Origin of the sequence: Janthinobacterium aestuarii, assembly GCF_046113285.1 — a bacterium.
Classification (GTDB): domain Bacteria; phylum Pseudomonadota; class Gammaproteobacteria; order Burkholderiales; family Burkholderiaceae_D; genus Janthinobacterium.
Map to the genome: position 1 here is coordinate 1544192 of NZ_CP142524.1, position 115343 is coordinate 1659534.

A 115343-nucleotide genomic window follows, 5' to 3' on the forward strand; every position below is an offset into this window, starting at 1 on the left:
CAATGTGGACGTGTTGCAGGGCGCCAAGACGATCTTCGTCATGCCGCCGCGCGACCTCGGCTCCGTCAGTTCCAGTTTCGTCAAGGCGCTGGAAGGGCCTGTCGGCTGGAACTGGACCATGAAGAAATTCGTTCCCGGCCCGGCCTACCAGGCGTGGATACTCGACTGCCTGCGCAAGGAGTGGGAAGCGTTGTGGCACTACGCGACCGCCTCGCAAGCGGACATCGCCCTGTTTGACCACTGGTTCGCGCACCTGACGGGACCGCAGGCGTATGGCGGCGCGGACCGCCACTATCACAACCTCGACCATCTGGTGCACGGCCTGTCCGAAATCCGCGTGTGGGCCGACAACACCTATGCGCCCAAGCGCGACAGCGCGCTGGTCAAGAAGGCGTTCTGGTTCCACGATGCCGTCTACAGCCACGACGACGATACCCTGTATTCGAGCGAAGAGGCGAGTGCCCAGCTGTGGCTGGCCAGCGGCCTCGATGCGGGCGATAATCAGGATGTAGCGCAATTGATACGCGCCACCGACCATTTCCAGGGCCCCGGCATCAGCCACGCGTTGAAAGACGCCATGCTCAGCGCCGACCTGGCCATCCTGGGGCAGGATGACGAGGTGTACCAGGCCTACACGCAAGCCATCGGCCGCGAATACGCGCACGTGGACCCCGCGCGTTTCAACGAGCAGCGGAGCCTGGCGCTGCAGCATTTGTGCGGCAAGGCGCAGGCGGGCCAGCTGTTCGGCGATGCATACTTTGCCGACCAGTACAACGAACGGGCCATTGAAAACATGCAGAAGGAAATCGCGGCGCTGGCCGGCTGATGCTCGTCAGGGGCGGGCGGCGGCATGCGCCAGCGCATCGTCGAGCCGGTCGTTGCCCCAGAAGAGTTCGCCGCCGCTGAGGAAACTGGGGGCACCGAACAGCTTCAGCGCTTGTGCCTGCTCAGTCTGGCGGCGCAGCCGTAGCTTGTTGTCCTGTGTCAAAGCCAGCGCCAGGATGGCGCGTGCATCGAGGCCCAGTTCCTCCAGGGCCTCGCTGACGGCCGCGATGTTGTCGATATCGCGGTCCGCGGCAAAATTCATCGTCATCATGCGGCGCGCAAAGGGCGCAATCCACCCCTGGTCCGCGCCGATCAGCGCCACGCGCATGGGCAGCAGGGCCGTGCGGGGGAAGACGCCCGGCTGCTGCCATGGCAAGCCGTACTTTTCGCACTGGCGCGCCATGTCGCGCCACGTGTAGTCGCCCTTAATTTTTTGCAGGACGAAGGGCGACGTCTCCCAGCCCAGCGCCTTGAAGACGACGCCCAGCAGGAAGGGTTTCCAGATCACATGGACCTGCTTTTCGCGCGCCAGCGCTTCGATGCGCATGGCGCTCAGGTAGCTGTAGTTGCTGCCGAAATCGAACCAGAATTCCAGTGCGGCCATGGTATCGCTCCTGGGTCAGGCGGCAGCCGCCTTGGCGCGCGCCGCGTGCAGTTTCTTGAAGCTGTCGATCAGGCGCTGGTGCCTGTCGAGGCCTTCCAGCTGCATGCTGGTCGGGGTCAGGCCGAAGAAGCGCACGCTGCCGTTCACCGAGCCCAGCACCGCGTCCATGCGTTCCTTGCCAAACATGCGGCGGAAATTGACCACGTAATCGTCCAGTTCCAGCTCGTCGTCCAGTTCCACCTCCAGCACCACGTTCAAGGCTTGATAGAACAGTTTGCGTTCGAGCGTGTTGTCGTTGTACTGCAGGAAGGTTTCCACTAGTTCTTTCGCTTCCTCGAATTGCTGCAAGGCGAGATGAATCAGCAGCTTCAATTCCAGGGTCGTCAGCTGGCCCCACACCGTGTTTTCGTCAAACTCGATGCCGATCAGGGTGGCGATGTCGCCGTACTCGTCGAGCTCGCTGTTTTCCAGCCGGTCGAGCAAGTCTTCCAGGCTGGCATCGTCCAGCTGATGCAGGTTCAGGATGTCGGCGCGGAACAGCAGCGCCTTGTTGGTGTTGTCCCAGATCAAATCTTCGACCGGATACACCTCGGAATAACCGGGCACGAGGATGCGGCAGGCGGTGGCGCCCAGCTGGTCATACACGGCCGTGTACACTTCCTTGCCCATGTCGGCGAGGATGGCGAACAGGGTCGCCGCTTCCTCGGCATTCGAGTTTTCGCCGTGGCCGGAAAAATCCCACTCGACAAAATCGTAATCGGCCTTGGCGCTGAAAAAGCGCCACGAGACGATGCCGCTCGAATCGATGAAGTGTTCGACGAAGTTGTTCGGCTCGGTGACGGCTTCGCTGGCAAACGTCGGCTGCGGCAAGTCGTTCAAGCCTTCGAAACTGCGGCCCTGCAGCAATTCCGTCAGGCTGCGCTCGAGCGCCACTTCCAGGCTCGGGTGCGCGCCGAACGAGGCAAACACGCCGCCCGTGCGCGGGTTCATCAGGGTGACGCACATCACCGGGTACACGCCGCCCAGCGACGCATCTTTCACCAGCACGGGGAAACCCTGTTCTTCCAGCCCCTGTATGCCCGCCAGGATGCCCGGATATTTCGCCAGCACTTCCTGCGGCACGTCGGGCAGGGCGATCTCGCCTTCGATGATTTCGCGCTTGACGGCCCGTTCGAAAATTTCCGACAGACATTGCACCTGGGCTTCGACCAAAGTATTGCCGGCGCTCATGCCATTGCTGACATATAGATTTTCGATCAGGTTCGACGGGAAATACACGACCTCGCCGTCGGAATGGCGCACGTATGGCAGCGAGCAGATGCCGCGCTCGGCATTGCCGGAGTTGGTGTCGATCAGGTGCGAGCCGCGCAGTTCGCCATCGGGGTTGTAGATGTCGAGGCAATATGCGTCGAGAATTTCCTTCGGCAGCGCATCCTTGCGGCCCGGCTTGAACCAGCGCTCGTTCGGGTAATGGACAAAATCCGCGTTGGCGATGTCCTCGCCCCAGAACGAACCGGCGTAGAAATGGTTGTTGCTGAGGCGCTCGATATACTCGCCCAGGGCCGACGCCAGCGCGCTTTCCTTGGTTGCGCCCTTGCCGTTGGTAAAGCACATGGGCGAATGCGCATCGCGGATATGCAGCGACCACACGTTCGGAATGATGTTGCGCCACGAGGCGATTTCGATCTTGATGCCCAGGCCCGCCAGCAGGCCCGACATATTGGCGATGGTCTGTTCCAGCGGCAAATCCTTGCCGACGATATAGGTACTCGCGCCCGGGGCGGGATTCAGGGCCAGCAAGGCCTGGGCATCGGCATCCAGGTTCTCGACTTCTTCAATGACGAACTCGGGACCCGTCTGCACCACTTTTTTCACCGTGCAACGGTCGATCGAGCGCAGGATGCCCTGGCGGTCCTTGGCCGAGATATCGGCCGGCAGCTCGACCTGGATCTTGAAAATCTGCTGGTAACGGTTTTCCGGATCGACAATATTGTTTTGCGACAGACGGATATTTTCCGTGGAAATATTGCGCGTATCGCAATACAACTTTACGAAGTACGCGGCGCACAGTGCTGACGATGCCAAAAAGTAATCGAACGGGCCAGGCGCCGAGCCATCGCCCTTGTAGCGGATGGGCTGGTCGGCGATGACCGTAAAATCGTCGAACTTGGCTTCGAGACGCAGCTTGTCGAGAAAGTTGACTTTAATTTCCATGAGGTAATCCAATACTGTGCTTATGAGTTAGCCGCTATTATCCGTGCTTTCCGCCGCAGGGCAAAGATTGTTCACTGCGGCCGTGCTGGCCGGGAGCGGTTCCCCCCCCTGTTGTCGTGACAATGCATGAGTTTTTCGGTTCGATAAGTGGCTATCCTCCATGGGAGCAGTACCGGGGTGTTGACCGCCACTGAGTCCCATGCGGGGTCACCGTCTTTTTACTTTCGCTTTGCCTGCACTATTTCAAGGATGAGCTGATGCAATTATCTAACTATCTATTCTTTACCACGACGTGCGAACAAGCACTGGGGTTCTACACGCAATGCGGGCTGGGCAAGATTACCGAGGTATTGCGATTTGGCGTCGATGGCATGCCGGTCCCGCATGAAGCCATGCGCGGGAAAATCATGCATGCACGGTTTGAGGGGCCAGGTGTGTTGTTCTTTGCTTCGGATAATGATGATGCGGAGCCAATGCGAGGGTCTGCGCATATTTTGCAGATGAAGGACAGGCAGTTAACAAAACAGTTGTTTGACAAGTTGGCGGATCAAGGTGTGGTCACGACACCGCTCGCCGTACAGATTTGGGGCGATTATTTCGGTAAATTGACCGACCGGTTCGGGGTGCAGTGGATGTTGAACTGTCCGGTCTGAATTGCCTAGACGAGGGGGAGCCATCCCTCGTCCAGCGTCTGCCGACCGGGAGTTGATGCAAAAAAACAGCGGCTGCCCATGCCGGCGCAGCCGCTGTTTCTTCAGGTGGACACGGCGATCAGAACTTCACCCACAGCCGTCCGAAATACGAGGCGCCGTTCAGGCCGAACTGCACGCTGTCGTATTTGAAGCCGTTGTCCGTCTCGTCCGCGTTTTGCGTGGTGGGCTTGACGTTGAAGATGTTGTTGCCGCCAAAGGTCAGCTTGGTATTTTTATTGATGCTGTAGGTGAAGCTCAGGTCGGCCGAGGTCTTGGCCGCGTAGCGGGCGTTCGGTACGCCCTCGGCCGTGCCGCTGAAGGTGCCCAGGGTTTGCGGGCCAAAATAAATGATGCGCAGGTCCGACTCCAGCTTGCCCGTGATGTAGTCGAAGCCCAGGGTGGCTTTCGAACGGGGGCCGCCCTGTTCGATGAACAGGCGTTCGCGTTCGGACAGCAAGACATCCTCGAAGCCCGTCAGCGAGGCGGGCGTCTTGACTTTCGTCACTTCCGTTTTGCTCAAATTCAAGGCCAGGAAGGTGTTCAGGCGGTTGCCGGCGAATTCTCCCTTGTGCGAGGCCGTCAGGTCCAGGCCACGCGTGCGCGTGTCGATGGAGTTGACGAAGAATTGCGCTTCGCCCACGCCCAGCAGGGCCAGGCGCGCGGCCAGGTCCGGGTAGTTGTCGGCATTGAAGCGGCCCGACAGCACGATGCGGTCCTTGATCTTGATATTGTACAAGTCGGCCGTCACGGAAATGGCTTGCGTCGGCGTCCATGTGGTGCCGAACGTAAAACTGGTGGATTTTTCCTCTTTCAGCTTGGGAATACCGGCCGCATTGGCGACGGTGCCACCGTTCGGCGCCAGCACCACGTCGGTAGGCACGCCGCCGATGAAGTCGGTGAAGGTGGACGAGAAATACACTTGTTGCAACGATGGCGCGCGGAAGCCCGTGCTGGCCGAGCCGCGCAGCAGCACGTTGGGCGCCACTTTATAGCTGGCGGCCAGCTTGCCCGTCACGGTGGAGCCGAAATCGCTGAATTTTTCGTAGCGCAGGGCCGCCTGGGTTTTCAGGCGTTCCGTCCAGTCCAGTTCCACATCGGCATACGCGGCGATGCTGTGGCGCTTGGCCTTGGTGGCGTCGCCGGGCTGGAAGCCGGGAAAGCCCTGGCTGCCCGCATTGCCGCCCATGCCCACGCCGTCGGCATCGATGTAGGAGTTCGGCTCGCCGGCCATGATCTTGTATTCCTCGCTGCGGTACTCGGCGCCGAAGGCCACGTTCATGCCGCTCATCACCGTGTCGTAGTAGCGGCTGAAATCGGCGTTGCTGGTCAGCTGCTGGAACGAGAAGCCGCCCGCGTCAAAGCTGCTGGCGCTGACGCCCTTGCCGCCGTTCATCAGGTCGAGGTTGGCGATCGAGGCGTTCAGGGTATGGCTGATGTCGTAGCGCATCTTGTTGTAGCCATAGGTTTGCGAAAAGTCCGCATGCCATTCGCCGATCTGGCTGCGGTGGCCGATGGTGGCGTACTGGTCGTCGATCTTGCCGTTAATGAACGGTACGAAACCGTCCGGGTACATGGCGGCCGAATTGCGCGCAGGGATGTCGTCGCTGCCGATGCCGCCCCGGCCGAACGCGGCGCTGGACGCGTCGCGCGTCTGCGCGCCGGCCGTGAAGTACAGCTTGCCTGTGCCGCTGGTGGCGTAGTCGCCATTGACGTACAGGGTCTTGTTCTTGGATTTGGTGTCGCCGATGATGCGCATGCTGTCCGCGTCGGCCCGGTTCGAGCGGCCCCGGTCCAGGTATTCGCCCGTGATGGCAAGCGTGCCCTTGTCGCCCAGCGCGATGCCGCAGTAGGCGGACGTCATGTAATTCTTGCCGTCGCCTGCGGAATACTGGCTGTAGCCGGCCACCGCTTCGCAGCCCAGGCTTTTCTTCAGTTCGATGTCGATCACGCCGGCAATGGCGTCCGAGCCATACTGGGCGGCGGCGCCGTCGCGCAGCACTTGCACGTTCTTGATCGCCAGCAAAGGAATCGCATTCATGTCCGTGCCCGTGTTGCCGCGGTTGCGCGCGCCAAACAGGTTGACCAGGGCCGTCGTGTGGCGCCGCTTGCCATTTACCAGCACCAGGGTCTGGTCGGAGCCGAGGCCGCGCAGGGCGGCCGAATCGATCAGGTCGGCCCCGTCGGCGCCCGTCTGGCGCGTGGAGTTGAACGAGGGCGAGATGTATTGCAGCGATTGCGCCAGGTCAAACTGGCCGCCTTGCTCGGCCACCTTGGAAATCGGAATGATATCGACCGGCACCATCGTATCGGTGGAGGAGCTGGCGACCCGGCGCGAGCCGACCACGCTGACCGTTTGCACGGGACCATCCGTGGCGGCCGCTTCCGTGGACTGGGCCATGGCGGCGGGACTGAAGGCGGCCAGGGCGGCGCTGCCGTACAGGCTGATGAGGATGGCTTGACGCAAGGTGGTGAGGGTCGGCACGCAGTATCTCCAAGTGGCTGATGAGCAAGATTCGTGACTTGATTCTAGTGCCATCATTTCAGCATTCACCAGCGATACTTTGTTTTGTTATTACAAATTTGCTGTAACTGTTGTTTCCTGGTTGATTCTCTTTTGGCCGCTGCCCGGCTTGCCTTGTACTGGTGCGCGATGCCCTATTCAGGTGCTGCGTTGCACCATGCCGCCCACCCAGATTGCGTCTGCGCTGTATTGCACCTCGATCAGACACGGCTGCTGCGTCACGTGGCCCTGATGCAGGCGCAGCGACTGTTGCAGATGCGCTGCCAGTGCGCCCGCCGCCACGCCCGTGGCGCTGTCTTCCAGGGCCGGATCGCGGTGGTTGAAGTTGCGCCCTTCATATTCGCTCTCGCCCGTGCGGCAATACACGTAGCAGCCGCTGACCTGGTGCAGGGCGCTCCAGTCGGCGATCAGTTCCAGGTTCGGCCGCAGCGCGCGCAGGGTGGTGCGGTCGGCCACTTCCAGCAGCAGCTTCGGACTGCCGACGGAGGCGATGACGGGCGGCGACAGCAAGTGCATGTGCTGGCCCATGAGTTCGGACGGCACATATTTTTCCAGCATGACGGCCGGTGCCGGCTGCGAAGTCAAACCAATGAATAGCCCTTCCGCGCGGCGCACCAGCTGCAAGGCTTGCCCGCGCATGGCCGTGCTCACCGTCAAGGTTGCCGTGGCGCCGGGCGCCGTCAGCAGCACGTGCGCGGCCGCCAGGGTGGCGTGCAAACACAGGGGGCTGCGCGTGTGGGGGTAAAAATAGTCGAGCACGATGCCGCCGTCCGCCTGCCGGTCGATGAAGACGCAGGCGCTTACTTGCCGTTCGCGGGCGAAGGCCTGGCGCGCCGTTTCGCTGCTGCCGCCGTTTTCCACGACCAGTGCCGCATTGCCGCCGCCGGGTACGGTGCCGAAACATTTTAATAAGTGGACGATCATGGCGCTCGATGGGCAAGATAAAACACCAGCATAAACGAAAATAAGTGCAAAGCTTCGCGATGTCTTGGCTGGATGGAGTCAAAGGCTGCGCCTATTGACGCTTTCGTGGAAGTGACATATCAGCAGATGATATACTTCCCGCATGAGGACCGATCCTGCCATTGATACATTGCTGGACCTGGATGGCTCCATCCTCGACCAGGATGGGGGTTATTGGATCAAGATAGAAGCCAGGCGGACGGAGGTGTCGGATGAGATTCCTCACGGCATACGCTACTCGCTGACGCTGCACGAACCGTATGGCAAACGCATCCTCGGTTACGACAATGCGCACATGGTAAAGCCGCCAAAGAAATTCAAATATGCGGGACGTATCGTGGCATTCGACCATAAACACCGGCATCCGTCAGATCAGGGAGTGCCATACGAATTCAAGGATGCGCAGCATCTCATCAATGATTTTTTTGCTGACGTGGACCGCATTTTGCTGGAGGTAAAAAAGCAATGAAACCGATTTTTATTGGCATCATGCCGCAAGAGAAAATCCGCGAACGCGTGCTCGCCATCGCTCGCGGCATATATAAACCGAAGGCGGATGAGCCCAAGGTCTGGTTCACTTCGATCAAATCGCTGGCGGAAGTCCTGAGCGACGAAAACCGGGCGTTGTTGCACGTGATTCTGGAAACGCAACCGGAATCCATCTCGGCCTTGGCTGAAACAACGGGTCGTAAACCGAGCAACCTGTCGCGCACATTGAAAACAATGTCCAATTACGGCATCGTGGAATTGAAACGGGAGCGAAATCAAGTTCGCCCCGTAGCCACAGCGACGGAGTTTCGCATAGTTGCTAACTGATTTTCCGGACTATCAATGTGGTCCGTCATGCGACAGGCCAAAGCCAAGTGCCGGCCGGCAGACGCTCCGTGTGCCCATCAAAATGAACACTATCCGACTGGAGCCGGCTACTTGATTCCAGATGAGTATAATATGCTGTGTTTATATACAGTATTGAGGTAGATCATGTGGGGCGCCGTCTTACCCGAGTATGCTGAGTTGTACTGCCTGAGCAATTTCAGCTTCCTGCATGGGGCCTCGCATGCGGAAGAGCTGGTCGCGCGCTCCGTGCAGCTCGGTTACAAGGCGCTGGCCATCACGGACGAGTGTTCGCTGGCCGGCGTCGTGCGCGCCCATGCGGTGGCCAAGCGGGCCGGTTTTCACCTGATTATCGGCGCGCATTTCCATTTGACGCAGGCCGACGGCAGTCCGGGGCCGTCCCTGCTGGCCCTGGTGCGCGATATCGATGGTTACGGCAACTTGTCGGAACTGATCACCATGGCGCGCACGCGGGCGGCCAAGGGGCGCTATCTGCTGACGCCCGATGATTTCACCGCGCCTGCGGCGGAGTTTGCCCATTTGCGGGGCTTGCCCGGCTGTCTGATGATCTTGCTGCCCGGCTATGCGGTCGAGGCGGAAACCGTGCGCGCGCAGGGAGAGTGGATGGTATCCACCTTTGGCCGCGAGCGCAGCTGGATCGGCCTGAACCTGCTGCAGCGGGCGCAGGATGACGCGCACCGCGGCGCCGTGCAGGAGGCGGCGCAGGCGCTGGGCTTGTCCGTGGCGGCCGTCGGCCACGTGTGCATGCACGTGCGGTCGCGCAAGCCCTTGCTCGACACCCTGTGCGCGATCCGCGTGGGCAAACCCGTGGGCGAGTGCGGCTATGCGCTGGCGCAAAATGCGGAACAGCATCTGCGCGCGCGCTTGCGCCTGGCCAATGTGTATCCGCCGCAAGCGCTGGCGGAAACCGTACGCATCGCCAAACTGTGCACGTTTTCGCTCGACAGCCTGCGCTATGACTATCCCGTCGAGCTGGTGCCGCACGGCCACACGCCGGCGACGTATCTGCGCGAAGAAACGTATGCGGGCGCGCGCCTGCGCTTTCCGCTCGGTATTCCAGCCAACGTGCAGGAGCAGATCGAACAGGAGCTGGAGCTGATCCGGGATCTTTCCTACGAAGCGTATTTTTTGACCGTCTACGATATCGTGCGTTTTGCGCGCTCGCAAAACATCCTGTGCCAGGGCCGGGGGTCGGCCGCCAATTCGGCCGTCTGCTATTGCCTGCACATCACGGAAGTGGACCCGGCGCGCGGCAATTGCCTGGTCGGGCGCTTCATGTCGCGCGAGCGCAACGAGCCGCCCGATATCGACGTCGATTTCGAGCACCAGCGGCGCGAAGAGGTCATCCAATATATCTACGGCAAATATGGGCGCGAACGGGCCGCGCTGGCGGCCGTGGTGATCAGCTACCGGCCGAAGAGCGCCTTGCGCGACAGCGGGCGGGCGCTGGGGATCGATCTGGCCATCGTGGAAAAGGTGGCCAAGGCGCACCGCTGGTTCGACGGCAAGCGCGATCTGCTCGAGCGCCTGGCCGAATGCGGGCTGGACCCGGAGGCGGAATTGTCGCAGCAATGGGCGGGCCTGGCGCAGCAGCTGCTGGGCTTTCCCCGCCATCTGTCGCAGCATCCGGGCGGCTTTGTCATCGCTCAGGGAAAGCTGTCGCGTCTGGTGCCGATTGAAAACGCCAGCATGGCCGAGCGCAGCGTCATCGAGTGGGACAAGAACGACCTGGAAGAGCTGGGCTTGATGAAGGTCGATGTGCTGGCGCTGGGCATGCTGTCGGCCCTGCGCCGCGCCCTGGAACTGGTGAGCGGGCGGCGCGGCGAGGAATTCCGCCTGCAGGATATTCCCGCCGAAGACCCTGCCACCTACGACATGATGTGCCAGGCGGACACCATCGGCGTATTCCAGATCGAGTCTCGCGCGCAGATGAGCATGCTGCCCCGGCTGCGGCCCCGTGAATTCTACGACCTCGTCATCGAGGTGGCGCTGGTGCGCCCCGGCCCCATCCAGGGCGGCATGGTGCATCCGTATCTGCAGCGGCGCCAGCAGAAGGAAGCGGTCGAGTATCCGAAGGGACTGGAAAAGGCGCTGGGACGCACCCTGGGCATCCCGATTTTCCAGGAACAGGTGATGCAGGTAGCCATCATCGCGGCCGATTTCACGCCCGGCGAGGCGGACCAGTTGCGGCGCGCCATGGTGGCCTGGAAACGCAAGGGCGGCATGAACAATTACAAGGAACGCATCGTCGAAACGATGGTCAAAAATGATTATGAACGCAAGTTTGCGGAAGCCATCTTCAGCCAGATCGAGGGCTTTGGCGAATACGGTTTTCCCGAGTCGCACGCGGCCAGCTTCGCCCTGCTGACCTACGCCAGTTCCTGGCTGAAACGCCACGAACCGGCCGCCTTTCTATGCGCCTTGCTCAACAGCCAGCCCATGGGTTTTTACAGTCCCTCGCAACTGGTGCAGGATGCGCGCCGCCATGGCGTGCAGGTGCTGCCCGTCGACGTGGCCGTCAGCGGCTGGGAGGCGGCGCTGGAAGCGCCGGCAGGGCAGGGCGGGCAGCGTGATGCACCGGCCGTGCGCCTGGGCTTGAACAGCCTGTTCGGCATGCGCGCGCAGGCTGCCCAACGCATCGAGGATGCGCGTGCCATCGCCGCCTTCGTCGATGTGGCCGACCTGGCCCGCCGTGGCGGCCTGGATCGCCATGACTTGCAGGTGCTCGCTGCCGGCAACGCGCTGCATGCGCTGGCCGGGCACCGGCGCGAAGCGCTGTGGCAGGCGGCCGGCGCCGTACCCGACAGGGACTTGCTGCGCGATACCACGCAAGAGGAAGATTTGCCCGTGCTGGCCGCGCCGACGGAAGGCGAGAGCATCGTCAGCGACTACCGCGCGCAAGGCCTGACCCTGGGCCGCCATCCGCTGGCGCTGCTGCGCAAACAATTGCTGGAACAGCGCTTCATGCCGGCGTCCACGCTGATGACGTACACGAGCGGGCAAGTGGCGCGCGCCTGCGGCATCGTCACCGTGCGCCAGCGTCCGGGCACGGCCAAGGGCGTCATCTTCATGACCCTGGAAGACGAGACGGGCACGGTCAACGTCATCGTCTGGCCCGACCTGGTGGCAAGCCAGCGGCGCGAAGTGCTGAGCGCGCCGCTGCTGGGCGTGTATGGCGTGTGGCAAAGGGAGGGCATCGTGCGCAACCTGGTGGCCAAGCACCTGGTCGATATGTCGCACTTGCTGGGGCGTTTGCGGACCAGCAGCCGCGATTTTTGCTGAGAGTTGCCGGCGGGGAGGAGGGCATGGCATTATTTGAATATGACGACACTCCCCGAACCGACACTGCGTCCCGCCCTGGTCGCCGACGCGCCCGCCATCGTCGCCCTGATCGACGACTTGATGCCCTTTTTGACCTTGCACCCGGACGGCGCGGGGGCGGAAAAGTTCATCGAGAACTGCCGCCAGCCCGCCATCGAAGGCTATCTGTCGCTGCCCAATTACGCCTACCAGCTCGCGCATATCGACGGCGTACTGGCCGGCGTGGTGGCCATGCGCGACAACACGCATCTGTTCCACATGTTCGTGCCGCGCACCCTGCACCGGCGCGGCATGGCGCGCCGTTTGTGGCAGGCAGCCCGCGACGCGTCGCTGGCCAAGGGCGATGTGACGGCCTTTACCGTCAATTCCTCGGCCTACGCCTTGCCCCTGTATCAAAGCCTGGGCTTTGTCGCCACGGGGCCGAAGGTGGAAACGGGCGGCATCGCTTTCGTGCCGATGCGCATGGAGTTGTAAAATGGCCAAGGCTGGGGTCAGACCCGGCGGGTCTGACCCCATTTTTTGCTTGCAGGCTTATGGCGCTTCTTTACCAGCGCACGATCTTGCCTGGATTCATGATGTTCTTCGGATCGAGCGCGTGCTTGAGGGCGCGCATGGTGTCGATGGCGCCCTCGCCATGTTCTTCCACGAGGAAAGCCATCTTGTGCATGCCCACGCCATGCTCGCCCGTGCACGTGCCGTCCATGCCGATGGCGCGCGTGACCATCTCGCTGTTGACCTTTTCGGCGCGCGCGATGTCGGCCGGGTCGTCGGGGTCGACCAGCATCTGCACGTGGAAATTGCCGTCGCCCACGTGGCCGATGATGGCATAGACGAGGTCCTGCGCCTCGCAATCGGCCTGGGTGGCGAGGATGCATTCAGCCAGCCGCGAAATCGGCACGCAGCAGTCGGTGGAAATGGCGCGGCTGCCGGGACGCATCTGCAGCAGGGCGAAATACGCGTTGTGGCGAGCGGCCCACAGGCGCGAGCGCTCTTCGGGACGGCTGGCCCATTCGAAATCGCTGGCGCCATGTTCCGCCGTGATGGCTTGCACCAGCTGCGCCTGCTCGGCCACGCTGGCCGGCGTGCCGTGGAATTCAAACAGCAGCAGCGGCTTTTCCGGCAAGGCCATCTTGTCGTAGGCGTTGATGGCTTTCACGCCGTTTTCATCGAGAAACTCGACCCGTGCCACAGGAATACCCATCTGGATGGTCTGGATCACGGCGCTGACGGCCTCGCCCGTGCCGGGGAACGAGCACACTGCGGCCGAGATCGCTTCGGGCAGCGGATACAGTTTCACGGTCACTTCCGTAATGATGCCCAGGGTCCCTTCGCTGCCGACAAATAAACGCGTCAGGTCGTAGCCGGCCGACGATTTTTTCGCCCGGGTCCCCGTCCTGATGATGCGCCCGTCGGCCGTGACCACCGTCAGGGCCAGCACGTTTTCGCGCATGGTGCCGTAGCGCACGGCGTTTGTGCCCGAGGCGCGCGTGGCCGCCATGCCGCCCAGCGAGGCATTCGCGCCCGGATCGATGGGGAAGAACAGGCCCGTGTCGCGGATGTCCTCGTTCAACTGCTTGCGTGTCACGCCCGCCTGCACGGTGGCCGTCAAGTCTTCATTGTGCACGGCGACCATGTGATTCATTTGCGACAGATCAATCGTCACGCCGCCATGCAGGGCCAGCACGTGGCCTTCGAGCGAGGTGCCGCTGCCGTAGGCGATGACGGGCACGTCGTGCGCGCTGCACAGCTTGACGGCGGCCGCCACTTCCTCGGTGGAATGGGCGAAGATGACGGCATCGGGCAGCATGGGGGGATAGCTCGACTCGTCGCGGCCATGGTGTGCGCGCATGGCTTGCGTCATGGAAAAGCGGTCGGCAAAGATCAGGGAAAGTACGGCAGCAAGAGATTCTGGCAGCGGTTTTTTCAGTACCGACAACTGGTCAGTTTGATTCACGCAAGTCCTCCGTTTTTTTTATTCTACTCCGCGCCCGGGGATTTCACTGAAGCGCCAGTTAATTTTTTGCCGCTTGTAAAAAAATCCGCATGGCGCGTCGTGCATTGGTTGTAAATGAGAATCATTTCTATTAAAATGCCCGCCAGTAGTTATTTTGCAATGCGTGCATCCACCCGAAAGGCCATGTCATGAAATTCCCTTTGTCCCTCGCCGCCGTCCTGCCCGCCTGCGTGCTGGCCCTGAGCGCCTGCAGCAGCGTCGCGCCCGCCACTGGCACGGCCTCCGCCGCCACGGCGCAGGATGTGCGCCAGCTGGGCGAGATCGTCGACCTGCGCAGCGGCCAGCGCTTGACTGCCGAGCAATTGCTGGCCCAGCTGGCCGCCGCCCCGAGGGTCATCGTGGGCGAGCAGCATGACCAGCTCAGCCACCACCGGATCGAGCAGTGGCTGTTGCAGCAATTGCAGGGCCAGCGTCCGCAAGGCAGCGTGCTGCTGGAAATGCTGAACCCGGACCAGCAAGCGAAGGTGGACAAGGTCAAGCCGTGGCTGCAGACGGACCCCGTCGTGCGCCCCGAACACGTGGCCGAGCTGCTGGCCTGGCAGCCGAGCTGGAAGTGGGCGCAATATGGCGACCTGGTCATGACCGTGATGCGCGCGCCGTATCCCGTCTGGTCGGCCAACCTGGACCGCAGCGAGATCAAGCAACTGTTTGTCGACCAGCCGGCCGTGCAGGGCAAGCATTCGAATCTGGCCAACGATGGCAAGGTGCATGACAAACTTAAAGATATCATCCGCGTCATGCACGACAACCAGATCGATGCGCCGCGCCTGGCCGCCATGCTGTCGGTGCAGCAGCAGCGCGACCGCCGCATGGCCGAGCGCCTGCTGGCCGCGCCCGCGCCCGCCGTGCTGATCGCCGGCGCCTACCATGCGCACAAGGACCTGGGCGTGCCGCTGCATGTGCAGGACTTGACGGGCGGCCCCGCGCCGCTGGTGCTGGTACTGGCGCAGCAGGGCGCCACGGTGCTGGCGCCGCAGGCGGATTTTGTGTGGTACACGCCGGTGGCGGCACCCGCCGTCGCCAGCGCCAAGTAATTCGTTGTAACTCCGCCGGGCGTTCAGCCCGGCACTCCTCCCCAGCAAGCTTCTTCGCAGCAGCCAGGTAGTTTTTCCGATTTTTTTGCATGCGCGTGCGCGCCGTTGGCGCAGCCATGCCTGTTACCTGTTGAAGCTCCCATGCGTATCCTCTGTATCAAAGCCGCCGCCGGCGGCGTGTTTCTTTCCCTGTTCCATGCCACGGCGCAAGCGTCCGCCTTACCGCACGATATGTCGCCGCTGGGCATGTTCTTCGCCGCCGACCAGATCGTCAAAAGCGTGCTCATCGGCTTGCTGCTCGCCGCGCTGGCCACCTGGGTGGTCTTGCTGGTGAAGGGTGCCAGCTTGCTGCAAGCGCGGCGCGCGGCGGCGCAAGCCGTCGCCATGCTGAAGACGGCAACGTCCTTGCCGGACGCGGCCGTCAAAGTAGAGGGCGCAGGCAGCAATTCGCTGGCGCAGCAGCTGCTGGCCGAGGTGCAGCAGGAACTGAGTCTGTCGCATGCCAGCGCGCCGGCGGCGGCCCTGAAGGAGCGGGCCGGGTTTCGCCAGGAGCAATTGATCGCGCACAAGGTACGCAGCATGACGCAAGGCATCGGTTTACTGGCCAGCATCGGCGCCGTGGCGCCGTTCGTGGGCCTGTTCGGCACCGTGTGGGGCATCATGAACAGCTTTATCGGCATCGCCGTCAGCCAGAGCACGAATCTGGCGACCGTCGCGCCCGGTATCGCGGAAGCCTTGCTGGCGACAGCGCTGGGCCTGGTGGCGGCGATACCCGCCGTCGTCATCTACAACGTCTTGAGCCGTGGCATCAATCAGTACAAGGCGCAGCTGCGGGCCGCTTCCGCGCAAGTGCTGCTGATGCTGAGCCGCGACCTCGACGTGCGCCAGCAGGCCTGAGCCATGGCCAGCCTTTTCCCATCGCAGGACGACGACACGGCCGACATGCCGGAATTGAGTGAGATCAATGTCACGCCCTTCATCGACGTGATGCTGGTGCTCTTGATCATCTTCATGGTGGTCTCGCCGCTGGCCACCGTCGACCTGAAGATCGACTTGCCGGCCGCCACGGCCAAGCCCGAGCCGCGCCCCGAAAAACCGGTGTTCGTTTCCCTGAAAGCCGACCACAGCCTGTACCTGGGCGAGTCGCCCGTGGCGCGCGGGCAGCTGGGCAGCCTGCTCGATGCACAGACGGGCGGCGACCGCCAGCGCACGCTGTTTTTCCAGGCCGACAAGCAAGCCGCGTATGAAGACGTGCTGGGCGTGATGGATGCCCTGCGCCAGGCCGGCTATCTGAAAGTGGGCCTGGTGGGCCGGGAGGAAGGGTGAATCCCCGTCCGGTATTGAGCTGGGGCATCGCCACGTCGCTGGTGGCGGCTACCGCACTGTCGCTGCTGCTGTGTGCGGCCTGGCAGCCCGTCGCCGTCGCGCCCGCGCAGCCGCCCGCCAGCGTGATGGTCGTATTTGCCGCGCAAGCGATGTCGCCGGAGACGCAACAGGCAGCAGCGGCAGGGGCGCGCCAGTCGGCCGCGTCCAGCGCAGCCCAACCGAAAAAGAGTACGACCAGGCAGCAAGCGCTGCCCGTGCTGGCGCGCGCCGCCGCGCCGAAAATCGTCGCGGCCGAAAAAGAAGCGAAGGCAGAAGCCAGTCCGTCGCCAGATCCCGGCAAGGATGCCGCCAGGGAAGCATCCATGCAAGCCCAGGCCAGCAGCAGCGCCACGCCGGCGCCAAGTTCGGTGCGCGGTCCGCAGGCGGCGCCGTTCGACAGCGACACGCCGCCCGCCAGCGCAGCGCCCGCCAGCTGGCAAAGCCGGGTGCTCAGCCACCTGGCCCATTTCAAACGCTATCCGGGCGACGCGCGCCAGCGCAAGCGGGCCGGCGCCGCCTGGGTACGCTTCCAGGTGGACCGCGACGGCAAGCTGCTGGCCAGCGAACTGGTCACTTCATCGGGCACGGTGCTGCTCGACCGCGAAGCGCTGCAAGTGCTGCAGCGCGCGCAGCCGCTGCCGGCGCCGCCCGACAGCGTATTGCGCCAGGGCACAGTGACGGTGACCTTGCCCGTGTCGTTCAAGCTCGATGCCGAGAGCGGCCACGGCGCCAGCTGATTTTTCGCATTTTTTCAATTACATAACAAATCGAGGGTGTATGCATATCAAGACAATGACACGAGCCGTGGGCGTCTGCATGGCGTTGCTGGCGCAGCAGACATGGGCGCAAGAAAGTAGCGACGGCAAGGTGGTGTTTTCGCCGCTGAATGTATCGGGTGAAACGGTTCCGGCGGAACAGCAGGCGCTGGAAAAACCGGGCGCCGTCAGCGCACGCGGCGCGGACACGCGCTTGCAACCCGTGGACCAGATCGTGCGCAGCATGCCGGGCACGTTTACCCAGATCGATCCGGCGCAGGGCGCCGTCAGCGTCAACATCCGCGGCTTGTCGGGCCTGGGCCGCGTCAACATGATGGTCGATGGCGTGAGCCAGAATTACTATGGCAGCGCACCGTCGTCCGTGTCGCACGGCGGCGTGCCCAGCAGCCAGTTCGGCGCCCTGATCGACCCGAACTTCATCATCGGCGTGGACGTGTCACGCGGCAATGTGGTCGGCGGCGATGGCGTCAATGCACTGGCCGGCAGCGCCAACTTCCGCACCATCGGCGTCGATGACGTGGTCTTCGCCGGCGAAAAGGTGGGCGCGCGCACGAAGATGTCGACAGGGAACAACGGTGTCGGACGCAGCGCCATGCTGGCCGTGGCCATGAAAAACCCGGCCTTCGATGGCGGCAGCGTAGGCTTCATGGCCGCCACCAGCGCGAGCGTAATCGGCAACAACTACAAGAATGCGAAGGGCGTCAACAGCGAGGAATTCGGTTTCGGCTACAACCGCTATTACAAGCAAAAACCGAAATCGCAGTTGCTCAAGCTGGATCTCAGATTGAGCGACTTCCACTCGCTGGAACTGTCGGCACGCGATTACCGCAACACGTTTACGCGCCGCGATATCCAGAGTGATGACTACTACGTCAAATATCACTACACGCCGTTTTCGGAATTGATCGACCTCAATGTGGTGGCCAGCAGCAGCCGTGGCAACCAGAAATACATGCCCGAAGCGCTGACCAATTTCATCAACACGAATGCGGCCAACCGCGCCGACGCCTTCGATATCAACAACACCAGCAGCTTCAAGCTGGCCGGCGGCGATGCGATGGTGACGGTGGGCGGCAAGCTGATGCGCAACAAGTACAGCAAGCACGTGGAAAGCCTTGTCGACGACCCGGACAATCCGGATGCGAACCAGCAATCGATTGAAAACAATACCTTCGGCCCCGAGGGCGTGCAAAAGATCAGCAGTCTGTACGTAGGCCTGCAATACAACCGTGGCATGGTTCAGGTCAATGCGGGCCTGAACACCACGCACTTTGATTTGACCGGCCACAAGCCCGCCTGCGATCCGCGCGTGCAGTGTTTCCCGCAAGGGGCGAGCAATATTGCGCTGAAAGAACACGGCATCAACCCTTCGCTGCTCGTTTCCGCGCAAGTGACACCGTGGTTCCAGCCGTTTGCCAGCGCCGAGCGCACCATGCGCGGGCCGAATCCGCAGGAAGTGTTTTTCTCGAATGACGGCGGGGCTTCGATGAATCCGTTTCTGAAGGGCGAGAAAGCGACGACCTATCAGCTGGGCTTCAATTCCAGCCTGCATGGCTTGCTGAGCAAGAATGACGTGCTGAATTTCAAGGCGCTGTATTTCAAGAGCAAGATTGATGGCTATATCACCAGCCAGTCCTTCCTCGTGTGCGACCGCGGCCGCAAGTGCAATATCGCGGAAGTGCTTGCCAATGATTGGCAGAATGTCGATGACTACATGACGAATATGTATATCTACATCAACTCGGCCACGCCCGTGCGCACGCGGGGCTGGGAGCTGGAAGCGCAGTACCAGCTGGGCTCGGCGTATGCGCGCCTGTCGTACACGCGTGAACAGACCAGCCAGCCCACCTCGATCGCCAGCGCCTGGTTTGGCGCGGCCGACATCAGCGAGCTGCCCAGCACTTATTACAATCTCGACGTGGGCACGCGTTTGCTGGACAATAAAATGGAGATCGGCGCCATCATCAAGCACACGGGATCGAACCGCCGCCTGTCGCCGGACAACGAAGCTGATGAAGCGACGGGTGAAGTGCTGAAGGCTGGCAATCCGAAGATCCCGGCCGTGATCGACTTGTATGCGAGTTACCAGGTGTCGAAAAACCTGTTCCTGCGCCTGTCCGTGCAGAACGCCATGAACAAGGATTTTTCGGAAGCGCTGAACCGCCTGAACTCGATGCCGTCGCAGTCGCAGGACAACACGCCGCTGAGCACGGCGCGGGGCAGGACCTATGTGGCGGGGCTGGAGTACCGCTTTTAGAGCAGACCTCAGCCCCGCGCTTTGGCTTAATTAATACTCACGCGGCGTGGTGCCGTAGTAACTGTGGATCGAATTGGCCCACGTCTGGTCCGCCATGTTCGGCCAGTTATCGGTATCGAAGCCGGGCGCGTTTTCGATGCGTTCCTTGTCGACGTTCAGGGTGAAGCGCTTGTTGACGGTGTCGAGCAGCAGCGCTTCCCAGGGCACGGCGAACAGTTTTTCGCCGATGGTGAAGACACCGCCGTGCGACATGACGGCATAAGCGATCTTGCCGCTGCGCATGTCGATCATGATTTCCTTGATTTCGCCCAGGTGTTCATCCTTGGCGTTGTGCACATGGTCGCCGATCAGGGTGTCGGCACCCATCAGTTCAGGGCCGGGGCCTTTGTGGCCGCGGTTGACATACATGCCGTAGGCGTCGCGTTCTTCGTAGCTCATGGTGGACCTCCTGTTGAAAAATCCCAGTCTGCGGCCAGGGCCCGGCAGGGTCTGTTCGCTCGCCCACACAAAGTATGGAATTGGAAATATTTCAATTATTGCTATCAGGTAATTTTGTTGTGCGTAGACAGCAGGAGGGGGAGGGATAGTCGGTATTTGGCGCAAATTTCCACGCGCGGGGGGCGACGCAGGCGGGCTTTAGTGTATAATTTCAATTTCCCGCACGTGCCGTTCGGCACCATCTGCAATGACCAAATTTGTCTTCGTCACTGGTGGCGTTGTGTCTTCCCTTGGAAAAGGGATTGCCGCCGCCTCCCTCGCCGCGATCCTCGAATCGCGCGGCCTTAAAGTCACCATGCTCAAGCTCGACCCGTATATCAACGTCGATCCTGGCACGATGAGCCCTATGCAACACGGTGAAGTATTCGTCACCGACGACGGGGCCGAAACCGACCTCGACCTCGGTCACTACGAGCGCTTCATCTCCACCCGCATGAAAAAGGTGAATAACTTCACCACTGGCCAGATCTATGAATCGGTGATCCGCAAGGAACGCCGGGGCGAATATCTGGGCAAGACCGTGCAGGTGATTCCGCATATCACCAATGAAATTCAGGATTACATCCGCCGTGGCGCCGAAGGCTACGACGTGGCCCTGTGCGAAATCGGCGGCACCGTCGGCGATATCGAATCGTTGCCATTCCTGGAAGCGGCGCGTCAGCTGAGCCTGCGCGCCGGCCGCAAGAACACGGCCTTCGTCCACCTGACCCTGGTGCCTTACATCGCCTCGGCCGGTGAACTGAAGACCAAGCCGACCCAGCACTCGGTGCAAAAGCTGCGCGAAATCGGCATCTTGCCGAACGCCTTGCTGTGCCGCGCCGACCGCGCCATCCCGGAAGACGAGCGCGCGAAAATCTCGCTGTTCTCGAACATCGAGGAAGACGCCGTCATTTCCGTGTGGGACGTCGACACCATCTACAAGGTGCCGCAGATGCTGCACGACCAGGGCCTCGACAAGATCATCTGTGATGCGCTGGACCTCGATCCGGCCCCGGCCGACCTGTCGATCTGGAGCAAGCTGATCTACACGATGGAACACCCGAAGGCGGAAGTGACCGTCGGCATGGTCGGCAAGTACGTCGAGCTGACGGAATCGTACAAGTCGCTGATCGAAGCGCTGCGCCACGCCGGCATCCACACGGAAAGCCGCGTCAACATCGAGTACATCGATTCGGAAGAAATCGAAACGACCGGTTGCGAGAACCTGGCCAAGTACGACGCCATCCTGGTGCCGGGCGGTTTCGGCAAGCGCGGCGTGGAAGGCAAGATCAAGGCGGCCCAGTTCGCCCGTGAAAACAAGATCCCTTACCTGGGCATCTGCCTGGGCATGCAAGTGGCCCTGATCGAATACGCGCGCAACAAGGCTGGCATGCCGAACGCGAATTCGACCGAGTTCGACCTTGATACGGATCAACCTGTCGTTGCACTGATCAATGAGTGGCAAAACCACGATGGTAAAGTCGAGTTGCGCGATGAAAACTCGGACCTGGGCGGTACCATGCGCCTGGGCGCGCAGACCTGCGCCGTCAATCCGGGCACCCTCGCCGCCGAGATCTACGGCAGCGTGGTGACCGAGCGTCACCGTCATCGCTACGAAGCCAATAATCACTACCTGGCCCGTGTCGAAGCGGCTGGCCTGATCGTCTCGGCCCGCACGCCGAGCGAAGATTTGTGCGAAATCATGGAATTGCCGCGCACGGGTGAAAATGCCCACCCATGGTATATGGGCGTGCAATACCATCCCGAGTTCAAGTCGACGCCACGCACCGGCCATCCGCTGTTTACCTCGTTCATCAAGGCAGCGCTGGCGCACAAGGAAGCCAACGCCGCCGCGGAATAACGCGGGTCGCTTGCGACAGTATTACCCGTAAGACAGCTCCCGGCCAGATGGTTCCCGCCGGGAGTTTCTTTGCCCCCTTTGTGCAATTGCGCATCAGAACGCAGTGTGCAGCCCCTGTTACGCTTAACTTTGGAGAATGACATGAGTGCTATTGTTGATATTATCGGTCGCGAAATCCTGGACTCGCGCGGTAACCCGACCGTCGAATGCGATGTGTTGCTGGAATCGGGCGTGATGGGCCGCGCGGCCGTGCCGTCGGGTGCCTCGACCGGTTCGCGCGAAGCCGTGGAATTGCGCGATGGCGACGCCAAGCGCTACTTCGGCAAGGGCGTGCTGCAAGCATGCGAAAACATCAATACCGAAATCTCCGAAGCCATCATGGGCCTGGACGCCAATGAACAGGCTTTCCTGGACCGTACCCTGATCGACCTGGACGGCACGGAAAACAAATCGCGCCTGGGCGCCAATGCCATCCTGGCCGTCTCCATGGCCGTGGCCAAGGCTGCCGCCGAAGAAGCGGGCTTGCCGCTGTACCGCTATTTCGGCGGTTCGGGCGCCATGCAGATGCCAGTGCCGATGATGAACGTCATCAACGGCGGCGCGCACGCCGACAACAACCTGGACATCCAGGAATTCATGATCATTCCCGTGGGCGCCCCGTCGTTCAAGGAAGCCGTCCGCTACGGCGCGGAAGTGTTCCATACGCTGAAAAAGATCCTGCACAAGAAGGGCCTGAACACCAACGTGGGCGACGAAGGCGGTTTCGCGCCATCGCTGGCCAACCATGAAGAAGCCATCAAGCTGATCATCCAGGCCATCGAAGAAGCGGGCTACGAGCCAGGCACGCAGATCGCCATCGGCCTCGATTGCGCCGCGTCCGAGTTCTACAAGAACGGCAAGTACGAAATGGAAGGCGAAGGCCTGAGCCTGACGGCCACCGAGTTCACCAACCTGCTGGCGACCTGGTGCGACAAGTACCCGATCATCTCGATCGAAGACGCGATGCATGAAGGCGACTGGGACGGCTGGGCGATCCTCACCAAGGAACTGGGCAAGAAAGTGCAACTGGTCGGCGACGACCTGTATGTCACCAACACCAAGATCCTGAAAGAAGGCATCTCGAAAGGCATCGCCAACTCGATCCTGATCAAGATCAACCAGATCGGCACGCTGACGGAAACCTTCGCCGCCATCGAAATGGCCAAGCGCGCCGGCTACACGGCCGTCATTTCGCACCGCTCGGGCGAAACGGAAGATTCGACCATCGCCGATATCGCCGTTGCCACGAACGCCCTGCAGATCAAGACCGGCTCGATGTCGCGTTCGGACCGCATGGCCAAGTACAACCAGCTGCTGCGTATCGAGGAAGACCTGGGCGACATCGCCAGCTACCCTGGCCGCGATGCGTTCTATAATCTGAAGTAAGCTGATGTAAAACCCACTGGCCGGCCGGAGATATCCGGCCGGTTTGTTAACCGACTACCCCATGCGCCTGATTACGCTCGCCCTGGCAGCCCTGCTGCTGCTGATCCAATTTCCCCTCTGGCTGGGTAAAGGCGGCTGGCTGCGCGTTGCCGACATGGAAGCCCAGGTGGCGGTGGCGAATAAAAAGAATATGGAATTGAAGGCGCGCAACGCCAAGCTCGAATCCGAAGTGCGCGACCTGAAAGATGGTACGGGCGCCGTCGAGGAGCGTGCCCGCTATGAGCTGGGCATGGTCAAACAGAATGAGATTTTCGTGCAGATCGTGCGCAAGGGCCAAACCCCGCCACTGCAGGAAACGCCGGTGGACGCTGCTGCGCCGCACTAAGTCGTACCCACTTCCCGCTTGCCAGCCTGGACCGATTGCCAGGCTGACATGTCATATTGTTACCTTGTACTGCTGCACACTATTGCCTTGCTGCTTGCTGATCAGAAACGCGCCTTGCCGGTCGAGATCAGGTAGAAATGGATGCCGGTAACGACGACGGCTACGGCGATCAGTGCGGTTTCGAGAAACATCATATAAAAATCCTTTCAGTATTTAGTTAGCCGCGCGAGGCCAAGAAACGCAACTCGGCTGCGAGGTTAGGCATCAGCTTTTCGTAGCGGTTTGCTTCCGAGTTAAGCAGGGCGAAATCGCGCTTGCTTGGGCGTACATAGCGTTCGTCGTCGGCGCTGGTCGTCGCGCTGGCGATGACTTCCTTCTGGGCCAGTTCGCTGTACGGCTTGGAAGCGAGCAGGGCGCCCAGGAAGGCGCGCGTCGCACGGCCCAGGTTGCTGAAGTAGTTGTCGTTGTCGTTGCTGTAGGTGTTGGTAAAAGTGGACATATGCCCTCCATGAATGGTCTGTTGTTGCATTGCACAATAATGGAGTTGGCGATATATGTCTAATTTCAAATTCCAATTTCAGAAATTCAAGAAACGAATAATAAGGGCGTAGCCGCCGGCCACGCCCTGAAAAAGAATTTGTTACCAAATGTTTATCCGGCGGCGATGCGTCCCAAACCGGGATCGTCGCTGAAAAAGCCGTCCAGTCCCGTCTCGATGTAACGCCGCATTTCCGCCACGGAACCGGCTTCGTTGCGCGCATTCTCGCCATTGCCATCGCGGAAGTCGGCCGCCAGGAAACGGTTTTCCGGGCGGAAGGTCCACGTGTGCAGCAGCAAACCGGCCTGGTGTGCATCGTCGACGATGGACGAGGGTTTTGCCAGGCGCTGGTCGGCGCCCAGCGCGATGATTGCTCGCGTTGGCGGCGCCACCACGTCCGCGTAGGCGGCGATGTCGCGCAGGCCGGCCGGTGTGGTCATTTGTCCAAACGTTAACTTTCCGCCCGCCTTGACGACATCCATCGGACGCACGTCGCCGCCCACCACCAGCTGCATCAGGCGCACGTTGGCGCGCCGTCCCAGCTTCTCGCGCAGGTACTTCAGATTCGCCACTTCGAAGGACTGGATTTCGATCGGCGCGCGGCGCGTGTATTCGTGCGCCAGCATGGTCGACAGGAAACGGTCTTCCAGCGCCAGACCCGCATCGCGGAAGTAGGTCGAGCTTTTCAGCTCCGGCACGAGGCCGATGACGCGGCCGCTGGCGGCAGATTGCGCTGCAACAAAATCGATGATTTCTTCCCACGTGGGGATCTGGAATTGTCCATCGTACAAGGTGTTGCCGGTGCGGACTTTCGGCAAGCGTTCGATGGCGCGCAGGGTTTTCAGTTCCGCCAGGGTGAAGTCGTCAACGAACCAGCCTTCGTGCCATTCGCCGTCGACCATCTTCTTGCCGCGCCGGCTGGCAAACTCGGGCCGGCGCGCCACGTCGGTGGTGTCGATCAGGTTGCTTTCGTGGCGCGCCACGAGGATGCCGTCGCGCGTGGCCACCAGGTCCGGCTCGACGTAGTCGGCACCGTCGAGGATGGCCTTGGCGTACGACGCCAGGGTATGCTCGGGGCGCAGGGCGCTGGCGCCCCGGTGGGCGAACACGAGCGGGCGGCTCGGGGGCGTGGCCAGCAGGCTGGCGGCAAAGCCCGGTGCTGCCGCCAGGGCCAGGCCGCCCACGGCCGCCTGGACGAAGTTGCGGCGCGAAAAGTGCCGTTGCGGGAGGATGGGTGAGCGCATCAGAAATCCGCCGTCAAGGTCAGGAAGCCCTGGCGCGGGGCGATGGGGAAGGTGTTGTACGTCTTGTCGGCCGCGCCCACGACCACGTTCAGCGATCCTTCGCGGTTGGCCAGGTTGCTGACGTTCACGCGCCAGCGCGGGTTTTTCAGCCAGCCGGCCATGGCCGGCAGCTTGCCCGACACTCCCAGGCCCATCAGGAAATAGCTGGGGACCGACAAATCGTTGGTGTACGTCGCGTAGCGCTTGCCCACATAGTCTCCCGTCAGTTGCACTTCGATATCGCCAAACGTGGCCGAAGCCACGAACTTGTTCAGCCATTCCGGCGAGCCCGGTACGTTCTTGCCAGCGGTCAAGACCAGCGCGGCGCCATTGTTGTAATTGTCCGCGTACTGCGAGCGGTTGTACGACAGGGCATTGTAGAACGAAAAATTGTTACCAAAGTGCACGGTGCCCGCGATATCGATGCCGTCCGTGCGCACGCTGCCCACGTTGGCCAGCACGGGATTGCCGCCGATGATGGAGGAAATCACGGGCGTGGGGCTGATCTGCAGCAAACGGTTGCTGAAATCGACGTGGTAGACGTTGACCTGGCCATCGATGGCCGTGATGGCGCCCAGGTTCAGCTGATGGCTGCCGCGCACGCCCACTTCATAGGTGAGGGCCGTTTCCGGCTTGGCGTCGCGCTTGAACAGATCAAAAGCAGCTTGGCTCGACAAGCTCCACGGCGAGGCGCCGCCGCCGCCATAGGTGACGAACTGGCGCATGTTTTTCTGGATGTTGAAGTACAGCTGGTCTTGCGGCGTGAAGTCCCAGCGCGCGCCCACTTGCGGCAGGAACCATTTTTTCGTGTTGATGGTGCCGACCGGCAAGGCCGTCGAGCCGCCCGCGATGGCGCCCAGCGCCGGCTGCACGGGGAATTGACCGTCGGCAAACTGCAGGCTGGACTTGAAACCGGCCTGCAGGGCGATATCGGGGCGGATGCGCCATTCATCCTGCAAGTGCAGTTGCACCACCTTGTTGTCGATCTCGCTGCCGTACTGCGTGATCAAAGGATTGCTGGGGCGGTCATACGGCGAGGTGGGGTTGTTGACGTCGAGCGCATACCAGCGGCGGTAGGCGGACGAGCGGTTCTGTTCCAGCCACAGGCCCGCTTCCAGCTGGTGCTCGCCGATTTCCTTGCGCACGGTGGAGATGAAGCCGCCGCGCTTGATGTCGTATTCCGTCGTGCGCACGGCGTAGCCCGAGTTGCCGAACACCTGTTTCAGGTTCTGTTTCGGGTAGTACACGCTGAACAGTCCCGGCAAGCCGGCCACGCCGATGGGGCCGGCCACCACGCCGGCGCCGTCATCCTTGTGGTAATACACCTGGTTGGACCAGGTCATGCCATCGGACAAGTTGGCGTCGAACTTGGCGTAGGCCAGGTAATCGGTGCGCTGCGCATCGCTGTAGTAATTGCGGTAATTGTTGCCGTCCGCGGCAGGCGTGGCGCCCGTGGGCGACAGGTAATTCAGGGCCGCCTTGAAGTCGGGGTACAGGAAGGGGCGCGTGTACGGTGCGCTCGTTTCGCCCGCCACGTGCACGGTGCTGTCTTCGTTCGGCTCGATCTTGTCCGAGTAATTGAAGAACAGGGTCAGCTTGCCCGCCTCGCTGCGGTTGACGTATTTGGCATTGAACTGGTCGCCGCCCTGGCGCGCATCGAAATCCCAGGCGCGCGCTTCGTGGTGCAGGATGGAAAAATAGGCGCTGCTGCCGTCGCCGAAAACGCCCGTGTCGTAGCGGGCAAATGTGCGCGAGGTGCGGTGGCTGCCCACCGTCTGCTGCACGCTGGCGCCTTGCGTGGCCAGCGGATCGCTGGAATAGGTTTCGATGGTGCCGCCCAGGTTGCTGGTCGAGGCCGTCGCCAGGTCGCCCGCACCCGAGGACAGCACGACGCTGCGCACGTTTTCGCTGATGACGGCGCGCTGCGGCGACAGGCCGTTGTAGTTGCCGTACTGCTGGTCGCCCAGCGGCACGCCATCCATGGTGTAACCGAGTTGCTGGCCGGAAAAGCCATGCACGAACAGCGACAGGTTCTGCTCGTTGTTGCCCCAAGGATCGGCCGTCTGGAAGCTGACGCCTGGCAAGGTTTGCAGGGCTTTCAGGGGATTCGTGCCGGGCAGGATTTTCTGGATTTCATTCTTGCTCAGGGCAACCGAGGAGCGCGTCTTGCGCGAGGAAATCTCCACGGTGGCCATCGGGACGTTGTCGTCGGCAGCCGGGGCGGCAGCGGCTGCCATGTCGGTCGTGGCGGATGCCACGGCGGATGCCACGGCGGCGGCCACGGCCGTTTGCGCCAGGGCCGGCAAGCTCAAGCCCGCGGCGCACGCGCCCAGCAAAACGTGGAAGGAATGGCGGCGCAGGGCCAGCGTCAAGTGGGTGGTCATCATCAGCCTGTGGAAAGTGGGAAGTAATACAAGCTGCGCAGCGTAACGGCGGCGCGTGACGGGCTGATGACGAACTGATGACGGAACGATGACAGTGGAAACGATTGCGCCGCCTCAAGGGCGGCGCGGCAGATTCATGGCGAAACTGTAATGCTTAGTTGATGCTGGCGGCTGGCGGAATCAAGACCTCGGCCGGCGCATCCGTGATGAACAGCTGCGCGCAATCGACCTTGTCGAATTCATAATGCTGGCCGCAGAAATCGCAGTTCACGCCCACTTGCCCCACTTCTTCCAGGGTGCTGTTGACTTCTTCCTCGCCCAGCATCTTGAGCATATTGCCCACTTTTTCGCGCGTGCAGCTGCAATGGAAGCTCGGGTGCAGCGGGTCGAAGACGCGGATCGTCTCTTCCCAGAACAAGCGCTGCATCAGGGTATCGATGTCCGTCGACAGGATTTCCGTCTCTTTCAGGGTCGATGCCAGCATCACGGCGCGGTTCCACGTGTCCAGCGCGTCTTCTTCCGACACGGGCGTCGCCTCGGCCTTGCCGCCATGGTGCGGCAGTTTTTGCAGCAGCAGGCCGCGCGAGACGGTGTCGTCCGTGGCCAGCCACAGACGCGTGTCGAGCTGTTCCGAACGCAACATGTAGTTTTCGATCACGGTGGCCATGTCGTCGCCGTCCAGCGGCACGATGCCCTGGTACGGCTGCTGGCCCGGCACCTTGTCGGCCGGGTCCAGGGTGATGATGAAGCGGCCCTTGCCCGTGGCGTTGAGCAATTGCGGCACGGTGGCCACGTCGGGGATGGTGGCGTCCGGGTCCAGCTTGGCCGTGGCGCGCAGGCGCAGGTCGGAATCGCATTCGACCACCATCAGGCGCACGGGACCGTCACCGTGGATTTGCATGATGATGGAGCCGTTGAATTTCAGGTTGGCGGACAGCAGGGCGGCGGCGGCCACCATTTCGCCCAGCACTTTTTTCACGGCCGTCGGATAGGCGTGGCGCGACACCACTTCCTGCCAGGTGGTCGATACGTCGATGAACTGGCCGCGCACGGCGGCGTTGTCGAAAATAAATTTTTGCAGGGTATCCTGGCCGCTAACGGCTGCGCTGACGGCGCCCGTGGTTTCAGTCGTCATTCTCTTATCCAATCTTCTTGAGTTGCGTATTAAATAGCTGGCCGCGCTGCACATAGTTCACGGCGTTGCCTTGTAGCCTGGTGATATCGTCTGCCGTCAGGGCCCGCACGGCTTTCGCCGGTGAGCCGATGATCAGCATATTGTCGGGAAATTCCTTGCCTTCCGTGACCAGCGCGCCCGCGCCGACCAGGCAGTTTTTGCCGATCTTCGCGCCGTTCAGGATCACGGCCTGGATGCCGATCAGGGCGCCATCGCCGATCGTGCATCCATGCAACATTGCCTGGTGGCCAATGGTCACGTTCCGGCCGATGTCCAGCGGGTAGCCCGGGTCCGTATGCAGCACGGCGCCTTCCTGCACATTGCTGTTGGCGCCCACGGTGATGCGTTCGTTGTCGCCGCGAATCGTGGCGCCGAACCATACGGACGTATTCGCTTCCAGGGTCACCTTGCCGATCACGTTGGCTGTGTCGGCAACAAAAGCGGAAGCATCAATCTGCGGCGCATAGTCGCCCAATTGGTAGAGTGTCATCGTCAGCCTGTGGCGGTGGTGGAAGCGCCGGGCGCGGCCGGACGCGAAAGTTTTGCGCTATTTTACGCTGTTGCAGGACAAGTCCGAGCGCCGACCGTCAATCCGGTATAATTATCGAACGGTCGTACTTTTATGTCCAACCTATCTACAGACACAGCATGTGGCGCCATCTGCGCCACTTTCAAGGCAGGCAATCAGATGAAACCCATGAAACTTTCCCGTTCCGAATTCATCAACATCCGCGGCGCCCGCACGCATGTGCGCCACTGGGGCCGCGAAGGCGCGCCCATCCTGTTCATGGTGCACGGCTGGATGGACGTGGCCGCCTCGTTCCAGTTCGTCGTCGACGAGTTGCAAGGCGACTGGCACGTGATCGCGCCCGACTGGCGCGGCTTTGGCCTGAGCGACTACACGCAGTCCGATACCTACTGGTTCCCCGACTACCTGGCCGACCTGGACGCCATGCTGCTGCACTATTCGCCGGAAGCACCCGTCAATCTGCTCGGTCACAGCATGGGCGCCAACGTGGCCGGCCTGTACGCGGGCGTGCGGCCCGAACGCATCAGCCGCTTCATCAACCTGGAAGGCTTCGGCATGATGGCAACGCAGCCGGAGCAGGCGCCGGGCCGCTACGCCAAGTGGCTAGCCGAATTGCGCGAGCCGCCCGCCATGCGCAGCTATCCTTCGCAGCGCGCCGTGGCCGAGCGCCTGCAAAAGACCAATCCGCGCCTGCCGGACGACCGCGCGGCCTTCCTGGCTGAACACTGGTCGGCGCAGAACGAAGCGGGCGAATGGGACATTCTGGGCGACCCGCAGCACAAGCGCGTCAACCCCATCCTGTACCAGGTGGAAGAAGTGATGGCCTGCTGGCGCCGCATCACGGCCCCCGTGCTGTGGGTGGAGGCTGATGACACGAATATGTGGCAATGGATGGGGCCCAAGGAACAGGCGCGCATCGAGATCGACCGGCGTTTGGCCTGCATCAAGGATGTGCGCTGCGAGATGATGCTTGACGCGGGCCACATGCTGCATCATGATCAACCGGCGGCACTGGCGTGCCTGGTGCAAGCATTTTTGACCTGATGTGTGTCGGGAACGCCGCAGCGCGATTTGACAAGCAGCGTACAATGAAAACTTCTTCCATGCTGAGCCCGTGCAGGGTATTGTTTTCACATGCTTAAAGTCGACCTGCATTGTCATTCGAATATCTCCGACGGCGTGCTGTCACCGGCCGCCGTGGCGGCGCACGCGCGCAAGGCGGGCGTCGATGTGTGGGCGCTGACGGACCACGATGAAGTGTCCGGCGTGGCCGCCGCGCGCGCGGCCGCGCTGGACCTGGGCATGCGTTTCGTGGCCGGCGTGGAAATCTCGATCACCTGGGCCGGCGAAACCGTGCACATCGTGGGCTTGCAAGTCGATGAAAACAACCCGGGCCTCGTGCAGGGCTTGCACCAGACGCGTTCGGGACGCGATGCGCGCGGCCGGGAAATCGCCCGCCAGCTGGACCTGGCTGGCATCCCCGACGCCTATGAAGGGGCCTTGAAATTCGTCGGTAACCCGGACCTGATGTCGCGCACGCACTTTGCCCGCTACATCGTGGAAATGGGCAAATGCGCGAATATCCCCGACGTGTTCAAGAAATACCTGTCGGAAGGCAAGCCGGGCTACGTCGAGCACCGCTGGGCCACCCTGGCCGAAGCCGTGGGCTGGATACGCGGGGCGGGCGGCGTGGCCGTCATCGCCCATCCGGGCCGCTACCGCTTCAGCGACATGGCGCAAGGCGTGCTGTTCGATGAATTCAAGCAACTCGGCGGCGTGGCCATCGAAGTCGTCACGGGCAGCCACAGTCCGGACCAGTATCCGGAATACGCGCAGCTGGCCAATGCCTACGGCTTCCTCGCCTCGCGCGGCACGGATTTCCATGCGCCGGGCGAATCGCGCGTGGATTTTGCCATGTTGCCGCCGTTGCCTGCCAACGTAACCCCCATCTGGCACGACTGGTTTTAGCTGACAGCCAGGCAAATCTGCTGCGCGGCGCGCTTTGCGGCCGGCGATGCTCACCGTACTCCAGTACGGTTGCGCTTCTCGGCCACAAATCACTGCCGCTCGCGACGATTTTCCTGGCTGCCGATGCGCCGTCGTGTCGCTGCTTGAAATCTGCGTTTGCGTGCATATCTTTTTGTTATTCTTGTTATACATAGTCATCTGGAGCCATCGCCCATGAAACGTATCGTCCTTTTTATTGCAACCAACCTGGCCGTGATGCTGGTGCTGTCGCTCGTCCTCAGCTTGTTGGGCGTGGGCAATCCGGCGCGGGGCAGTACCCTGAACCTGGGCAGCCTGCTGGTGTTTTCGCTGGTGGTGGGTTTCACCGGGTCCATCTTTTCCCTGTTGATCAGCAAGCCGATGGCCAAGTGGAGCACGGGCGCGCGCGTGATCGACAATCCGACCTCGTCGACGGAATTGTGGCTGGTCAATACCGTGCGTGCGCTGTCCGAGCGGGCCGGCATCGGCATGCCGGAAGTGGCCGTGTACGAAGGCGACGCGAATGCGTTTGCCACGGGCGCGTTCAAGAATTCGGCGCTGGTGGCCGTGTCCACCGGTTTGCTGCAAAGCATGAACCGCGATGAAGTCGAGGCCGTGCTGGGCCACGAGATCGCCCACGTTGCCAATGGCGACATGGTCACCTTGACCCTGATCCAGGGCGTGGTGAATACCTTTGTCGTCTTCATGGCCCGCGTAGTGGGTTTCTTTGTCGACAATGTGCTGTTGAAAAATAACAACCGCGAAGGCGGCGGGCGCGGCATCGGTTACTTTGTGACCGTGATGGTGTGCGAAGTGATCTTCGGCTTGCTCGCTTCCATCATCGTGGCCTGGTTCTCGCGCCAGCGCGAATTCCGCGCCGATGCCGGTTCAGCCAAGCTGCTGGGCAGCCCCACGCCAATGATGCATGCGCTGGTCCGCTTGGGCGGCGTGCCGCCGGGCGAACTGCCGCAATCGATGCAGGCGCTGGGCATCAGCGGCGGCAATGGCGGCTGGGGCGCGCTGTTCGCCACCCATCCGCCCATCGAAGAACGTATCGCCGCGCTGCGCGGCGTACAATAATGCTAACTTAACAAGCTGGTTCGCCAGAACGCTTACACATGAGTCAATTTTTTCATATTCACCCTGAGAATCCGCAATTGCGTTTGATCAAGCAGGCGGCCCAGATCATCCAGTCCGGCGGCGTCGTGGCCTTGCCCACGGATTCCTGCTACGCGCTGGTGTGCCAGCTCGACGACAAGGGCGCCGTCGAGCGCCTGCGCCGCATCCGTGGCGTGGATGAAAAGCACCATCTGACCTTGCTGTGCCGCGACTTGAGCGAGCTGGGCGTGTATGCCCGGGTCGACAACCGCCAGTTCCGCCTGCTCAAGGCGGCCACGCCGGGCGCCTACACCTTCATCCTGGAAGCGACCAAGGAAGTGCCGCGCCGTCTCAGCCATCCTTCGCGCAAGACCATCGGCCTGCGCGTGCCGGAGCACCGCATCGTGCAATGCCTGCTGGAAGAGCTGGGCCAGCCGCTGCTGGGCGCGACATTGACCCTGCCCGGCGACGAGGAGAGCCTGACGGATGCCGACACCATCCGCGAACGGCTGGAAAAACTGGTCGACCTGATCATCGACGGCGGCGTCTGCGCGCACGGCCCCAGCACCGTGATCGACCTGACGGGGCCAGAGCCGGAAGTGGTGCGCGTGGGACGCGGCGACCCTGCCGTGCTGGGCTTGTAGAGGGGCATTGCCCACCTGTTGCGGCGCAGCTCTTCATTTGTTCTTAATGACAACGTAAGAAAGGGCCTGGGACGCCTCTGGTAGAATCGCGGTCATGAGCGATTTCAATACGATAGTCCAGACCGTTGCGGTGTACCTGGTGCCGGTGCTGTTTGCCATTTCCCTGCATGAGGCGGCGCATGGCTACGCCGCCCGCTATTTCGGCGACCCCACGGCCTCGAACGAGGGCAGGCTGAGCCTCAATCCGATCCGGCATATCGATCCTTTCGGCACGATCCTGCTGCCGTTGATACTGTATTTCACGATCCAGGTACCGTTCGGCTATGCCAAGCCGGTGCCCGTCGATTTCAGCCGCCTGCGCAATCCGAAGAAACAGATGGCCTGGGTGGCGTTTGCCGGGCCTGGCGCCAATTTCGTCATGGGCCTGGGCTGGATGATCGCCTTTGTCGTGCTCAGCGTGCTGCCGCCGACGGAAATGGGCATGTTTTTCCGCAAGATGGCGGGCGCCGGCGTCAGCGTCAATGCGGCCATGTTCGTCTTTAACCTGATTCCCGTGCCGCCGCTCGATGGCGGACGCATCATGACGGGCTTGCTGCCGATGCAGCTGGCGCGCCCGTACGCCAGCATCGAGCGCTACAGCCTGTATGTGTTCGGCGCCCTGGTGCTGCTGATGTACACGGGCATCCTGAACCGCGCCCTGCTGACGGCGATCGAATTTGTCATAGGCATTTTTGTCACCGTGGTCACGCCCCTGACGGCCCTGTTGACTTGATGCAAGCAACTGGATGGTTGTAAATAATTGATGGAAGTACCGATGCAAGCAATTGAACCAACAGTAGACACTGAAACGATTTCCGGTTGGCTGCGCCGCTGGGCGCCCCTGATCCCGGGCGGCGAAGTGCTGGACCTGGCCTGCGGCGCAGGCCGCCATGCGCGCCACCTGGTGAGCCTGGGCCACCCGGTGCTTGCGCTCGATCATGATCCGGAAATGCTGGAAAAGGCGGCCGGCACGGGTATCACCACCTCGCTGGTGGACCTGGAGGCGCCGGGCGCCGTGTGGCCCTTCGCTCCCGGCCGCTTTGCCGGCATCGTCGTCACCAATTATCTGCACCGGCCGTTGCTGGAAGCCATGATTGCCAGCCTGGCGCCCGATGGCGTGCTGCTGTATGAAACGTTTGCCGAGGGTAATGAGCAGTTCGGCAAGCCGTCGAATCCGAAATTCCTGCTCAAGGAAGGCGAAATGCTGACCTGGGCGGTGCAGCAGGGTTTGCGTGTGGTAGCGTATGAAGATGGGCGCGTCGAACAGCCAAAAGCTGCTCTGGTGCAACGAATTTGTGCCGTCCGGCCGGATTTTCCACGGTTGGCAGCCTTGCTGCCGACGTTTTGAGCGGCCATACTATGTCAGAATGCACCACAGGCGCGGGCTATCCGCTACAATCGTTGTTTTATTTATCGGCGCTATAAACTTACTATGATCAAGGGCAGCATTGTAGCAATCGTCACCCCGATGCACGCAGACGGCAGTCTGGACTTTCCAGGTCTGCGCAAGCTGATCGACTGGCATATCGCCGAGGGTACGGACGGCATCGTCATCGTTGGCACAACGGGCGAATCGGCAACAGTCAGCGTGGAGGAACACTGCGAACTGATCCAGTTGACCGTCGAACATGCCAAGGGACGCATTCCTATCATCGCCGGTGCCGGAGGCAACTCCACGGCCGAGGCCATCAAACTGACGCGTTACGCGAAAGAAGCGGGCGCCGATGCTGTCTTGCAAGTGGTGCCGTACTACAACCGTCCTACCCAGGAAGGCATGTACCAGCACTTCAAGGCCATCGCCGAAGCCGTCGACATCCCCGTCATCCTGTACAACGTGCCTGGCCGCACGGTTGCCGACATGAGCAACGAAACGATCGTGCGCCTGTCCGCCATCCCGAATATCGTCGGCGTGAAAGATGCGACCGGCAATATCGGCCGCGGCATCGACCTGCTGCGCCTGGTGCCGGCCGACTTCGCCGTGTACTCGGGCGACGATCCGACGGCCATGGCGCTGATGTTCTGCGGCGGCCACGGCAACATTTCCGTGACGGCCAACGTCGCGCCGCGCGCCATGCACGAACTGTGCGTCGCGGCCATGGCGGGCGAGCGTGCCAAGGCGATTGCCATCAATAACAAAGTTTTCCCTCTGCACCAGAAATTGTTTGTCGAGCCCAACCCGGTGCCCGTCAAATGGGCGATGGCCGAAATGGGCCTGATGCCTGCCGGCATACGCTTGCCACTGGTGCCGCTGGCTGAAAACTGCCATGCCACCGTGCGCGATGCCTTGCGTGACGCCGGCGTCCTGTCTTAAGGCCGAACTTCAAGCCCGGACTTGACCAGTCCGGACCTTCCCTGATTCCAGCTGCTACTTAGCTTCTTATCCAGTTACGACATGACTAATTGCAAGAAAAACCAATCGGCGCCTGCCACCATCGCCGTCCGCGGCATCGTCATCGGCGCCGTCGCAGCCAGCCTCGCGGGCTGCGGCATGATCAGTTCGGTAGTCGGCGGCGACAAGGTCGACTACAAGTCGGTCAAGAAAGCCGGCACCCTGGACGTGCCGCCTGACCTGACGCAATTGCAGCAGGACAACCGCTACTCCTTGCCGGATGCGAAAAACGGCGTGGCCACGGCGTCCGGCTACAACGCGCAGCGCAACGCCACGGCCGGTACCCCGGTCGTCGTGGGCGCCGACGGCGTGGTCGGCGTGGTGCCGGTCACGGCAGGCGGCGTGAAGGTCGAGCGCGCGGGCAACCAGCGCTGGCTGGTCGTCAAGCAGTCGCCCGAGGTGCTGTGGCCGCAGCTCAAGCAATTCTGGGAAGATTCGGGCTTTACCATTGCCGTCGACCAGCCGACGGCTGGCATCATGGAAACCGAGTGGAACGAAAACCGCGCCAAGGTGCCGCAAGACTTTATCCGCAGCACCATCGGCAAGGCCTTCGATTCGCTGTACTCGACCGGTGAAAAAGACAAGTTCCGTACCCGCGTGGAGCGCCTGGCCGACGGTTCGACCGAGATCTACATCAGCCACCGCGGCGTGGAAGAGGTTGTCACCGGCCGCGACAAGGAAACCACCACCTGGACCGCTCGCCCGAACGATCCGGGCCTGGAAGCGCAATTCCTGGCCAAGCTGATGACGCGCCTGGGCGCGGCCAGCGACGAAGCACAAGCGAAGACGTCCGTCGATGCCGCGATTGTGCAGCCGCAGCACGCCAAGCTGGTGGGCGATGCCGCCACGCCGGCGCGCGCCATCGAAGTCGATGAGGGTTTCGACCGCGCCTGGCGCCGTGTCGGCCTGGCGCTGGACCGCGTCGGCTTCACCGTGGAAGACCGCGACCGCACGCAAGGCACGTATTTCGTGCGTTACGTCGATCCGGACGCGGTCAAGAAAGATGGCTTCTTCTCGAAGCTGTTCAGCTGGGGCTCGTCGTCCGACAAGGACAAGGAAGCGCAGCGCTACCGCGTCCTGGTCAAGGCCGGCACTGGCTCGACCAGCTTGGTCAGCGTCCTCAGCAACGAAGGCAAACCCGATACCTCGCCGGTGGCCGAGAAGATCCTGGGTCTGCTGAATGATCAGTTGAAATAAGCGCTACATTCGCGGCAGGCATCAGAACCTGCCGCGCATTAAAAAGGCTGGCCCGGGAAACCGGGTCAGCCTTTTTTAATTGTGAATGCACTTGGACGTAGCAACGCCCAACAAAACCGTAGCGAGCGCCAGTGATTTGTGGCTAAGAAGCGCAACCGTACTTTAGTACGGTGAGCATCGCAGGCCGCAAAGCGCCGCGCGCAGTAGGTTTGGTTGGGCGTTTACCCAACAAAAAAGCCGGCCCTAAGGCCGGCTTTCTCTAGTGCCGGGTGCTAATTACTTAGCAGCCGATGCAGCAGCCGAAGCGGCAGCAGCAGCGTCCGAAGCGGCCGAAGCAGCGCTCGAAGCAGCAGCAGCAGCGTCGGTAGCGGCCGAAGCAGCAGCGTCAGCAGCAGCAGCTGGAGCAGCTTCAACTGCTGGTGCTGGTGCTGGGGTTTCAACTACTGGTGCTGGTGCAGGAGCTTCTTCTTTTTTGCTGCAAGCAGCCAGAGCAACAACCATCAGGGAGGCGATCAGCAGGGATTTTTTCATTTGTTTTCCTTAATTATTTCAAAAAATAAATCAATATTGTTGCGATGAATAATTACCGGTAATTATCGCTCGTTAGGTCGTCTTCGAAGGCTTTTCGTACCAGGTGGTGCCTGCCAGACAACGGAAACTTCCTAACCGAATATTATAGCGATTTTTGGTGCGTCGCAATAGGAGCAAGAGGCAAATTCGCAACTATTTTGTGATATCGCAATATTTGCTGAAGCAAATTGCAAGCAAGTGTAAGCGATTTGCGAAAGCGCGACAAAACGATATAAAAATAATATGTTTCATTGCGCTGGCGCAGAAGCTGTTATTTTACCTACTGTAATACCACTTTGCTACGACACGCTCATTCAAGCCAGTTCGATCCAGCCATCCTGATACCAGGTATACAAAGCATCCATCACGTCATCGGATGCCTGTGCCACGGCGGCGCCATCGAGGGCGCGTTCGTTGGCCAAGGTTTCCAGGGCCGTTTTGTCGGCCTTGCCAATGGCAAACGATTCGCCATTGATGAAGACATTCTTGCCACGATACAGCATCAGCGTCTTGCGCGACAACACGACACCCTTTTTCTGTGCGGCATCCGCGAAGCGGCCCACCGTCAGCGGCTTGGACAGCGGCGTGAAAAACACATTGTGCTTCGGTTCCGACAGGTGTTCGCCCAGGAAAATGGTCACGTCTTCTTCCGTGAAGCGCACCTTGTTCATTTCTTCCGCGATGGTGCTGAGCATTTCACGGGGGATTTCCGCCGGCTTGCCCGACGCTTTCAGGTCGGGATCGCTGTAAATGCCCGGCAAGTCGATCGAATCGGCCATGAATTGCAGGAAAGCTTCGCCCAGTTCCTGGAATGATGGCGAGCGGAAACCGATCGAATACGTCTGGCAGTCGCCGATGGCCACGCCGTCGTGCGCGTAGTGGGGCGGCAAATACAGCATGTCGCCCGGTTCCAGCGTGAATTCTTCGTCGGGCGTGAAGTTGCTGAGGATTTTCAGCGGCAAGCCGTCGATGAGGCTCAGGTCCTTCTGCGCACCGATGCGCCAATGGCGCTTGCCCTGGCCTTGCAGCAGGAACACGTCATAGGAATCGAAATGCGGGCCCACGCCGCCGCCATCGGTGGCAAAGCTGACCATCAGGTCGTCCAGGCGCGCGTCGGGCAGGAAGCGGAACTGGCGCAGCAGGGCGTCGGCCTTGGCGCTGTGCAAGTTGGCGCCCTGCACCAGCAAGGTCCATTCCTTCTGTTTCAGCGAGGGCAGGCTGGTCAGCGGACCCTGCTGCATGTTCCAGTGGCCATCCGCATGGCTGACCAGACGCGATTCGACGTGGTCCAGGGTAGCCAGCTCGGCCAGGGCCTTGACATCGAACAGCGCCTTGAAGCCAGGCACGGCTTGACGGATCAACAAGGGTTTTTTATGCCAGTAGTCGCGCAGGAATTGCGCCGGCGTGATATCGCCGAGGAGAGTTAATTTTTTCATGCGCCCATTATAACAACCGGAAATGCAGGAATGCGCCTGCCGTTGGCGGCGTGAAGGTATAATTTGCCAGCTTATACAATGAAAGGAAGCATAATGAAGATTGCCAAAAATACGGTCGTGACTGTCAACTACAAACTGTCAGACGCGCAAGACAATCTGATCGAAGACGGCCGTCAGCCGATGGTCTACCTGCACGGTGATTATGAAAACACCCTGCCGAAGATCGAAGAAGAGCTCGACGGCAAGGAAGTTGGCTATTCCAACACGATCCAGATCGAACCGGATGATGCTTTCGGTGAATACGATCCCGCCCTGGTCAAGGTCGAGCCGCGCAATCGCCTGCCTGAGCCGCTGGAAGTGGGCATGCAGTTCGAAGGCATGCCGGAAAGCGATTCGCCGGACGAAGAAGCGATGATCTTCACCGTGACCGATATCGCCGACGACAAAGTCGTGCTGGACGGCAACCATCCACTGGCCGGCATCGCGCTGCGCTTCTCGCTGACCGTCGCTGACGTGCGCGAAGCCACCGAAGAAGAAATCGCCCATGGCCACGTGCATGGCGCACACGGCCATGACCATGGCGATGAAGATGATGAAGGCGAAGAGGGCGATCACTTCCGCACGCACCCGATTCATTAATACCGCTTGTTCCAGGCCGGCTATATGCCGGCCTGTTCGTTTGTGCCGCTGTAATTAACGACGTAGCGTTGACGCCTTGGCCCTCGCTTGCGCCGATGGGCGGGTGGCACGTTGACGTACCTCAAAGAATGGCGTCTTGCCGGGCCGTACGGCAATGGCGGACCAGTCGTTGTCGATGCTGACGTGGCCCAGGTTGCCTTTCCAGCTGATTTTTGGCGCGTCCGTCCTGGCCGCAGCCTTTTTGTTTTTGCCTTCCTTGCCGTCCGCTTCGGCTTTGCGCTGCGTATCGATCAATAACACCTTGCCGCTGAACTTCTTCGCCAGGGTGCGCACCTGCTTGCGCGGTCCGGCAAAACCATCCTGTTTCGAACTGAAGCTGGGCAGCAGCGAATTGTCGTCTTCATCGAGCACGCCCATGTCGCCATCGGAAAACAGCACGATGCCGTCGAGTTTCTTGCGTTGCGCCATGGCGAACAGGCGCTGCAGCCAGGAACGGTTGGCGACCAGCCGGTCTTCGAATTCGCTGTTGCGGCCGGCTTCTGGCAGGAAATGGTTGTTATTTGCGGGCAGGTTGATGGTGGCAAACAGCACGCCGCCGTATTCCCAGTGGGCGTTTTCCGCATAGCTGCGGAATTTCGCCGTCGATGATAATCGCGACAGGGTCAGCTTGCGCTGGCCCAGGCTCTGGTCGTCGGCGAAATACACGTCGCGCAGGCGGTTCAGGCGTTCGATGGCGTTGATGCGGCCGCGCGAATTGCGGCAGTTGGCCCAGTCGCTGGCCGACAGCGAGACGATCAGCGGCGGACCGCTGGCGTCCAGCAAGTCCTTGCGTTGGCTGTACAGCTTGTCGCTGCACGATTCGCTGGCGGCCTTGATGCCGGTGGCCACGACGAAGGACGCGTTGAAAGCGCTGGTTTCCGCGATGGCTTTTTTCAGGGGGCCATCGTCGGGCCCCGCGTTGAAGGAATGGCCCAGCACGGCAAACTCGAAGCCGGCCTGGTCGCCCGGGGCCGCCAGCGCCGCTTGCCATGGCAGGCTGACGGCCAGCAAGCCGGCAGCCAGCAGGCGGATCGTGCCGCGCCGGATCGTCATGCGGCGGCCAGCCGTTTCAACTGATACAGCTGCTCCAGCGCATCGCGCGGGGTGAGCGCGTCGGGATCGAGGTCGGCGATGGCGTCGAGCAATGCTTGCTGCGCCGCGTTCAATGCGGCCAGCGGCGCCGCCGCTGCCTCGTCTTCCTCTTGCGCATACGGATCGGCGGAAGGCAGCGCGAACAGGTCGCGCTGCGGCGTGGCGTCCAGCGCCTGCGCTTCCAGGCGCGCCAGGTGCTTGCGCGCGGCCTTGATCACGGGTTGCGGCACGCCAGCCAGCTGCGCCACCTGCAAGCCGTAGCTTTGCGAAGCGGGACCGGCTTGCACGGCGTGCAGGAAGACGATGCTGTCCTTGTGTTCGACGGCGGACAGATGCACGTTGGCGGCGCTCGGATGGCTGTCCGGCAATTGCGTCAGCTCAAAGTAATGCGTGGCGAACAGAGTGAAGCTGCGGCTGCTGTCGATCAGATGGCGCGCGATGGCCCAGGCCAGGGCCAGGCCGTCGAAGGTCGAAGTGCCGCGGCCCACTTCATCCATCAGCACCAGCGAATGCTCGGTGGCGCCGTTCAAAATCGCTGCCGATTCCGTCATTTCCACCATGAAGGTCGAGCGTCCGCCGGCCAGGTCGTCGGTGGCGCCGATGCGCGTGAAGATGCGGTCGATGGGGCCGATGGTGGCGGATGCGGCCGGCACGTAGCTGCCCACGTAGGCCAGCAGGGTGATCAATGCCACCTGGCGCATGAAGGTCGATTTACCGCCCATGTTCGGGCCGGTAATCAGCAGCAGGCGGCGTTCGTTGACGAGGCGGCAATCGTTGGCGATGAAGCGTTCGATCTGCTTTTCCACCACCGGGTGGCGGCCTTCGACGATGTTGATGCACGGCTCGTCGACCAGTTGCGGCGCGGCCCAGTTGTGCTGCTGCGCGTGTTCCGTCAGCGCATTCAGGGTGTCGAGCTGGGCCAGGCCCTGCGAAATCGTCTGCAAGGTGCCGATGTGTGGCGCCAGCTCGGCCAGCAGCAGGTCGTACAGCAGTTTTTCGCGCACCAGGGCCTTGTCTTGCGCCGACAGGGCCTTGTCTTCGAACACTTTGAGTTCCGGCGTGATGTAGCGCTCGGCGTTTTTCAGGGTCTGGCGGCGGCGGTAGTCGTCCGGCACCTTGTCCGTCTGGCCGTGCGTGACTTCAATATAGAAGCCGTGCACCTTGTTGTATTCGACGCGCAGGTTGGCGATGCCCGTGCGCGCCCGTTCGCGCGTTTCCAGGTCGAGCAGGAACTGGCCCGCGTTCTCCGACAGGGCGCGCAATTCATCGAGTTCGGCATCGAAACCGGTGGCAAACACGCCGCCGTCGCGCACCATCGCGGCCGGTTCCTGCGCCACGGCGCGCACCAGCAAGTCCAGACAGGCCGTCGGTGTCGCCAGTGCCGCGTGGATGGCGGCCAGCAAACCCGTTTCGCCGCCCTGGCCGGGACCATAGCAGCGCACGACGTCGCCGCGCAGGGCCGGCAGTTGCAGCAAGCCGTCGCGCAGGGCGGCCAGGTCGCGCGGACGCGCCGACAGCAGGGCGATGCGCGTGGTGATGCGTTCGATATCGGGCACTTGCGCCAACGTGGCGGCGAGCGGACCGGCCGCCTCGCTTTGCGCCAGCGCGGCAATCGCTTCATGGCGCGCGCGCGCCACGTTCTGGTCGCGCCGCGCATGGTGCAGCCAGTGGCGCAGCATGCGCGAACCCATGGCCGTGCGGCAATGATCCAGCAGGGAGAACAAGGTCGGCGATTCCTGCCCGCGGATGGTTTCCGTCAATTCCAGGTTGCGGCGCGTGGCCGCGTCCAGGCCGATGAATTCGCTTTCCGTTTCCGTCGTCAAGGAGCGCACGTGCTGCAAGCCCCGCCCTTGCGTCGATTGCGCATAGCGCAGCAGCGCGCCGGCCGCGCCGAACGCGGCACCGAGGCCGTCGGCGCCAAAGCCCGTCAGGGTCGCCACGCCCAATTGGTCGAGCAGGGCCTTGTGGCCGCCCACCACATCGAAATGCCAATCCGGCACGCGGTTGATGTGCGTGCCCGCGTAGTCGTCGAACAGGTTGCCGTTGTCGCCGCTGAGAATTTCAGCGGGCACGATGCGTTCCAATTCCTGCTGCAGGCGCGCCGCCACGGTGGCGCTGTCGCCGGAAAACTCCATCAGTTTCAAGGCGCCGCTGGCCAGCGACAGCCAGGCCAGGCCCGTGGTGACCGTCTTGCGCTGCGTGATGCTGCACATGGCCAGCAGCGGGCGCTCGGCCTTTTCCGGCAGCAAGTCCGCATCCGTCAGGGTGCCGGGCGTGACCACGCGCATGACCTTGCGCTCGACGGGTCCCTTGCTGGTGGCCGGGTCGCCGATCTGTTCGCAAATGGCCACCGACTCGCCCAGCTTGACCAGCTTGGCCAGGTAGCCGTCCAGCGAGTGAAACGGCACGCCGCACATCTTGATGGGGTTGCCGCTGGCCACGCCGCGCGCCGTCAGGGTGATGCCCAGCAGGCGCGCCGCTTTTTCCGCATCCTCGAAAAACAGCTCGTAGAAATCGCCCATGCGGTAGAAGACCAACATCGTCGGGTGGTTTTCCTTGATGCCCATATATTGTTGCATCATGGGCGTGAGCTTTTCAGCCGAATTCTTCTTTGCCGCGGCGGCGTTGATTTCTTTTGGGACGGTGGTCATGTGTTCTTTGTCGTTGGTCCGGCCGCAGGGAAGGCATGCGTGCCGGGCTGTGGGTGGTGCTGTTGTGCGTGCCAAGCCGCGCCAGTGGAGCGGAGCTTGGGTTCAAGGCCGTCATTTTACCGCTTTCGGCGGGCGGAGCGGGGTATTGCGTGCGGATGTGAAAAAGCCGCGCTTGTGGAGGTCGGGGCGGCCTGGGTAGAATGAAATTCTATTTCCATTTCGCAAGACGATGTGCTTGCTTTGGCCGTGGCCGCCTTTGCAGAGCAAGTCTTCAAGTAGACCATCGAGCGAGTGTTTCGGGACGGGGAGGCTCCGCTCTCCATTTCGCGAAAGTGGCCATCGTTATTCGTGGGCCCAGTCAATCTTGGCATGCTGCGCTCTGGCGATTGCAGCTGGAAAGACGCTGGTCATAGGGCCGCTCTCAAAAGCAACAGGTGGCAACAATCATAAACTCGTTTATCATTATTCGACCTGATGCCATCGCTTTCTGTTGCCCATGCTGATATATCTCGATGCCGCCATGCTGGAAGAGCCGGAAAGGAAGACACTTTCCCGTTTTTTTAGAAAGCCCTTTACCGACGAAAGTTGTGCGCTGGTGGCTGAGCGGTTGCCGCATCTGGCGCAGGTTTATCGGGCGCTGGCAAGCTCAATGCCGACGTGGCGAGGTGGAACATTGTTGTCGCAGGTGCACCAGGCTGAGCGCGTCTTTCAGCAGGTCGCGCAGTTGGGACCTGACCAACTTCCGCTGGTTCCGGAACTGGTGCTCGCCCGACAGGTCGAACTGCTGGAGGAACTCGTCCGCGATCACGCCGACTTCGTTCATCAGCGCAGCGAGCAGCCAAACCAGCGGTTCAAGCTCGACGCTGACAGCAGCCGGGTTGCCGTGCGTGCATTCAGCTTCCACGAAGTGGTCTTCCTGACGCTGATGGGGATATTGGAAGCGCAGGTAACGCGCCAACTGGTGACGTTTTCCTTCACGCCGCACGGTGGAGAAATCTTGTACAACCGGACGATCACAACGACCATGGAGGCGCAGTCTCAACTGTCGTTGACGCTGGTGCTGCGTGACGTTATTACCCACCTGCGTCATGGCGACCTGACCCGCACCGCCAGCATCCTGACACTGTTGCGGCCCGAGCTGCTCGACACGCTGGAAGACGCTTTTCTGGACAGTTTCTTCTCTATCGGCACGTATATGGCACGCGATGCCTCCTCGTCGGAACTGATCAGCGGCGCGCGCGAACTATGTCGTTGGTTCGCGCTGCTTGAAATTGTCCGACTCGCCGACGAAGCGGGTGTCATACCGAACGATGCTCTATGTGAGCGACTTGAACTTGATCGAGACCTGCTGAACCTCGTGCTGGCTGATCGCGCCGCTGCTATTCCATCTAATCGCGGCATTTACGTGCACGCTGGCGGCTGCCTGAGCCTGGGAAAAACGGGGCTCGGACACGCGGTCCATTGCTGCAAATCCGCCGCCTTGAGCGGGGAGCAGGCCCGTGACCTCGGCGAAAAATTTGAAAAGGAAATTACGGAATACATCACGCGACGCGTTTCTCCAGCGGATTATGTGGTGCGGGCCGGATTCAAGCGGAGCGAAAATGGCAAAGGCAAGATGTACGACTGCGACCTGATCATTTTCGAGGTGGCGCGGCGGCAGATATTTTTCATCCAGGCGAAGTGGAAGCGCAATAGCCGTACGGCTGATCTGGGCGATGAATTGAATTATTGGGGCGGCAAGAATTGGCCGCTGACGAAAGGCGTGAAGCGACTGGTCGCCTTGCGCCAACGACTTACGGAAAAGGACGTGCTTGCAAAGATTAAGGGCGCACTGGGCGATATCAGGCTGACCGACCAGCATATTCTCGCGAACTCGCATTATGTCGTTGTGCACACGCTGCCGTCTTTCAGCGCTTATCAGATCGATGGTGTCGCAATCTACGAATGGAATCTGTTCCGCAGGCTACTGCAAAGGGGCGCAATGGAGCGTAGCATGTGGACAGGCGGGCCGCATGCCGTGGCCATCGTCCTGCCCGAGCATCGGCATCACACTATGCTGAAGCTCGAAGACCCAAATCAGGTTCTGGACTATTTTTACACGATGGCCGGTGGCAATCTGGCGCAACTGCCGCGCGAAAAACAAGACCGAGAGCAGGCGAGGTATGGATTTGATCTAGCATTGCCATCTGCATCGCTATGGTGCCGCATGAGGGGAAACGCCACGCTGCGCGTCATACGTCCCTACACCTAATCGATTGGATAGACTTTTCTCACCGGCCATACCAGCAACGCGCACCTTTCCGCGACGCGGCGAAGTAGCCCGCCAGCTCAGGCTCAGCACCTGGCCACAGCACCAAAGGCACGCAGCATAAGGCCACAGAGCATCAGGACCACATCACGAAAGGAAGAGTCATGTCGATGAGCGCCGTTCCTGGAAGGATCCGCAAATTGCAGGTGGTCTCGCGCTCTTCCTCGTGGGGCTGGCGTGGGCATCCGTCATAACGACGGCTGTGGATGCCGAGCCAGTTCCTGGCGTGCGCGCCGGAGCCGAGCTCAACGCGGACATCCTTGGCCAGTAGCGGTTGACGAAGGTGATCGACGCCGCCGACATCGCCTCGATGTCGGACCGGCAGGCGCGCGCGTTGATCGGCAAAACCGTCGCGGTCACCAAGGACAAGTTCGTGTTTAATGGAGGGGCGTGTGCATCGCCGAGCTACGAGCGAAGCGTCAACGACTTGGCGCGCTCGTTTCGAGAGCAGGGGCATGTGAGCTCGGCAAACATGGGGTTGCCCGACCCGGTCACGGCGATCGACGTCTGCTGCACCCACCTCTTTTTGAAGGAACCGGGCCGCATCCTGGTCTATTGGAACGGCTTTTATTTCGATGCGGTCAGGACAAGGAAGTGAGTGGCGTCAGAATGGTTATGTCACCATCCATATTACTGAAATTTGGCACTGGAACTGGCGAAGGTCGCGGGACACGTCCATTTTTCAAAGTCGGCCGAGGCGGAGTAGATACCTGCGAGGAAGGAATATCTCCAGCCAACAACGCGTCTACTACTGACGGTCAGCACACTAGCTTGTGTGCTGACATAAAGCCTGGCGTCATTCGCGTTTTACAGGGTAGTGGCGCGTAAGGGCTCGCGCCCTGTTCCAGTAATGCGTTTCTGTTTCAGCCAGTGGTGCCAGACCTTAAAGAGCGACGGTACCGCCGACCGAACTTTCCGGGTCGAAAGAAAATACGCGCAGTTCCGGTTGAACGTCTTCGCCGCGCATAATGCGCACGGTCATGACGAAGGACAATTCCCAGCGACCGGCAGCATAGCCTACGTCCAGATTGTGTTTCCACTCCTGGCGGATGCGGTGCAGGGGCGGCAGTTCCGGTTCGCCCAGCAGTTGCTGAATTTCGAAGTCCAGTGGTAAATGATAGGTGGCGCCCACGGCTTGCAAGAATGGGGATGGCGGCGAGTACACGGTCGGTACTTTCGGACCGATTTGCGTCAATTGCGGTACGGTGATGATGCAGCAGTCGACGATCTGGAACGAGGTGAAGCCGCTTTCCTTGGAGCCACAGCAGGTAACGTCGAGGTAAACGTGCTGGCCTTTCTGGAAGTGTACGCCGCCCATGTAGGGACCGTGGCGGGGGTCTGCCGTTCCATCGCACGAGGTGAAGCTGTAATCCAATTGGTTGGTGATTTGATCTGCATCGAAGTGTACGGATAGCTTCATCCAAGGGCTTACAAGTGTCATTTTTTACTATCTCTTTCCATGTTGATAAGAAATTGCTGGTAGCGGGCATCTCGCCGCAGGTTCAACAGATCGGGGGCCGAATCGATCAGGTTGATGGGGTAGCCGAGTTTGGAGGCATGTAGCACTGCCTGAATCGCTTCTGTACGATTGCCAAGTAACTCATGGGTCAAGGCTGCTCTGAAATGGACATCAGCGCTGTCAGGTGCAATTGAAATAGCTTGCCGCATCCGTTCCATGGCATATTTTTTTTCTCCCAGATAGGCTGAGTACAGCGCCATACGGGAGTTAAAGGTGGCATTGTCAGGCTGGCGCGCCAATATCGGCTTGAGCAATGTGACTGCGCGTTGATAAGATTTTTTGGAGGCGGCGGCTTGTGCAGGGATCCAACGTTGTGCATCGGCAAGGTTAGCCCAAAGCATATAAATACCAGGGCCACCCTTATTGGATGAGACTGCATTTTCAAAAGCCTGCACTGCTCCTAAATAGTCGCCTTTCGCAAAGAGGCTTGTACCAAGGTTGCTGTATAGCTCCCAATGCGGTTGTAGTTGCAAGCCTTGTTGAAGTACTTGAAGTGCCTCATCATTGCGATTCTGGCGTAGGAGAACCGCATTCAGATAGGCGTAGGCGTTTGACGATTGCGGGTCCAGTTTTATGCTGGTGCGGAAGGCTTGCTCTGCCATTGCATAATCTGTTTGACGATAACGCATCATGCCTAAGAGCAAAGGGAAAAGGCGTTCGCGTGGATAAATTTCGATGGCCTTGTCCAGCGTCACTTGAGCCAAGTCAAATTTACTTGCCTGTATCAACAGGCGTGCTTTGCCTGCAAGTCCCAGCATATTATGTGGATCGAGATTGAGCGCAATCGCCGTTGCCTGCATTGCCGCATCCTGCTTGCCTTGAAGATCCAGAACCCAAGCATGGGCGACATGGGCCAGTGCCACTTGATTGTCGGACATCAGGGCCTGCTGGGCACTGGCATCGGCGCGCTGGAGCCAGGTATCATCGCGGCCATCGCCAATATAGCGCAGGCTGTAGGCGAGGGAGAGACCTGCCGCTGCGGCCGCATTGTGCGGACTATGCTTGAGTACCGTGTTGAAATGTTCGATCGCTTGCGTCTGGCTGGTCTCGCGGTCGAAAACCCGCAGAGCTTCCATACCGGCTGCCATGCTGGCGATTTCCGAAAAAGGTGCGGGCGCTTCTTTGGCTGTGATGAATGACTTCACTGTGGAAGAAATGATTGGCATTTGCCATGCAGCCAAAGCCAGCAGCGCAATCCCGGCAGTGATTTGTAATGTGCGCTTGCGTGGAATGGGCAAGCGGATAGAGACTGCGGGCGCCACATCTACTGGCGGTGGCGTCGCCACGACAGGTGTTGCCAATGTTGTCGTCTCCCTGTGCCCCCCGCCTATCGCCTCGCGCACGTCGCGCATGGTGCGTGGCCGTTCGGCCGGATCGTGCGCCGTCATCGCGCGCACGAGGGCGTTGATGGCGGGCGGGACGGAGTCCGGCAGGTCGGGCCACGGTTCTGTTGCCTGCATGTGGGCGGCGGCCAGGGCCAGGCCGTTCAGGTGGGCGAAGTGGCGCTGGCCGGCCAGCATTTCGTACAGCATGGCGCCCAAGGCATACACGTCGCCGCGCGTGTCGGGCAGGCGCCCCATCAGGCGCTCGGGCGCCATGTAGGCGATCGTGCCCTGCAGGTCGCACAGGGTGGTCGTTTGTGTGGCTTGCGGGTCGATGTGGCGCGCCAGGCCGAAGTCGAGGATGCGCACCCTGCCGTTTGCTTCCAGCATCAGGTTCGATGGTTTCAGGTCGCCATGGACCAAGTCCATCGCATGCGCCTCGTCCATGGCGTCGGCGATCTGGTAGGCGATGTCGAGCGCAGACTGCAGGTCAGCCTTGCCGCTGTGCATGAATTGCCCCAGGGTCTGGCCTTCGACCAGTTCCATGACGATGGACTGGCTCGTGCCCTGGCCTTCGATGGCGAAAATGCGTACGAAGGCTGCATGCCTGAGCGAGGCGGCCAGGCGCGCTTCATTGATGAGTTTTTCGGGATGCAGCACATCGGCTTGCGGTTTCAGGCGCTTCAGCGCCACGCTACGGCACAGCTTGGCATCCCACGCTTCGAATACATGGCCGAAACCGCCTTCGCCCAGCAAGCGGCGCACTTCGTAGTGACCGCTGATCGTGTCGTCTTGCGACGGGGTCTGACGCAGGGAGTCGAGCAGTTCCATATACCTTGGCTTCAGAGTGCATCAAGGTGCGCAGCAGGCATCGGGAAGGGAATTGCGATGGCTGTGTGCGCAAAATGATTGATTTTGAGTAACTTCCTGATTTAAAACGATTGTTTCGAATAAGTCAATTGGTATTGACAAGGAGTGAACAAAAGTTGCTGCCGTGGGCAAGGCATTGCTTGCCGATTCATGCTTGCAATCTTGTTCAAACTCAATTTTCCTTTTCCCCGCTTCCTCAATAATGCTGATGGGGCTGTACCTACATATGCGGGTCAGGCGTTGGGAGCTGGCATGGATGAGTTGTTGCAATTTTACGAGCACGAGCTGGGCACCTTGCATGCGCACAACGAGGCGTTTGCCCGGCGCTATCCGGCCATCGCGGGGGCGCTGGGCATCCAGGGCGGAGACACGGGCGACCCGCACCTGGCGCGCATGCTGCAGGCGTTTGCCATGTTCAACGCACGTACGGCCAAACGGCTGGCTGATGGTTTCGGCACCTTCAGCGAAACCTTGCTGGAAGTGAATTTCCCCCATTATTTGCGCCCGTTTCCTGCCTGCGCCATTGCCCGCATCGATAACGACCTTGCGACGGTGACCGAGCCGGCCATGATCCCGTACGGCACGGTCATGCATGCTGCCGAGCATCAGGGAGTCACCTGCAAGTTCACCACTGTCTACGATGTCGCCGTGGCGCCGCTGCGCCTGTCCGACGTGCGCTTTCAGTCCATCGTGTCGGCGCCGCCCGCATTGCGCCTGACGCCGGATTTGGGGGCGGCGATCAGCATCACGCTCGAAGCGACGGGCGCCACAGCCACGCTGGATGGGCTGCCGCTGTCGATGCTGCGTCTGTTCCTCGACGGCGAGCCTGCGTTTTGCGCCACCTTGCGCGACAGCCTGTTCCTGCGCACCCGGCGCGCCTGTGTGGAAGTCGATGGCGCCTGGCATGCGCTGGACGCGGTGCCCTTGCATCCGGTCGGTTTTTCCGCCGAAGACGCCTTGATACCGGCCCCGGCCGCATCGCATCCCGCTTACCGCCTGCTGGGCGAATGGTTTGCCTTCCCGGATAAATTCAATTTCGTCGACCTGGATATGGCCGCGATGCGTCCCCTGTTGCCTCCGGCGTGCCGGCGTTGCACCGTGCATCTGCTGCTGGCCGAGGTGCAGGTCGATACGGATATCGCGCGCATCCTGCGGCCGCTGTCGGCAAGGCATCTGGTGTTGGGATGCACGCCCGTCGTCAACCTGTTCCGCCAGGCGGCCAATCCCATCCGCCTGACGCACACGAGCGCTGAGCATGTGCTGCTGCCATCGGTCAGGCAGGCGCATTGCTACGATATCCACAGCGTCGACAGTGTGCAGGTGCTCGGTGAAACGCCGCAGGGTGCCACGCTGGACACGTTTCACCCGTTCTATTCGATGCGCCACGGCGAGGCGGGCGGCCGTCAGGGGCGCTACTGGGTGACGCGGCGCGACGAAGACATGGCGCTGAGCAATCCCGGCTATGACATGCGCATCGCCTTTGTCGACGGCGCCATGCAGCCGCTGCACGACGCGACGCAAACGGTGTCCATCATGCTCACCTGCAGCAACCGCGATTTGCCCAGCCGCCTGGTGTTCGGCAATGCCGCTGGCGATTTGCGCCATGACGGCATGGCCAGCGCCTTGCCGGTGCGCCTGCTGCGCAAGCCCAGCGCTGCAGGCCGCTTCCCTGCGGGAGTGGCGTCGCACTGGCGGCTGATCGCGCAACTGTCCCTGAATCATCAGTCGCTGAGCGAGCAGGGTTTGCCGCTCTTCAAGCAAATACTCGAGTTGTACAACTTGCCCGGTTCGGCCAGCGCCGCGCGCCAGATCGCGGGCATGACCGGACTGCGCCAGCGCGCCGCCAGTACCTGGCTGCACGACGAGGCGGGCGGCAGCCTGGTGTTCGGCATTGACGTCCTGCTATCCGTCGATGAGGAAGCCTTTGTCGGCAGCGGCTTGCATGCGTTTGCCCAGGTGATCGAACGTTTTCTCGGACTGTACGTGCACCTGGGCTCGTTTACCCGCCTGATCGTCTTGTCGCAGAAGACTGGAAAGGAGTTGCTGTGCTGCCTGCCCCGCAATGGAAACCAGGCGCTGGTGTAGTCGCGCGCCTGCTGGCCGACCCGTCCGGCACCACTTTCTTTCAGGCGGTGCGGCTGCTGTCTGCCTGGCTGATGCAGCAGGGTATCTCGCAGGAGCAGGTGTTTGATGATTGCCTGCGCCTGCATGGCAGCGCATCGCTGTCGTTTGCGCCGGGAGAAATCGAACAGCTGTGGCTGGAGCAGGAAGCAGATGGTCATACGCAGGTGCATGTGCGGGCGGCAATGCTGGGTTTTTTGGGCGTGCATGGCAGCTTGCCGCTGCATTACACGGAAACGTTCGCCCGCCACGAACGGCAAACGGGCGATGGCGGTCCCCGTGACTGGCTCGATACGCTGTCGCAGCGCGCGCTGGCCCTGTTTTACCAGGCCTGGGCACGTTACCGCATCGAATGCCAGATGGACGCCAACGGCGGCGATTTCCTGCCCCTGCAACTGGCCCTGGCCGGTGCCTGGCCTGCCGAGGTGGCACGGCAGGCGGATGGCTTGCCTGCGCATGTGCTGGCCCATTACGCGGCCTTGCTGCGGCATCGGCCCGTGGCGGCCGATGTGATGCAGGCGGTGCTGGCCGAGTATTTTGGCGTGCCCGTGCGCATGCAGCGTTTTGTGGGTGCCTGGTTCCGGCGCGCGCCGCAGGAGCGCACCCTGCTGGCCACCGCGCACGCCCGGCTGGGGCACGGCGCCATGCTGGGCGAGCGCTGCCGGCGCGCCGACTTGCGCGTGCGCCTGGTGCTGGGACCGTTGGAGCGCCGTGTCTACGAGGATTTCTTGCCCGGCCGGACGGGCGCGCTGGCCCTGCGCCAGATGCTGGCGCTGTTCGGCTTGCCCGGCGTGGGCTTCGAGATACGCCTGGTGCTGCGGCGGGAAGACGTGCGCACCTGCGTCCTGGGCATGGGCGCCTGCCTGGCGCAGGATGCCTTTCTGGCCGGCAAGCTGCCGGCTCGCGACCGTGACGACATGCATTACGACATACGATTCGATGGTTCCGCCTGAGACCGCCATACATATTGTGCCCCGATGACCGCTGGAAGGAAGAAAACCATGGAAGACTTCGCGCAATGGCTGGCCGTGGACAAGGCCTTGACCGCTGGTAACCGAGCCTTGCGGCTGCGCCTCGCTTATCCGGAAGGCAGCAATGAGGATGTCTTGCTGCCGCAGCGCATCAGCGGAAGCGAGGCCGTCTGCGGTGGCCTGGAATACCGCATCCTGTGCGTCGCCACCGAAGCGCGGTTGCCGCTGAAACAGTTCATCGCCGTGCCGGCCGAATTGCAGATCGTGACGGACCAGGGGCAGCTGCGCAGGGTCTGCGGCATCGTCGCCGAAGCGAGCGCGGGGCAAAGCGATGGCGGTCTGGCGACCTATCAACTGGTGCTGCGCGACGGCCTGGCGTTGATGGAAAAACGCGTCAACACGCGCGTGTTTCGCAACAAGCATGAATTGCAGATCGTGCAGCTCCTGTTTGAGGAGTGGCGGCAGGGCAATAGCGTGCTCGCCGCCAGCCTGGATCTCACCATCGATGCGGCGCTGGCGGCGCGCAGCTTGCCCGTGCGCGAATTCACGATGCAGCACAATGAATCCGATGCCGCCTTTATCCGCCGCCTGCTCAGGCGCCGCGGCATCGCCTGGTGTTTCCAGGCGGCAGCGACCGCCAGCGCGAACGCCACCACCATGCCCGTGCATGCTCTGCTGCTGTTCGACGACGCCAGCCGCCTGCCGGAAAATGCGGCCGGCACGGTACGCTATCACCGCGACGACGCCACCGAGGAAAGGGATACCGTGACGGCCTGGAGTGCGGTGCGTCGCTTGCAAGCGGGAAAGTTCGAATGCTACAGCTGGGACGATGGCCACCCGCACAGTCCGCAGTTCATGGCCACGCAGTCTCACAGCGGAGCAGATCAGGGCGGGAATGGCAATCGCCTGGCGGCCAGTCTCGACGACTATATCGTGGAGCCGCCGCTGGCCGCCGGCAGCAATGACGAATTGCGGCAATTGGGCCAGCTGGCGATGGCACGTCACGACATGGACAGCAAGTGTTTCCAGGGAGAAGGCTGCGTGCGCGACTTTTGCGCGGGCCAATGGTTCAGCCTGGAAGGGCATGCCGATATCGACTGCCACCCGGTGGCCGAGCGCAGTTTCGTCATCACGGCCTTGAGCGTGGCTGCCAGCAATAACTTGCCGACAGGGCTCGATGCCAGGGTCGGGCGCCTGTTTGCACAGAGCGGCTGGCAGTGCGATGCCGCTCTGGCACAAGGGGCCGGCGCCGATGGCCAGGCGGCTTTGCGCTACCGCAACCGTTTTACCTGCGTGCGGCGTGGCATCGCCATCGTGCCCGCTTTTGATCCGCGCAGCGATTTCCCCGTCGTCCGCCTGCAAAGCGCGCTGGTCGTCGGGCCTGCCGGCGAGGAAGTGCATTGCGATGCGCTGGGGCGCGTCAAGGTGCGTTTTGTTGCGACGCGCGCGCCGGACCACGCGCATGCCAACGGTTCCGGTGCTTCCGATACGGAGCGCGATTCGGCCTGGGTGCGCGTGGCGTCGAGCTGGACCGGCAATGGCCCGGGCAGCGGCAAACAATGCGGCACCTTGAGCTTGCCACGCATCGGCGCGGAAGTGCTGATCGATTTTCTTGGCGGCGACCCGGACCGGCCCATCATCGTGGGCCAGCTGTACAACGCCGTGGGCGCGCCACCCGGCCTGAGCAGCCGCGGCGCCTTGCCGGGCAACCGTTATCTGTCCGGCATGCGCAGCCGCGAAGTGCGGGGCGGGCGCGGCAACCAGCTGTGCTTTGACGACACGCCGTCGCAAATCAGCGCGCAACTGGCCAGCGACCAGGCGGCCACGCAATTGAACCTCGGCTACCTGACCGAGCCGCGCAGCGACGGCGTAGGGCGGCAGCGCGGCGACGGCTTTGAATTGCGCAGCGACGCCAGCGGCAGCGTGCGCACGGCCCGCTCGCTGCTGATTTCGGCCTGGAAACAGCTGGGTGCCAGCGGCAAGCAGCTCGACGGCAACGAGCATGCCGCCGTGATGAAGGAGTGCCTGGAATTGTTTAGCTCCTTGGGCGAGTTTGCCGCCCAGCACCAGGCACTGGCGCTGGACGCGGCCGGCAGCAAGGCGCTGGGAGCGGCGATTGCCGCCGACCAGCCCGCCGTCAGCATCACGGCGCCCGAGGGTGTGGCGCTGAGCACGCCCCGGACCATTGCCGGCAACGCGGGCGCGAATATCGACATGGTGGCCCAGCAGCATCTGCAACTGAGCGCGGCCCAGCGCTGCAACGTCAACGGGGGCAAGGGCATTTCCCTGTTCGCGCACCAGGATGGCATCGTGCAGGTGGCCCATTTCGGCAAATTTTTGCTGCAAAGCCAGCACGACCTGCTGCAGGCGGACGCCGCCAAGGACATCCGCCTGACGGCCGGCACGCGCCTGGTCGGCATGGCGCAGGACGAAATCACCTTCATGACGGCGGGTGGCGCCTACCTGAAACTGTCCGGCGGCGCGGTGGAACTGGGCGGTCCCGGCGCACTGACGGTGAAGACCGATGGCCACCACTGGAGCGGCCCGGCCAGCATGAAGGCGGAACTGCCCACCTTCGGCGAAGGCGAGCTGGGCCGCGTGCCGCGCTTGCTGCGTCCCACCGACGGCTTGCCCGTCGAAGGCGTGGAAGTGCACATCGAGCGCGAAGGCGACAGTCCCTTGACGGGCGTCAGCGGTGCCGACGGGCGCGGGCCGAAGGTGGCGACCGACCACCTGCAGCGGCTGAAGGGATTTTTCTTCCGCCGCCGTTCCTGAACCCCCGTCACTGGAGAGCACACCATGCAATTCGATCCCCACCCGCCGCTGTGCGACGACCCCGAAATCGATATCCTCGGTCAGTTTTCCTGCAACGCCAATTTCCAGAGCAGCGACCGGGACACGCTGCAGCAACTGCCGCTGCCCGGCATCGTGATCTTCGTGCACGGCGTCAATTCCGATGGCGAGTGGTACGCGGCGGCCGAAGAGGGACTGTGCAACGGCCTCAACGAACGCCTCAAGCGTTCCTGCCATCATATGCAGCACCGTGGCGTGGAAGGCGGCGAACTGAAGCCGGTCAGCTATGGCGCCGAAATCACGGCCGAAGGCTTTCTCCATCCGGAGATGTCGGCCGATACCTTGATCCGCGATGCCGGCACTTTTTCTCCCGTGATCCGTTTTCGCTGGGGCTACAAGGCTTCCGGCGAGGAACTGCAGCAATACGGCAAGGGCATCTACCTGAATGAAGACAATTACTGGGGTGGCGGGCCGTTTGCCAATGGCTGCAGTGCGCTGGCCGACTTGTGGAAGGACGGACTGAGCGAGGGTTTATTCTTGTGGAACACCATCCAGCACATGAATCCCTTCCCGGAACGGCAAGTGTACAGCTGCCCGCCGCGCCCGTATTTCGTGCTGGCCGCCTACCGCCTGGCCAAGCTGGTCGAAGCCATCCGCCAACAGCAGGCCGACGTGCCCGTCACCATCGTGTGCCACAGCCAGGGCACGATGGTGGCGATGGCGGCGGCCTTTCTGGGCACCCGTCTGCCCAAGGTGGATGGCGTTCCCTGCGTGGCCGACAACTATGTGATTTGTAATTCGCCGTACAGCCTGGCGAAATGCAATAGCGCCGAGAACTGGGTTGCCGGCAACCTGCGCGCGGCGGACGGCAGCACGGGCAGGGTGACGGTGCAGGCGCGCATCGCCACCTTGAAAAACTTCTTTGCCATCATAGGCCAGCGCGCCAGCCTGGGCGAGGTGCAGACAGACGAGGAAATCGACCGCTGCATGGCCAATCTGGAGCACGGTTTTTCCGCCGCGGCGGACCGCGAGCAATACGGGATTGCCGGCGCCGCCCGGGGCGGCAAGAAATCATCGTATGGCAGGGTGACCATCTATTGCAATCCGCACGATGTGGTGGTGTCGTCCGTCGCCATCGAGGGCATCGGCTGGCGCGGCCTGTCGGGTTCGCTGGCCAAGGACGGCAAGGACGGCGGCGAACTGGCTGCCACCGAGGCGGCAGGCGTGTGCGTGCAGCGCGTGTTTGCCCAGGGTTTTGAGGTGGGCAAGCAGGGCAGCTATCACTACTGGCGCGATCACTGGCGCAAGCCTGCGCCGGGCGGCGAGGACTTCTGGTTTCCGGCGCAGAAATATGCGTCGTATTCCATCAAACACGGTGTCGAGGCCAGCCAGAGCGCCTTTTCCACCATCCTGACGGTTGGATTTGCGCCTCTGTTTATCGTGGCCACGGGCCTGGCCCGCAGCCCCTGCAATGCCTCGCCCCACAAAGACTGGAAAATCGAACTGAGCGCACCCGACTTGCTGCCGCCCTTCAAGCCGCAGTCCTTGCGCTTTGGCCAGACCAGCGAGGAATTCGACGAAGGCTACGAGCCCCCCGGCGAATCGCGCCAGGTGGGCAAGCAGCGCGCGCCCGGCGACGATCTCCTTGCCGATCATGAGATTCCGCCCGGCGGCCTGCAGGGGCGGGCGGCGAAAAATGAAGCCAAACGCATGGACAGCGCCAGGGGCACGGCCGATGACGAGGCGCGCCTGCGATTCGAGCAGCGCGCGGTGATACGCGCGCAGGCCATACGGGAAGGGAAAAGTCCCGAGGGTCAAAAAGTACAGCAGGAAATGCCCAACGCCACGCCCGACGCCGGGTACCTGCAATGGCGCAGCACGCGGGTAGGGGAAATGATGTCCAGCCAGGCGGGCGCCTACGCCACCGACCATTCCACCATCCTGACCAACCCCATGCACTCAGAGCGGGCGCTTGCGTATGACGTGGCGGTGGGCGTCTGCCGCATCAAGGCCGACCAGTTGCGCAAGTTGAGGGTGGCGGCGGATTGGCGGTTGTTGAAGTGGGTAGGTGATGATAATTCTGCAATTGAATTCTTAGAGTACTTTAATAAGGGAGAATTTCATAAGAAAACTGTTGCGGCTTGGGCAATGCAATCCGGATGCGAGGCTGGCATGCCGACATTAATCATCGATCAGCGTGAAAATTCACCGCTGGATACGAGGCCGACGTCGGGTGAAATGGCGCATAGGTAATTCCATGTCGATTGATTTCCATTATTAAGAATGTTACTCACAAGTTGTTTCCACCATGGAGAATCTCGCATGTTGAAATCCTTTTCTTTGTACGCCTTGCTTGTGTTTCTGGTGTTAATTTTTCTGACAGCTTGCGCGCGTCTGCGTTCATCATCGACTACGTCGGAAAATGCCATTGCCGCCTTACCTGACATGGTCAAGCGACCGTACATGGCACAAGTGGTCGCCGTGCAATGGCTGAACCCTTTGCAACGGCGGGATTACCCCACGCAATGGCAGTTGCTGTGGACCTTGGGGCTGGTACAGCCAAATCCTGGCGACGATATGGTTAAGGTAAACCCCAACAAGTACTCCAGTTTGCAGGCTGTTTCACCTGTCGTCGCTGGCAATGAAGGTCAGGAAACGTTTCGCGGTTATCATCGGAAGTACATTCGTGAAGTTATGAATTTATTTCGTAGCCCGTATTTTTCAGATCCTGAGTATTTCTATAACGTATACTCAGCAAAGGACAGGTCGCGCTGGCGTGAGTTGGCCGGCATCCACGTTGAGTATGCGATTCCTGAAGGAAAACTTGATCTTGCGGATGCGACGAATTTTGTGCGCGAGTACATTGGTGATATCTTTGATATTGGCAACCCAAACTTCCCCACCCTGTGGACCCGTTCCACCCCGCCCGACGTCCGCCTCACCATGGGCGGTCCCAACGCCGGTTTTACGTCACTTTCCGCAGCGCTCGACTACCTGCAAAGCCATCCCAAGGAAACCGTCTGGGTCATGAACTGGGATGCGCCCAGCCGGCCGCTGGACCGGCAGATCAACGAGAACCTGGTACTGCTGGTGCTGGCCGGCCCCGACTTTAAAACGGAGCGGGCGCCGCTGGCGTGGCTCGGCTATCCGAGCACCAAACAGGTGGCGGATTTTGAAATCAAAAAGGGCGAGCCGCCGCGCCTGGTGAAGGCGTGGACGGCGGCCATCGAAGAGGCTGCGGCTAAGGCCAATCAAGCGGAGACCGGGATCGGTTATGTCATCCACGACGCTGGCAATACGCATCAGGATTCGTCCGCGCGGCTCGGTGCGCTGGCGCAGACGCTTACCGTGCAATTGCCGGAATTCGATCTGCTGAAGCAAAGCTTCAATCTGACGGCCGTGCTGGGCGAGACGGGCGCGGGCACGGCGCTGACGAACGTGGCGCTGGGCATCGCTTACGCGCACCATTTCGGTAAACCCGTGCTGGTGGCCGGCACCAGCGACCTGCTTGCCCCCGTGGCGCTGGTGGTGGCGCCGCCCGCCGTCGTGCGGCCGATCCGGCCCGACAAACCGTGGTTCCGCGCGCGCAGCGGCAACCATGCATATCTGCCCTGGTGGGGCTTGCGCCACGATGCGCGCGAGTATTACCAGGGGTTTTCGCAATGAGGGCGCTGATCGCGGTTCTCATGTCGCTTTTGCTTGGTGCGTGCGCGACGCCGCCATTGCCGGAGGCAACGGTGCCACGCAGCGGTCCGTTTATGGCGCAGGTGGTGGGATTGCAATGGCTTAATCCACTACAGCGGAAGGACTATCCGACGCAATGGCAATTGCTGTGGACGTTGGGGCTGACACAACCAAATCCGAACGATGAGATGGTCAGGGAAAAGCCTGAAAAATATTCCAAACTGCAAAGCATTGCGTCTATTGCGGTTGGAAATAATGGCTCTGAAACCTTCCGCGGCTACCACCATAAATATATCGAAGATATGTTTGATCGTTTTCATGGGGTGTACTCGGCGCGCTGGCGCAGACGCTTACCGTGCAATTGCCGGAATTCGATCTGCTGAAGCAAAGCTTCAACTTGAAGGCCGTGCTGGGCGAGACGGGCGCGGGCACGGCGCTGACGAACGTGGCGCTGGGCATCGCTTACGCGCACCATTTCGGCAAGCCCGTGCTGGTGGCCGGCACCAGCGACCTGCTTGCCCCTGTGGCGCTGGTGGTGGCGCCGCCTGCCGTCGTGCGGCCGATCCGGCCCGACAAACCGTGGTTCCGCGCGCGCAGCGGTAATCACGCGTATCTGCCCTGGTGGGGCTTGCGCCACGATGCGCCCGAGTATTACCAGGGGTTTTCGCAATGAGGCGTTTGACCTATTCAAGGAGAAGAGCATGCGTGGCGTGATCCGCTTGAACGACCCCACCAGCCACGGCGGCAAGGTGGTAGGCGCGGCGCCGAACAGCACGGTGCTGGGCGTGGCCGTGGCGCGCAAGGGCGACCCTTGCGTCTGCCCGATCAAGGGCCATGTGCGCTGCGTGATCGCCGAGGGCGATCCGCAGGTGCTGATCGATGGCGTGCCCGTGGCCTTCGAGGGGCACAAGACGAGCTGCGGCGCCAGCCTGATCTCTACCGTGGGCAACAGTGGGCGGCCTTAGCTGATGCAGGCGTCGATGGCCATGCCCAGCTTGTCGACGATTTCCTCGATGTGGCTGGCGTCGATGATGTAGGGCGGCGCCAGCAGGATGTGGTCGCCGTGCAGGCCGTCGATGGTGCCGCCCATGGGGTAGCACATCAGCCCGTTCTGCATGGCTTGCGCCTTGATGCGCGCGTGCAGGCGGCGGGCCGGGTCGAACGGCTGTTTGCCGGCGCGCTCCTGCACCAGTTCCAGCCCCAGGAACAGGCCGCGGCCGCGGATGTCGCCCACGTGCGGGTGCTCGCCGAAACGCTGGCGCAGCCGCTCCTGCAGCAAGCCGCCCATGGCGCACACGTTGGCCAATAAATCGCGCTCCTCGATCTGCCGCTGCACGGTCAGGGCGGCGGCGCAGGCCGTGGCGTGGCCGATATACGTGTGGCCATGCTGGAAGAAGCCCGTGCCGGCGCGGATGGTGTCGCGGAGGTCCTTCGACACCATCACGGCGCCGATGGGCTGGTAACCTGCGCCCAGGCCCTTGGCGATGCAGATCAGGTCGGCCGTGATGGCTTCCTGCTCGCAGGCGAACAGGCTGCCCGTGCGCCCCATGCCGCACATGACTTCGTCGAGGATCAACAGGATGCCGTGGCGCTGGCAGATGGCGCGCATGCGCGCAAAATAGCCGGCCACGGCAGGCAGGGCGCCGGCCGTGGCGCCGACGACGGGTTCGGCGATGAAGGCCATGACGTTGTCCGCGCCCAGCTCGGCGATATTGTCTTCCAGCTCCTGGCCCAGGCGCGCCACGTAATCAGCATCCGTTTCATGCGCCTGCTGGTCGCGCCAGGCATAGCAGGGTGATACCTGGGTCACGCCAATCAGCAGCGGTTCGAACTGCTGGCGGCGCCAGGCGTTGCCGCCCGTGGCCAGCGCGCCCAGGGTGTTGCCGTGATAGCTCTGGCGGCGCGCGATGACGTGGCGGCGCTGGGGCTGGCCCCGCTCGACGAAATACTGGCGCGCCATTTTCAGCGCGCTTTCCACCGCTTCCGAACCGCCCGAGACGAAATACACGCTGTCGATGCCGTCTGGCGCCCGCGCGACGAGAAAATCGGCCAGCTGCTCCATCGGTGCGCTGGTGAAAAACGCGCTGTGCGCGTACGCCATCGTGGCAATCTGCCGCTGCACGGCGGCGGTCACGGCCGCATCCGAATGGCCGAGGCAAGAGACGGCGGCGCCACCGCAGGCGTCCAGGTAGCGCTTGCCGTCGGCATCGATCAGGTAGGGACCGTCGCCGCCCGCGGCGACAGGGTAGGTGGCGGTCAGGCTGCGGTGGAAGACATGGCTCATGGCATCGCTTTCTTATCGGCAAAGGGGGAATGGCCGATTATAGGAGGCGTTGCGCCGCATTGCAACGATTGATGTATTTTGTTTTAATTTACATCATTCGATGTTTTTGCATAGGCGCCCAGCGCCCGCAGCTGGCTTTCCGCCGCGCCGATGGCCGTGACGGCATCCGGCCCCGCGCGCGCCACCAGCAATTCCACCAGGCTTTCCACGGCAGCGACGCCGGCCACGATGGAAGGGAAGAACGAGGGGCTGTCGACGGCGATGACGATGCTGGCGTCTGCCTGCAGGGCCAGCGGCGACATGGCGCTGTCGCTGATGGCGACGACCTGGCAGCCGGCCTGGCGCGCCGCCTGCGCCACCAGCAGCGCTTCGCTCGAATACGGCGCGAAGCTGACGATGACGACGGCTTCGCCCGCCTGCAGGGCGCGCAAGTCCATTTCCAGGGTGCCGCCCTGGCCGCTCAGCAGCTGCACGCTGGGGCGCACCAGCCGGTACAGGTAGTGCAGGGTGTAGGCGATCGGATGGGCGGCGCGAAAGCCGGCCACGTGCACGCGGGGTGCCGCCTGCAGCAGGCTGGCGGCCGCGTCCAGGGCGGTGTGGTTGGCGCTTTCCGTGGCGGCCAGGTTGCGCTGCTGCGCCGTGAACACTTCCGTGACCAGGTCGCGCTCTTTCCCCTCTTTGCCGGCCAGCGCGCCCGCCTTTGCCGCATAGCCGGCCTGGCCCGCGCGCAGGCGTTCGACGAAGATGGCTTTCAGTTCGGGCCAGCCGGCAAAGCCCAGCTGCTGCGCCAGGCGCACGAGGGCGGCCGACTGCACCTGCGCGCGCGCGGCGATGCTGCGCATCGATGAGACGGCCACTTCGTCCGGATGGTCGGCCAGGTAGCGGGCACCGGCCTGGAATTGCGGGCTCAGTTCCGCATGGCGCGCCTTGATCAGGTCCATCAGTGCCGCATAGGAATCGTGGGGTGTCGCTGCCTGCATCGCCGTGCCTCATTTGATAGGTTGCGGCGATGGTACAGGATTCGTCAGCGCGCCGGTAGCGGCGCGCCTTGCACCCGGGCGGCCGTGCGCGGACGCAGGCGGGCAAACAGATGCGGCCCGGCCGGTTTGCGGCGCGGTCCCGTCGTCAGCACGCGCAAGGCGGTGGGCAGGGGCACGTCGTGGCAATGCAAAAACAGGGCGGCGGCGCCCGTGCCGGCCATTTCCTGCAAGGCCAGCGCATGTTCGACCAGCGCCGCCGTGCGCATGTCGAGCCGTACCGGGATGTCGGGTTGAAATAACTGTGTGTCGATGGGCCGTGCATCGCGCATGCTGTCCCCCGCCGGGTTCGCTAGTCAAGCTGCCAGCATAAAAGCGCCCCGACGCCATCGCTTTGCGCCAGATCAATTCCACTGTCGGATAGATTCCATAGAGCAAAAAAAACGCCAACCGTTGCCGGCTGGCGCTGAAAACCCTCGAAGGAAGAAAGGTATATTGTTTTTAACAACGTCTCGACGCCTGACAAAACCATCGCGAGCGGCAGTGATTTGTGGCCGAGAAGCGCAACGGCACTGTAGTGCCGTGAGCATCGCCGGCCGCAAAGCGCGCCGCGCAGCCGGTTTGGTCAGGTGTCCACTAGTAGCTCCAGCGGACGGACAAACCGACGACCTTGTCATAGCGCCGCACATCGCGCACATAGTCGGGCGTGTCGTGGTAGTCGCGGTAGGTCGAGTCGAGCAGGTTGTTCGCGTCCAGCGTTACCGTGGTGTTCGGGTTGAGCTTGTACGAGACCGATGCGTCCAGGGTCTTGGTCGGCGCCACGGTCAGGTGGATGCCCTTGCCGCGGTAGTTGTAGTCGTCGACATATTTGTCGCGCCAGCTGTAGGCCAGGCGCGCCGACCACGGTCCCTGTTCGTACAGGCCGACGATATTGGCCGACCACTTCGACATGCCCGTGAACGGGTGCACGCTGCCATTCAACTCTTCCAGCTCGCCCGTCATGTAGGTGGCGTTCGCCTGCAGGCCCAGTCCGCTCATCCAGCCGGGCAGCTTGTCGTAGAACTGCTGGTAAGCCATTTCCAGACCTTGCAGATGGCCCTTCGAGGTGTTGCGCGGACGCGTGATGTCGTACTCGATGCCGCCGTACGTTTCCTTGGCCGAGCCGGAGAGGATGTAGTTCTTGAAATTGTGGCGGAACACGGTGGCCGTGACGGAACCCGTCTGGGCGAAATACCATTCCAGCGCTGCATCGAGGTTCTTGCCTTCCACGGGTTTGAGGTCGGGATTGCCGCCGCTGCCAGTCGGGCGCACCATTTCCAGGCTCTGGCCCAGGCTCACGCCGGGGTTGAAGTCGGCGAAGTTCGGGCGCTGCACGGCTTTGCCGGCGGTCATGCGGGCGATCAGGTCCTGGCGCAGCAGGGCTTTCAGGGTCAGGCTGGGCAGCACGTCCGTATCCGACGTCTTCACGCGCACGGGCGTGACGATGCCGTTTTGCGAGGAATTGCCTTGCAAGTCCTGCTTGGTCTGCACCACGCGCACGCCCAGCGTGCCATCGACCGGTACCTGCGCCAGGTCAAAGCCGATGCGCGCCTTGCCGTAGACGGCATTGGTTTTTTCCACATCCTTGTAGTGGGTCATCGGATCGTCCGGGCTGCGTTCGCTGCTGCCCGTAAACAGCTGGCGCAGCGCGGCCGTGTTGTTGAGCATGAAGTCGCGGCAGGGCGTGAGCCAGCTTTGCAGGCCGAAGTTGCCCGTGTTCTCGTGCGAGGCGCAAGCCAGGCCGGGAATCGCGTCCGCAGTCATAATCGACGTCAACCCGCCCTGGCCATTTTTTTCGCGGATCGATTCGGCCTTGCGCTTGGCCAGGCGCACGCCGCCCGAAAATTCGCGGAAAAAGCCCGTGCTGTCCATGTCGTAGGTAAGGTCGCCGCGCCAGTCGGTCGAGCTGCCTTCGTCGTGGCTGTGGTTATCGTAGAAGCCGAGCAGCGTGTAGTTCTTCGGGTCCAGCATGTTGTAGCCGGGGTAGCTGATCTGCGCGCCGCCGTTCACATTCGTGCTGCCGATCACGCTGGTCGGGTGGGCGAGGAAGTCGAGGATGGGAAATTCGCGCTCGAAGTTGCTCACCGTGCGCGCCAGCTCCGTGGTGGCGCGTAGCTGCGGCGTGATGTCCCAGCGCGCGCCGATGGCGCCTTGCGAACCGATCGAGCGGTCGCGCCGCGCCTGTGTCGAACCGAGGGTAAACGGCGACCACGGGCCGTCGATCTTGCCCACCGTGGCCGCCTGGCTGGTACCGGGGATCAGGGTGATGTCCGGGTTCTGGCCCCAGGGCAGCGAACCGACGAAGAACTGGCTGTCGAACGCATGCTTGATCAGGGTCGACATGCCTTCCGCATACACTTCCACCTGCGAGTTCGGGCGCCACTGGAAAGCGGCATTGGCCGCGTAGCGCTTGCGGTCGCCCACGGTCGGGATCATGCCGACGGAATCGGGGCCCGTGATGTTGCCCGCTTCGGGGCGTTTGACGGGTTCGGCGTTCCAGATCGTCTCGTCATAGTATCTGCCGCGCTGGTAGGACAGGCCGAGCAGGGCGCCGAATTCGCCGTATGGGGTCTTCCAGCGGTTCGAGACCATGCCGCTGACGTTCGGGTCCGTCGAGCCGGCCTTGTCGCGGTGTTCGGCGCGCACATTGCCCGATGCCGTAAAGCCCTTGAAGTCGAACGGGCGGTTGGTGCGCACGTCGATCACGCCGGCCGTGCCGCCTTCGACCATGTCGGCGCCCTGCGATTTGTACACGTCCACGCGCTGCAGCATGGCCGTCGGAATGTCGGCCAGGTACAGGCTGCGGCCCACCGAGGTGAACATCTCGCGGCCGTTGAGCAGGGTCACCACGCCGGGCAAGCCGCGGATGATGACGGTGCCCGCCTCGCCGCTTTCGCGGCGGATCTGCACGCCCGTCACGCGGCCGAGGATTTCGGCCACGTTCTTGTCGGGGAATTTGCCGATTTCATCGGCGACGATGGAGTCGACCACCTGGTCGTTGTTTTTCTTGATCGTCTGCGCGCTCTGTGCCGCCCTGCGCACGCCCGTGACGGCGACGACGGCGATGCCGCTGTCGGCTGGCGCTGCCGCCGGTGCTGTTTCTACCACTTCTGCCGCTGGTGTTTCCGCGGCGGGCGCCTGTTGCGCCCAGACGGACGCGCTGCTCAGCAGGCCGGCGCCGGCCAGCGCGGCCACTGTGGCCTTCAAGGTCAGACGTGTGTTGTGCCGGGACGTGCGGGTGCCCGTTGCCATCGATTGCTTCATCTTGTCTCCACCTGTATTTTAGTTATGTTGAGAACGCTGCGGCAGTCGCCGCCAGAGCTGGAACCTGCTCAAGAAACATGGTAGGTGGGAATGACTTTGCCCCACAAATGACTTCTTTTGCGAAGTCAATATCAATTCCGGTATCCCTGCTGCATTCATGCGCCCTGGCGGCGCACCCAGGCATCGCTGTTCGCTGCCGATGAAATGCGCGCCGGTGCGCCGGCCGCGCAGGAGCGAAAAAAAAGGCGGCCCGCAGGCCGCCCTTGTGCGCAGTTGGCGCGCTTACGCTTCGGCGACGCGCTTGGCGATGTGCGCCAGCGCTTCTTCCACCTGGTCGATCAGGATCAGGCACAGATCGCCTTCGCTCAAACGCGCCAGGGCCTTGTCGATGGCGACGAATTCGCCGTTGATTTCATCGATATGGCTGGTGCGCTTGGCGCCGTCCAGGCCCTGGCGCAGCAAGGCCACGACTTCACCGTCGGCGCGGCCGCGCTGGCACTGGTCCTGGTACAGCAGCACGTCGTCGAAGGCGGCGCCGAGGATTTCCGTCTGCTGACGGATGTCTTCGTCGCGGCGGTCGCCGGCGCCGCTGATGACCACCGAGCGGCGCTTGGCCGGCATGCTTTCGACGGCCTGCACCAGCGCCAGGATGGCGTCCGGATTGTGGCCGTAGTCGGCGATCAGCGTGGCGCCACGATAGTCGAACACGTTGAAGCGGCCCGGCGCGTTGTCGGCTTCATTGGCAAAGGTTTTCAGGCCCAGCGCGATGGTTTTCCAGTCCAGGCCCACGGCCCAGGCGGCGGCCAGCGACGCCATGACGTTGTCGACCTGGAAGCCGATGGCGCCGTTGCGCGTGATGGGCACTTGCGACAGGGCGATTTCGTGGCGTTCCTTGCCTTGCGCCGCGACCAGCTTGCCGTCTTCCACGTACACGACGCGGTTGCCCTGCGCGCGGTGCGTGGCCATCACGGGATGCGTCTTGTCGGCGGCGAAGAAGGTCACCGTGCCGCTGCAATTCTTGGCCATGCGGGCCACGGCCGGGTCGGTGGCGTTCAGCACGGCCACGCCGCTGTCAGCCACGTTCTGCACGATCACGCGCTTCAATACCGCCAGGTCTTCCACGGTGGTGATGTAGTTCAGGCCCAGGTGGTCGCCGGCGCCGATATTCGTCACCACGGCGACCTGGCAGCGGTCGAAGGCCAGGCCTTCGCGCAGCATGCCGCCGCGCGCCGTCTCGAACACGGCCGCATCCACGTCCGGGTGCAGCAGCACGTTGCGCGCGCTGCGCGGGCCGCTGCAGTCGCCGCTGTCGATCTGGCGTCCTTCGATGTACACGCCATCCGTGTTCGTCATGCCGGTGCGCAGGCCGGAGGTGGTCAGCAGGTGGGCGATCAGGCGCACGGTGGTGGTCTTGCCGTTGGTCCCGGTGACGGCGACGACGGGAATGCGGCCATCGTCGCCCTCGGCGAACATGGCGGCGATGATGGCTTCGCCGACGGGACGCGGCTTGCCGAACGACGGCGCCAGGTGCATGCGCAAACCCGGTGCTGCGTTGACTTCGACGATGCCGGCGTTCTGCTCTTCCAGCGGTTTCAGAATGCTGTCGGACACCACGTCCACGCCGCAGATATCGAGGCCCACCATGTGCGCGGCCGCGACGGCGCGCGCCGCCACTTCAGGATGCACGTCGACGGTGACGTCGGTGGCCGAGCCGCCCGTCGACAGGTTGGCGTTATTGCGCAAGATCACGCGCTGGCCCACGGGCGGCACGGAGTCGGCCACATAGCCCTGCTTGGCCAGGCTGGCCAGGGCGATGTCGTCGAAGCGGATTTTCGTCAGCGAGGTGGCGTGGCCGCTGCCGCGGCGCGGGTCCAGGTTGACCTGGTCGACCAGTTCACGCACCGTGTGCTGGCCGTCGCCCACGACTTGCGGCGGGTCGCGGCGGGCCGCTGCCACCATCTTGTTGCCGATGACGAGCAAGCGGAAATCGTGGCCCGGCAGATAGCGTTCGACGAGGATGTCGTCGCGGAATTCCTGCGCCGCGAGGAAGCCGGCCGTCAGCTGCTCGCGCGTGGTGACATTGACGGTGACGCCCTTGCCCTGGTTGCCATCCTTCGGTTTCACGACGACGGGCAGGCCGATCTCGCAGGCGGCGGCCCAGGCGTCGTCCGCGTCGACGGCGACACGGCCTTGCGGCACCGGCACGCCGGCCGAATCGAGCAATTTCTTCGTCAGTTCCTTGTCCTGCGCGATGGCTTCGGCAATCGCGCTGGTGCCGTCCATTTCGGCGGCCTGGATCTTGCGCTGCTTGCTGCCCCAGCCGAACGTCACCAGGCTGCCTTCGGTCAGGCGGCGGAACGGAATGTTGCGGGCCACGGCGGCGTTGACGATGGCGCCCGTCGAAGGGCCCAGGCGCACGTCTTCATCGAGTTCCTGCAGCTGGTGCAGGGCGCCGGCCAGGTCGAACGGCGCGTCGTCGAGCGCGGCGCGGCACAGCTGCTGCGCCAGTTCCAGGGCCAGGCGGCCGACGGCTTCTTCCGAGTATTCGACGACGACCTGGAAGATGCCCGTTTCCAGGGTCGGCGTGGTGCGGCTGAAGGTGACGGGGCAGCCGGCTTGCGCCTGCAGGCCCAGCGCCGCCAGTTCCAGCACCTGCGCCATCGGCGCGGCGTTGTAATTGCCCAGCGGTTGCAGCGGGCTCAGTTGCGGAAAGAGTGCGCGCAGGCGGGCTTCGAAGCCGGGCAGCTGGGCGATGTCGAGTTCCTGCGTGGTGCAGGAAACAATGGCTTCCACGGCAGTGTCGTGGCTCCAGAGGTTAGGGCCCCGCAAGGCCCGTACGCGAGATACTTCCATAATTAAACCGTAATCCTGTTGTGTTCTTGTGGGCCCGGCCGTAGCCGGGCTTGAGTCTTAATTCCCGATGCAGCCGGGGGCCGCGTCGAAGGTGCGCAGGCCGGCGCAAATCAGGTCGACGGGCAGGTTCAGGGCCCAGGCGGCGGCCGCGACGGCCAGTACGCTGTCGACATTGCCGGCCGTGGCCGGTTTCAGCAGGTCCAGGCACAGCAGGACCGTTTCGATGCCGCCTTCGGCCAGCACGATGTGGTTGCCGCGCACGAATACGGCGCGCTGGCCGGCGGCCAGTTGCGCCGCGATGGCGGGCAAGCTGCCATCCTGCGCATACAGGGTCACCGTGCCGTCGCACAGTTCGGCCAGTTCCAGCACGTGCGCGTTGGCGGCGTTGAGCACGGCCACGCCCGTCGGCACGACCACGTCGACCTGGCTGCGCACGGCCTTGTACAGGCCCGCTTCGTCCAGCACGTCGAAATCCTTGACGCTATCGAGGCTGCCCATGTCCGTGACGACGCCGATCTGGCACTTGTCGTAGGCCAGGCCCTCGGCCAGGATCATGCGCGGATTGCTCTCGAACAGGGCCGTCTGCACGGTGCGGTTGAGCAGCAGGCGCTGGCCCGCGTCCCAGTTCACGCAATCGCTGCTGACGACGCGGCGCTGGTCCAGATACATGCCTTCGCTGCAGACGGCGCCCGTGTGCAGGCCCGACAGGTTGAGCAGTTTGCACAGCATGCGCACGATCAGGCTGGTGCCGCGCGTGCCCGTCACGCCGATCAGCGGAATGCGGCCCGTTTCCTCGGCCGCGAACAGGTGGTCGACGATGGCCGCGCCGACAGGGCGGGGCTGGCCCACGCCTGGCTTGATGTGCGCCAGCAGGCCGGGACTGGCATTGACTTCGATGATGGCGCCGCGCTGCTCTTCCAGCGGACGCGTGATGTCGGTGGTGACCAGGTCGATGCCGGCGATATCGAGGCCGACCACGCGCGCGGCCAGCAGGGCCGCATGCACAACGGACGGGTGCACGTCGTCCGTGACGTCGATGGCCACGTTGCCGTTCGGCTGGATCAGCACTTTCTGGCCCGCCTGCGGCACGGACAGGGCGGTCATGCCCTGGCGCTGCAGTTCGAGGATGATCTCGCCCGATTCATGCGGCTTGACGGTGCCGAGCGGGAAATCTTCGCCTTCGCCGCGGCGCGGATCGATATTGATCTGCGTGTTCACCAGTTCCAGCACGCTGGAAGTGCCATCGCCGTCGACCCACAGGGATTCGCCCTTGGCGGCCGCGATCAGCTTGTTGCCGACGACGAGCAGACGGTGTTCGTCGCCCGTGATGAAGCTTTCCACCAGCACGGCGGAGCTGTCGCCCTTGCGCGCGGCCAGTTCATAGGCGGCCTTGACGTCGCTTTCGGTCATCAGGTTCAGCGACACGCCGCGGCCATGGTTGCCGTCATACGGCTTGACGACGACGGGCACGCCGATGTCCTGCGCTTCTTCCCAGGCCGCTTCGGCGCTGCGCACCAGGCTGCCTTCTGGCACGCGCACGCCGCACGATTTGAGCAGGAATTTGGTCAGATCCTTGTCGCTGGCGATGCCTTCGGCAATCGCGCTGGTGCGGTCTGTTTCGGCCGTCCAGATGCGGCGCTGCGCGGCGCCGTGGCCCAGCTGCACCAGGTTGCCGTCGTTCAGGCGCAGGGAAGGGATGCGGCGCTCGGTGGCCGCATCGACGATGCTCGCCGTGCTCGGGCCCAGGCAGCGCGAGTCGACCATGTCGCGCAGCGGCGCCAGGGCCGCTTCCAGGTCGTAGGCTTCATCATTGATGGCGGCCATCAGCAATTCGCGCGCGGCGGCCAGGGCGGCGCGGCCCACGTGCTCTTCGCGCGTGCGGAAGGCCATCTTGTAGACGCCGCGCTGGCTGGTCGAGCGCGTCTGGCCGAAGCCCGTGCGCATGCCGGCCAGGTTTTGCAGCTCCAGCACCACGTGTTCGAGGATGTGGGCCGACCATGTGCCTTCGCGCAGGCGCTCGAAAAAGCCGCCCCGTTCGCCCACGCCGCAGCGGTGCTCGATCATGCCGGGCAGCCACGCCACCAGGCGCTCGTACAGGCCGGGCAGGGTATTCGATGGATAGTCTTCCAGTTCGCCGATGTCGACCCAGGCTTCAATCACCGGGCGGTAAGTCCAGATGTTGGGGCCGCGCAAGTGGGTGACGCGGACGAATTCGATGTTCTTCTTCTTGATCATGTAAGTGGTTTCTTGATAACAAGCCAGGCGTCTGGGCGCCAGATACTTTATGTTGGCTTTACAGAGTCTTTTCAGGCTCGTGCTTGGTTCTTTATCCCGGGTATGCGCAGTGTGCCACTTTTAGCGGCCTCTTGTCGCGTTTGCTTCTCGTATTCTGCTGGTGTTGTCATTCTAATTGTTACTAATTGTTGCCATACTTGTTATAAAGTTACCGACTCCGGGCTAAGCTGGAGCATTTGCGCAACAGCGGGCTGTTGTATACTTGCCCCTGTACGATGGCCGCGCATTTTTTTGCTCCGTTTTGCCATCATTCATTACCTGCAGGCATCCATTCGATACAATACAGGAAATTGCCACTGGTGCATCTACCTCGCCATCGCGCAATACACAAACATTGATCGGGCGTCTGCCCCATCCCCCAAATCCCGCCCTGAAGGGCTTGGCCTCGAGCCGGAGTATGCTTTACGATGACAACTGAACTGAGTGTTCCTGCAACAACTATTCCCCTTACCTCGCTGCCGGAACACTGGCTGGCGGAAGTCGAAAGCAAGCTTTCTCCAGGGGAGAACGTTTTAAGTAGCGTTGAGGTTGACCTCGATGCGCGATTACGTTTCACAAAAGGCATAATTGTTGTCACAGAGAAGCGTTTACTGGCCCGTTCCCCGGGCGATACCACCTGGAAAAGTTGGTCTTTCCGCCACGGACTGCGCCTGACGCACCACGACCACGCCGGCGTCGGCCACCTGGAATTGTTCGACGACCACGGCCGCCTGGCGTCGTGGCGTTTTACCCTGGGCCAGAATCTGCATGCGATCCGCGTGCTGGAACAGTTCGTCGAGCGCCTCGACAGCCACCTGACGGGCCAGCCCGTGCTGGAAGCGGAGCAGGAAGTGTGTCCGAGCTGCAAGGCGCCTCTGGAGCCGGAGCAGGAAGAATGTCCGATCTGCGCCAAGGTGCTGCATACGCCGCCATCGACCTGGACCCTGTTCCGCCTGTGGCGTTTCGCCCATCCCTACCGTGGCCAGCTGGCCCTGGGCTTCATGCTGATGCTGCTCTCCACGGCCGCGCACATGATTCCGCCCTACCTGACGGCGCCGCTGATGGACAATGTGCTGATCCCGTATCAGAACGGCAAGCATATCGATCCGTGGCTGGTGGTGTACTACATGAGCGGCTTGCTCGGTTCGGCCCTGCTGGCCTGGCTGCTGGGCTGGGGCAAGACCTATGTGCTGGCCCTGGTGTCCGAACGCATGGGCGCCGACTTGCGCTCGGCCACCTATGAACATCTGATGAAACTGTCGCTGGAATTTTTCGGCGGCAAGCGCACGGGCGACCTGATGGCGCGCATCGGCAGCGGCAGCGACCGCATCTGTGTCTTCCTCTCGCTGCACTTGCTCGATTTCGCTTCCGACGTGCTGATGATCATCATGACGGGCGTGATCCTGTGGTCGATGAATCCGTGGCTGGCCATCATGACCCTGGCGCCGCTGCCGTTCATCGCGTGGATGATCCACCTGGTGCGCGACCGCTTGCGCACGGGCTTTGAAAAGATCGACCGCGTGTGGAGCGAAGTGACCAACGTGCTGGCCGATACCATCCCCGGCATTCGAGTCGTCAAAGCGTTTGCGCAGGAAAAGCGCGAAGCGGCCCGCTTCCGCGACGCCAACGCGCACAACCTGGCCGTCAACGACAAGTTGAACAAGGTCTGGTCGCTGTTCTCGCCGACCGTTTCCTTCCTGACGGAGATGGGCTTATTGGTCATCTGGTGCTTCGGCATCTGGCAGCTGTCGCGCGGCGAAATCACCGTCGGCGTGCTGACCGCCTTCATCGCCTACAGCACGCGTTTTTATGGCCGCCTCGATTCCATGAGCCGCATCGTCTCCGTGACGCAGAAATCGGCGTCCGCCGCCAAGCGCATCTTCGACATCCTCGACCACGTGTCGAGCGTGCCGGAACCGGCGCAGCCCGTGAAACTGGAGAAGATCGAAGGCAGGATCGATTTGCGCGAAGTCGGTTTCCGCTATGGCAACCGCGCCGTCAACCGCGGCATCACCCTGAACATCAAGGCGGGCGAGATGATCGGCCTGGTGGGCCACAGCGGTTCGGGCAAGAGCACGCTGGTCAACCTGATCTGCCGTTTCTACGACGTGTCGGAAGGGGCGATCTTGCTCGACGGCGTCGACATCCGTTCGTTCGCCGTGTCCGACTACCGCCGCAATATCGGCCTGGTGCTGCAGGAACCGTTCCTGTTCTTCGGCACCATCGCGGAAAATATCGCCTACGGCAAGCCGCACGCGACGCGCCAGGAGATCATCGCCGCCGCGCGCGCCGCGCATGCGCACGAATTCATCTTGCGCCTGCCGCAAGGCTACGATTCGATGGTGGGCGAACGTGGCCAGGGCTTGTCCGGCGGCGAACGCCAGCGCATCTCGATCGCCCGCGCCCTGCTGATCGACCCGCGCATCCTGATCATGGATGAAGCGACATCGTCGGTCGATTCGGAAACGGAAAAAGAGATCCAGAAGGCGCTCGACAATCTGGTGCAGGGCCGCACGACGATCGCCATCGCGCACAGGCTGTCGACCCTGCACCGGGCCGACCGTCTGGTGGTGCTGGACCGTGGCCAGGTCGTCGAAGTGGGCAGTCACGATGAACTGATGGCGAAAGAGGGCGCCTATTTCCGCCTCTACGAAGCACAGGCGCGCAACAACGAACTCGCCCTGGATGACAAGGAATAAGCATGGCCAGTACAACTTTTACATTAAGCCGCGACCCTTTCGGCAAGCTGGTGATGACGGACGCGGACGGCCAGGTCTTTGAAGGCGTGGCGCCCGTGCGCGCCTTCCCCATCCAGTCGCCGGACGAAGGCATTTCGCTGGTGCTGGGCAACGGCAAGGAAGTGGCGTGGATCGACCGCCTCGACGCCATGCCGGAGCCGGCGCGCAGCCTGCTGCAGGAAGAGCTGGAAGGACGCGAATTCATGCCCGAGATCGCGAGGGTGAAAAGCGTCTCCAGCTTCGCCACGCCATGCACCTGGCATGTCGACACGGACCGGGGCGAGACGCAATTCGTGCTGAAAGGCGAAGAAGACATCCGCCGCATCGGTGCCGCGTCGCTCTTGATCGCCGACAACCACGGCATCCACTTTTTGATACGCGACATGTTTAATATCGACAAGACGACGCGCAAGATACTCGACCGCTTCCTGTAAGCTAAGCGTTGGAGTTACCTGAAAACCGCTGCCTGCAGCGGTTTTTTTTAGGCTCTGTCCCCGACAAATAGGGGAACTTAAGGAATCTTCCCCAGCCCCGGCTGTCTGACTGTACATATCAGACAAACGGGAGCCATCCATGCAGCCAGCCGAATGGAAAACCTTCATCGCCCAGTTCGCCGCACTGAGCCGTCGCCAGCGTTTGGCGAGCACTGCTCTGCTGCGCGGGGCAGGATCGCAGAACGCCGCCGTGGCACTGGTCGAAAGCGTGGCCCGGCAGCGGTTACACTGTCCCGCCTGCAACAGCAGCCATGCGCACCGGCACGGTCATGCGCACGGACTGCAGCGCTACCGCTGCGTGCCGTGCGGACGCACCTTCAATGCGCTCACCGGCACGCCGCTGGCGCGCTTGCGCCACAAGACCTTGTGGCTCGACTACGCCGACTGCCTGCTCGAATCGGCTTCCGTGCGCAAGGCGGCAAGCCAGCTGGGCGTGCACCGCAACACCGCCTTTCGCTGGCGCCACCGGTTTTTAAGCCTGGCCAAGACGGACCGGCCCCATTGCCTGCATGGCATCGCCGAAGCGGACGAGCTGTATGTGCTGGAGTCAGAAAAGGGCGCGCGGCATCTGACGCGTCCGGCGCGCCGCCGTGGCGGCCATGCCCGCAAGCGCGGCATTTCCAGTGAGCAGGTTTGCATTCTGGTGGCGCGCGACCGCACGGGACAAACCCGCGATTTCGTCGCGGGAAAAGGGGCGCTGACCAAGGCGCAGCTGCATGCCTGCCTGCCGCCGGTGATCGACAAGGATATCCTGTTGCTCACCGATGGCCATGCCGCCTATCGCGCCTTTGCCAAGGAAGCGGGAATCAGCCACCAGGCCGTCAATGTGCGCGCCGGCATCCGCGTGCAGGGCGCCGCCCACGTGCAGAACGTCAACGCGTATCACAGCCGCCTGCGGGCATGGCTAGGCCCCTTTCACGGCGTGGCGACGCGCTACCTGCCGAATTACCTGGGCTGGCGCTGGATACTCGACGCCGGGCGCATCCGCTCCCCAGAAACATTATTGAAGGCAACACTGGGCGAGTTCCCACATTTGACGGTGACATAGCTTTTTTTCGTCTGCCGGGCATGAAAAAAGCCGCACTCTCGTGCGGCTTTCGGGGGCAGTACCGGCAGCCATTTCAGGCTGCCGGGGATTGCGCTACATTACATGAACTTGTAGCCTGCGCCGATGTAGAAGTAACGGCCGCGCACGTTGTACAGCTGAGCAAAGCCCAGGGTGCCGTACTGGTTACCCGCGCCCATTGCGCTAAACGGTGGCATTTTGTCGAACAGGTTCTTGATGCCGGCCGTGAAGGTCAGGTTTTGCATCGCCACGTACTGGCCCGTCAGATCGACTTCCGTGTGCGAAGGAATCGTGCGGGTGCCCGGCTTGATTTCTTCGCGGCGCTTGTCAGAGTCGATCATGTCGCCCGTCGTGCGAATGACCAGGGAGCCGGACATATTGTCCTTTTCCAGGCTCGCAGTAAACGTGTTGCGGTATTTCGGGTTCATGAACGTCTTCAGCGTGCTTTGCACCGGATCCGTTTCCGTATCCTGCGTTTCCATGCGGGTGTAGACGGTGGACGCATTGCGGATCGTGAACTTGCCGAACATCGTTTGCGGCGAGGTGTAGCGTACGTCCGTATCGAAACCGCGTACTTCGGTGGTAGCCAGGTTCTGGTTGTTCAGCAGGATGCGCGCGTCGCCATTCTTGATTTCGACGTTGCCGCGCTCGATCGCCTTGGTTTCCGTCAGGGTACCGATCTCGTTCTTCTTGTCGATCTTGAAGTAATCGATGCTGACCGTCAGCGAGTTCACTGGCGAGAACACCACGCCCAGGTTATAGGTCTTGCCCGTTTCAGGTTTCAAGTCCTTGTTGGAGCCGGAGACCTGGTAGTAGGAGAAGTTGGTGCAATTGCCGGAAATCGAAGGGAAGGCATTGCAGATTTCCTTGTCGTTCGTCGTATAGGCACCGGCATCGACGCCGCCATACATCTGTTTCAGCGATGGCGCCAGGTAGCTGCCTGCATACGAACCGCGGAACATCAGGTTGTTCAGCGGCTGGTAGCGCAAAGCCAGTTTCGGGCTGGTCTTGCTGCCGACATTCGAGATGTCGTCATAGCGCAAGGCGACCTGAGCTTCGACGTTTTTCAGGAAGGGAATCGACAGTTCGCCGAAGATGCCCTTGGAATTGCGGTCCGCCTTCACGGAGGCTTGCTGGATGCTGCCGAAGACCAGGCCATCGATCTGGTTCTGGTCGGGCTGGTCGCTCAGCGTTTCCTTGTTGTACGACACGCCGACGGCGTAGGCCATCGCACCGCCAGCCAGGTCCATGATCGGCGCCGAGGCCTTGGCGTTGAAGAAGGTCAGTTCCGATTTGCCGGCGCGCGTAGGCGTCAGGCGAATCTTGTCGACGGCGGCTTGCGGGTTGTCGGTGCGGGTCGGGTCGATCGAACCATTCTCGATCGCTTCGTTGAACAGATCGTAATGTGCGTAGTTCGAATCGCGGTTGGTGGCCTTGCTTACGCCCTTGCCGATGGCGACGTCCCAGTCGATGCCGCGCGTCGTGCCTTCCAGGCCCGTCGAGAACTGGGTCATTGTGCCCTTGCGGTTGGTCTTGCGAGGACCCATTTGCATAAAGCGGCCGGCAACGGTCTTGCCATTGACTACGAAGTTGCCCGGAGCAGCCTGGGCTTCGAAGTCATCCTTGCTTTCGGAATAGGTAAATTCCGCGAACGCGCGGATGTTGTCGCTGATTTTCAGGCTGCCGATCAGCATGCCGCTGACGCGGTCGGCGCCGTTGGTCGAGGTCAGCAAGGTCTTGTTGACGTCGAAACGGCAGGAGCCGTTGCTCAAATCGTCCGGTGGGCATGGCACCAGGGTGCCGCCGCCGGCGATATTGCCGCTAGGATGGAAGCCGCTGCGGCCATCCGGGCCGCCAAAGCGGCGGAAGTCGGCCGAACGGGTCAGGTCGCGGTCCTTGCGGTAGATCGGATCGCGCTTGAACACGTCGACCGTGGCCAGTACGTTGAAGCCCTGGGTGTCGTAGTCGCCAAAACCGTACACGAGGTTGGCCGTCTTTTCCTTGGCGTCCGAGCGCGAGCTTTGACCATAGCTGGTCTTCGCTTCCAGGCCCTGGTAGTTCTTTTTGGTGATGAAGTTCATCACGCCGGCCACCGCATCGGCGCCATAAATGGCGGATCCGCCGTCCTTCAGGATTTCAATGCGTTCCAGCGCGCTCAGCGGGATAGCGTTGACGTCGACCGCGGCGCCCGCGCCCGAACCGTCAGCCAGCGCATTGGTTGGCAGGCGGCGGCCGTTCAAGAGGATCAGCACGTTGCGTTCGCTCAAGCCGCGCATCTTGATGTTGGTGGTGCCGGAACCGGAAGGCGAGTTGGCGCTCAGCTCGCCTTGATCATTGATGTCGATCGAGGCCAGATTCTTGACCAATTCGGCAACGCTGGTGGCGCCCGTGCGCTCGATATCTTTTTTGGTGTAAATCTCCACCGGTGCGGCCGTTTCGGCATCCACGCGCTTGATGGCGGAACCGGTGACGACCACGCGCTGCAATTTCTCGTCAGCCTTGGCTTCCTGCGCTTGAGCGGCCTGGTGCATGAAGCCTGCGCTCATGACCAAAGTGCCGGCAAACATCATGCGCAAGGATTTGCTTAATTTCTTTTCAATCATTGTCCATCCTCCAACTAGGAAACTTTAGTTTCCTTAGGGTTTTTATTTAGCTATTTGAAAGTATTTTCAAAATTACCATGTTTATAAATTTAGCAGCTTAAATTTACAATTCATCAGACCATTTTTCGCCTTGGGCTGTCAAGACGGCTCTGCTTTTTGCGTATGGATTCTCTCTTCGAAGAACGACGCTGGATGAATTTGATTTGTGTATGGCAGGAAATCATTAAATTTCAATTGTTAAATAAATTTAATTTTCCCGTTGGCAAAAAAAGCGTGGATAGTTTTGTTTTTTTGTAATGCCGATCTAGACATCTGTTGTTTTTTTGTGACGTTTTATAGTGTCGTTGCGACGATTGCCTGCCGCATTGCGCCAGCGCCACGGGCAAAAAAAAGCCGCCCTTGGAGGGCGGCTGGCATGACGGGGAAGCGCGCTTATTGAAACGCCACTTCCGCAAAACTGCGCAATTTTCGGCTGTGCAGGCGGTCCACGCCCTGGCGGCGCAGCAGTTCCACGGCGCGGATGCCGATGCGCAGATGCTGGTCGACTCTTTCGCGGTAGAAGTGATTGGCCATGCCGGGCAGCTTGATTTCGCCGTGCAGCGGCTTGTCGCTCACGCACAGCAGGGTGCCGTACGGCACGCGGAAACGGAAGCCGTTGGCGGCGATCGTCGCGCTTTCCATGTCCAGCGCGATGGCGCGGCTCTGGCTGAAGCGGCGCTCCGGCGTGCGCTGCGGCAGCAGTTCCCAGTTGCGGTTGTCCGTGCTGGCCACGGTCCCCGTGCGCATGATGTGTTTCAAGTCATGCCCCGTGAGCTGGGTGATTTCCGCCACGGCCGTTTGCAGCGCCTGCTGGATTTCCGCCAGCGGCGGGATCGGCACCCACAGCGGCAAGTCTTCGTCGAGCACGTGGTCTTCGCGCACATACGCGTGCGCCAGCACGTAGTCGCCCAGGCTTTGCGTGGTGCGCAGGCCCGCGCAATGACCGAGCATCAGCCAGGCGTGCGGGCGCAGCACGGCGATATGGTCGGTGATGGTCTTGGCGTTGGCCGGTCCCACGCCGATATTGACCATGGTGATGCCGCTGCCGTCCGCGCGCAGCAGGTGGTAGGCGGGCATCTGCGGCAAACGCGGCGGGGCGGCGCCCAGCGCATCCTCGCTCTCGACCGTCTGGCCCACACGTCGCGTGACCACGTTGCCCGGTTCGACGAAGGCGACGTAGCCATCGTCGTCCGATGGCGCGGCCGCGTCGGGCGCGCGGTCCATCATGGCGTGGCCCAGGCGGATGAATTCGTCGATGTAGAACTGGTAATTGGTAAACAGGACGAAGTTCTGGAAATGCTGCGGCGAGGTGCCGCTGTAGTGGCGCAGACGCTGCAGCGAATAATCGACGCGCGGTCCCGTGAACAGCGACAGGGGCTGCGCTTCACCGTGCGCCGGTTCGTGCGTGCCGTTGGCGATGCCGTCGTCCATGGCCGACAGGTCGGGCAGGTCGAACAGGTCGCGCATGGCCAGGCGGCGGCCCGCATCCATATTGCCCTCGATATGGTCATGCTCGGCGAACGAGAAATGCACGGGGATGGGCTGGGCGCTGACGCCCACTTCCAGGTGCACTTTCTGGCCGCTGTTATGGTTTTTCAGCAGCAGGGTGAACTGGTCCAGGTAGTAATCGCCGAACAGGTCGGGGCGCGTCAGCGTGGTTTCAAACACGCCGGGGCCGGCGACAAAACCGTAGGCCAGCGGAGAGTCGGCGCGCGCCACGGTGTCGGTCTGGATGCGCACGAAGGGGTAGCAGGCGCGCACCCGTTCGTGCATGTCTTCGCCGGCGACAAAGCGCTGCAGCGCGTCGCGCAAGTGTTCGATGCTGCTGCGGTAAATGGCTTGCACCTGTTCCAACGCCAGGCGTGGATCGTCGAAGCGGGAGGAGGCGATGAAGGGGGGCGTAAGCAAGCGGATTCTCCTTGTAGCGGTTCGTGCATACCATTGTAAGGCAGCAAGGCAACTCATGTTGGCGCATGTCGGGGGCGCTTGACGGATTCAAATAGAATCTGTATTCTATTTGAATGGTCAGACTCGCTAAATTCAACGAAAACAATTTCATCGACAGTGCGATCGCCGTCGCCGCGCAGTGCGGCGTGGGCGCCGTGTCGATGGCTGCCATCGCCGTCAAGGCCGGCGCGCCCATCGGCTCCGTGTATCACCGCTTCGATTCGCGCAACGCCATCCTGGCGCGCGCCTGGCTGCGCGTGAAAAGCGACTTCCGCGAGGAAGTAGCCAGCCGCTGGCTCGGCGGCGACACCTGGGCCGGCGTGCACGGTCTGCTGGACTGGTGCCGGCGCAAGCCCGTGTATGCGCGCTTCCTGCTGCAATGCGCGGACAGCCCCGATTTCAGCGGTGGCCTCAGCGAGGAGTTGCTGGCCGCCGTGGAAGAGGAGCAGGCGGCGCTCGACGCCTGCTTTGTGCGCTGCGCCGAAGCCATGCCCGCCACCACGGAGCTGGACCTCGATCACATGCTGCTCAAATTCGTGCTGATCGACGCGCCCGTGGCCGTCGTCAAGCCCTACCTGACCCAGGAGCGGCCGATACCGGCCAGCGTCGACGCCATGCTGCGCGCCTCGCACGATGCCGTGCGCGGCTGGGCCTTGCATTCCACATCACACTAACAAAGAAAAGAATCCCCATGCGCTATTCCACCCAGCTTGAACACGGCAAGAAAATCCCGCTGCACGACGAAGAAGGTTTTATCGGCATGCGTGCGGCCGGCCGCATCGCCGCCGACACGCTCGACTACATCGCGCCTTTCGTCAAACCGGGCGTGTCGACGGCCAAACTCGACGCCCTGTGCGAGGAATTCATGCGCGCCGCCGGCGCCATCCCCGGCACCATCGACTACCACGGCTACAAGCACGCCAGCTGCATCTCCGTCAATCACGTCGTCACGCACGGCATCCCGTCGGACACCAAGATCCTGAAGGCGGGCGATATCCTGAACATCGACGTGACGCCGAAATTCAACGGCTGGTTCGGCGACACCAGCCGCACCTTCAAGGTGGGCGCCGTGTCCATCCTGGCCAACCGCCTCGTCAACACGGCGTATGACGCCATGATGGCAGGCATCCACACCGTGCGTCCGGGCGCGACCCTGGGCGACGTGGGCGCCGCCATCGAGGCGGTGGCCAAGGCGCAGGGCTTTTCCTCCGTGCGCGACTTCTGCGGCCATGGCGTGGGCCAGGTCTTCCACGACACGCCGCAAGTGCTGCACTATGGCCGCGCAGGCACGGGCATCGTGCTCGAACCGGGCATGATCTTTACGATCGAGCCGATGCTCAACGTGGGCAGCTACCAGGTCAAGGTCTTGCCCGACAAATGGACGACGGTGACGAAAGACCGTTCGCTGTCGGCGCAGTTCGAGCATTCGCTGGCCGTGACGGAAACGGGCTTTGAAATCTTTACCCTGACCGGTTCGACCGAGCCGCTGGTCTGAGCATGGATGCGGCCAGTACCAGCCTGACGCAGCGCCTGCTGAACAAATACCGGCACGATCCCGAAGACGCGCTGCAGCAGGTGGCGCTGGCCGTCCTGCAGCAGGAAGGCATCCGCGACGACAGCGTGCTGCGCCTGGAGCGCATCGCGGCCCTGGCGCCGCCCGTCGCCGGCGTGGTGATGCTGGCCGAGTGGCTGGCCTACGTGGACTGGGAAGGCTTTGACAGCGCCCTGTACGCGAATATCGACGCGGTGGCGGCGTTCGTCGCCGGCGAATTGGGCCTGCCCGAGGCGGCCGCCAATCTGCTGCAAACGCGCGATGCGGCCGTGTTCGAAACGCAGCGCCCTGCGCTGGCGGCAGCGGCCTTGCTGTTCGTCGAACGCCACATCGCGCTCTTTCCCAGATAGCGGCCTGCGTCTTACAATGGCGGCAAGCACTGTTGCCCCATTTTGAAGACTTCCGCATGAGCGATTTTCCCGAAGATATCTACACCGAGCCGTCCGCCGACGTGCATACCCTGAACAACCTGGGGCCCCTGACCGGCATGGCCGGCATCTGGACGGGCACGCGCGGCCTGGACGTCAAGCCGAAAGCGGACGGTCCGCGCAAGCAGGCCTTCGTCGAGCGCATCGAGCTGCAGCCGATCGACCCCGTCACCAACGGCCCGCAGCTGTTCTACGGCTTGCGCTACTACATCCACATCACCAAGCCGGATCAAGTGAAAACCTATCATGAGCAGGTGGGCTACTGGCTGTGGGAACCGGCCACGGGCGCCGTGATCCAGACCCTGGCCATCCCGCGCGGCCAGATCGCCATGGCGTCGGGCACGACGACGGCGGACGCCACCAGTTTCGAACTGGTGGCCAAGCGCGATTCGACGGCCTACGGCATCTGCTCGAACCCCTTCCTCGAACACGCGTTCACCACCGTCGAATACCGGATCAAGGTCGATATCCACGCCGACGGCACCTGGGGCTACGACGAAGACACGGTCATGCTCATTCGCGGCAAGGATGAACCGTTCCACCACACGGACCGCAACCTGCTGACGAAAATCGGCGAGCCCACGCCGAACCCGATGGCCTTGCAGGCGCTGGCGGCAGCCGCTTAAGGCTGTCCCTGGGCGACGGCCTTGATCGCGCGTTCCTCGCCCATGGCGGCAGCGATCTTCCAGCGCTGCATGGCGCTGGCGCGGTCCGGGCGCTTTAATCCGGCGCCTTCCCAGTCCATCAGGCCCAGGTTGTAGATATCGCCCGCGCTGCCCTTGTCGGCGGCCAGGGTGAACCATTTGCGCGCTTCCTTGTGGTTGACGGGAATCTGGTAGCCGCGCACGTGGTACAGGCCCAATAAGTGCATCGCTTGCGCATTGCCCTTGTTGGCCGCCTGTTTCAGCAGGTCGAGCCCGCGCGCCATGTTGCGCGGTTCCTGCCAGCCTTCGGCCAGCATCACGCCCTTCGCCGTCAGCGCATAACTGTCGTTCTTCAGCAGGCCCTTGCCGACCAGGGGCTTGGCGGCCACCTGGCGCGCTTCGCGCTGCTGCGCCGTCGGCGCCGTGACGGGGCCGGGCTTGCCTTCGCCCATCAGCAGCATCCAGCCATACAGACCATACGCGCCCGCGTCGCCCTTGCCGACCAGGCTTTCCAGCATGGCCAGCGCCTGTGCCTTGTCGCCATTTTCGTACAGCTTGACGGCCTTGGCGGCACTTGCGTCCTGCGGCACGGCGGCCGGTGCATGGGGCGCAACGGGCGCCGAGGCCATGGCCGCCTGCTGCGGCGGCGCAGCGGGGCGCACGCGCACGGGCAAGCCATAGCTGGCGGCCAGCACGGCCACGCTGGCGGGGGCGAGGATCAGCACTTGCGCCAGCTGGTTGCGGCGGCCCTTGCCGGCGATGCCCATGGCGCGTGCGGCCTGCTGCTGGCCGCCCAGCGCTTCACTGAGCACGCTTTTCACCTTGCGGTTGAACAGCCAGTAGCCGGCGCCCGTGACGAGCAGGCCGGCAACGGCGGCGGCCCCGCGCCCGGCGAAGAACCAGGCGGCGATGGCGGCGGCCAGCGCGGCCAGCGCGCTTTTCCACCAGAATTGCTTGGCCAGCCGCGTGTAGACCTGGCGCAGGGCACCGAGCACGCAGGTGCGCACATTGTTGGCATACTCGGCGGAGACGACATCGACATGGGCGTGATCCGCGTCGCCGCTGAGGACAGACTCGATCACGTCCGCATTCAGCTCCGAGGCGGCCACGTCGCGCAGCGGCGTCAATAGCCCTTGCACGTGGGCCGAGAACAGGCCGTCGTCGGCGCTGCCGGCCAACGCATCGCTGAGCGCCTTGAGGTCACCGCGCAGCAGTTTTTCCACGATGTCGTCCAGGGTCAGCCAGCGCAAGTCCGTGCCGTACGCCACCAGGTGGTGTTTTTCTGCATTGCACGATGCGTCCAGGCGCACGATGCGCAGCTTGGCCGCATACAGGGCGTCGACTTCCTGCGGCTGGTCTTCGTTGTAAATGCTCACTTTTGCCAGGGTCAGGCTGCTGGCAATGGCCGCCAGTGAGTGCACGCTCTCCTTGTCGCGGATGCGGCGCGCGTCGTCGGGCGCCTGCTTGGGCAGGCTGACGCTGTAGCCGGGCGTCACGTGCACGTCGACCCAGGCCGCCGTGCCCACCTTGCCGGAGCCGTCGCACGGGTTGCAGCGCAGGTCGCCCACGCCGCTGCAGGTGCGGCACGTAACCTTGCCGCTGGCGCGGCAAGTGCCGCAATTGATGTTGCCGGAACCGTGGCAGGTGTTGCAGCTGACCTTGCCGTAGCTGCAATGGTAGCAATTGCGATGCTCGGTGCGGTATTGCGTGCGCGTTTCGCTGTGGTAGCTCGTGTGCGAGCTGCCGTTGCTGTAGGTGGTAGTGGGCACTTGCACCGTGATGTAATCGGTGACTTGCTCGGACACGGTGCCGCTGCCGCTGCAATACGAGCACGACACCTTGCCGCTGCCGTAGCAGCCGTAAGCGTCGCAGCTGACGGTGCGCCCGCCGTGGCAGTTCCAGCATGTTTCCGTCGTCGCGCCGTGGCAGGTGTGGCAGCCGATGCGGCCTTTGCCCGAACAGGGGACGCACGTATCGAGGTGCCAGTACTTGACGGCGTGCGGCAGGTAGGCGCCCGCTTCGATGGCGTTGTAGGCCTGGCCCGCCTGGCGCAAGGCATTGTCGAGCTTGCCCGCCGCGCGGCGCAGCCGCTCCTTCTCCTGCGCGTGAGCGAGCGCTCCCACCTCGTGGGAGCCACAGCGGCAGTCATTGCCCGAGGGCGTGAAATAGCCATTGATCACGCGCTGTTCGAAGCGCGCTTCGAGCGCGTAATTGGCTTGCAGGGAAAAATCCTGCAGCACGTCTTCCTCGCCCAGCGGCGTGATGTCGTGCGGCTCGAAACGCGTCTTGTTCTGCACCAGCGTGCGCAGCTTGCCCAATACGGTGGGGATGTCTTCCTTGCCGAGCGTGACGGGCGCTGGCGCCGTCACGGCCGTCTCTGTCACCTGCGGCGCATCCTCGATGCCTGGGGTTTCATGGGCCGTGTCGGTGCTGGGGTTCATGCGCGTCCTTTTGCTCTCTGGAAAGATGTTTGAATTTTAGCATCCTCATATGACAAACCATGACAAAGCGGAGCCGCTTTTTCAGCGCAGCCTGCGGCGGAACTGGTCCGGCGTGCCGCCGCCCTGGCGGCGGAACATGGCGATGAAGGCGGAGGCCGTGCTGTAGCCCAGTTCCAGCGCGATCGCCTGCACGGTTTCTCCCTGTTCCAGCAGGGGCAGGGCGGCCAGGAAGCGCTGGCGCTGGCGCCATTCGCCGAACGGCATGCCCAGTTCGCGTTGGCAGCGGCGCGCCAGGGTGCGCTCCGTGACGTGCAATTGCGCGGCCCACTCGGCCAGTGAGCGATTACTTCCCGGCTCCGCCTGCAGGGCCGCCAGCAAGGCCGCGATGACGGGCTCGTCGCTGCCGGGCAGGTAGTTGCGGCTGCACGGCGCCAGCTGCAGCTGGTCGACCAGCACCTGCGCCAGGCGCTGGTCGGCTGCGGTGGCGGGCGTGGTGACGTTTCTGTCGGCGAAGTCGCCGAGGATGGCTTTGAGCAGGGGACTCAATACCAGCGCGCACGGCTGGGCCGGCAGCTGCGCGCACAGGCTGGCATCGATGTAGGCGGAGTGAAACACGACGTCCTGGCGGATATAGCCGTCGTGCAAGGTTTCCGGCGGTATCCACACGGCGTACTGGGGCGGCGACAGATAGCGCTGGCCCGCCACCATGATTTCCATCACGCCGGTGGAACAATACGTGAGCTGGCCCCACGGATGGCTCTGGTAATCGAACTGCTGGTGCGCGTGATAATCGTCGAGGCGAAAGTACACGGGGTAGGGCAGGGTGTCGGAAACGGCGGGGAAATGCTGGTTGCTGGCCATGGTGTCTTTGTCCTGTTCTTCGCATCGAATGTCCGATATGCATTATATCCATGGAATCAGACCATGCGAAAATGGCGGTATTGAAATCTGGAGTCCGCCGCATGCAAGCCAAGCATTATCTGTTTCCCGTGATCGCCGTGCTGATCTGGGCCATCAATACCATCGTGAGCAAGCTGGCTGTCGGCGTGATCGATCCGGCCGCCATCTCGTTCTTCCGCTGGCTGCTGGCCGGCGTGCTGCTGGCGCTCGTGTTTGCCCGTCCCGTGTGGAAGCAGCGGGCCGTGGTGACACCGTATCTGGGCAAACTGTTTGTGCTGGGCATGTTGGGCATGGTCATGTACCAGTGCCTTGCCTACATCGCCGCGCAAACGACGACGGCCACCAACATGGGTATCCTCGCGTCGATGATGCCGCTGCTGGCCGTGGGCCTGTCCGTGCTGGTGTTGAAAGAGGCGCCTACCGTGGGCGGCGTGTTCGGCGGCATCGTGTCCTTGCTGGGACTTGGCTACCTGCTCAGCCATGGCGACCCGGCCGGCCTGCTCGCTCATGGCGCGGCCGTCGGCGACGCGCTGATGCTGCTGGCCTGCCTGTCGTATGCGGGCTACGGCGTGCTGCTCAAGCGCTGGAAGATTCCCCTGAATAACTGGCATTCGCTGCTGATCCAGGTCTGGTGCGCCGTGCCCGTGCTGTTCGTGTATTACCTGAGCCAGTCGGCGCCGCCCGTCACCAGCGCCGGCTTGCCGCTGGTGCTGTTTGCCAGCATTCCCGCATCGATCATCGCGCCGTTTTTGTGGATGCATGGCCTGGCCAAGCTGGGCCCCAGCCGCGCCACCACCCTGATGAACTTGCTGCCCGTGTTCACGGTGATCATCGCCATGCTGTTTCTCGGTGAAACCTTGCACAGCTACGATGTGATCGGCGGCGGCGTGACCCTGCTGGGCGTGGTGATGGTGCAAACGCTGAAACGTCCCCTGCGCCGCGCCAGCGCCTAGTTTTTTTGCTATGCTGGTGTTTTTCACAAGGAGCCATCATGCCGGACATTGATACCCTGTTGAGCGAACTCGAAGCCTTCGGCAGCAGCAACGATGCGGCGCACACGGAACGCGCCAGCCGCATGCTCAACATCACGCGCGATACGGGCGAATTGCTGGCCGTGCTCGTGCACGCGCGCGGCGCGCGCCGGGTGCTGGAAATCGGCACCTCGAACGGTTACTCGACCCTGTGGCTGGCGCGCGCGGCGCAGGCGCTGGGCGGCAGCGTGGTGACGGTGGAAAAGGCGCAGGACAAGTTCGACATGGCGCACGACAACTTTGTGCGCGCGCAATTGCAAGGCGTGATCGGCCAGCTGCTGGCGGACGCGGGCGACGTGCTGCGCGATGCGGCGGACGGCGCCTACGATTTCATCTTCCTCGATTCCGCGCGCCAGCAATACGCACAATGGTGGCCGCAGCTGGACCGGGTGCTGGCGGCGGGCGGCGTGCTGGTGGTCGACAACGCCAGTTCGCACTACGCGGACATGGCGCAGTTCCTTGACGCCATCCGCGCCGACAGCCGCTACACGGCGTGCCTGGCGACTGTCGGCAAGGGCGAATTCATCGCCGTCAAGTCCGGCAACTGATTATTCAGCGACGATAGCCGCTTCCAGCACGCGCACCAGCGATTCGACGCCTTGCGCGTCGACGTCATCGAAACGGCCGGTCAAAGGACTGTCGAGGTCGAACACGCCGACGATCTGGCCGTGCGCAAACACGGGCACGACCAGTTCCGAACGGGAATTGACGTCGCAGGCGATGTGGCCGGGAAAAGCGTGCACGTCCTGCACGACGATGGACTTGCCTTCGACCACGGTGGTGCCGCATACGCCGCGGCCCTTCTTGATGCGGATGCAGGCCGGCTTGCCCTGGAACGGTCCCAGCACCAGTTCCTCGCCCTTGAGGAAATAAAAGCCGGCCCAGTTCAGGCCCGGCATCGTGTGGAAGACCAGCGAACTGAAGTTGGCCGTATTGGCGATGAAGTCGGTTTCGCCCGACAGCAAGCCTTGCAGTTGCGAACGCAGGTCCGCATACATGGCTTGCTTGGCTTCGGGGGTATCGGTGGCGTAGGCGGCGTCGCTGAGGGTAAACGTCATGGTCGTGGTGGGGCGCAAAATGGGGAAGGCTCTATGGTAGCGCGTCTGGCGCATCCGCGTGTGACCCTCACTTTTGCAGGTGTTCCTGCGCCAGCCGGCGCAGCAGGGGCAGGGCCGCATGGCCGTGCTCTTCCCGCCAGGCCAGGCCGATGCCGGCAGCCAATTCCTCGCCCTCCGCCAATGGCCGGTAGGCCACGCCAGCGAGGCGCAGCGCGCGGAACGAGTCGGCCAGCAGCGCCATGCCCTTGCCGGCCGCCACGTCGCCGAGCAGCACATGGTGGTCGGGCGCTTCGCGCAGGAAGGCGGGCGCGAAGCCATGGCGGCGAAACACTTGCTGGCAATGGTCGAAGAAGGCGGGCTGGCGCGCCCGTTCGAACCAGTAAATCGATTCTGCCGCGATGTCGGTCAGACTGAGCTTGCGCTTCTTCGCCAGCCGGTGCCCGGCGGGCAGGGCCAGCATCATGGGCTGGCGCGCCAGCGGCTGCACGGCCAGCTCGAACGTGGCGCTGGGTAAAGCGAGCAGCGCCGCGTCGAGCTGGCCCTTGCGCACGCCAGCCACCAGGCGCGGCGACGGCGCCGCCGTCAGTTCCAGCCGGACACTGCCCAGTTGCGCCTCCAGCGCCGCCAGCAGCGGGCGGAACAGGCCGGCCGCCACGGAGCTGGTCAGACCCAGGCGCAGGCGTGCCGGGGCGGCATCGCGCTGCAGCGACGTTTGCGCCGTCTCCAGCAAGTCGAGGATGTGCAGTGCCTGCGGCAGCAGGGTGCGGCCCGCCTGCGTCAAGGCCACGCCCTGCGTGTCGCGCTCGAACAGGCGCGCGCCCAGTTTTTCTTCCAGTGTCTTGATGGCGCGCGACAAGGGCGGCTGGGTCATGTGCAATTGCTCGGCCGCCTGGCGAAAGTTCAGGCAACGGGCAACGGCGCAAAACAGGGTCAGGGCGTGGGTATCGAGGGCTCTCATACCAGAAAGGTATCACGAAATCGCGCATTCCCCCGCCAGCCGGCACGGCCTAGACTGGCTGCATCGAGTCAACACATGAGGAGAGCAGCATGCAACAGCGACGCATCGGCAATAGCGGTTTGAGCAGTTCGGCACTGGGCCTGGGCTGCATGGGCATGTCGGAATTTTATGGCGCCACGGACGAGGCGCAATCGATGGCCACCCTGGAAGCGGCCCTGGCGGCGGGCGTGACCCTGTTTGACACGGCCGACGCCTACGGTTTTGGCCACAACGAGCAATTGCTGGGACGTTTCCTGGCGCGCCACCCAGGCCAGGCGCTGGTCGCCACCAAGTGCGGCCTGGCGCGCGAGCCGGGCAGCTATGCGCGCCGCGTCGACAATTCCCCCGCCTACATCCGCCAGGCGTGCGAAGCGTCGCTGGGGCGCCTGGGCGTGGAGAGCATCGACCTGTTTTACCTGCACCGCCTGAACCTCGATACCCCTTTGGCAGAGTCGATGGGAGCGCTGGCGCAATTGAGGCAAGAAGGAAAAATTCGCGCCGTAGGCTTGTGCGAAGTGAGCGCCGCCACTTTGCGGCGCGCGGCGGCGCTCTGCCCCGTGGCGGCCGTGCAGAGCGAATACTCGCTGTGGACGCGCGAGCCGGAGCAGGGCGTGCTGGCCGCCTGCCGCGACGTGGGCGCCAGTTTCTTTGCCTACAGCCCGCTGGGGCGCGGTTTCCTGACGGGCGCCATCGCCGATGCGGCCAGTCTCGACGCGGGAGATTTCCGCCACTTCAATCCCCGTTTTGCCGCCGACAACCTGGCGCATAACCAGGCCATCGTCGCGCAGGTCAGGGACATCGCGCGCGCCAAAGGCTGCACGCCGGCCCAGCTGGCGCTGGCCTGGCTGCTGGCGCAAGGCGACGACATCATTCCCATCCCCGGCACCAAGCGCATCGCCTACCTGCACGACAACCTCGGCGCGCTGGCCGTGCGTCTGGACGGGGCGGAGCTGGCGGCGATGAACGCCGCCTTTCCCCTGGGCATGGCGGCGGGCGCGCGCTATACGGAGGAAGGCATGAAGGGCGTGGATGCGTGAAAAAGTGGCTCTAGCGTACGCCAGCGTACCTAACTGACGCTTTTCCTGCGGGATAATCGGCGACGATCTGCTAGCATTTGGCAGTGACTGCACGGTGCGTGTTGCCCCGTGTTCAACGGTCAGGTATCCGATGAGGTGGATGTTGTTAGATGACGATATTTTCGATATAGAACTGAAATTATTGCTTGAGGGAATATTGCTGCGCTATCAGCACGATTTCCGCGATTATTCCGTGGCCTCCCTGCGCCGGCGCATGCGTCAGGCCATGGAGCGCTTCGGCTGCGCCAGCCTGTCGCAATTGCAGGACCGCATCTTGCACGAGCCGGCCATGTTCGCGCAGATGCTGCAATTTTTTACGGTGCAAGTGAGCGAGATGTTCCGCGATCCCGCGTATTTCCGCGCCTTGCGCGAAAAAGTCGTGCCCATCCTGCACACCTATCCCTCGATCAAGATCTGGGTGGCCGGCTGCAGCAGCGGCGAAGAGGTGTGGTCGCTGGCCATCTTGCTGGAAGAGGAAGGCTTGCTCGAGCGCAGCATGATTTATGCGACCGACATCAATGTGGAAGCGCTGGCTGCCGCGGAAGCGGGTATCTATCCGGTCGAGCGCATCGCCCAGTTCAGCGAGAATTATCAGCTGGCGGGCGGCAAGCGCTCGCTGTCCGACTATTACACGGCCGCCTACAAGGGCGCCATCTTTGACCGGCGCTTGCGGCGCCAGTTCGTTTTCGCCGACCACAGCCTGGCGACGGACAGCGTGTTTTCGGAGGTGCACATGGTTTCCTGCCGTAACGTGATGATTTATTTCAATAAAGATTTGCAGGACCGCAGCCTGGGCCTGTTCCACGAAGCGCTGGTGAACCGGGGCTTCCTGGGTCTGGGCATGAAGGAAAGCCTGCATTTCAGCCGCCATGCGGACAGCTTTAACGAGCTGAGCCCGGCCGAACGCATCTTCCAGCGTGCCTGACATGCTGCCGAGCTCCGACGTCGCGTCACCGCCGGCCGGCCTGCGCCTGATCGCCATCGGCGCTTCGGCCGGCGGCGTGGAAGCGCTGGGCATCGTGCTGCGCGCCTTGCCCGCCACCTGCCGCGCGGCCGTGGTGGTGGTGCTGCACCTGGCGCCGGGCCGCTCGAGCCAGTTGCCGCAGTTGTACGCGGAACGTTGCCAGCTGCCCTTGCGCGAAGCGCAGGACAAGGAACCGCTGCAGCCCGGCGTCGTGTATTTCGCGCCGCCCGACTACCACCTGCAAGTCGAATCCGATGGCTGTTTTTCCCTGTCGCAGGAAGCGCCCGTGTATTTTTCGCGCCCATCGATCGATGTCTTGCTGGAAACGGCTGCGTATGCCTACCGGCGCGCCATGCTGGCCATCATCCTGACGGGCGCCTCGGCCGACGGCGCGGCGGGCCTGGCGCGCGTGCGGCAGCTGGGCGGCAGCGCCTGGGTGCAAGACCCGCAGCGGGCCAGTTGTGGCATCATGCCGGCCGCCGCGCTCAAGCTGGCCGGCGCCGACCGCGTGCTCGATTTGCCGCAAATGGCCGCCAGCCTGGCATTGCTCGGCGATGGCGAACACAAGTGAATGGGAATAGTGTAGTGCGTGTAATATATGTGAGAATTGAAACAATGTTTATGTCCATATCGAAACACGATGGCGTCTTGCCGTTGCGATGCCTGAAGATGATTCCGTGACCGCTCCTATTCATATCCTCGTCGTTGACGACATCGCGCAAAACCTGGTTGCCGCCGAAGCCGTGCTGGCGCGGCCCGGCATTGTCATCCTGAAGGCCAGCTCGGGCGCGCAAGCGCTGGAACTGCTGTTGACGCATGAAGTGGCGCTGGCCCTGATCGACGTGCAAATGCCGCAGATGGATGGTTTCGAGCTGGCCGAGCTGATACGCGGCAGCGAACGCACGCGCAGCATTCCCCTGATTTTCCTCACGGCCGCGTCGCGCGAGCCGAGCTACAGTTTCCGTGGCTACGAGGCGGGCGCCGTCGACTTTCTCTACAAGCCCATCGACGTGAAAGCCTTGCAAAGCAAGGTGGCGGTGCTGGTCCAGCTCTACCAGCAGAAACGCGAATTGTCGGCCCAGCTCGATGAACTCAAGCACGCGCTGCACCTGAATGAACTGTTCACGGCCGTGCTGGGTCACGACTTGCGCACGCCCTTGTCGGTGGTGATGAACGGCGCCATGCTGTTGCCGATGATGAGCGACCACCCGAAGGTGATCGTCACGGCGCAGCGCATCGAAAGCAGCGCCAAGCGCATGGCGCGCATGGTCGACCAGTTGCTGGACCTGGCGCGCATCCGTTCCGGCACGATGGAGTTGCGCGGCAGCATGCACGACTACCTGGCGCTGGCGCGCGCCATCGTCGAGGAATGCGAGACGGCCGGTCAGGCGCCGCAGGTCGAGGTCAGCAGCGTGGGCGAGCTGCACGGGCAATGCGACGCGGGCCTGCTGTCGCAAGTCATCTCGAATCTGTTAAACAATGCCATCACGCATGGCGAGCCGGGCGCGCCCGTGCAACTGGCCCTCGACGGACGGGACGCCGGCAGTATTGAATTGCGCATCGCCAATCGTGGCGTCATTCCCGCCACCTTGCTGCCGACCCTGTTCGAACCGTTCCAGCAGGCGGGCGAGAAGCGCCGGACGGGGCAGGGCCTGGGACTGGGCCTGTACACGGCAAACATGTTCGTCAAGGCCCATGGCGGCACGCTCGAGCTCAGTTCGACGGCCGCGCAGGGCACGCTGGCGACCGTGCGCATTCCGCGCCAGTGCCAGGTGTGCGTGCAAGCGGGACGGGCGACATGAGCGCGCCAGCCTGGCCGCGCGGCGGCGGCAGCATGGGGGAACTGGTGCGCCAGCGCGACTGGTCCGCCACCAGCCTGGGCGCCGTCGATGGCTGGCCCGCCCATCTGCGCACCAGCGTCGACATCGTGCTCAATTCGCCGATGGCGATGGTGCTGATGTGGGGCCCGCAGCACGTCATGATTTACAACGACGACTACATCCAGATCGCCGGCGAGCGCCATCCGGCGGCGCTGGGCGGCACGGTGCCGGGCATCTGGCCGGAAATCTGGGACTGGAACGCGCGCATCCTCGAAGCGGGACTGCGCGGCGAGACGCAGGTGCACCGCGAATGCTGTTTGCCGCTGTTGCGCGGCGGACAGCGTACGGACGTCTGTTTCGACCTGTTCTACACGCCCGTGCATGGCGCCGGCGGCCAGGTGGACGGCGTGCTGTGCACGGCGCTGGAATTGACGGCGCGCATGGAGGAGGGGCGCAAGCTGAAGCTGGCCACGGCCGAGCTGGGTCAACTCAACACCACCTTGCAGGCCGAGAGCGAGGCCGTGCGCGCGGCCAACCGCCGCCTGGGCGAGGAGCGGGCGCTGCTGCGCGCCCTGTTCCAGCAGGCGCCGAGTTTCATGGCCCTGCTGCGCGGGCCGCAGCACGTGTTCGAATTGGCGAACGAGCATTATCTGCGTCTGGTCGGGCACCGCGATGTGCTGGGCAAGACAGTCGAAGCGGCCTTGCCTGAAGTCAAGGAGCAAGGTTTCATCGAGCTGCTCGACCAGGTCTACCGCACGGGAGAACCTTACGAGGGGCGCCAGGTGAAGGTGGACTTGCAGGCGGCGGACGGGCAGACGGGCCAGCGCCAGATCGATTTCGTGTACCAGCCCATCAAGGATGAAGAGGGCGTGGTGACGGGCATCCTCGTCGAAGGCATCGACGTGACCGAACGGATGGAAGGCGAGGAGCGGCTGCGCCTGGCCCAGCAGGCGGGCGGCATCGGCACCTTCGAATGGTTCCCCGAGACGGGCGCGATGGTGGTGTCGCCCACGTTCCGCCGCCTGTGGGGCATTGCCGACGAGGTGGAAGTGACGGAACGCCTGCTGGTGAGCCTGGTTGATGCGCGCGACCAGCAAAAGGTCGGACCGAGCAAGCTTGACGTCGCGCCCAATCCCCTCGAATACGTCGAGTACCGCATCCGCCGCCCCGCCGATGGCGCGCTGCGCTGGATCGCGCGTCAGGGCGAGGTGGTGGCCGGCCGCATGCCGGGCCAGCGCCGCTACGTGGGCGTGTCGTTCGACGTGACGGAGCGGCGCCAGATCGAGGACGAACTCAACGCCAGCCAGGAGCGTATGGCGGCCATTTTCGGCCAGGCCTCGGTGGGCTTGTCCGAGCTGGGCCTCGATGGCAGTTTCCAGAGGGTCAACGGTGCCCTGTGCTGCATGCTGGGGCGTTCCGCCGAGGAACTGCTGAGCCTGAACATGAACGACATCATGCATCCGGCGGACGTGCCCGGCAACAACGTGCTGTTCCAGCGTCTGGTGGAAACGGGCGAGTCGTTTTCGCTGGAAAAGCGCTACCTGAAGCCCGACGGCACGCAAGTGTGGGTGTCGAGCAATGTCAGCCGCCTCGTCGATGAGCAGGGTCATACGCGTTCCCTGATCGCCGTCAAGACGGACATCACGGACCGGCGCCGCGTGGAAAAAGCGCTGCATGAATTGAACGAAACGCTCGAGCACCGGGTCGAACAGGAAGTCGGTGAGCGCACCAAGGCCGAAGACGCGTTGCGCCAGGCGCAAAAGATGGAAGCCGTGGGCCAGTTGACGGGCGGCATCGCGCACGATTTCAATAATGTGCTGCAAATTATTTCCGGCAATTTGCACTTGCTGCAGCATCTGGCGGGCACGGATGGCCTCATGCGCCAGCGCCTGGACACGGCGATTGCCGCCGTCGAGCGGGGCGCCAAATTGTCGTCGCACCTGCTGGCCTTTGCGCGGCGTCAACCGTTGAAACCCGTGGTGGCCGACCTGGCACGCGTGGTGCGCAACATGGATGCGCTGCTGCGGCGCGCGCTGGGCGAAGCGATCGACATCGTGCTGGTGGGCGGCGGCGGGCTGTGGAATACCCTGGTCGACCGCAGTCAGATCGAGAACGTCATCCTCAACCTGGCCATCAATGCGCGCGACGCCATGGATGGCGTGGGCAAGCTGACGATCGAACTGGGCAACGTCGTGCTCGACGAACAGTATGTGCACAATCTGGTCGACGTGCCGGCGGGCCAGTACGTGATGCTGTCGGTGACGGACACGGGCCGCGGCATGAGCGGCGCCGTGCTGCAGCGCGCGTTCGAGCCGTTCTTCACCACCAAGCCGGAAGGCGCGGGCACGGGCCTGGGCCTGTCGATGGCGTATGGCTTCGTCACGCAAAGCCGCGGCCATATCCGCATTTACAGTGAACCTGGCGTGGGCACGGGAGTCAAAATCTACTTGCCCCGTTCCCTGATGGCCGAAGCGGACGAGGAACTGGAATTGAGCGGCGTCGTCACGGGCGGCACGGAAACCGTGCTGGTAGTGGAAGACGACGTGGGCGTGCGCACCACCGTGGTCGACATGCTGGGGGCGCTGGGCTATACGGTGCTCAAGGCCGAGGATGGCGAAAGCGCGCTGGCCGTGCTGCATAGCGGCGCGCAGATCGACTTGCTGTTTACGGACGTCATCATGCCCGGTCCCGTCAGCAGCACGGAGATGGCGCGCCAGGCGCGCGAGTTGCAGCCCGATATCGCCGTCTTGTTTACGTCGGGCTACGCGCAGGATGTCATCGTGCATGAGGGGCGTCTCGACGCGGGAGTGGAATTGCTCAGCAAGCCGTACCGGCGCGAAGAGCTGGCGCGCAAGCTGCGCCATGTACTGGCCAACCGCCAGCAGCAAATGCGTGCGCGCCAGTTTGAACGGTCCGGCGCGCCGGTGGCCGGCATCCTGCCGACCGGCAGCGCGGCGGCCAGCGTGCTGGGAAGTGACACGCCGGGACTGGACTTGACGGGCCATGCTCCGGAACCGCAGGGGGACATGCCGACATCGATGAAAATACTTGTGGTGGAAGACAACCTCGATTCGCAGCTGATGGTGTGCGAACTGGTGGGCATGCTGGGCCATACGGTCAGCGGCGTGTCCGATGGCGAGGCGGCGTGGAAATTGCTCAACGAGCAAGACTTCGATATCCTGTTTACGGATGTCAGCCTGCCCGGCATGTCCGGCATCGCGCTGGCGCGCATGGTGCTGCGCGATAAACCGGCCATGCGCATCATCTTTTCCACGGGCTATGGCAAGGAATCGATGGATGAGCTGGGTTTTTCCGCCAGTGTCTTGCGCAAGCCCTATGATTTGATGGAGTTGCAAGCGGCACTCGACCAACCTTGACGGGCATGCGCCGCTTCGGCCCGCCCGTCTCACACCTAGAGGTAAGGCATGACCCCTGAACTGACGATGCTGGCCGGTACCCTGGTGCTGGCGCTGGTGCAAATCCTGCTGCCCGCGCTGTTCCGCACGCGCGAAACGGGCACGGCCTATAACGTGAGCGCGCGCGACGGCGACGGACCGCCCGTGGGCAAGATCACGGGCCGTTTGCAGCGTGCCCAGGCGAACCTGTTCGAAACCCTGCCCCTGTTTGCCGCCGCCGTGCTGATCGCCCACGTGACGGCGCAGGAAAGCGCGCTGACCCTGTACGGCGCCGCCCTGTATCTGGCCGCGCGCGTACTGTATCTGCCCCTGTACGCGTTCGGCGTGCCCGTCGTGCGCACCCTCGTGTGGTGCGTGTCGATTGCCGGGCTGCTGATGCTGTTCTGGGCCATCCTGTTCGCTTCCTGAATTCCTACGCTGGCTGTAGCAGCCGTCCTATGGTCGTACGCCAGACCCGGCCGTAAAGTGGCGGCAAGCTGGCGACTGGCGCCGGCATGTGAGGAACCGGACCACGATGGCGACTACCATTTCTGCAGTGAACGAAGCGGGCAGCGCCCGCCAGCGCAAGATCCAGCGTCTGCTGCGCTCCGTATTCGGCGTGGCGCGGCTGCGCGCGGGCCAGCAGGACGTCATCGACAGCGTGCTGGCCGGACGCGACACCCTGGCCATCATGCCCACGGGCAGCGGCAAGTCGCTGTGCTACCAGCTGCCCGCCGCCCTGTTGCCGGGCGCCACCGTGGTGGTGTCCCCGCTGATTTCTCTGATGAAGGACCAGCTGGAAAAGCTGCACGAACTGGGCATCACGGCCGTGCAGCTCAACAGCAGCCTGTCGCGCGCCGAGGAAGACGACGCCATCGCCCGCATCGCCCAGGGCGGCAGACTCATCATCTTTTGTACGCCGGAACGCCTCACCAATACCGCCTTCCTGTCGCTGCTGGCCGGCACGCCGCCCAGCCTGGTCGTCATCGATGAAGCCCATTGCATTTCCCAGTGGGGCCACGACTTCCGTCCCGCCTACCTGGACATCGCGGCCGCCCTGCGCGCGCTGGGCCGCCCGCCCGTGCTGGCGTTGACGGCCACGGCCACCGGGGAAGTAATGGACGATATCGATACGCAACTCGAAGCGCGCAAGCTGAACGTCATCAATACTGGCATCTACCGCGCCAATTTGCGCTACCGCGTGATCCAGGTCACGAATGCGGAAGAAAAACGGGACGAAGTCCTGCGCCTGCTGCGCGAAACGCCGGGCGTGGGCATCGTGTACGCGGCCACCGTCAAGGCCGTCGAAGACCTGGCGGCGCGGCTGGAAGCGTTGGGCGAGAGCGTCACCTGCTACCACGGCAAGCTGGCGGCGCGCGAGCGCAAGCTCCACCAGGACTTGTTCATGAATGGCGAGCGCCGCATCATGGTGGCCACCAACGCGTTTGGCATGGGCATCGACAAGCCCGACACGCGCTTCGTCACCCACTTGCAGGTGCCGGCCAACCTGGAAGCGTATTATCAGGAATCGGGCCGCGCAGGGCGCGACGGCTTGCCCGCCGACTGCACCTTGCTGTACTTCCAGGAAGACAAGCGGGTCCAGCAATTTTTTCTGGCGAAGCACTATCCCACGGCCGAGGAACTGGCCGCCATCGTGGCGGCAGCGCAAGAATTGCCGGCCACGTTTGCTTTCGCTGCGCTGGCGTCCAGCCTGCCCGATTTTTCCGACGGCCACCTGAAGGTATGCCTGAAACTGTTGAAAGACGGCAAGCTGCTGCGCCAGGACCGCAAGCTGGGCTACAGCCTGAAAGCGCCTTCGGCCAGCTCGCCCTCGTATGCGCAGCTGGCGCAGATCTACGTCGACAAGCAGGAGCGCGACAAACAGGCGCTCGAGCAGATGGTGGCCTATGCGCAAAGCGGCTTGTGCCGCTGGAAACTGCTGCTCGATTACTTTGGCGATGCCGGCGATTTCCAGCGCTGCTGCACCTGTGACAATTGCCTGTCGCCGCCCGCGCTGGCCGCGCCCATTTCCCTCGACGAGTTGCCCCCGGTCCCGTCCCAAGCGCCATCGCCGCCACCAGCGCCGCAGATTGCCGTCGGCAGCCGCGTGCGCGTGCCCCGCTACCAGATCGGCACCGTGCTGTCGGTGGCGGGCGACCAGGTCACGATTGCCTTTCCGGAAAACACCACGCGCACCTTCATGGCCGAGTTTGTCGCACCGGCGTGAACCGAGTGTGCGCTGTCTGACAGATGATCTGGCGCAAGAGCGCTAGAATCAGCCCATTCCAACGCGTGATAACGCAGGGAGCAGGGCATGGCAGACATGGTAGTGGTGCGCAAGGAAGGCTTGTACTGTGTGCCGGGTCAGTTCTACATCGACCCGTGGCGCCCCGTCGAGCGCGCCATCATCACGCATGCGCACGCCGACCATGCGCGGGTCGGACACCGGCATTACCTGTGCGCCGCGCCAGGCGAGCAAGTGCTGCGCGCGCGCCTGGGCCCCGTGTCCATCCAGGCACTCGCGTATGGCGAGACCATCGAACACCACGGCGTGCAGGTGTCGCTGCATCCGGCCGGCCACGTGCTCGGTTCGGCACAGGTGCGCATGGAATATGGCGGCGAAGTGTGGGTGGCGTCCGGCGACTACAAGCTGCAGCCCGACCCCACCTGCCTGCCGTTCGAACCCGTGCGCTGCGACACTTTTATCACCGAATCGACCTTCGGCCTGCCCATTTACCGCTGGCAGGCGCCGCAGGAAATCTACGACGACATCAACCAGTGGTGGCGCAGGAATGCGGCCGAAGGGCGCACCAGCGTGCTGTTCTGCTATGCCTTCGGCAAGGCGCAGCGCATCCTGGCGGGCCTCGATGCCAGCATCGGCCCCATCATCTGCCATGGCGCGGCGCAAGCCCTGACGCAGGTCTACCGCGAGTCGGGCGTGGCCTTGCCCGCCACCGTGATGGTGGGCGAGGTGGCGGACAAGGCTGCATTGAAAACGGCGCTGGTGATCGCGCCCCCATCGGCCGCCGGCTCGCCGTGGATGAAGCGCTTCGGCGACTACAGCGATGCGTTTGCCAGCGGCTGGATGCTGCTGCGCGGCGCGCGCCGGCGGCGCGGCGTGGACCGGGGTTTCGTGCTGTCCGACCATGCCGACTGGCCCGGCCTGATGCAAGCGATCACGGCCACGCAGGCCGAACGCATCATCGTCACGCATGGCTCGATTCCCGTCATGGTGCGCTGGCTGCAGCAGAACGGCTGGCAGGCGGGCGGCTTCGAGACGGAATACGGCGATGACGAGGCCGATGACGGTGCGCCCGGTGCGGCCACGGCGGCGGAGGACGTCAGCCATGCGTGACTTTGCCCGGCTGTACGCGGAACTCGACGAGACGACCTCCACCAGCCGCAAGCTGGCGGCGCTGCAAGTCTATTTTCGCGGCGCCTCGCCCGAGAACGCGGCCTGGGCCGTGTATTTCCTGGCCGGCGGCAAGCCGCGTCAGGCCGTGCCCACCAGATTGCTGCGCGAATACGCGACCGAACGGGCGGGCCTCGATGCCTGGCTGTTCGACGAGGCCTATCACGCCGTGGGCGACCTGGCCGAAACCATCGCCCTGATCCTGCCCGCGCCCGCCAAACGCAGCGACGTCGGCCTGGCCGAGTGGGTCGAGCAGCGCATCGCACCGTTGCGCGGCGCGGCGCCGGACGCCATCCGCGCCGCCCTGCTGGGGTACTGGGACGAGCTGGAAACGCGCGAACGCTTCCTGCTGATCAAGCTGATCGGCGGCGGCTTTCGCGTGGGCGTCTCAAAACTGCTGGTGACGCGCGCGCTGGCGTCCATCGCCGCCGTCGACAGCAAGCTGATCGCCCAGCGCCTGATGGGCTGGACCGATGGCAAGGTCAACCCCACAGGCGCGGGATTTTTGAAACTGATCGCCGCGCAGTCGGAGGGCGAACATGCGCTGCGCGGCGGCCAGCCGTATCCGTTTTTCCTCGCGCATCCCTTGCAGACGGCGCCGGAAACCTTGGGTGAGCTCTCCGGCTGGCTGGCCGAGTGGAAATACGACGGCATGCGCGCCCAGCTGCTGCGCCGGGAGGGCATGAACTGGCTGTGGTCGCGCGGCGAGGAATTGATCACGGAGCGCTTTCCCGAACTGGCGCAGCTGGCCTTGCCCGAGGGTACCGTGCTCGATGGCGAAATCCTTATCTGGCAGCCGGGCGACGTGCCGGCGCCATTTGCCGATTTGCAGCAACGGATGGGCCGCAAGACGGTCTCGCCCAAGCTGCTGGCCGAGCTGCCCGCCGTGCTGGTGGCTTACGATGTGCTGGAACTCGATGGCGTGGACGTGCGCCAGCTGCCCCAGCTGGAACGGCGCGCGCTGCTGGAAAGCGTGGTGGCCGGCGTGCACTCTCCTGCGTTGCGCCTGTCGCCGCGTGTTGACGCGGCTAGCTGGGAGGCATTGGCCATCATTCGCGAGGAATCGCGCGCGCGCGGCGTGGAAGGCCTGATGCTCAAGGCCGTGTCGGCCGCGTATGGCGTGGGCCGCACGAAAGACGTGGGCACGTGGTGGAAATGGAAGATCGATCCGTATGCCATCGATGCCGTGCTGATCTACGCCCAGGCGGGCCATGGCCGCCGCGCGTCGCTGTACACGGACTATACGTTTGCCGTGTGGGATGACGTGGAGGAGGGCGGGCAGGGGGAGCGCAAGTTGGTACCGTTCGCCAAGGCGTATTCGGGCTTGACGGATGCCGAGATCGGGCAGGTCGACGCGGCCATCCGCAAGACGACGATAGAAAAATTCGGCCCCGTGCGCAGCGTGCAGCCGACGATGGTGTTCGAGATCGGCTTCGAGGGCATCGCCGCGTCCAGCCGCCACAAGGCGGGCATCGCCGTGCGCTTTCCCCGCATCCTGCGCCGCCGCGAAGACAAGACAGTCGCCGACGCCGACACCCTGGCCACCCTGAAGGCCATGCTGGCGGGCGCCGCATGAGCAGGCGATGAGCACGCTGGCGCAGCGCATCGATGCGTGGTTCAAGGGGCGCGGCTGGACGATCTTTCCCTTCCAGCGCGCCGTCTGGCGCGCTGGCGCGCAGGGACAATCGGGCTTGCTGCATGCGAGTACGGGGTCCGGCAAGACGTATGCCGTGTGGTTCGGCGCCCTGCTGCGCGCCGAGCGGCTACAACGCAAGGGCAGGAAGCAGGGCATGCGCGTGCTGTGGATCACGCCCATGCGGGCGCTGGCGGCCGACACCGTGCGCGCGCTGCAGGCGTCCGGCGAAACGCTGGCGCCCGGCTGGCGCATCGAGGCGCGCACGGGCGATACGAGCGCCGCGCAGCGGGCGCGGCAGGCGAAAGCGTGGCCCGAGGTGCTCGTCACGACGCCGGAAAGCCTGTCCCTGATGCTGAGCCAAGCGGACGCGCAGGAACGCTTCAGCCTGCTGGAAACGGTGATCGTCGACGAGTGGCATGAATTGATGGGCAGCAAGCGCGGCGTGCAGGTGCAGCTGGCGCTGGCCCGGCTGCGCCGCTGGAATGCAACCTTGATGACGTGGGGCTTGTCGGCCACCCTGGGCAATCTGCGCCAGGCGCAGGACGTCTTGCTGGGAGAACAAAGCGATGGCGTGCTGGTCGAAGGTAAAGTCAAAAAGCGCATCCTTGTCGACAGTCTGATTCCCGTCAATCCCACGCGCTTTCCCTGGGGCGGCCACCTGGGCATCCAGATGCTGCAGCCGCTGATCGCCGAGATCGAGGGCAGCGCCACCACCCTGGTGTTCACCAACACGCGTTCGCAGGCCGAGCTGTGGTACCAGCACCTGCTCGATGCGCGCCCCGACTGGGCCGGCCTGATCGCCCTGCACCACGGTTCGCTGGACCGCGAAGTGCGAGAGTGGGTCGAGCAGCACCTGAAGACGGGCGAGCTGAAAGCCGTCGTGTGCACGTCCAGCCTGGACCTGGGTGTCGATTTCCTGCCCGTCGAACGGGTGCTGCAGGTGGGCAGCGCGAAGGGCATCGCGCGCCTGGTGCAGCGGGCGGGGCGCAGCGGCCATGCGCCGGGGCGCATTTCGCGCGTCACCCTGGTGCCGACCAACAGCCTGGAATTGCTGGAAGCGGCCGCCGCCCGCGCTGCCCTGGCGCAGGGCCACCTGGAAGCGCGGCCCGTGCCGGACAAGCCGCTCGACGTGCTGGTGCAGCACCTGGTGACGATCGCGCTGGGCGGCGGTTTCGACTCGCCGGCGCTGTACGCGGAAGTGCGCGCGGCCTGGTCGTATCGCCACCTGACGCCGGACGAGTGGCAATGGGCGCTCGACTTCGTCGCGCGCGGCGGGCAAAGCCTGACCGTGTACCCGGAATACCGCAGAGTGCTGCCCGACGATGCAGGCATCTACCGCGTGCCGGACGTGGCGCTGGCGCGGCGCCACCGCATGAGCATCGGCACCATCGTCTCGGAAGCGGCGATCCAGGTCAAATTCCTCGGCGGGGCGCGCATCGGCAGCATCGAGGAATCGTTCATCGCGCGCCTGAAGCAGGGCGACCATTTTCTGTTTGGCGGGCGTATCCTGGAATTCGTGCGCGTGCATGAGATGACGGCCTACGTGCGGCGCGCCACGGGCAGCCGCGGTGCCGTGCCGCGCTGGCAGGGCGGCAAGATGCCGCTGTCGTCGGAGCTGGCGCATGCCGTGCTGGACCAGCTGCAGCTGGCGCAGGAAGGGAAAGCCAGCGGGCCGGAAATGCGCGCGCTGGCGCCCTTGCTGGCCATCCAGCAGAAATGGTCCAGCCTGCCCACGCGCGCCAGCCTGCTGCTGGAAACCTTGTCCAGCCGCGAAGGCCATCACCTGTTCGTGTATCCGTTCGCGGGCCGCTCCGTGCACCTGGGCCTGGCATCCCTGCTGGCCTATCGCATCGCGCGCGTGCAGCCGGCCACCTTGTCGATCGCCGTCAACGATTACGGCTTTGAATTGCTGGGCGCGGACGATATCGATTTTGCGCCGCTGCTGACGGCCGCCAGCAGTGCCGATCTTCCCCTGTTCAGCACGGACAACTTGCTCGAAGACGTGCTGGCCAGCCTGAACGCGACGGAATTGTCGCAGCGGCGTTTCCGTGAAATCGCCCGCATCGCCGGCCTCGTGTTCCAGGGCTATCCGGGTCAGCCGAAAAGCGCGCGCCAGCTGCAGGCGTCGTCTTCGCTGTTCTTTGAAGTGTTCCGCAAGCACGACGCGGCCAATTTGCTGCTCACGCAGGCGCAGCGCGAAGTGCTGGAGCAGGAACTGGAACTGACGCGCCTGCGCGCCACCTTGCGCGAACTGCATGGACGCAGCCTCAGTCTGCAAGCGCTGGAGCGCGCCTCGCCATTTGCCTTCGGCCTGATGGTCGAGCGCTTCCGCGAACAGCTGACGACGGAAAAACTGTCGGACCGGGTGGCGCGGCTGGTGCTGGCGCTGGAAAAGGCAGCCGCATGAAGGGACCGGAGCGGGCGCACTGCGCGGTGGAGCTGGCCGGCGAGCTGGTCTGGCTGCTGCCGGACAAGGCCGTGTACTGGCCGGCGCGCAGGATATTGATCGTTGCCGACATCCATTTCGGCAAGGCCGCTGCGTTTCGCGCGCTGGGCGTGCCCGTGCCGCGCGGCACCACCACGCAAAACCTGCTGGCGCTCGACGCCTTGCTGGCCAGTTACGCCTGCGAAGAAATCGTCTTCCTCGGCGATTTTTTGCACGCGCGCGCCGCCCATGCGGCCGCCACCGTGGCGGCCATGCTGGCCTGGCGCATGCGTCATCGCGATGTGCGCCTGACGGTGGTGCGCGGCAACCACGACGCGCATGCGGGCGATCCGGCCGCCGCGCTGGGCATCCGCATGGTGGACGAGCCGCACCAGGTGGGCAAGCTGTCGTTCTGCCATCATCCTGACACCGTCGCGCCCGGCTACGTGCTGGCGGGCCATGTGCATCCCGTGTTTCACTTGCGCGCCAAAGGGAGCGGAGCGCACGGCGGCGGCTTGCGCCTGCCGTGTTTCCTGCTGGGCCAACAGCGCGCCATCCTGCCCTCGTTTGGCGCCTTCACGGGCGGCCATGCGGTGCTGCCAGGCACTGGCGAGCGCGTGTACGTGACGGCCGACGCGGCGATTTTTCCGCTGCCCGCCAACTGCTGAGTGTCAGATACTTTTGGTGGAAAACTGAAAGTAACTGTGCCACCGTAGGCGGGACTCATCCTACATGCGCTCTTGCCATCCTCCTATTTCTTGTGCCCCATGCGCGCACTAAGATGACGGTTCCCTTGCCATGCGAGGGGGAAGAATTGCATGGTTTGCACTGTTTCCGATTCCATCGATCAAGGAGATCATCATGGCCACATCGAGCGACAATAAACAGCAAGGTAGTAAAACCAGTAGCAGTAGCAGTAGCAGCGGCGGCAGCGGCGGCAGCAAGCAAAGCGATACCAGCAAGCGGGGTTTCGCTTCCATGGACCCCGCCCAGCAGCGCGAAATCGCCAGCGAAGGCGGACGTGCCGCGCATGAAAAAGGCACGGCCCATGAATTCACGTCGGAAGAGGCCCGCCGCGCAGGCAGCCAAAGCCACAAGAACGATGCCAACCGGCAAAGCGCCTCCAGCTCCAGCGGTTCGCGCGATAACGCCAGCATGAACCAGGAGGGCAACCGTGACAGTGGCAACAAGCAAAGCGGCGGTTCCGGGTCCGGTTCCAGCTCCGGGTCGCGCAACAAGTAGCGCCAGCTGAGTAGCAAGTTGCAAGTGGTCCTGGCCAGCGGGAAGCAGGCACGCCGCAGGTCAGGGCCACGCTTATTTGGCTGCCGCAAAATTTTGATGCAACGCAGCAGGCATGGACTATGATGAAATAGCTGCGCCGGCCACGGCCTATGCGCAGTCAACGCAGTCAAATCGCATTCACGATCAGGGAGAAGATGATGGGCAACTCCACCACGCCGCAAGCCGGCAATAGCCAGGGCGGCACGCCGTCCATGGCAGGCAACAAGCAAAGTACGGCCGATTCTGCCGAGAACTTTGTGCTGGTCGATAGCGAGCAAGGGCTCGATATCGGCGACGATCTGTTTTCCATCGGCGAGGTGCGGCGCGCCGACCGCCTGCCCCATCACCAGTCCGGCTCCGCCGGGCAGAGCCGTCAGAGCGCCGACGATGCGCCCGACACCACGGGCAGTACGGGCGTCTGATCTGGCCGCCTAACTTTCTTCACTCTCAAGCCACCCGCGCCGGGCCAGCTGCAAGACGTGTTCGCGCACGTCCGCTGGCCATTCCTGTACGCATGCGAGAAACGCTGCTTGCTTGCCGGCGAACAGGGCGCGGCTCGCTTCCTCGAAGCCTGGCGCATCGCCGGCCAGCGCATTCATGACTTTATAGGCCGCTTCGCGTGCCTGGCGCTGCTCATCGTGCAGCTTGTTGCCGCGCTGCGCGTGTTCCACCAGTTTGCGCAAGGCGACGGAGGCGCCGCCCGACTGCGTTGCCAGCCATTCCCAGTGACGGGGCAGCAAAGTGATTTCGCGCGCCACGACGCCCAGCTTCGGGCGGCCTGCCGTGCGTGTGGGGGCGGGAGCGTCGTCCTGCGGCGCCGGCGTTGCCGCGCGAGGCAGGCGCTGCAGCACGTCGGCCAGGCTGCCATGCAGGTTCAGGTCAACCTGGCTGCCGCTGGCGTCGTCGAAAATCAGGATCTGCGCATCGGGATCGCGCGTCACCAGTTCCTTCAGTGTTTGCGCAAGCGCATGTAAAGGGCCGGCGGCGACTTTTCGCTTGCCGGCGAAGGCGGTGAGCTGAGGTGGTGCGGGGGTATGCATGTCTTGCCTCCATGGGGAATGCAGGCAATTTTACCCGGGTTAAATAGAAAGTCAATATTATTCGGGTAAAATAGGGTGAATCTGCTACAGATCGACCCGGCCGTGTTCGCCCATGTCTTTCGGCGGCTCGCCCGTGATGGCGGCCTTGGCCATTTCATAGAATTGCATCATCTTGCTGGCGCTGCTATCCCAATACTCGGCCGACTGGATCGTCACCTTGATCAGCGACAGTTTCGGATCGTCGAGCCCGCCCGGGAACCAGGCTTTTACGAGCGGATTCCACAATTCCTCCGCCTTGGCGCGGTCTTTCAGCAGCTGCGCGTGGCCGCAGACGGATACATACAGGCTGTCGCCCGTGTCGACGAAGCTGACATTGACTTGCGGATTGTTCAGCAAGTCGCGCGTATAGCTGGCCTCGTCCGAGACAAAGAACCAGATCTGCCCCTCGTTATCGACCTGCTGCTGCGTCAGCGGCCGGCTGGTGAGGGTGCGCATGTCGTCGCTGGTGGTCAGCATGCCGAATTTGACGTCCTTGATCCTGGCCGCGATGCTGGCCAGTTGTTCGCTGGAATACGATTGCATGGGTGCTCCCTTGTTGGTTGTCCTGAACAACAAGCATAGGCGCTTGCTGCATGCGGCTCTGTACGGCAGCTTACGTAGCAGCGGTGCTTTGTTTCAAAGCTGTTACAAAACGCCGGCCCGGCGGGGCGCCCCATGTCTTGACTTAATAAATGATAATCATTATCATTTGTTTGAAATATCGGCATGCACTCTGATTGAAGGATGGGAATGAAGCACACTGACTTGTCGCGCCAGCTGGCCCGCCCCTTGCCGGGAGCGGAGCATGCATAGTGCGGGCGCCGCCGACAAGGCCAGGAACAACGCCAGCCGCGCCGTCTGGCTGAAGAACTTGCATCAATGGCACTGGATCAGCTCGGCACTTTGTTTGCTGGGCATGTTTTTGTTCGCCATCACCGGCATCACCCTGAACCACGCCGGTCAGATCGAGTCGAAACCGTCGATCACGCGCCAGAAGGCGCAGTTGCCGGCGCCCCTCGTCACGGAACTGGCCGCCTTTGCCACCGGGCATGACGGCGCCAATGCGCCGATGCCGGCCGCCGCCGAAACCTGGCTCAAGCAGCAGTGGTCGCTCAATGCGGGCGGGCGTACCGCCGAATGGTCGATCGACGAAGTGTATTTGCCGTTGCCCAGGGCGGGCGGCGACGCCTGGGTGCGCATCGGCCTGGAAGACGGGGCCGCCGAATATGAATTGACGGACCGGGGCTGGGTGTCCTGGCTCAACGACGTGCACAAGGGCCGCAACACGGGCGTCGCCTGGAGCTGGTTCATCGACATCTTTGCCGGCGCCTGCATCGTGTTTTGCCTGACGGGGCTATTGATTTTGAAGTTCCACGCGGCCAACCGGCCATTTACCTGGCCGATGGTGGGCCTCGGTATCCTGATACCTTGCGCGATCGCCTTGCTGTTTATCCACTGATGTTTTTATTTTTCCTTTTTACAGGCACACCATGAAATTACGCTACTCCCTGGCGCTTGGCCTTCCCCTGATCGGTACGTCGGCGATGGCTGCCGACTTGTCCCTGAAGATTGAAATTCCGCAACTGAACGTGGCGGAATACCACCGCCCCTATGTGGCGGCGTGGCTGGAAACGGCCGATCAAAAGGTCGTTGGCAATCTGGCTGTGCTGTATGACGTGAAAAAGAAGGACAAGGCGGGCGAAAAATGGCTGAAAGACATGCGTCAATGGTGGCGCAAGAGCGGCCGCGACCTGGCCATGCCCGTGGACGGCGTCAGCGGCGCCACGCGCGCGCCGGGCGAACATACCCTGACTTTCCCTGGCGCCAAGGCCTTGCTCGACAAGCTGCCGGCCGGCGAATACCAGGTGGTGGTGGAAGCGGCGCGCGAAGCGGGCGGACGCGAACTGGTGCGCGTGCCGTTCCAGTGGCCGCTGAAATCGGCCCAGTCCGTTCCTGGCAAAGGCAAGGAAGAACTCGGCAATGTCGTCGTCCAACTCAAACCTTAAGGCGCCTCTACCATGTTGAAGCAACTGAATAAACCGCTGATCGCCCTGGCGCTGGCCGGCCTGGCCTTGAATGCCCACGCCCACCGGGGCTGGATGGTGCCATCGAGCACGATGGTGGAAAGCAAGGACGCCTGGGTGACGGTGGACGCTGCCGTCTCCGACGGCCTGTTCGAGATCGACCACCAGCCGCTGCGCCTGGATGCGCTGCAAGTCATCGGTCCCGATGGCGCGAAAGTGGCGCCGGCGAATACGCTCACGGGCCGCTTGCGCAGCGTGTTCGATGTGAAGATGGAAAAGCCGGGCACCTATAAAGCTGCCATTGTGTCGCAGAATGTGATGGCCAGCTACAAGCTCAACGGCGAGCAGAAACGCTTCCGCGGCAACGAAGAGACGTTCAAGAAAGACGTGCCGGCCGATGCGCAAGAGCTGAAAATCACGCGCACGGCAGCGCGCCTGGAAACTTTCTTCAGCAATGGCGAAACCAGCACGGAAGTATTCAAGCCGACGGGCGTGGGCCTGGAATTCGTGCCGGTGACCCATCCGAACGACTTGCGCGCGGGCGAAAAAGCCACGTGGCGCTTCCTGATCGACGGCAAGCCGGCCGCGAACCAGGCCTTCAGCCTGGTGCCGGGCGGCGTGCGCTACCGTGGCGTGCTCGGTGAAATCCGCCAGAGCACCGATGCCAAGGGCGAGATCACGTTCACCGTGCCGGCCGCCGGCATGTATTACCTGAGCAGCACCTGGCCTGCGGCCGCACCTGCCGTGGCCGGCCAGCCGCCAGCCATGCCGGAGCGCCGCATGACGTACGCGGCCACCGTGGAAGTGCTGCCGCAGTAAGCGGCGGCATCGTCACGAGCTCGCCGATGCGCCGGGTCCTGCTGCCGCAGCATATTTCCGATCAGGCCGCGCCGCCCGGCGCCGCGATCCGGGACTTGCGTGGCTTGACCATGGGCACCAGCTGGTCGGTGCGCCTGCTCGAGTCCGCCATGCCGGGACGCGCCGGCAGCGCCGACCTGCAGCAGGGCTTGCAGCAGCAGCTGGACCTGGTCGTGGCGCAAATGAGCCACTGGAGCGATGAGTCCGACCTGGGCCGCTTCAACCGGGCTGAACCCGGCAGCTGGCACAGCCTGCCCGCCGCCTTTTGCGAGGTGCTGGGCTTTGCCATGCACGTGTCGCAGGCGTCCGGCGGCGCGTATGATCCGTGCGCGGGCGCCCTCGTCAACCTGTGGGGCTTCGGCCCCCGCCATCGCTACGACGAACCCGGTTTTCTGCCGCCGAACAAAGAGACGGTGGCCTTGCTGCTGTCGCAGCGCCAGCGCCGCCGCCTGGAACTGGACTTGCCGGCCCGCCGCGCGCGTCAGCCGGGCGGCTTGCAGCTCGATTTATCGGCCATCGCCAAGGGGTATGGCGTGGACCGCCTGGCGCGCTACCTGGACAGCCAGGGCATCGGCCATTACCTGGTCGAAGTGGGCGGCGAGCTGCGCGGCGCCGGCAGCAAGCCCGACGGCCAGCCGTGGTGGGTGATGCTGGAACAGGTCGACGGCGGCGACGCGGATCTACATCCGCCGGAAATGCTGCTGGCGCTGCACGGCTTGTCCGTAGCCACGTCGGGCGACTACCGGCGTTTCTTCGAGGACGGCACGGCGCGTTTCTCACACACCATCGATCCGCGCAGCGGCATGCCGATCGCCAATCAACTCGCTTCCGTTACCGTCGTGCATGAACAATGCATGGCGGCCGACGCCTGGTCGACGGCCCTGACCGTGCTCGGTGTCGAGGCCGGCATGGCGCTGGCCGAAGAGCAGGGCCTGGCCGCACGCTTCCTGCAGCGCGACGGCCCTGGCTTTCACGAAACGCTGAGCAGCCACATGCTGGCCATGCTCGACGAATGAAGATTTATTTCCCATGATTTTTACGCACGATACGACGCGGCTGGCCTTGCTGGCCGCCCTGTCCCTCAGCTACGCGGGCGTGTGCCTGGCGCCTTGGCTGCGCGCGCGCGCCAGGCGCCGCGCGTCCGCCGCCGCCAAGGCGGCGCTGGCAAACAGTCCCGCCTGGCTGGTGACGTATGCAAGCCAGACGGGCAATGCCGAGGAACTGGCCACGCAAACGGCGCAGAGCCTGCAACTGGCCGGCATCCCCGTGCGCCTGTGCACGCTGGCCGAAGTCACGGCCGTTGATCTGCAACAAGCCGAACGGACTCTGTTTTTAGTCAGCACCTATGGCGAAGGCGATGCGCCCGACAATGCGGCTGCCTTCATGGGCCGCCTGATGACGGGCGGGCTGGCGCTGCCGCAATTGCATTACGCCGTGCTGGCCCTGGGCGACCGCAGCTATGGCCAGTTTTGCGGTTTCGGCCGCGCGCTCGATGCCTGGCTGGCGGCGCAGGGCGCCTCGCGCCTGTTCGAGCGCATCGAAGTTGACCGCAGCGCCAGCGACAGCATCGAGCAATGGTTCCAGCATCTGAGTCACCTGGCCGGTACCAGCGACGCGCCCGACTGGAGCGCCCCCGCCTTCGGCGACTGGCGCCTGACGCGCAGGCAGCTGCTCAATCCGGGCAGCGCCGGCGGCGCCATCTATCACGTGGAACTGGCGCCCGTGGCCGGCAGCTTGCCTGACTGGCAATCGGGCGACCTGGTGCAGGTGACGGCACCCGCCGACCCCTCGCAGCCGCGCGAATACTCGATCGCTTCGATTCCGCGCGATGGCGGCGTGCACTTGCTGGTGCGCCAGCATGCGCATCCCGATGGCAGCCTGGGCCTGGCCTCGGGCTGGCTCACGGCGCAGGCCAAGGTGGGCGACGTGGTGCAGCTGCGCCTGCGCCAGCACAAACGCTTCCGGCTGGAAGACAATGCCCAGCGGCCATTGATTTTGATCGGCAACGGCAGCGGCATCGCCGGTCTGCGCGGCCACCTGAAGAGCCGCGTGCTGGCAGGGCAGCGGCGCAACTGGCTGATCTTTGGCGAGCGCAACCTGGCCCACGATTTTCATTATCGCGAAGAGATTGAAGGCTGGCATGCCAGCGGCGACCTGCCGCGCCTGGACCTGGCGTTTTCGCGCGACCAGACGGAGCGCACCTACGTGCAGGACCGCCTGCGCGGCAATGCCGATGAAGTCAAGCTGTGGCTGGAGCAGGGCGCGGCCATCTACATCTGCGGCAGCCTGGCCGGCATGGCGGGCGGCGTCGACCAGGCCCTGCAGGAGATACTGGGCCGGCCCGCGCTCGACGCGCTGGCGGCCGAAGGGCGCTACCGGCGCGACGTGTATTAATGCAGCAGGGACTGCTTATGACTGGACCGCAGCCAGCGGCGCCGTGTCCATGTCGCCGCTCACTTCCTGCAAGCCGCGCGCCAGGCTGGAGATGCTGGGGTTGTCGATGAAGACGCAGCGCTTGCCCGTGCGCTTGCAATAATCCTTCACGCGCCAGTAGGCGCTGTGGCTGATGCAGCCCGTCTGGCAAATCACCAGGTCGGCGGCCGCCAGGCTTGAGTCGAGCAGGTTGGCATTGTCTTCCAGGCCGCCGTCGTGGTGGGCGAACTGCGCGCCGACCCGTTCGATCAGGGCGCGGTAGGTGGCGACATTGCCGCTGCGTCCGCCCACGCACAAGACGCTTTGATCGACGAGGCGGATCGGCATTTTCAGCTTGCCGCCGGTCGGCACTTCCAGCTTGGGCGCCGGTGGCGGCACGGCGGCGGCTGGACGCGGCTGGGCCTGTTTCAATTCCGCGATTTGCTGGCGCAATTCCTTTTCGCGCTCATCCATTTGCGCCAGGCGTTCGACCAGGCGCGTGCGCGATTCCAGTGCCGGGACGGCCGCCTGCAATTGCGCCAGTTCCGCGCGCAAGCCGTCGATCACGCTATCCTTGCCGATGGACTCGGCCCGCGTGCGCAGCAGCACGGCTTCCTGGCGTTCCAGTTCGCCCGTTTTTTCCGTCAGTGCGGCCTGGCTGCGCTGCTGCAGCTTGGCCAGTTCCTGCGTCAGGCGCGCATTTTCTTCCTGCAAGGCCGTAAATTTGCCCATGTCGGCGCGCACGCAGGCGCCGGCCTGGTGCTGGATCATGTGCAAGTCGCGGCACATCTGCTCTTCCAGCTCGGCGTCGCAGCGCGGGTGCGTCAGGCCGGCCCAGAAGGCGCCCGACACGTCGCCGTTGGCGACGGCCGTGCGCCACAGTTGCGCTACCTGTTCCGTGGTCTTGGCGCCGCGAAAGCGCAGGATCACGGGAGCGTAGCGGCGTTCGAGTTCCTTTTGCAGCGCTTCGGACAGGCGGTTGCGCGCGCCGCATTCCGTCACGGCGCCCACGTGCACTTCGTAGTCGTCGGCCAGCACGCGCCCGCCCGTCATCTTGCCCACCAGCTTGCGCAGGTAGCCCAATGGCAAGCCCACGCCGACCAGCGGACAATGGCAGGTATGCGACAGTTCCCACAGCCGGCGGCGGCGCGAAGCGAGCGCGGCCGTTTCCGTGCCGGCGTGGGCGCAATTGCTGATGACGGGCAGGGACTGGTCTTTGTCACACATGGCGATATCCTGTTGGGCGGTGGGGCAGCGGTGGAAGAGAAATAGAAATTAGTGCGGCAGCGGCGAGGCAGGACGTCTGGCGCTCAGCATGCGTGCCAGGCGCTCGAGCAAGGTGGTCTTCGGCGGCGCGGGCCGGTGCAGCGCCACCAGGGTGGCCCATTGCTGCGACAGTTGCTGGCAAGTCGCTTGCAGCACGGGGCCGAGGCCGGGCGAGCCGGCCAGCGCTTGCAGATGGCGTTCGATGACTGCGGCCAGTTTCTCGCAGGGACTGTCCGCATGGTAGTGCGACATCAGGTGCAGCACGGCCGACAGCAGCAATTCAGGCTGCTGGCCTTGCGGGGAAGGAAACATCGGGGAAGGTCGGTCGTTCGCCATCAAACACTCCTGTGCGGTGGTTTGGCTGGCTGCGCGCACGGGGCGCGACTGGCTGGCGAGCGTGGTGACTGGCTGCCGTGCTGCTTCAGGCAGTCAGGATCAGCTTGTTCAATTGGGTGACGCGCAGGCGATAGATCTTGCCGCTGTGCTCAATCTCCACTTCGCGGCCCTGCTGCAGCAGCGCTTCGCTGGTGATGCGGCGCGCCGGCTGGGCCATGCTGACGGGAGGACGGACGTGGGCGGTAGCGGCATCCTGGATCAAGGCTGGTTTTGAGCTTTGCATGTTGGGCTTTCTTTATCTCAGTTGAGAATGATTCGTATTTGCATTATTGTTGAATGTGGCCCGAAAAGCAAGGCTTATTTATGCGCAATCCGTGCTTTTTTGCGATGGGATGGCAGCGTGGAGCATGGCGCTGCGCGAAGACGGCCATTGGCGCGGCATGGAAGGGGAGCGGCAGCAAAAAAGACCCGCCAAGGCGGTGCGCGCCTTGGTCGGGTCAAGCCTGTGCCAAGCTGGAAGAAATCGGGATGGCGTTAAATCGTGGCCAGCAATTGCGCCGAGGCGGCCGCGGCGGCGGTGGTGTCGGCCTTGAGCTTGGCGGCAGCCAGCTGCTTGGCGCGCGAGCGCGACGGCGGCAGGCGGCGCAGGGTTTTCAGGGCGTCCGGATCCTTGATGCCGATGGTGCGCTGGTCAACCGAGATCAGGCCGATTTCATTGAAGGCGGACAAAGTGCGGCTCACCGTTTCCAGGGTCAGGCCCAGGTAGCTGCCGATTTCGTGGCGCGTCATGCGCAGGTTGAACAGCTTGCTCGAATAGCCCATCTGCGCGAAGCGGTCGGCCAGCGAGACGAGGAAGCGCGCCACGCGGGCTTCGGCGCTCAGGGCGCCCAGCATGCCGATCATCGCCTGTTCGCGCACCAGTTCGCGGCTCATCACGCCGTACATGACGTTTTCCAGTTCCAGGTGAACACGTCCCAGCGCCGTCAGCTTCTTGAACGGCAACAAGATCAGGTCGCAGTCGGACAGTGCCACCGCTTCCGAGGAGTAGTGGCGCGAGTGGATGCCGTCGACGCCCAGCATGTCGCCCTTCATGGGAAAGCTCAGTACCTGTTCATTGCCGAATTCGTCGATGAGCACGGTTTTCAGGAAGCCCGAATTGACGATGTACAAGGTGTCGAACGGTTGGCCGATGGTATGCACGCGCTGGCCCGTCTTGAATTGCACGTGCTGGAACAGCAGTTCGTCTGCGGCGATGGTGCAGGCACTGGAGATATGCAGCAGATCGCATACTTCCTTCAGGTTCGACCATAGCCGCCCCTGGCGCTGGCGCCCTGCTTCCATCGGGGAAGAGGGGGCCAGCGATGGGGCGGCGGCGCGGGTTTCGGGCGTTTGCGTGGACAGCATGTTCATCTCCTGGTGACAGGTAGTTCAGAGTTGAATGACAGGGTGCGCAGACGGCGGGCAGGGAAAGGGCGGCGCGCGTCCAGGCTGATAAAGCTCAATTCGCTGACGACTTGCTGTGTGATGAAATAACTTCCCAGCAACTTGATTACTGGTTTCAGTATGCCAACAACCATATGCAATTAATATCAGCAGTGGCTGAATATGGCAGTAGGAGCTACGGTAGGGGGAGTAGGATTGTTCCTACGGTCGACGCGCGGGCGCGCGCCGCCGGGCTTACGTCTTGAAGGGGGAGAGCAGGCGGTGCGCCACGGCGTACTGCACCATTTCGGATAGCGAACTCATGCCCATTTTTTGCATGATGCGCGTCTTGTGCGTACTCACCGTCTTCACGCTCAGGTGCAGGTTGTTGGCGATTTCCGTGATCGACTTGCCCGCCACCAGCAGGGAAAAGACTTCGAACTCGCGGTCCGATAACTGTTTGTGCAGCAAGCTTTCATTCGGCATCATGATGTTGAGCACGAGCTGCTCGGCCACCTCGGCGCTGATGTAGGGGCGTCCCGACGCCACCTTGTGAATGGCGCCCACGAGCTGGGTACCAGCGCTTTCCTTGGTCAGATAGCCTTGTGCGCCGGCGCGGATGGCGCGCACCGCATATTGTTCTTCCTCGTGCATGGTGAGGATCAGGATGGCCAGCTTGGGCGCCTCGCTGCGGATTTGCCGGATCAGGTCGACGCCGCTGCGGCCCGGCATCGACAGGTCGAGCAGCAGCAGGTCGAAGCCGCCCTGGCGCACCTGATTGAGTACTTCAAAGCCGTCGATGGCTTCGCCCACGATATCGATATCCGGCGCGCCGTCAAGGATGCGCTTCAAGCCTTCTCGCATGATGGTGTGGTCGTCGGCAATTACAATACGTATCATAGGCGGGCAATCTGGATGCGTGAAATCTGCTCTGTCCGTCACCGGACAATCAAATGTTGAGAAACGAGAAACGTTGTCATTTTAACTGAGGCGGCCGCATTATGCCTTTTTCTGCATATGCCGGCAACGGCGGCCCCGGTGGTCATGTGACCTCTTATTCGGACAGGGGTTCCTTGATCAGCCTATGCACGAGCACGGGCAATTTCGAGTGCGACAGCACTTTATTGGTCACGCTGCCCAACAGCAATTGCCCCCAGCCGCTGCGGCCATGCGAACCCATGAAAATCAGATCGCAATGCTGCAATTGCGCCACTTCCACGATCTTCAGGGCCGGGCTGTCGGAAAAGGCCGTCAGGCCCGTCGCTTCCAGGCCGCGCTTGGCGGCCGCGTCGAGGATGGGCTGCCAGTGGTCGGCGCCGGCCTTGCGCATGGCGATGCGGTACTCCTCCTCGCTGGGATAGCTTGGCGGAATGATTTCGATGTACACCGGGTACTGGTATTCGGGCGCCACATACAAGGCAAGGATGTCGGCGTGCATCTGTT

Annotated in this window: 97 protein-coding genes (2 of these 97 running past the window's edge); 60 read left to right on the forward strand and 37 right to left on the reverse strand. The window is 63.0% G+C overall.

Annotated elements, in window-relative coordinates:
* Nucleotides 1-826 carry the 3' portion of a pantetheine-phosphate adenylyltransferase gene (coaD, locus tag OX462_RS06940; protein ID WP_409028057.1) on the forward strand. Its footprint begins 320 nt before the window's first position, so 826 of the gene's 1146 nt are visible here — the last part of the coding sequence; its start codon lies off the left edge, out of view; it ends in the stop codon at nt 824-826.
* Nucleotides 827-832: 6 nt separating this feature from the next.
* On the opposite strand, the gene OX462_RS06945 is transcribed toward coaD, so the two are convergent.
* A complete protein-coding gene (locus OX462_RS06945) occupies nt 833-1429 on the reverse strand; it encodes a 2-hydroxychromene-2-carboxylate isomerase (protein ID WP_409028058.1) in 597 nt (198 codons plus the stop codon).
* 15 nt (nt 1430-1444) lie between these two features.
* On the reverse strand, nt 1445-3643 hold the full coding sequence (locus OX462_RS06950) for an OsmC domain/YcaO domain-containing protein (RefSeq protein ID WP_409028059.1): 2199 nt from the start codon (nt 3641-3643) through the stop codon (nt 1445-1447).
* 257 nt (nt 3644-3900) lie between these two features.
* On the opposite strand from OX462_RS06950, the gene OX462_RS06955 reads away from it, so the two are divergent.
* Nucleotides 3901-4296, forward strand: a complete 396-nt coding sequence (locus OX462_RS06955) for a VOC family protein (protein ID WP_070221449.1) — start codon at nt 3901-3903, stop codon at nt 4294-4296.
* Between the two features lie 118 nt (nt 4297-4414).
* Here the strand turns inward: OX462_RS06955 and OX462_RS06960 are convergent, their stop codons facing one another.
* Nucleotides 4415-6817, reverse strand: a complete 2403-nt coding sequence (locus OX462_RS06960; RefSeq protein WP_409028060.1) for a TonB-dependent receptor plug domain-containing protein — start codon at nt 6815-6817, stop codon at nt 4415-4417.
* A gap of 177 nt (nt 6818-6994) precedes the next feature.
* The gene (locus OX462_RS06965) at nt 6995-7780 is read right to left on the reverse strand and encodes a PhzF family protein (RefSeq protein ID WP_409028061.1); all 786 of its coding nucleotides are present in this window, start codon (nt 7778-7780) and stop codon (nt 6995-6997) included.
* A gap of 142 nt (nt 7781-7922) precedes the next feature.
* Here OX462_RS06965 and OX462_RS06970 point away from each other — a divergent pair, with 142 nt between their 5' ends.
* From OX462_RS06970 to OX462_RS06985, 4 genes are all read left to right on the forward strand, one after another.
* Nucleotides 7923-8288: a toxin-antitoxin system TumE family protein gene (locus OX462_RS06970; protein WP_409028062.1), complete on the forward strand. Its 366-nt coding sequence runs from the start codon at nt 7923-7925 to the stop codon at nt 8286-8288.
* A complete protein-coding gene (locus OX462_RS06975; RefSeq protein WP_070291776.1) occupies nt 8285-8635 on the forward strand; it encodes an HVO_A0114 family putative DNA-binding protein in 351 nt (116 codons plus the stop codon). The genes OX462_RS06970 and OX462_RS06975 overlap by 4 nt, the downstream gene beginning before the upstream one ends.
* A gap of 165 nt (nt 8636-8800) precedes the next feature.
* Nucleotides 8801-11956 (forward strand): error-prone DNA polymerase, encoded by a 3156-nt coding sequence (locus tag OX462_RS06980; RefSeq protein ID WP_409028063.1) that lies wholly within the window; start codon nt 8801-8803, stop codon nt 11954-11956.
* Between the two features lie 39 nt (nt 11957-11995).
* Entirely contained in the window at nt 11996-12469 is a 474-nt protein-coding gene (locus tag OX462_RS06985) for a GNAT family N-acetyltransferase (RefSeq protein WP_409028064.1), read from the forward strand.
* A 70-nt stretch (nt 12470-12539) separates the two neighbouring features.
* Here OX462_RS06985 and OX462_RS06990 read toward each other — a convergent pair whose 3' ends face one another.
* Nucleotides 12540-13949, reverse strand: coding sequence for an FAD-binding oxidoreductase (locus OX462_RS06990; RefSeq protein WP_409028065.1), 1410 nt, complete (start codon nt 13947-13949; stop codon nt 12540-12542).
* A gap of 188 nt (nt 13950-14137) precedes the next feature.
* Between OX462_RS06990 and OX462_RS06995 the strand changes: the two genes are divergently transcribed.
* The 5 genes from OX462_RS06995 to OX462_RS07015 all read left to right on the forward strand — a co-directional run bounded on the left by OX462_RS06995 (nt 14138) and on the right by OX462_RS07015 (nt 19441).
* Complete coding sequence (locus tag OX462_RS06995; RefSeq protein WP_409028066.1) at nt 14138-15043, forward strand: ChaN family lipoprotein; 906 nt, start codon at nt 14138-14140, stop codon at nt 15041-15043.
* A 141-nt stretch (nt 15044-15184) separates the two neighbouring features.
* A complete protein-coding gene (gene exbB / locus OX462_RS07000; RefSeq protein WP_409028067.1) occupies nt 15185-15940 on the forward strand; it encodes a tonB-system energizer ExbB in 756 nt (251 codons plus the stop codon).
* 3 nt (nt 15941-15943) lie between these two features.
* On the forward strand, nt 15944-16369 hold the full coding sequence (gene exbD / locus OX462_RS07005) for a TonB system transport protein ExbD (protein WP_099408969.1): 426 nt from the start codon (nt 15944-15946) through the stop codon (nt 16367-16369).
* Nucleotides 16366-17145 (forward strand): energy transducer TonB, encoded by a 780-nt coding sequence (locus OX462_RS07010; RefSeq protein WP_409028068.1) that lies wholly within the window; start codon nt 16366-16368, stop codon nt 17143-17145. Before exbD ends, OX462_RS07010 begins: the two co-directional genes overlap by 4 nt.
* A gap of 40 nt (nt 17146-17185) precedes the next feature.
* On the forward strand, nt 17186-19441 hold the full coding sequence (locus OX462_RS07015; protein WP_409028069.1) for a TonB-dependent receptor domain-containing protein: 2256 nt from the start codon (nt 17186-17188) through the stop codon (nt 19439-19441).
* Between the two features lie 30 nt (nt 19442-19471).
* On the opposite strand, the gene OX462_RS07020 is transcribed toward OX462_RS07015, so the two are convergent.
* Nucleotides 19472-19879 (reverse strand): PRC-barrel domain-containing protein, encoded by a 408-nt coding sequence (locus OX462_RS07020; protein ID WP_070221439.1) that lies wholly within the window; start codon nt 19877-19879, stop codon nt 19472-19474.
* 247 nt (nt 19880-20126) lie between these two features.
* On the opposite strand from OX462_RS07020, the gene OX462_RS07025 reads away from it, so the two are divergent.
* The 3 genes from OX462_RS07025 (at nt 20127) to ftsB (ending at nt 23589) form a co-directional block, all read left to right on the forward strand.
* On the forward strand, nt 20127-21779 hold the full coding sequence (locus OX462_RS07025; RefSeq protein ID WP_230541168.1) for a CTP synthase: 1653 nt from the start codon (nt 20127-20129) through the stop codon (nt 21777-21779).
* A 141-nt stretch (nt 21780-21920) separates the two neighbouring features.
* The gene (gene eno / locus OX462_RS07030) at nt 21921-23204 is read left to right on the forward strand and encodes a phosphopyruvate hydratase (RefSeq protein WP_070260371.1); all 1284 of its coding nucleotides are present in this window, start codon (nt 21921-21923) and stop codon (nt 23202-23204) included.
* Between the two features lie 61 nt (nt 23205-23265).
* Nucleotides 23266-23589, forward strand: coding sequence for a cell division protein FtsB (gene ftsB, locus OX462_RS07035; RefSeq protein WP_070221436.1), 324 nt, complete (start codon nt 23266-23268; stop codon nt 23587-23589).
* A gap of 217 nt (nt 23590-23806) precedes the next feature.
* Here the strand turns inward: ftsB and OX462_RS07040 are convergent, their stop codons facing one another.
* The 5 genes from OX462_RS07040 to OX462_RS07060 all read right to left on the reverse strand — a co-directional run bounded on the left by OX462_RS07040 (nt 23807) and on the right by OX462_RS07060 (nt 29458).
* Nucleotides 23807-24088, reverse strand: coding sequence for a hypothetical protein (locus OX462_RS07040; RefSeq protein WP_070291786.1), 282 nt, complete (start codon nt 24086-24088; stop codon nt 23807-23809).
* A 152-nt stretch (nt 24089-24240) separates the two neighbouring features.
* Nucleotides 24241-25371 (reverse strand): glycerophosphodiester phosphodiesterase, encoded by a 1131-nt coding sequence (locus tag OX462_RS07045; protein WP_409028070.1) that lies wholly within the window; start codon nt 25369-25371, stop codon nt 24241-24243.
* Nucleotides 25371-27797, reverse strand: coding sequence for a TonB-dependent receptor (locus tag OX462_RS07050; protein ID WP_409028071.1), 2427 nt, complete (start codon nt 27795-27797; stop codon nt 25371-25373). Before OX462_RS07050 ends, OX462_RS07045 begins: the two co-directional genes overlap by 1 nt.
* Before the next feature lie 151 nt (nt 27798-27948).
* Entirely contained in the window at nt 27949-28929 is a 981-nt protein-coding gene (gene hslO, locus OX462_RS07055) for an Hsp33 family molecular chaperone HslO (protein ID WP_121670211.1), read from the reverse strand.
* A gap of 4 nt (nt 28930-28933) precedes the next feature.
* Nucleotides 28934-29458 carry a gamma carbonic anhydrase family protein gene (locus OX462_RS07060; RefSeq protein WP_070221433.1) on the reverse strand — a complete coding sequence of 175 codons (525 nt, stop codon included), beginning with the start codon at nt 29456-29458 and terminating at the stop codon, nt 28934-28936.
* 207 nt (nt 29459-29665) lie between these two features.
* On the opposite strand from OX462_RS07060, the gene OX462_RS07065 reads away from it, so the two are divergent.
* The 8 genes from OX462_RS07065 (at nt 29666) to bamC (ending at nt 36850) form a co-directional block, all read left to right on the forward strand.
* A complete protein-coding gene (locus OX462_RS07065) occupies nt 29666-30541 on the forward strand; it encodes an alpha/beta fold hydrolase (protein WP_409028072.1) in 876 nt (291 codons plus the stop codon).
* Nucleotides 30542-30631: 90 nt separating this feature from the next.
* Nucleotides 30632-31465, forward strand: a complete 834-nt coding sequence (locus OX462_RS07070) for a 3',5'-nucleoside bisphosphate phosphatase (protein ID WP_070221430.1) — start codon at nt 30632-30634, stop codon at nt 31463-31465.
* Between the two features lie 213 nt (nt 31466-31678).
* The gene (gene htpX / locus OX462_RS07075) at nt 31679-32563 is read left to right on the forward strand and encodes a protease HtpX (protein ID WP_409028073.1); all 885 of its coding nucleotides are present in this window, start codon (nt 31679-31681) and stop codon (nt 32561-32563) included.
* A 38-nt stretch (nt 32564-32601) separates the two neighbouring features.
* Nucleotides 32602-33225, forward strand: coding sequence for an L-threonylcarbamoyladenylate synthase (locus OX462_RS07080; protein ID WP_409028074.1), 624 nt, complete (start codon nt 32602-32604; stop codon nt 33223-33225).
* Between the two features lie 94 nt (nt 33226-33319).
* Nucleotides 33320-33997, forward strand: coding sequence for a site-2 protease family protein (locus OX462_RS07085; protein WP_070221427.1), 678 nt, complete (start codon nt 33320-33322; stop codon nt 33995-33997).
* Between the two features lie 42 nt (nt 33998-34039).
* Nucleotides 34040-34612, forward strand: a complete 573-nt coding sequence (locus OX462_RS07090; RefSeq protein WP_121670209.1) for a class I SAM-dependent methyltransferase — start codon at nt 34040-34042, stop codon at nt 34610-34612.
* A gap of 84 nt (nt 34613-34696) precedes the next feature.
* Complete coding sequence (gene dapA / locus OX462_RS07095; RefSeq protein ID WP_070221426.1) at nt 34697-35575, forward strand: 4-hydroxy-tetrahydrodipicolinate synthase; 879 nt, start codon at nt 34697-34699, stop codon at nt 35573-35575.
* An 81-nt stretch (nt 35576-35656) separates the two neighbouring features.
* Entirely contained in the window at nt 35657-36850 is a 1194-nt protein-coding gene (bamC, locus tag OX462_RS07100) for an outer membrane protein assembly factor BamC (RefSeq protein ID WP_070221425.1), read from the forward strand.
* A gap of 276 nt (nt 36851-37126) precedes the next feature.
* Here bamC and OX462_RS07105 read toward each other — a convergent pair whose 3' ends face one another.
* Nucleotides 37127-37381: a hypothetical protein gene (locus OX462_RS07105; RefSeq protein WP_071650198.1), complete on the reverse strand. Its 255-nt coding sequence runs from the start codon at nt 37379-37381 to the stop codon at nt 37127-37129.
* Nucleotides 37382-37734: 353 nt separating this feature from the next.
* Nucleotides 37735-38856: a cupin domain-containing protein gene (locus OX462_RS07110; RefSeq protein ID WP_070221424.1), complete on the reverse strand. Its 1122-nt coding sequence runs from the start codon at nt 38854-38856 to the stop codon at nt 37735-37737.
* A 93-nt stretch (nt 38857-38949) separates the two neighbouring features.
* Here OX462_RS07110 and OX462_RS07115 point away from each other — a divergent pair, with 93 nt between their 5' ends.
* Nucleotides 38950-39495: an FKBP-type peptidyl-prolyl cis-trans isomerase gene (locus OX462_RS07115; RefSeq protein WP_070221423.1), complete on the forward strand. Its 546-nt coding sequence runs from the start codon at nt 38950-38952 to the stop codon at nt 39493-39495.
* A gap of 54 nt (nt 39496-39549) precedes the next feature.
* Here the strand turns inward: OX462_RS07115 and OX462_RS07120 are convergent, their stop codons facing one another.
* Together OX462_RS07120 and mutS are read right to left on the reverse strand one after the other, a co-directional pair.
* Nucleotides 39550-40587, reverse strand: a complete 1038-nt coding sequence (locus OX462_RS07120; RefSeq protein WP_070221422.1) for a hypothetical protein — start codon at nt 40585-40587, stop codon at nt 39550-39552.
* Entirely contained in the window at nt 40584-43277 is a 2694-nt protein-coding gene (gene mutS / locus OX462_RS07125; RefSeq protein WP_070221421.1) for a DNA mismatch repair protein MutS, read from the reverse strand. Before mutS ends, OX462_RS07120 begins: the two co-directional genes overlap by 4 nt.
* Before the next feature lie 496 nt (nt 43278-43773).
* On the opposite strand from mutS, the gene OX462_RS07130 reads away from it, so the two are divergent.
* Nucleotides 43774-45528, forward strand: coding sequence for a hypothetical protein (locus OX462_RS07130; protein ID WP_070221420.1), 1755 nt, complete (start codon nt 43774-43776; stop codon nt 45526-45528).
* 340 nt (nt 45529-45868) lie between these two features.
* Nucleotides 45869-46183 (forward strand): hypothetical protein, encoded by a 315-nt coding sequence (locus OX462_RS07135; protein ID WP_409028075.1) that lies wholly within the window; start codon nt 45869-45871, stop codon nt 46181-46183.
* A 285-nt stretch (nt 46184-46468) separates the two neighbouring features.
* Here OX462_RS07135 and OX462_RS07140 read toward each other — a convergent pair whose 3' ends face one another.
* Entirely contained in the window at nt 46469-47005 is a 537-nt protein-coding gene (locus tag OX462_RS07140; RefSeq protein WP_070221418.1) for a hypothetical protein, read from the reverse strand.
* Nucleotides 47006-47022: 17 nt separating this feature from the next.
* Complete coding sequence (locus OX462_RS07145) at nt 47023-49257, reverse strand: serine/threonine-protein kinase (RefSeq protein WP_070221417.1); 2235 nt, start codon at nt 49255-49257, stop codon at nt 47023-47025.
* 291 nt (nt 49258-49548) lie between these two features.
* Between OX462_RS07145 and tssF the strand changes: the two genes are divergently transcribed.
* From tssF to OX462_RS07185, 8 genes are all read left to right on the forward strand, one after another.
* On the forward strand, nt 49549-51381 hold the full coding sequence (tssF, locus tag OX462_RS07150) for a type VI secretion system baseplate subunit TssF (protein WP_409028076.1): 1833 nt from the start codon (nt 49549-49551) through the stop codon (nt 51379-51381).
* Nucleotides 51342-52370, forward strand: a complete 1029-nt coding sequence (gene tssG / locus OX462_RS07155) for a type VI secretion system baseplate subunit TssG (protein ID WP_083286936.1) — start codon at nt 51342-51344, stop codon at nt 52368-52370. Before tssF ends, tssG begins: the two co-directional genes overlap by 40 nt.
* A 48-nt stretch (nt 52371-52418) precedes the next feature.
* Entirely contained in the window at nt 52419-55163 is a 2745-nt protein-coding gene (locus OX462_RS07160; RefSeq protein WP_070221415.1) for a type VI secretion system Vgr family protein, read from the forward strand.
* Between the two features lie 24 nt (nt 55164-55187).
* On the forward strand, nt 55188-57434 hold the full coding sequence (locus OX462_RS07165; RefSeq protein WP_409028077.1) for a T6SS effector phospholipase Tle3 domain-containing protein: 2247 nt from the start codon (nt 55188-55190) through the stop codon (nt 57432-57434).
* A 69-nt stretch (nt 57435-57503) separates the two neighbouring features.
* Nucleotides 57504-58847, forward strand: coding sequence for a hypothetical protein (locus OX462_RS07170; RefSeq protein ID WP_070291848.1), 1344 nt, complete (start codon nt 57504-57506; stop codon nt 58845-58847).
* On the forward strand, nt 58844-59248 hold the full coding sequence (locus OX462_RS07175; RefSeq protein ID WP_254679591.1) for a hypothetical protein: 405 nt from the start codon (nt 58844-58846) through the stop codon (nt 59246-59248). Before OX462_RS07170 ends, OX462_RS07175 begins: the two co-directional genes overlap by 4 nt.
* Nucleotides 59221-59538, forward strand: a complete 318-nt coding sequence (locus tag OX462_RS07180; protein WP_409028078.1) for a hypothetical protein — start codon at nt 59221-59223, stop codon at nt 59536-59538. Before OX462_RS07175 ends, OX462_RS07180 begins: the two co-directional genes overlap by 28 nt.
* A gap of 28 nt (nt 59539-59566) precedes the next feature.
* Nucleotides 59567-59830: a PAAR domain-containing protein gene (locus tag OX462_RS07185; protein WP_070221412.1), complete on the forward strand. Its 264-nt coding sequence runs from the start codon at nt 59567-59569 to the stop codon at nt 59828-59830.
* Here the strand turns inward: OX462_RS07185 and OX462_RS07190 are convergent.
* The 6 genes from OX462_RS07190 to cphA (OX462_RS07215) form a co-directional block, all read right to left on the reverse strand.
* A complete protein-coding gene (locus OX462_RS07190; RefSeq protein ID WP_409028079.1) occupies nt 59827-61149 on the reverse strand; it encodes an aspartate aminotransferase family protein in 1323 nt (440 codons plus the stop codon). The two genes, OX462_RS07185 and OX462_RS07190, sit on opposite strands and share 4 nt — an antisense overlap.
* Before the next feature lie 83 nt (nt 61150-61232).
* Entirely contained in the window at nt 61233-62129 is an 897-nt protein-coding gene (locus tag OX462_RS07195) for a MurR/RpiR family transcriptional regulator (RefSeq protein ID WP_409028080.1), read from the reverse strand.
* Between the two features lie 44 nt (nt 62130-62173).
* Nucleotides 62174-62458 (reverse strand): hypothetical protein, encoded by a 285-nt coding sequence (locus tag OX462_RS07200; protein ID WP_070291845.1) that lies wholly within the window; start codon nt 62456-62458, stop codon nt 62174-62176.
* Nucleotides 62459-62762: 304 nt separating this feature from the next.
* The gene (locus OX462_RS07205; protein WP_409028081.1) at nt 62763-65429 is read right to left on the reverse strand and encodes a TonB-dependent receptor; all 2667 of its coding nucleotides are present in this window, start codon (nt 65427-65429) and stop codon (nt 62763-62765) included.
* Nucleotides 65430-65711: 282 nt separating this feature from the next.
* The gene (cphA, locus tag OX462_RS07210; RefSeq protein WP_070221408.1) at nt 65712-68282 is read right to left on the reverse strand and encodes a cyanophycin synthetase; all 2571 of its coding nucleotides are present in this window, start codon (nt 68280-68282) and stop codon (nt 65712-65714) included.
* Nucleotides 68283-68339: 57 nt separating this feature from the next.
* The gene (cphA, locus tag OX462_RS07215) at nt 68340-70517 is read right to left on the reverse strand and encodes a cyanophycin synthetase (protein ID WP_230505725.1); all 2178 of its coding nucleotides are present in this window, start codon (nt 70515-70517) and stop codon (nt 68340-68342) included.
* 467 nt (nt 70518-70984) lie between these two features.
* Here cphA (OX462_RS07215) and OX462_RS07220 point away from each other — a divergent pair, with 467 nt between their 5' ends.
* The 3 genes from OX462_RS07220 (at nt 70985) to OX462_RS07230 (ending at nt 74836) form a co-directional block, all read left to right on the forward strand.
* Nucleotides 70985-73255 (forward strand): cyanophycin metabolism-associated ABC transporter, encoded by a 2271-nt coding sequence (locus tag OX462_RS07220; RefSeq protein WP_083286938.1) that lies wholly within the window; start codon nt 70985-70987, stop codon nt 73253-73255.
* A gap of 2 nt (nt 73256-73257) precedes the next feature.
* A complete protein-coding gene (locus OX462_RS07225) occupies nt 73258-73728 on the forward strand; it encodes a cyanophycin metabolism-associated DUF1854 family protein (protein ID WP_070221406.1) in 471 nt (156 codons plus the stop codon).
* A gap of 139 nt (nt 73729-73867) precedes the next feature.
* A complete protein-coding gene (locus tag OX462_RS07230; RefSeq protein WP_409028082.1) occupies nt 73868-74836 on the forward strand; it encodes an IS1595 family transposase in 969 nt (322 codons plus the stop codon).
* Nucleotides 74837-74934: 98 nt separating this feature from the next.
* On the opposite strand, the gene OX462_RS07235 is transcribed toward OX462_RS07230, so the two are convergent.
* On the reverse strand, nt 74935-77457 hold the full coding sequence (locus OX462_RS07235) for a TonB-dependent receptor (protein WP_070312843.1): 2523 nt from the start codon (nt 77455-77457) through the stop codon (nt 74935-74937).
* A gap of 432 nt (nt 77458-77889) precedes the next feature.
* A complete protein-coding gene (locus OX462_RS07240) occupies nt 77890-79404 on the reverse strand; it encodes an AMP nucleosidase (RefSeq protein WP_070221052.1) in 1515 nt (504 codons plus the stop codon).
* Nucleotides 79405-79517: 113 nt separating this feature from the next.
* Between OX462_RS07240 and OX462_RS07245 the strand changes: the two genes are divergently transcribed.
* The 4 genes from OX462_RS07245 to OX462_RS07260 are packed head-to-tail and all read left to right on the forward strand — an operon-like array spanning nt 79518 to nt 82049.
* Nucleotides 79518-80117 (forward strand): TetR/AcrR family transcriptional regulator, encoded by a 600-nt coding sequence (locus OX462_RS07245; RefSeq protein ID WP_070221054.1) that lies wholly within the window; start codon nt 79518-79520, stop codon nt 80115-80117.
* Nucleotides 80118-80134: 17 nt separating this feature from the next.
* A complete protein-coding gene (gene map / locus OX462_RS07250) occupies nt 80135-80938 on the forward strand; it encodes a type I methionyl aminopeptidase (protein ID WP_070291841.1) in 804 nt (267 codons plus the stop codon).
* Between the two features lie 2 nt (nt 80939-80940).
* Complete coding sequence (locus OX462_RS07255; RefSeq protein WP_409028083.1) at nt 80941-81345, forward strand: hypothetical protein; 405 nt, start codon at nt 80941-80943, stop codon at nt 81343-81345.
* 56 nt (nt 81346-81401) lie between these two features.
* Nucleotides 81402-82049 (forward strand): FABP family protein, encoded by a 648-nt coding sequence (locus OX462_RS07260; protein ID WP_070221060.1) that lies wholly within the window; start codon nt 81402-81404, stop codon nt 82047-82049.
* Here OX462_RS07260 and OX462_RS07265 read toward each other — a convergent pair.
* Both OX462_RS07265 and OX462_RS07270 read right to left on the reverse strand, forming a co-directional pair.
* Entirely contained in the window at nt 82046-84508 is a 2463-nt protein-coding gene (locus tag OX462_RS07265) for a hypothetical protein (RefSeq protein WP_409028084.1), read from the reverse strand. The genes OX462_RS07260 and OX462_RS07265 overlap by 4 nt on opposite strands.
* A gap of 81 nt (nt 84509-84589) precedes the next feature.
* Nucleotides 84590-85369 carry an AraC family transcriptional regulator gene (locus OX462_RS07270; protein ID WP_409028085.1) on the reverse strand — a complete coding sequence of 260 codons (780 nt, stop codon included), beginning with the start codon at nt 85367-85369 and terminating at the stop codon, nt 84590-84592.
* A gap of 101 nt (nt 85370-85470) precedes the next feature.
* Between OX462_RS07270 and OX462_RS07275 the strand changes: the two genes are divergently transcribed.
* On the forward strand, nt 85471-86361 hold the full coding sequence (locus OX462_RS07275) for a DMT family transporter (protein WP_409028086.1): 891 nt from the start codon (nt 85471-85473) through the stop codon (nt 86359-86361).
* Nucleotides 86362-86399: 38 nt separating this feature from the next.
* Nucleotides 86400-86987: an O-methyltransferase gene (locus OX462_RS07280; RefSeq protein WP_409028087.1), complete on the forward strand. Its 588-nt coding sequence runs from the start codon at nt 86400-86402 to the stop codon at nt 86985-86987.
* Here OX462_RS07280 and OX462_RS07285 read toward each other — a convergent pair whose 3' ends face one another.
* Both OX462_RS07285 and OX462_RS07290 read right to left on the reverse strand, forming a co-directional pair.
* Complete coding sequence (locus OX462_RS07285; protein WP_070221149.1) at nt 86988-87497, reverse strand: free L-methionine (R)-S-oxide reductase MsrC; 510 nt, start codon at nt 87495-87497, stop codon at nt 86988-86990.
* Nucleotides 87498-87564: 67 nt separating this feature from the next.
* On the reverse strand, nt 87565-88455 hold the full coding sequence (locus OX462_RS07290) for a LysR family transcriptional regulator (protein ID WP_409028088.1): 891 nt from the start codon (nt 88453-88455) through the stop codon (nt 87565-87567).
* Between the two features lie 89 nt (nt 88456-88544).
* On the opposite strand from OX462_RS07290, the gene OX462_RS07295 reads away from it, so the two are divergent.
* The 13 genes from OX462_RS07295 (at nt 88545) to OX462_RS07355 (ending at nt 104925) form a co-directional block, all read left to right on the forward strand.
* On the forward strand, nt 88545-89531 hold the full coding sequence (locus OX462_RS07295) for an aldo/keto reductase (protein ID WP_409028089.1): 987 nt from the start codon (nt 88545-88547) through the stop codon (nt 89529-89531).
* 139 nt (nt 89532-89670) lie between these two features.
* Nucleotides 89671-90495: a CheR family methyltransferase gene (locus OX462_RS07300; RefSeq protein ID WP_200899269.1), complete on the forward strand. Its 825-nt coding sequence runs from the start codon at nt 89671-89673 to the stop codon at nt 90493-90495.
* 1 nt (nt 90496) lies between these two features.
* On the forward strand, nt 90497-91105 hold the full coding sequence (locus OX462_RS07305; RefSeq protein ID WP_409028090.1) for a chemotaxis protein CheB: 609 nt from the start codon (nt 90497-90499) through the stop codon (nt 91103-91105).
* 106 nt (nt 91106-91211) lie between these two features.
* The gene (locus OX462_RS07310) at nt 91212-92336 is read left to right on the forward strand and encodes a hybrid sensor histidine kinase/response regulator (protein WP_409028091.1); all 1125 of its coding nucleotides are present in this window, start codon (nt 91212-91214) and stop codon (nt 92334-92336) included.
* A complete protein-coding gene (locus OX462_RS07315; RefSeq protein WP_409028092.1) occupies nt 92333-95731 on the forward strand; it encodes a hybrid sensor histidine kinase/response regulator in 3399 nt (1132 codons plus the stop codon). The genes OX462_RS07310 and OX462_RS07315 overlap by 4 nt, the downstream gene beginning before the upstream one ends.
* Nucleotides 95732-95779: 48 nt before the next feature.
* Nucleotides 95780-96178 carry an MAPEG family protein gene (locus OX462_RS07320; protein ID WP_099410027.1) on the forward strand — a complete coding sequence of 133 codons (399 nt, stop codon included), beginning with the start codon at nt 95780-95782 and terminating at the stop codon, nt 96176-96178.
* Nucleotides 96179-96284: 106 nt separating this feature from the next.
* Nucleotides 96285-97976, forward strand: a complete 1692-nt coding sequence (locus OX462_RS07325) for a RecQ family ATP-dependent DNA helicase (RefSeq protein ID WP_409028093.1) — start codon at nt 96285-96287, stop codon at nt 97974-97976.
* A gap of 87 nt (nt 97977-98063) precedes the next feature.
* The gene (locus tag OX462_RS07330; protein ID WP_409028094.1) at nt 98064-99104 is read left to right on the forward strand and encodes a ligase-associated DNA damage response exonuclease; all 1041 of its coding nucleotides are present in this window, start codon (nt 98064-98066) and stop codon (nt 99102-99104) included.
* Entirely contained in the window at nt 99097-100737 is a 1641-nt protein-coding gene (locus OX462_RS07335) for an ATP-dependent DNA ligase (protein ID WP_409028095.1), read from the forward strand. Before OX462_RS07330 ends, OX462_RS07335 begins: the two co-directional genes overlap by 8 nt.
* Before the next feature lie 7 nt (nt 100738-100744).
* Entirely contained in the window at nt 100745-103204 is a 2460-nt protein-coding gene (locus tag OX462_RS07340; RefSeq protein WP_409028096.1) for a ligase-associated DNA damage response DEXH box helicase, read from the forward strand.
* Complete coding sequence (pdeM, locus tag OX462_RS07345) at nt 103201-103890, forward strand: ligase-associated DNA damage response endonuclease PdeM (RefSeq protein WP_409028097.1); 690 nt, start codon at nt 103201-103203, stop codon at nt 103888-103890. The genes OX462_RS07340 and pdeM overlap by 4 nt, the downstream gene beginning before the upstream one ends.
* 193 nt (nt 103891-104083) lie before the next feature.
* A complete protein-coding gene (locus OX462_RS07350; RefSeq protein ID WP_121670184.1) occupies nt 104084-104464 on the forward strand; it encodes a KGG domain-containing protein in 381 nt (126 codons plus the stop codon).
* A gap of 194 nt (nt 104465-104658) precedes the next feature.
* Nucleotides 104659-104925 carry a hypothetical protein gene (locus tag OX462_RS07355; RefSeq protein WP_409028098.1) on the forward strand — a complete coding sequence of 89 codons (267 nt, stop codon included), beginning with the start codon at nt 104659-104661 and terminating at the stop codon, nt 104923-104925.
* A gap of 9 nt (nt 104926-104934) precedes the next feature.
* Here OX462_RS07355 and OX462_RS07360 read toward each other — a convergent pair whose 3' ends face one another.
* Both OX462_RS07360 and OX462_RS07365 read right to left on the reverse strand, forming a co-directional pair.
* A complete protein-coding gene (locus OX462_RS07360) occupies nt 104935-105543 on the reverse strand; it encodes a DUF2239 family protein (RefSeq protein ID WP_409028099.1) in 609 nt (202 codons plus the stop codon).
* An 84-nt stretch (nt 105544-105627) separates the two neighbouring features.
* The gene (locus tag OX462_RS07365) at nt 105628-106125 is read right to left on the reverse strand and encodes a pyridoxamine 5'-phosphate oxidase family protein (RefSeq protein WP_409028100.1); all 498 of its coding nucleotides are present in this window, start codon (nt 106123-106125) and stop codon (nt 105628-105630) included.
* Nucleotides 106126-106387: 262 nt separating this feature from the next.
* Between OX462_RS07365 and OX462_RS07370 the strand changes: the two genes are divergently transcribed.
* Genes OX462_RS07370 through OX462_RS07390 form a run of 5 tightly spaced genes read left to right on the forward strand, consistent with a single transcriptional unit; the run spans nt 106388 to nt 110858 of the window.
* Nucleotides 106388-107041, forward strand: coding sequence for a PepSY-associated TM helix domain-containing protein (locus OX462_RS07370; RefSeq protein ID WP_409028101.1), 654 nt, complete (start codon nt 106388-106390; stop codon nt 107039-107041).
* A gap of 31 nt (nt 107042-107072) precedes the next feature.
* A complete protein-coding gene (locus OX462_RS07375) occupies nt 107073-107588 on the forward strand; it encodes a DUF2271 domain-containing protein (RefSeq protein WP_290603349.1) in 516 nt (171 codons plus the stop codon).
* Nucleotides 107589-107600: 12 nt separating this feature from the next.
* Nucleotides 107601-108425 (forward strand): DUF4198 domain-containing protein, encoded by an 825-nt coding sequence (locus OX462_RS07380; RefSeq protein WP_409028102.1) that lies wholly within the window; start codon nt 107601-107603, stop codon nt 108423-108425.
* A 26-nt stretch (nt 108426-108451) separates the two neighbouring features.
* On the forward strand, nt 108452-109480 hold the full coding sequence (locus OX462_RS07385) for an FAD:protein FMN transferase (protein WP_409028103.1): 1029 nt from the start codon (nt 108452-108454) through the stop codon (nt 109478-109480).
* Between the two features lie 13 nt (nt 109481-109493).
* On the forward strand, nt 109494-110858 hold the full coding sequence (locus OX462_RS07390; protein ID WP_409028104.1) for a sulfite reductase subunit alpha: 1365 nt from the start codon (nt 109494-109496) through the stop codon (nt 110856-110858).
* Nucleotides 110859-110873: 15 nt separating this feature from the next.
* Here OX462_RS07390 and OX462_RS07395 read toward each other — a convergent pair whose 3' ends face one another.
* The 6 genes from OX462_RS07395 to OX462_RS07420 all read right to left on the reverse strand — a co-directional run.
* Nucleotides 110874-112103: a DUF2325 domain-containing protein gene (locus tag OX462_RS07395; RefSeq protein ID WP_409028105.1), complete on the reverse strand. Its 1230-nt coding sequence runs from the start codon at nt 112101-112103 to the stop codon at nt 110874-110876.
* Nucleotides 112104-112151: 48 nt separating this feature from the next.
* Complete coding sequence (locus OX462_RS07400) at nt 112152-112478, reverse strand: hypothetical protein (RefSeq protein WP_070312866.1); 327 nt, start codon at nt 112476-112478, stop codon at nt 112152-112154.
* Nucleotides 112479-112563: 85 nt separating this feature from the next.
* Nucleotides 112564-112761 (reverse strand): hemin uptake protein HemP, encoded by a 198-nt coding sequence (gene hemP / locus OX462_RS07405; RefSeq protein ID WP_034750559.1) that lies wholly within the window; start codon nt 112759-112761, stop codon nt 112564-112566.
* A 251-nt stretch (nt 112762-113012) separates the two neighbouring features.
* Nucleotides 113013-113819, reverse strand: a complete 807-nt coding sequence (locus OX462_RS07410; RefSeq protein ID WP_070221155.1) for a Crp/Fnr family transcriptional regulator — start codon at nt 113817-113819, stop codon at nt 113013-113015.
* A gap of 336 nt (nt 113820-114155) precedes the next feature.
* Nucleotides 114156-114800 carry a response regulator gene (locus tag OX462_RS07415; protein WP_070221113.1) on the reverse strand — a complete coding sequence of 215 codons (645 nt, stop codon included), beginning with the start codon at nt 114798-114800 and terminating at the stop codon, nt 114156-114158.
* Nucleotides 114801-114954: 154 nt separating this feature from the next.
* A protein-coding gene (locus tag OX462_RS07420; RefSeq protein WP_409028106.1) for a universal stress protein crosses the window boundary here: on the reverse strand, nt 114955-115343 show its 3' portion. It continues 79 nt past the right edge of the window; only the last 389 of its 468 coding nucleotides appear in the window; the start codon falls outside the window, past its right edge; its stop codon occupies nt 114955-114957.

Coding starts and splice junctions, on each gene's coding strand:
- OX462_RS06945 (WP_409028058.1), bottom strand. CDS start 1,429: ATGGCCGCACTGGAATTCTGGTTCGATTTCGGCAGCAACTACAGCTAC.
- OX462_RS06950 (WP_409028059.1), bottom strand. CDS start 3,643: ATGGAAATTAAAGTCAACTTTCTCGACAAGCTGCGTCTCGAAGCCAAG.
- OX462_RS06955 (WP_070221449.1), top strand. CDS start 3,901: ATGCAATTATCTAACTATCTATTCTTTACCACGACGTGCGAACAAGCA.
- OX462_RS06965 (WP_409028061.1), bottom strand. CDS start 7,780: ATGATCGTCCACTTATTAAAATGTTTCGGCACCGTACCCGGCGGCGGC.
- OX462_RS06970 (WP_409028062.1), top strand. CDS start 7,923: ATGAGGACCGATCCTGCCATTGATACATTGCTGGACCTGGATGGCTCC.
- OX462_RS06975 (WP_070291776.1), top strand. CDS start 8,285: ATGAAACCGATTTTTATTGGCATCATGCCGCAAGAGAAAATCCGCGAA.
- OX462_RS06980 (WP_409028063.1), top strand. CDS start 8,801: ATGTGGGGCGCCGTCTTACCCGAGTATGCTGAGTTGTACTGCCTGAGC.
- OX462_RS06985 (WP_409028064.1), top strand. CDS start 11,996: ATGACGACACTCCCCGAACCGACACTGCGTCCCGCCCTGGTCGCCGAC.
- OX462_RS06995 (WP_409028066.1), top strand. CDS start 14,138: ATGAAATTCCCTTTGTCCCTCGCCGCCGTCCTGCCCGCCTGCGTGCTG.
- exbB (WP_409028067.1), top strand. CDS start 15,185: ATGCGTATCCTCTGTATCAAAGCCGCCGCCGGCGGCGTGTTTCTTTCC.
- exbD (WP_099408969.1), top strand. CDS start 15,944: ATGGCCAGCCTTTTCCCATCGCAGGACGACGACACGGCCGACATGCCG.
- OX462_RS07015 (WP_409028069.1), top strand. CDS start 17,186: ATGCATATCAAGACAATGACACGAGCCGTGGGCGTCTGCATGGCGTTG.
- OX462_RS07020 (WP_070221439.1), bottom strand. CDS start 19,879: ATGAGCTACGAAGAACGCGACGCCTACGGCATGTATGTCAACCGCGGC.
- OX462_RS07025 (WP_230541168.1), top strand. CDS start 20,127: ATGACCAAATTTGTCTTCGTCACTGGTGGCGTTGTGTCTTCCCTTGGA.
- eno (WP_070260371.1), top strand. CDS start 21,921: ATGAGTGCTATTGTTGATATTATCGGTCGCGAAATCCTGGACTCGCGC.
- ftsB (WP_070221436.1), top strand. CDS start 23,266: ATGCGCCTGATTACGCTCGCCCTGGCAGCCCTGCTGCTGCTGATCCAA.
- OX462_RS07040 (WP_070291786.1), bottom strand. CDS start 24,088: ATGTCCACTTTTACCAACACCTACAGCAACGACAACGACAACTACTTC.
- OX462_RS07045 (WP_409028070.1), bottom strand. CDS start 25,371: ATGCGCTCACCCATCCTCCCGCAACGGCACTTTTCGCGCCGCAACTTC.
- OX462_RS07050 (WP_409028071.1), bottom strand. CDS start 27,797: ATGATGACCACCCACTTGACGCTGGCCCTGCGCCGCCATTCCTTCCAC.
- hslO (WP_121670211.1), bottom strand. CDS start 28,929: ATGACGACTGAAACCACGGGCGCCGTCAGCGCAGCCGTTAGCGGCCAG.
- OX462_RS07060 (WP_070221433.1), bottom strand. CDS start 29,458: ATGACACTCTACCAATTGGGCGACTATGCGCCGCAGATTGATGCTTCC.
- OX462_RS07065 (WP_409028072.1), top strand. CDS start 29,666: ATGAAACTTTCCCGTTCCGAATTCATCAACATCCGCGGCGCCCGCACG.
- OX462_RS07070 (WP_070221430.1), top strand. CDS start 30,632: ATGCTTAAAGTCGACCTGCATTGTCATTCGAATATCTCCGACGGCGTG.
- htpX (WP_409028073.1), top strand. CDS start 31,679: ATGAAACGTATCGTCCTTTTTATTGCAACCAACCTGGCCGTGATGCTG.
- OX462_RS07080 (WP_409028074.1), top strand. CDS start 32,602: ATGAGTCAATTTTTTCATATTCACCCTGAGAATCCGCAATTGCGTTTG.
- OX462_RS07085 (WP_070221427.1), top strand. CDS start 33,320: ATGAGCGATTTCAATACGATAGTCCAGACCGTTGCGGTGTACCTGGTG.
- OX462_RS07090 (WP_121670209.1), top strand. CDS start 34,040: ATGCAAGCAATTGAACCAACAGTAGACACTGAAACGATTTCCGGTTGG.
- dapA (WP_070221426.1), top strand. CDS start 34,697: ATGATCAAGGGCAGCATTGTAGCAATCGTCACCCCGATGCACGCAGAC.
- bamC (WP_070221425.1), top strand. CDS start 35,657: ATGACTAATTGCAAGAAAAACCAATCGGCGCCTGCCACCATCGCCGTC.
- OX462_RS07105 (WP_071650198.1), bottom strand. CDS start 37,381: ATGAAAAAATCCCTGCTGATCGCCTCCCTGATGGTTGTTGCTCTGGCT.
- OX462_RS07110 (WP_070221424.1), bottom strand. CDS start 38,856: ATGAAAAAATTAACTCTCCTCGGCGATATCACGCCGGCGCAATTCCTG.
- OX462_RS07115 (WP_070221423.1), top strand. CDS start 38,950: ATGAAGATTGCCAAAAATACGGTCGTGACTGTCAACTACAAACTGTCA.
- OX462_RS07120 (WP_070221422.1), bottom strand. CDS start 40,587: ATGACGATCCGGCGCGGCACGATCCGCCTGCTGGCTGCCGGCTTGCTG.
- mutS (WP_070221421.1), bottom strand. CDS start 43,277: ATGACCACCGTCCCAAAAGAAATCAACGCCGCCGCGGCAAAGAAGAAT.
- OX462_RS07130 (WP_070221420.1), top strand. CDS start 43,774: ATGCTGATATATCTCGATGCCGCCATGCTGGAAGAGCCGGAAAGGAAG.
- OX462_RS07140 (WP_070221418.1), bottom strand. CDS start 47,005: ATGAAGCTATCCGTACACTTCGATGCAGATCAAATCACCAACCAATTG.
- OX462_RS07145 (WP_070221417.1), bottom strand. CDS start 49,257: ATGGAACTGCTCGACTCCCTGCGTCAGACCCCGTCGCAAGACGACACG.
- tssF (WP_409028076.1), top strand. CDS start 49,549: ATGGATGAGTTGTTGCAATTTTACGAGCACGAGCTGGGCACCTTGCAT.
- OX462_RS07160 (WP_070221415.1), top strand. CDS start 52,419: ATGGAAGACTTCGCGCAATGGCTGGCCGTGGACAAGGCCTTGACCGCT.
- OX462_RS07165 (WP_409028077.1), top strand. CDS start 55,188: ATGCAATTCGATCCCCACCCGCCGCTGTGCGACGACCCCGAAATCGAT.
- OX462_RS07170 (WP_070291848.1), top strand. CDS start 57,504: ATGTTGAAATCCTTTTCTTTGTACGCCTTGCTTGTGTTTCTGGTGTTA.
- OX462_RS07175 (WP_254679591.1), top strand. CDS start 58,844: ATGAGGGCGCTGATCGCGGTTCTCATGTCGCTTTTGCTTGGTGCGTGC.
- OX462_RS07185 (WP_070221412.1), top strand. CDS start 59,567: ATGCGTGGCGTGATCCGCTTGAACGACCCCACCAGCCACGGCGGCAAG.
- OX462_RS07190 (WP_409028079.1), bottom strand. CDS start 61,149: ATGAGCCATGTCTTCCACCGCAGCCTGACCGCCACCTACCCTGTCGCC.
- OX462_RS07195 (WP_409028080.1), bottom strand. CDS start 62,129: ATGCAGGCAGCGACACCCCACGATTCCTATGCGGCACTGATGGACCTG.
- OX462_RS07200 (WP_070291845.1), bottom strand. CDS start 62,458: ATGCGCGATGCACGGCCCATCGACACACAGTTATTTCAACCCGACATC.
- OX462_RS07205 (WP_409028081.1), bottom strand. CDS start 65,429: ATGAAGCAATCGATGGCAACGGGCACCCGCACGTCCCGGCACAACACA.
- cphA (WP_070221408.1), bottom strand. CDS start 68,282: ATGGAAGTATCTCGCGTACGGGCCTTGCGGGGCCCTAACCTCTGGAGC.
- cphA (WP_230505725.1), bottom strand. CDS start 70,517: ATGATCAAGAAGAAGAACATCGAATTCGTCCGCGTCACCCACTTGCGC.
- OX462_RS07220 (WP_083286938.1), top strand. CDS start 70,985: ATGACAACTGAACTGAGTGTTCCTGCAACAACTATTCCCCTTACCTCG.
- OX462_RS07225 (WP_070221406.1), top strand. CDS start 73,258: ATGGCCAGTACAACTTTTACATTAAGCCGCGACCCTTTCGGCAAGCTG.
- OX462_RS07230 (WP_409028082.1), top strand. CDS start 73,868: ATGCAGCCAGCCGAATGGAAAACCTTCATCGCCCAGTTCGCCGCACTG.
- OX462_RS07235 (WP_070312843.1), bottom strand. CDS start 77,457: ATGATTGAAAAGAAATTAAGCAAATCCTTGCGCATGATGTTTGCCGGC.
- OX462_RS07245 (WP_070221054.1), top strand. CDS start 79,518: ATGGTCAGACTCGCTAAATTCAACGAAAACAATTTCATCGACAGTGCG.
- map (WP_070291841.1), top strand. CDS start 80,135: ATGCGCTATTCCACCCAGCTTGAACACGGCAAGAAAATCCCGCTGCAC.
- OX462_RS07255 (WP_409028083.1), top strand. CDS start 80,941: ATGGATGCGGCCAGTACCAGCCTGACGCAGCGCCTGCTGAACAAATAC.
- OX462_RS07260 (WP_070221060.1), top strand. CDS start 81,402: ATGAGCGATTTTCCCGAAGATATCTACACCGAGCCGTCCGCCGACGTG.
- OX462_RS07265 (WP_409028084.1), bottom strand. CDS start 84,508: ATGAACCCCAGCACCGACACGGCCCATGAAACCCCAGGCATCGAGGAT.
- OX462_RS07270 (WP_409028085.1), bottom strand. CDS start 85,369: ATGGCCAGCAACCAGCATTTCCCCGCCGTTTCCGACACCCTGCCCTAC.
- OX462_RS07275 (WP_409028086.1), top strand. CDS start 85,471: ATGCAAGCCAAGCATTATCTGTTTCCCGTGATCGCCGTGCTGATCTGG.
- OX462_RS07280 (WP_409028087.1), top strand. CDS start 86,400: ATGCCGGACATTGATACCCTGTTGAGCGAACTCGAAGCCTTCGGCAGC.
- OX462_RS07285 (WP_070221149.1), bottom strand. CDS start 87,497: ATGACGTTTACCCTCAGCGACGCCGCCTACGCCACCGATACCCCCGAA.
- OX462_RS07290 (WP_409028088.1), bottom strand. CDS start 88,455: ATGAGAGCCCTCGATACCCACGCCCTGACCCTGTTTTGCGCCGTTGCC.
- OX462_RS07295 (WP_409028089.1), top strand. CDS start 88,545: ATGCAACAGCGACGCATCGGCAATAGCGGTTTGAGCAGTTCGGCACTG.
- OX462_RS07300 (WP_200899269.1), top strand. CDS start 89,671: ATGTTGTTAGATGACGATATTTTCGATATAGAACTGAAATTATTGCTT.
- OX462_RS07305 (WP_409028090.1), top strand. CDS start 90,497: ATGCTGCCGAGCTCCGACGTCGCGTCACCGCCGGCCGGCCTGCGCCTG.
- OX462_RS07315 (WP_409028092.1), top strand. CDS start 92,333: ATGAGCGCGCCAGCCTGGCCGCGCGGCGGCGGCAGCATGGGGGAACTG.
- OX462_RS07320 (WP_099410027.1), top strand. CDS start 95,780: ATGACCCCTGAACTGACGATGCTGGCCGGTACCCTGGTGCTGGCGCTG.
- OX462_RS07325 (WP_409028093.1), top strand. CDS start 96,285: ATGGCGACTACCATTTCTGCAGTGAACGAAGCGGGCAGCGCCCGCCAG.
- OX462_RS07330 (WP_409028094.1), top strand. CDS start 98,064: ATGGCAGACATGGTAGTGGTGCGCAAGGAAGGCTTGTACTGTGTGCCG.
- OX462_RS07335 (WP_409028095.1), top strand. CDS start 99,097: ATGCGTGACTTTGCCCGGCTGTACGCGGAACTCGACGAGACGACCTCC.
- OX462_RS07340 (WP_409028096.1), top strand. CDS start 100,745: ATGAGCACGCTGGCGCAGCGCATCGATGCGTGGTTCAAGGGGCGCGGC.
- pdeM (WP_409028097.1), top strand. CDS start 103,201: ATGAAGGGACCGGAGCGGGCGCACTGCGCGGTGGAGCTGGCCGGCGAG.
- OX462_RS07350 (WP_121670184.1), top strand. CDS start 104,084: ATGGCCACATCGAGCGACAATAAACAGCAAGGTAGTAAAACCAGTAGC.
- OX462_RS07355 (WP_409028098.1), top strand. CDS start 104,659: ATGATGGGCAACTCCACCACGCCGCAAGCCGGCAATAGCCAGGGCGGC.
- OX462_RS07360 (WP_409028099.1), bottom strand. CDS start 105,543: ATGCATACCCCCGCACCACCTCAGCTCACCGCCTTCGCCGGCAAGCGA.
- OX462_RS07365 (WP_409028100.1), bottom strand. CDS start 106,125: ATGCAATCGTATTCCAGCGAACAACTGGCCAGCATCGCGGCCAGGATC.
- OX462_RS07370 (WP_409028101.1), top strand. CDS start 106,388: ATGCATAGTGCGGGCGCCGCCGACAAGGCCAGGAACAACGCCAGCCGC.
- OX462_RS07375 (WP_290603349.1), top strand. CDS start 107,073: ATGAAATTACGCTACTCCCTGGCGCTTGGCCTTCCCCTGATCGGTACG.
- OX462_RS07380 (WP_409028102.1), top strand. CDS start 107,601: ATGTTGAAGCAACTGAATAAACCGCTGATCGCCCTGGCGCTGGCCGGC.
- OX462_RS07385 (WP_409028103.1), top strand. CDS start 108,452: ATGCGCCGGGTCCTGCTGCCGCAGCATATTTCCGATCAGGCCGCGCCG.
- OX462_RS07390 (WP_409028104.1), top strand. CDS start 109,494: ATGATTTTTACGCACGATACGACGCGGCTGGCCTTGCTGGCCGCCCTG.
- OX462_RS07395 (WP_409028105.1), bottom strand. CDS start 112,103: ATGTGTGACAAAGACCAGTCCCTGCCCGTCATCAGCAATTGCGCCCAC.
- OX462_RS07400 (WP_070312866.1), bottom strand. CDS start 112,478: ATGGCGAACGACCGACCTTCCCCGATGTTTCCTTCCCCGCAAGGCCAG.
- hemP (WP_034750559.1), bottom strand. CDS start 112,761: ATGCAAAGCTCAAAACCAGCCTTGATCCAGGATGCCGCTACCGCCCAC.
- OX462_RS07410 (WP_070221155.1), bottom strand. CDS start 113,819: ATGGAAGCAGGGCGCCAGCGCCAGGGGCGGCTATGGTCGAACCTGAAG.
- OX462_RS07415 (WP_070221113.1), bottom strand. CDS start 114,800: ATGATACGTATTGTAATTGCCGACGACCACACCATCATGCGAGAAGGC.